This window comes from Streptomyces sp. NPDC127108 (assembly GCF_042677545.1).
Classification (GTDB): Bacteria; Actinomycetota; Actinomycetes; order Streptomycetales; family Streptomycetaceae; genus Streptomyces.
Window position 1 is genome coordinate 70,706 of the sequence record NZ_JBHXTE010000021.1, and the last position, 97,889, is coordinate 168,594.

General features: G+C 72.8%; 89 protein-coding genes and 1 pseudogene. 44 read left to right on the forward strand and 46 right to left on the reverse strand.

Going from position 1 to position 97,889, the window contains the following annotated elements:
- Positions 1-146: 146 nt before the first annotated feature.
- On the reverse strand, positions 147-1,418 hold the full coding sequence (locus ACFVHO_RS19360) for an extracellular solute-binding protein (RefSeq protein ID WP_385715740.1): 1,272 nt from the start codon (positions 1,416-1,418) through the stop codon (positions 147-149).
- A 265-nt stretch (positions 1,419-1,683) separates the two neighbouring features.
- On the opposite strand from ACFVHO_RS19360, the gene ACFVHO_RS19365 reads away from it, so the two are divergent.
- Both ACFVHO_RS19365 and ACFVHO_RS19370 read left to right on the forward strand, forming a co-directional pair.
- A complete protein-coding gene (locus ACFVHO_RS19365; protein ID WP_385715743.1) occupies positions 1,684-2,721 on the forward strand; it encodes a LacI family DNA-binding transcriptional regulator in 1,038 nt (345 codons plus the stop codon).
- Positions 2,722-2,767: 46 nt separating this feature from the next.
- Positions 2,768-3,187 carry an ArsR/SmtB family transcription factor gene (locus ACFVHO_RS19370; RefSeq protein ID WP_385715746.1) on the forward strand — a complete coding sequence of 140 codons (420 nt, stop codon included), beginning with the start codon at positions 2,768-2,770 and terminating at the stop codon, positions 3,185-3,187.
- Here the strand turns inward: ACFVHO_RS19370 and ACFVHO_RS19375 are convergent.
- Both ACFVHO_RS19375 and ACFVHO_RS19380 read right to left on the reverse strand, forming a co-directional pair.
- Positions 3,184-3,345, reverse strand: a complete 162-nt coding sequence (locus ACFVHO_RS19375) for a hypothetical protein (RefSeq protein WP_385715748.1) — start codon at positions 3,343-3,345, stop codon at positions 3,184-3,186. The two genes, ACFVHO_RS19370 and ACFVHO_RS19375, sit on opposite strands and share 4 nt — an antisense overlap.
- A gap of 24 nt (positions 3,346-3,369) precedes the next feature.
- On the reverse strand, positions 3,370-4,758 hold the full coding sequence (locus tag ACFVHO_RS19380; RefSeq protein ID WP_385715749.1) for a cryptochrome/photolyase family protein: 1,389 nt from the start codon (positions 4,756-4,758) through the stop codon (positions 3,370-3,372).
- A 238-nt stretch (positions 4,759-4,996) separates the two neighbouring features.
- Between ACFVHO_RS19380 and ACFVHO_RS19385 the strand changes: the two genes are divergently transcribed.
- From ACFVHO_RS19385 to ACFVHO_RS19395, 3 genes are read left to right on the forward strand one after another with little or no spacing between them, the layout of a single operon-like run.
- Positions 4,997-6,226, forward strand: coding sequence for a lycopene cyclase family protein (locus ACFVHO_RS19385; RefSeq protein WP_385715752.1), 1,230 nt, complete (start codon positions 4,997-4,999; stop codon positions 6,224-6,226).
- A gap of 1 nt (position 6,227) precedes the next feature.
- Positions 6,228-6,956, forward strand: coding sequence for a class I SAM-dependent methyltransferase (locus ACFVHO_RS19390; protein ID WP_385715755.1), 729 nt, complete (start codon positions 6,228-6,230; stop codon positions 6,954-6,956).
- Complete coding sequence (locus tag ACFVHO_RS19395; RefSeq protein ID WP_385715758.1) at positions 6,953-8,518, forward strand: FAD-dependent oxidoreductase; 1,566 nt, start codon at positions 6,953-6,955, stop codon at positions 8,516-8,518. The genes ACFVHO_RS19390 and ACFVHO_RS19395 overlap by 4 nt, the downstream gene beginning before the upstream one ends.
- A gap of 23 nt (positions 8,519-8,541) precedes the next feature.
- Here the strand turns inward: ACFVHO_RS19395 and ACFVHO_RS19400 are convergent, their stop codons facing one another.
- From ACFVHO_RS19400 to ACFVHO_RS19430, 7 genes and pseudogenes are all read right to left on the reverse strand, one after another.
- Positions 8,542-9,561 carry a DUF5914 domain-containing protein gene (locus ACFVHO_RS19400; RefSeq protein ID WP_385715760.1) on the reverse strand — a complete coding sequence of 340 codons (1,020 nt, stop codon included), beginning with the start codon at positions 9,559-9,561 and terminating at the stop codon, positions 8,542-8,544.
- Positions 9,558-10,565 (reverse strand): phytoene/squalene synthase family protein, encoded by a 1,008-nt coding sequence (locus ACFVHO_RS19405; RefSeq protein ID WP_385715763.1) that lies wholly within the window; start codon positions 10,563-10,565, stop codon positions 9,558-9,560. Before ACFVHO_RS19405 ends, ACFVHO_RS19400 begins: the two co-directional genes overlap by 4 nt.
- The gene (locus ACFVHO_RS19410; RefSeq protein ID WP_385715766.1) at positions 10,562-12,091 is read right to left on the reverse strand and encodes a phytoene desaturase; all 1,530 of its coding nucleotides are present in this window, start codon (positions 12,089-12,091) and stop codon (positions 10,562-10,564) included. Before ACFVHO_RS19410 ends, ACFVHO_RS19405 begins: the two co-directional genes overlap by 4 nt.
- The gene (locus ACFVHO_RS19415; protein ID WP_385715769.1) at positions 12,088-13,368 is read right to left on the reverse strand and encodes a polyprenyl synthetase family protein; all 1,281 of its coding nucleotides are present in this window, start codon (positions 13,366-13,368) and stop codon (positions 12,088-12,090) included. Before ACFVHO_RS19415 ends, ACFVHO_RS19410 begins: the two co-directional genes overlap by 4 nt.
- 160 nt (positions 13,369-13,528) lie before the next feature.
- Positions 13,529-13,765, reverse strand: a complete 237-nt coding sequence (locus ACFVHO_RS19420) for a hypothetical protein (protein ID WP_385715771.1) — start codon at positions 13,763-13,765, stop codon at positions 13,529-13,531.
- Positions 13,766-13,870: 105 nt separating this feature from the next.
- Positions 13,871-14,263 (reverse strand): annotated as a pseudogene (locus ACFVHO_RS19425) (class F sortase); the annotation flags it as partial.
- A 10-nt stretch (positions 14,264-14,273) separates the two neighbouring features.
- Positions 14,274-15,266, reverse strand: a complete 993-nt coding sequence (locus ACFVHO_RS19430; RefSeq protein ID WP_385715774.1) for a MerR family transcriptional regulator — start codon at positions 15,264-15,266, stop codon at positions 14,274-14,276.
- A gap of 152 nt (positions 15,267-15,418) precedes the next feature.
- On the opposite strand from ACFVHO_RS19430, the gene ACFVHO_RS19435 reads away from it, so the two are divergent.
- Together ACFVHO_RS19435 and ACFVHO_RS19440 are read left to right on the forward strand one after the other, a co-directional pair.
- The gene (locus ACFVHO_RS19435; protein WP_385715777.1) at positions 15,419-16,015 is read left to right on the forward strand and encodes an RNA polymerase sigma factor; all 597 of its coding nucleotides are present in this window, start codon (positions 15,419-15,421) and stop codon (positions 16,013-16,015) included.
- A 73-nt stretch (positions 16,016-16,088) separates the two neighbouring features.
- The gene (locus ACFVHO_RS19440) at positions 16,089-17,660 is read left to right on the forward strand and encodes an SDR family oxidoreductase (RefSeq protein WP_385715779.1); all 1,572 of its coding nucleotides are present in this window, start codon (positions 16,089-16,091) and stop codon (positions 17,658-17,660) included.
- 7 nt (positions 17,661-17,667) lie between these two features.
- Here the strand turns inward: ACFVHO_RS19440 and ACFVHO_RS19445 are convergent, their stop codons facing one another.
- Entirely contained in the window at positions 17,668-19,086 is a 1,419-nt protein-coding gene (locus ACFVHO_RS19445; protein WP_385715782.1) for a nitrate/sulfonate/bicarbonate ABC transporter ATP-binding protein, read from the reverse strand.
- Between the two features lie 71 nt (positions 19,087-19,157).
- Entirely contained in the window at positions 19,158-20,912 is a 1,755-nt protein-coding gene (locus ACFVHO_RS19450) for an ABC transporter permease (protein ID WP_385715785.1), read from the reverse strand.
- 490 nt (positions 20,913-21,402) lie between these two features.
- Here ACFVHO_RS19450 and ACFVHO_RS19455 point away from each other — a divergent pair, with 490 nt between their 5' ends.
- Positions 21,403-22,137, forward strand: coding sequence for an MgtC/SapB family protein (locus tag ACFVHO_RS19455; protein WP_385715788.1), 735 nt, complete (start codon positions 21,403-21,405; stop codon positions 22,135-22,137).
- Positions 22,138-22,147: 10 nt separating this feature from the next.
- Here ACFVHO_RS19455 and ACFVHO_RS19460 read toward each other — a convergent pair whose 3' ends face one another.
- The gene (locus ACFVHO_RS19460; RefSeq protein WP_385715791.1) at positions 22,148-22,606 is read right to left on the reverse strand and encodes a MarR family winged helix-turn-helix transcriptional regulator; all 459 of its coding nucleotides are present in this window, start codon (positions 22,604-22,606) and stop codon (positions 22,148-22,150) included.
- A gap of 96 nt (positions 22,607-22,702) precedes the next feature.
- Between ACFVHO_RS19460 and ACFVHO_RS19465 the strand changes: the two genes are divergently transcribed.
- Positions 22,703-23,497, forward strand: a complete 795-nt coding sequence (locus ACFVHO_RS19465) for a dioxygenase (RefSeq protein ID WP_385715793.1) — start codon at positions 22,703-22,705, stop codon at positions 23,495-23,497.
- 35 nt (positions 23,498-23,532) lie between these two features.
- Here ACFVHO_RS19465 and ACFVHO_RS19470 read toward each other — a convergent pair whose 3' ends face one another.
- On the reverse strand, positions 23,533-24,444 hold the full coding sequence (locus ACFVHO_RS19470; RefSeq protein WP_385715796.1) for an N-acetyltransferase: 912 nt from the start codon (positions 24,442-24,444) through the stop codon (positions 23,533-23,535).
- A gap of 247 nt (positions 24,445-24,691) precedes the next feature.
- Between ACFVHO_RS19470 and ACFVHO_RS19475 the strand changes: the two genes are divergently transcribed.
- Complete coding sequence (locus tag ACFVHO_RS19475; RefSeq protein ID WP_385715799.1) at positions 24,692-25,720, forward strand: hydroxyacid dehydrogenase; 1,029 nt, start codon at positions 24,692-24,694, stop codon at positions 25,718-25,720.
- 105 nt (positions 25,721-25,825) lie between these two features.
- Here the strand turns inward: ACFVHO_RS19475 and ACFVHO_RS19480 are convergent, their stop codons facing one another.
- Entirely contained in the window at positions 25,826-26,353 is a 528-nt protein-coding gene (locus tag ACFVHO_RS19480) for a hypothetical protein (RefSeq protein ID WP_385715801.1), read from the reverse strand.
- Between the two features lie 208 nt (positions 26,354-26,561).
- Positions 26,562-27,215, reverse strand: a complete 654-nt coding sequence (locus ACFVHO_RS19485) for a DJ-1/PfpI family protein (protein ID WP_385715804.1) — start codon at positions 27,213-27,215, stop codon at positions 26,562-26,564.
- Positions 27,216-27,493: 278 nt separating this feature from the next.
- Here ACFVHO_RS19485 and ACFVHO_RS19490 point away from each other — a divergent pair, with 278 nt between their 5' ends.
- On the forward strand, positions 27,494-28,444 hold the full coding sequence (locus ACFVHO_RS19490; RefSeq protein WP_385715807.1) for a GlxA family transcriptional regulator: 951 nt from the start codon (positions 27,494-27,496) through the stop codon (positions 28,442-28,444).
- 6 nt (positions 28,445-28,450) lie between these two features.
- On the opposite strand, the gene ACFVHO_RS19495 is transcribed toward ACFVHO_RS19490, so the two are convergent.
- Positions 28,451-29,194 carry a class I SAM-dependent methyltransferase gene (locus ACFVHO_RS19495; protein ID WP_385715810.1) on the reverse strand — a complete coding sequence of 248 codons (744 nt, stop codon included), beginning with the start codon at positions 29,192-29,194 and terminating at the stop codon, positions 28,451-28,453.
- 134 nt (positions 29,195-29,328) lie between these two features.
- On the opposite strand from ACFVHO_RS19495, the gene ACFVHO_RS19500 reads away from it, so the two are divergent.
- The 3 genes from ACFVHO_RS19500 (at position 29,329) to ACFVHO_RS19510 (ending at position 33,962) form a co-directional block, all read left to right on the forward strand.
- Positions 29,329-30,186 (forward strand): hypothetical protein, encoded by an 858-nt coding sequence (locus tag ACFVHO_RS19500; protein ID WP_385715812.1) that lies wholly within the window; start codon positions 29,329-29,331, stop codon positions 30,184-30,186.
- An 81-nt stretch (positions 30,187-30,267) separates the two neighbouring features.
- The gene (locus ACFVHO_RS19505; protein WP_385715815.1) at positions 30,268-31,236 is read left to right on the forward strand and encodes a slipin family protein; all 969 of its coding nucleotides are present in this window, start codon (positions 30,268-30,270) and stop codon (positions 31,234-31,236) included.
- Positions 31,237-31,484: 248 nt separating this feature from the next.
- Entirely contained in the window at positions 31,485-33,962 is a 2,478-nt protein-coding gene (locus ACFVHO_RS19510) for a polysaccharide lyase 8 family protein (RefSeq protein WP_385715817.1), read from the forward strand.
- A gap of 19 nt (positions 33,963-33,981) precedes the next feature.
- Here ACFVHO_RS19510 and ACFVHO_RS19515 read toward each other — a convergent pair whose 3' ends face one another.
- Positions 33,982-34,569, reverse strand: coding sequence for a TetR/AcrR family transcriptional regulator (locus ACFVHO_RS19515; protein WP_385715819.1), 588 nt, complete (start codon positions 34,567-34,569; stop codon positions 33,982-33,984).
- A gap of 307 nt (positions 34,570-34,876) precedes the next feature.
- On the opposite strand from ACFVHO_RS19515, the gene ACFVHO_RS19520 reads away from it, so the two are divergent.
- Positions 34,877-35,818, forward strand: a complete 942-nt coding sequence (locus ACFVHO_RS19520) for an alpha/beta hydrolase family protein (protein WP_385715821.1) — start codon at positions 34,877-34,879, stop codon at positions 35,816-35,818.
- A 46-nt stretch (positions 35,819-35,864) separates the two neighbouring features.
- Here the strand turns inward: ACFVHO_RS19520 and ACFVHO_RS19525 are convergent, their stop codons facing one another.
- The 5 genes from ACFVHO_RS19525 to ACFVHO_RS19545 form a co-directional block, all read right to left on the reverse strand.
- A complete protein-coding gene (locus ACFVHO_RS19525) occupies positions 35,865-36,755 on the reverse strand; it encodes a trimeric intracellular cation channel family protein (protein ID WP_385715822.1) in 891 nt (296 codons plus the stop codon).
- A 109-nt stretch (positions 36,756-36,864) separates the two neighbouring features.
- Positions 36,865-39,420, reverse strand: coding sequence for an ATP-binding protein (locus ACFVHO_RS19530; RefSeq protein WP_385715825.1), 2,556 nt, complete (start codon positions 39,418-39,420; stop codon positions 36,865-36,867).
- A gap of 44 nt (positions 39,421-39,464) precedes the next feature.
- The gene (locus ACFVHO_RS19535) at positions 39,465-42,026 is read right to left on the reverse strand and encodes an ATP-binding protein (protein WP_385715828.1); all 2,562 of its coding nucleotides are present in this window, start codon (positions 42,024-42,026) and stop codon (positions 39,465-39,467) included.
- 10 nt (positions 42,027-42,036) lie between these two features.
- Positions 42,037-42,126, reverse strand: a complete 90-nt coding sequence (kdpF, locus tag ACFVHO_RS19540; RefSeq protein ID WP_033263837.1) for a K(+)-transporting ATPase subunit F — start codon at positions 42,124-42,126, stop codon at positions 42,037-42,039.
- Positions 42,127-42,419: 293 nt separating this feature from the next.
- A complete protein-coding gene (locus ACFVHO_RS19545; RefSeq protein WP_385715831.1) occupies positions 42,420-43,322 on the reverse strand; it encodes an NAD(P)-dependent oxidoreductase in 903 nt (300 codons plus the stop codon).
- A 174-nt stretch (positions 43,323-43,496) separates the two neighbouring features.
- On the opposite strand from ACFVHO_RS19545, the gene ACFVHO_RS19550 reads away from it, so the two are divergent.
- From ACFVHO_RS19550 to ACFVHO_RS19570, 5 genes are all read left to right on the forward strand, one after another.
- Positions 43,497-47,681, forward strand: a complete 4,185-nt coding sequence (locus tag ACFVHO_RS19550) for a BTAD domain-containing putative transcriptional regulator (protein ID WP_385715833.1) — start codon at positions 43,497-43,499, stop codon at positions 47,679-47,681.
- 390 nt (positions 47,682-48,071) lie between these two features.
- Positions 48,072-48,521, forward strand: a complete 450-nt coding sequence (locus ACFVHO_RS19555; RefSeq protein WP_385715836.1) for a subtilase-type protease inhibitor — start codon at positions 48,072-48,074, stop codon at positions 48,519-48,521.
- A 291-nt stretch (positions 48,522-48,812) separates the two neighbouring features.
- Positions 48,813-49,631, forward strand: coding sequence for a cupin domain-containing protein (locus tag ACFVHO_RS19560; protein WP_385715963.1), 819 nt, complete (start codon positions 48,813-48,815; stop codon positions 49,629-49,631).
- 127 nt (positions 49,632-49,758) lie between these two features.
- Positions 49,759-50,220, forward strand: coding sequence for a nitroreductase family deazaflavin-dependent oxidoreductase (locus ACFVHO_RS19565; RefSeq protein ID WP_385715839.1), 462 nt, complete (start codon positions 49,759-49,761; stop codon positions 50,218-50,220).
- 43 nt (positions 50,221-50,263) lie between these two features.
- Positions 50,264-50,803 (forward strand): GNAT family N-acetyltransferase, encoded by a 540-nt coding sequence (locus tag ACFVHO_RS19570; RefSeq protein ID WP_385715842.1) that lies wholly within the window; start codon positions 50,264-50,266, stop codon positions 50,801-50,803.
- Positions 50,804-50,839: 36 nt separating this feature from the next.
- On the opposite strand, the gene ACFVHO_RS19575 is transcribed toward ACFVHO_RS19570, so the two are convergent.
- Positions 50,840-51,715, reverse strand: coding sequence for a TauD/TfdA dioxygenase family protein (locus ACFVHO_RS19575; protein WP_385715966.1), 876 nt, complete (start codon positions 51,713-51,715; stop codon positions 50,840-50,842).
- Positions 51,716-52,269: 554 nt separating this feature from the next.
- Between ACFVHO_RS19575 and lpdA the strand changes: the two genes are divergently transcribed.
- Both lpdA and ACFVHO_RS19585 read left to right on the forward strand, forming a co-directional pair.
- A complete protein-coding gene (gene lpdA, locus ACFVHO_RS19580; RefSeq protein ID WP_385715845.1) occupies positions 52,270-53,673 on the forward strand; it encodes a dihydrolipoyl dehydrogenase in 1,404 nt (467 codons plus the stop codon).
- A gap of 182 nt (positions 53,674-53,855) precedes the next feature.
- Positions 53,856-56,069, forward strand: coding sequence for an MMPL family transporter (locus tag ACFVHO_RS19585; RefSeq protein ID WP_385715847.1), 2,214 nt, complete (start codon positions 53,856-53,858; stop codon positions 56,067-56,069).
- Between the two features lie 129 nt (positions 56,070-56,198).
- On the opposite strand, the gene ACFVHO_RS19590 is transcribed toward ACFVHO_RS19585, so the two are convergent.
- Genes ACFVHO_RS19590 through ACFVHO_RS19600 form a run of 3 tightly spaced genes read right to left on the reverse strand, consistent with a single transcriptional unit; the run spans position 56,199 to position 59,160 of the window.
- Positions 56,199-57,578 (reverse strand): MFS transporter, encoded by a 1,380-nt coding sequence (locus ACFVHO_RS19590; protein WP_385715850.1) that lies wholly within the window; start codon positions 57,576-57,578, stop codon positions 56,199-56,201.
- A gap of 55 nt (positions 57,579-57,633) precedes the next feature.
- On the reverse strand, positions 57,634-58,497 hold the full coding sequence (locus tag ACFVHO_RS19595; protein ID WP_385715853.1) for an isocitrate lyase/phosphoenolpyruvate mutase family protein: 864 nt from the start codon (positions 58,495-58,497) through the stop codon (positions 57,634-57,636).
- Positions 58,498-58,554: 57 nt separating this feature from the next.
- Entirely contained in the window at positions 58,555-59,160 is a 606-nt protein-coding gene (locus ACFVHO_RS19600) for a hypothetical protein (protein ID WP_385715856.1), read from the reverse strand.
- A 196-nt stretch (positions 59,161-59,356) separates the two neighbouring features.
- On the opposite strand from ACFVHO_RS19600, the gene ACFVHO_RS19605 reads away from it, so the two are divergent.
- The 3 genes from ACFVHO_RS19605 to ACFVHO_RS19615 all read left to right on the forward strand — a co-directional run bounded on the left by ACFVHO_RS19605 (position 59,357) and on the right by ACFVHO_RS19615 (position 62,673).
- Positions 59,357-59,854 (forward strand): hypothetical protein, encoded by a 498-nt coding sequence (locus ACFVHO_RS19605; RefSeq protein WP_385715859.1) that lies wholly within the window; start codon positions 59,357-59,359, stop codon positions 59,852-59,854.
- 505 nt (positions 59,855-60,359) lie between these two features.
- Complete coding sequence (locus tag ACFVHO_RS19610) at positions 60,360-61,064, forward strand: class F sortase (protein ID WP_385715862.1); 705 nt, start codon at positions 60,360-60,362, stop codon at positions 61,062-61,064.
- A 130-nt stretch (positions 61,065-61,194) separates the two neighbouring features.
- Positions 61,195-62,673, forward strand: a complete 1,479-nt coding sequence (locus ACFVHO_RS19615; RefSeq protein ID WP_385715865.1) for a serine/threonine-protein kinase — start codon at positions 61,195-61,197, stop codon at positions 62,671-62,673.
- A 51-nt stretch (positions 62,674-62,724) separates the two neighbouring features.
- On the opposite strand, the gene ACFVHO_RS19620 is transcribed toward ACFVHO_RS19615, so the two are convergent.
- Positions 62,725-63,537, reverse strand: a complete 813-nt coding sequence (locus ACFVHO_RS19620; RefSeq protein ID WP_385715969.1) for a peptidoglycan recognition protein — start codon at positions 63,535-63,537, stop codon at positions 62,725-62,727.
- Positions 63,538-63,752: 215 nt separating this feature from the next.
- Here ACFVHO_RS19620 and ACFVHO_RS19625 point away from each other — a divergent pair, with 215 nt between their 5' ends.
- Positions 63,753-64,163 carry a YciI family protein gene (locus ACFVHO_RS19625; RefSeq protein WP_385715868.1) on the forward strand — a complete coding sequence of 137 codons (411 nt, stop codon included), beginning with the start codon at positions 63,753-63,755 and terminating at the stop codon, positions 64,161-64,163.
- Between the two features lie 93 nt (positions 64,164-64,256).
- Complete coding sequence (locus ACFVHO_RS19630) at positions 64,257-65,510, forward strand: RNA polymerase sigma factor (protein WP_385715870.1); 1,254 nt, start codon at positions 64,257-64,259, stop codon at positions 65,508-65,510.
- A 221-nt stretch (positions 65,511-65,731) separates the two neighbouring features.
- Here the strand turns inward: ACFVHO_RS19630 and ACFVHO_RS19635 are convergent, their stop codons facing one another.
- Entirely contained in the window at positions 65,732-66,616 is an 885-nt protein-coding gene (locus tag ACFVHO_RS19635) for a LysR family transcriptional regulator (protein WP_385715873.1), read from the reverse strand.
- A 381-nt stretch (positions 66,617-66,997) separates the two neighbouring features.
- Here ACFVHO_RS19635 and ACFVHO_RS19640 point away from each other — a divergent pair, with 381 nt between their 5' ends.
- Positions 66,998-67,309, forward strand: a complete 312-nt coding sequence (locus ACFVHO_RS19640) for a hypothetical protein (RefSeq protein ID WP_385715876.1) — start codon at positions 66,998-67,000, stop codon at positions 67,307-67,309.
- Positions 67,310-67,353: 44 nt separating this feature from the next.
- Here ACFVHO_RS19640 and asnB read toward each other — a convergent pair whose 3' ends face one another.
- Both asnB and ACFVHO_RS19650 read right to left on the reverse strand, forming a co-directional pair.
- The gene (gene asnB / locus ACFVHO_RS19645) at positions 67,354-69,195 is read right to left on the reverse strand and encodes an asparagine synthase (glutamine-hydrolyzing) (RefSeq protein WP_385715879.1); all 1,842 of its coding nucleotides are present in this window, start codon (positions 69,193-69,195) and stop codon (positions 67,354-67,356) included.
- 321 nt (positions 69,196-69,516) lie between these two features.
- A complete protein-coding gene (locus ACFVHO_RS19650; protein ID WP_385715881.1) occupies positions 69,517-70,158 on the reverse strand; it encodes a TetR/AcrR family transcriptional regulator in 642 nt (213 codons plus the stop codon).
- A gap of 108 nt (positions 70,159-70,266) precedes the next feature.
- On the opposite strand from ACFVHO_RS19650, the gene ACFVHO_RS19655 reads away from it, so the two are divergent.
- A complete protein-coding gene (locus ACFVHO_RS19655) occupies positions 70,267-71,199 on the forward strand; it encodes a DMT family transporter (protein WP_385715884.1) in 933 nt (310 codons plus the stop codon).
- On the opposite strand, the gene ACFVHO_RS19660 is transcribed toward ACFVHO_RS19655, so the two are convergent.
- Positions 71,160-71,753 (reverse strand): TetR family transcriptional regulator, encoded by a 594-nt coding sequence (locus ACFVHO_RS19660; protein WP_385715887.1) that lies wholly within the window; start codon positions 71,751-71,753, stop codon positions 71,160-71,162. The two genes, ACFVHO_RS19655 and ACFVHO_RS19660, sit on opposite strands and share 40 nt — an antisense overlap.
- 619 nt (positions 71,754-72,372) lie before the next feature.
- Here ACFVHO_RS19660 and ACFVHO_RS19665 point away from each other — a divergent pair.
- From ACFVHO_RS19665 to ACFVHO_RS19690, 6 genes are all read left to right on the forward strand, one after another.
- Complete coding sequence (locus ACFVHO_RS19665; RefSeq protein WP_385715890.1) at positions 72,373-73,317, forward strand: Gfo/Idh/MocA family protein; 945 nt, start codon at positions 72,373-72,375, stop codon at positions 73,315-73,317.
- Positions 73,318-73,768: 451 nt separating this feature from the next.
- Complete coding sequence (locus ACFVHO_RS19670) at positions 73,769-74,590, forward strand: helix-turn-helix domain-containing protein (RefSeq protein WP_385715893.1); 822 nt, start codon at positions 73,769-73,771, stop codon at positions 74,588-74,590.
- 118 nt (positions 74,591-74,708) lie between these two features.
- Complete coding sequence (locus tag ACFVHO_RS19675) at positions 74,709-75,749, forward strand: PhlD (RefSeq protein ID WP_385715896.1); 1,041 nt, start codon at positions 74,709-74,711, stop codon at positions 75,747-75,749.
- A gap of 391 nt (positions 75,750-76,140) precedes the next feature.
- Positions 76,141-76,398 (forward strand): hypothetical protein, encoded by a 258-nt coding sequence (locus ACFVHO_RS19680; RefSeq protein ID WP_385715899.1) that lies wholly within the window; start codon positions 76,141-76,143, stop codon positions 76,396-76,398.
- Positions 76,398-77,066, forward strand: coding sequence for a trimeric intracellular cation channel family protein (locus ACFVHO_RS19685; protein ID WP_385715902.1), 669 nt, complete (start codon positions 76,398-76,400; stop codon positions 77,064-77,066). Before ACFVHO_RS19680 ends, ACFVHO_RS19685 begins: the two co-directional genes overlap by 1 nt.
- A gap of 9 nt (positions 77,067-77,075) precedes the next feature.
- A complete protein-coding gene (locus tag ACFVHO_RS19690) occupies positions 77,076-77,852 on the forward strand; it encodes a GNAT family N-acetyltransferase (RefSeq protein ID WP_385715905.1) in 777 nt (258 codons plus the stop codon).
- Between the two features lie 36 nt (positions 77,853-77,888).
- On the opposite strand, the gene ACFVHO_RS19695 is transcribed toward ACFVHO_RS19690, so the two are convergent.
- Positions 77,889-79,034, reverse strand: a complete 1,146-nt coding sequence (locus ACFVHO_RS19695; protein ID WP_385715908.1) for an isoaspartyl peptidase/L-asparaginase family protein — start codon at positions 79,032-79,034, stop codon at positions 77,889-77,891.
- A gap of 145 nt (positions 79,035-79,179) precedes the next feature.
- The gene (locus ACFVHO_RS19700; RefSeq protein WP_385715911.1) at positions 79,180-80,415 is read right to left on the reverse strand and encodes an acyl-CoA dehydrogenase family protein; all 1,236 of its coding nucleotides are present in this window, start codon (positions 80,413-80,415) and stop codon (positions 79,180-79,182) included.
- 189 nt (positions 80,416-80,604) lie between these two features.
- On the opposite strand from ACFVHO_RS19700, the gene ACFVHO_RS19705 reads away from it, so the two are divergent.
- Positions 80,605-81,252, forward strand: coding sequence for a TetR family transcriptional regulator (locus tag ACFVHO_RS19705; RefSeq protein WP_385715914.1), 648 nt, complete (start codon positions 80,605-80,607; stop codon positions 81,250-81,252).
- A gap of 51 nt (positions 81,253-81,303) precedes the next feature.
- Here ACFVHO_RS19705 and def read toward each other — a convergent pair whose 3' ends face one another.
- The gene (def, locus tag ACFVHO_RS19710) at positions 81,304-81,870 is read right to left on the reverse strand and encodes a peptide deformylase (RefSeq protein WP_385715917.1); all 567 of its coding nucleotides are present in this window, start codon (positions 81,868-81,870) and stop codon (positions 81,304-81,306) included.
- A gap of 137 nt (positions 81,871-82,007) precedes the next feature.
- Between def and ACFVHO_RS19715 the strand changes: the two genes are divergently transcribed.
- From ACFVHO_RS19715 to ACFVHO_RS19735, 5 genes are all read left to right on the forward strand, one after another.
- Positions 82,008-83,255, forward strand: coding sequence for a MurT ligase domain-containing protein (locus tag ACFVHO_RS19715; RefSeq protein WP_030362405.1), 1,248 nt, complete (start codon positions 82,008-82,010; stop codon positions 83,253-83,255).
- Between the two features lie 49 nt (positions 83,256-83,304).
- Complete coding sequence (locus ACFVHO_RS19720) at positions 83,305-84,033, forward strand: type 1 glutamine amidotransferase (protein ID WP_289953918.1); 729 nt, start codon at positions 83,305-83,307, stop codon at positions 84,031-84,033.
- Positions 84,034-84,268: 235 nt separating this feature from the next.
- Entirely contained in the window at positions 84,269-85,294 is a 1,026-nt protein-coding gene (locus ACFVHO_RS19725) for a 6-phosphofructokinase (RefSeq protein ID WP_385715920.1), read from the forward strand.
- A gap of 111 nt (positions 85,295-85,405) precedes the next feature.
- Positions 85,406-86,365: a cytochrome c oxidase assembly protein gene (locus tag ACFVHO_RS19730; protein WP_380858516.1), complete on the forward strand. Its 960-nt coding sequence runs from the start codon at positions 85,406-85,408 to the stop codon at positions 86,363-86,365.
- Between the two features lie 93 nt (positions 86,366-86,458).
- The gene (locus tag ACFVHO_RS19735) at positions 86,459-86,617 is read left to right on the forward strand and encodes a hypothetical protein (RefSeq protein WP_033264647.1); all 159 of its coding nucleotides are present in this window, start codon (positions 86,459-86,461) and stop codon (positions 86,615-86,617) included.
- A 45-nt stretch (positions 86,618-86,662) separates the two neighbouring features.
- Here ACFVHO_RS19735 and ACFVHO_RS19740 read toward each other — a convergent pair whose 3' ends face one another.
- On the reverse strand, positions 86,663-87,070 hold the full coding sequence (locus tag ACFVHO_RS19740; protein ID WP_385715924.1) for a subtilase-type protease inhibitor: 408 nt from the start codon (positions 87,068-87,070) through the stop codon (positions 86,663-86,665).
- A gap of 264 nt (positions 87,071-87,334) precedes the next feature.
- Here ACFVHO_RS19740 and ACFVHO_RS19745 point away from each other — a divergent pair, with 264 nt between their 5' ends.
- Complete coding sequence (locus tag ACFVHO_RS19745) at positions 87,335-88,078, forward strand: lysophospholipid acyltransferase family protein (protein ID WP_385715927.1); 744 nt, start codon at positions 87,335-87,337, stop codon at positions 88,076-88,078.
- A gap of 64 nt (positions 88,079-88,142) precedes the next feature.
- Here the strand turns inward: ACFVHO_RS19745 and ACFVHO_RS19750 are convergent, their stop codons facing one another.
- Complete coding sequence (locus ACFVHO_RS19750; protein WP_385715930.1) at positions 88,143-88,289, reverse strand: hypothetical protein; 147 nt, start codon at positions 88,287-88,289, stop codon at positions 88,143-88,145.
- Between ACFVHO_RS19750 and ACFVHO_RS19755 the strand changes: the two genes are divergently transcribed.
- On the forward strand, positions 88,288-89,331 hold the full coding sequence (locus ACFVHO_RS19755; RefSeq protein WP_385715933.1) for an NAD-dependent epimerase/dehydratase family protein: 1,044 nt from the start codon (positions 88,288-88,290) through the stop codon (positions 89,329-89,331). The two genes, ACFVHO_RS19750 and ACFVHO_RS19755, sit on opposite strands and share 2 nt — an antisense overlap.
- A 1-nt stretch (position 89,332) precedes the next feature.
- The gene (locus ACFVHO_RS19760; RefSeq protein ID WP_385715936.1) at positions 89,333-89,818 is read left to right on the forward strand and encodes a YbaK/EbsC family protein; all 486 of its coding nucleotides are present in this window, start codon (positions 89,333-89,335) and stop codon (positions 89,816-89,818) included.
- Positions 89,819-89,848: 30 nt separating this feature from the next.
- Here ACFVHO_RS19760 and ACFVHO_RS19765 read toward each other — a convergent pair whose 3' ends face one another.
- The 9 genes from ACFVHO_RS19765 to ACFVHO_RS19805 form a co-directional block, all read right to left on the reverse strand.
- A complete protein-coding gene (locus tag ACFVHO_RS19765) occupies positions 89,849-91,465 on the reverse strand; it encodes an alpha/beta hydrolase (protein ID WP_385715939.1) in 1,617 nt (538 codons plus the stop codon).
- A gap of 225 nt (positions 91,466-91,690) precedes the next feature.
- Positions 91,691-92,884, reverse strand: a complete 1,194-nt coding sequence (locus tag ACFVHO_RS19770) for a tyrosine-type recombinase/integrase (RefSeq protein ID WP_385715942.1) — start codon at positions 92,882-92,884, stop codon at positions 91,691-91,693.
- A gap of 72 nt (positions 92,885-92,956) precedes the next feature.
- Positions 92,957-93,172 carry a helix-turn-helix domain-containing protein gene (locus tag ACFVHO_RS19775; RefSeq protein ID WP_125263115.1) on the reverse strand — a complete coding sequence of 72 codons (216 nt, stop codon included), beginning with the start codon at positions 93,170-93,172 and terminating at the stop codon, positions 92,957-92,959.
- Between the two features lie 165 nt (positions 93,173-93,337).
- The gene (locus ACFVHO_RS19780; protein ID WP_385715945.1) at positions 93,338-94,603 is read right to left on the reverse strand and encodes a DUF3631 domain-containing protein; all 1,266 of its coding nucleotides are present in this window, start codon (positions 94,601-94,603) and stop codon (positions 93,338-93,340) included.
- 367 nt (positions 94,604-94,970) lie between these two features.
- Entirely contained in the window at positions 94,971-95,894 is a 924-nt protein-coding gene (locus tag ACFVHO_RS19785) for a bifunctional DNA primase/polymerase (protein ID WP_385715948.1), read from the reverse strand.
- A gap of 89 nt (positions 95,895-95,983) precedes the next feature.
- Complete coding sequence (ssb, locus tag ACFVHO_RS19790) at positions 95,984-96,436, reverse strand: single-stranded DNA-binding protein (RefSeq protein ID WP_385715951.1); 453 nt, start codon at positions 96,434-96,436, stop codon at positions 95,984-95,986.
- A gap of 340 nt (positions 96,437-96,776) precedes the next feature.
- Positions 96,777-97,160: a hypothetical protein gene (locus ACFVHO_RS19795; protein WP_125263121.1), complete on the reverse strand. Its 384-nt coding sequence runs from the start codon at positions 97,158-97,160 to the stop codon at positions 96,777-96,779.
- Positions 97,157-97,369, reverse strand: coding sequence for a hypothetical protein (locus ACFVHO_RS19800; RefSeq protein WP_385715954.1), 213 nt, complete (start codon positions 97,367-97,369; stop codon positions 97,157-97,159). Before ACFVHO_RS19800 ends, ACFVHO_RS19795 begins: the two co-directional genes overlap by 4 nt.
- A gap of 17 nt (positions 97,370-97,386) precedes the next feature.
- Entirely contained in the window at positions 97,387-97,887 is a 501-nt protein-coding gene (locus ACFVHO_RS19805) for a hypothetical protein (RefSeq protein WP_385715957.1), read from the reverse strand.
- Between the last annotated feature and the right edge of the window lie 2 nt (positions 97,888-97,889).

The following is a 97,889-nucleotide window of genomic DNA, read 5'->3' on the forward strand; positions in this document are numbered from 1 at the left end:
GGGGGCCACCTGGCCCCCCGCGCACCTGGGCGTGCACCGGGCCGGGCGCCGGCGCCGGGGTTTCGGGCCCGGGGGGGGGCGGCGGCCGCGGACGCCGGTGGCGTCCGCGGCCTCGACCGTTCGGGGGCCGCTCTCGACAGCCATCGTTACTTGTAGTCCTTGAGGAGCTTGCCGTAGGCCTTGCCGATGCTCTCGGCGCCGCCCTCGGGTGAGGTCTTGCCGCTGAGCACCTTCTGCATCTCGAGGCGGATGGGCTCGAACAGCGAGTTGGCCTCGGGGATCCAGGGCCGCTGCACGGACTTGTCGACGGCCGGCTTGAAGAACTGGACCATCTGGTTGCCCTTGACGGACTTCACGTCGTAGACGGAGGTGCGGGTGGGCAGCAGGCTCAGCTTCTCGGTGGTCTGCTGCTGCACCTTCGCCGAGCTCATGTACTTGATGAACTCGTACGAGGCGTCGAGGTTCTTGGAACCGGCGTACGCGGCCAGGTTCCAGCCGCCCTGCGGCGAGGCCTGCCGGGCGCTGCCGCCGGGCACCGGTGCGACGCCGAGGTTGGTCTTGTCGTCCTTGAACTGCTTGCCCTGCAGGGCGCCCTCGATGGACCAGGGGCCGTCGAGCGCCATGGCGACATCGCCGTTCTTGAAGGCGTTGAGCTGGTTGTTGTAGCCGTCACTGGCGTCGGTGACGGCGGCCTTGGAGTCGACGAGGTCCTTCATGACCTCGAAGGCCTTGCCGCCCTCGGCGTCGTCGACGGTGATCTCCTTCTTCTTGGTGTCGAGGAGGTCACCGCCCTCGCCGTAGAGGTAGGGAAGGTAGAAGTACGGGTCGTCGCCGCGCAGGTAGAGACCGGTCTTGCCGGACTTCGACTTGATCTTCTTGGCGGCGGACTTCACGTCCTCGAAGGTCTTGGGGACCTCGACGCCCGCCTCCTTGAGCATCTTCTTGTTGTAGAAGAGCGCGAGGGTGTCGATGGTCTGCGGCGCCGCGTAGGTCTTGCCCTTGAACTTGGTGCTCGCGGCGGCCTGCGGCAGGAAGTCGTCCGGCTTGTCGAGCGCGGCGGTGCCCTCCAGCGGCGCCAGGTAGCCGAGGTTCGCGAAGTCGGCGACCCAGGCGACCTCGGTGCGCATGACGTCGGGGGCGCCGGAGTTCCCGCCGGCCGCGTTCTTGAACTTGGCGTTGGCCTCGCCGAACGGCACGTTCACGTACTTGACCGTGACGCCGGGGTGGAGGTCCTCGAAGCCCTTGGCCAGCTTCTCGTACGTGCCCTTCTCGGCGTCGTTCGAGGTGTCCCAGAAGGTGACGGTCCCGGAGAGCTTGCCGCCGCTCTTCTTGCCGCCGTCACCGTCGTCGCCGCCGCACGCCGCCGCTGTCATCGCAAGGGCTGCGACCAGTGCGGTGGCCGTTATGCCACGCCGCATGTGTACTCCTTCAACTGGTCCCGGAATGACCCGGAATGAGGAGAGACGAAGAGGTGCCTCCTGCTGGCCGCACTCGAGGCGGCGCCGGGTTGGCAGGAACGTAACAGGCTTGAAAACCAGCCGAAAGACCTTGCGAGAAATTTCTGCAAGACGAGGTGATCGTTACCGTCGTGTGTCCTGCACGTTGCGGCGGGGCCCGTCAGGGCTTGCTGCAAGCTTGCGCAACCGGTGGGCAAGACCGCGGTCGGCCGGTACAGTCCCGTGCATGACCGCGCGGCTCGTCGACATCGCAGCCCAGGCGGGAGTCAGCGAAGCCACCGTCAGCCGGGTCCTCAACGGCAAGCCCGGCGTGGCCGCGGCCACCCGCGAAGCCGTTCTCGCCGCACTCGACGTGCTCGGCTACGAACGGCCCGTCCGGCTGCGCAGACGCGGCAGCGCGGGCCTGGTCGGCCTGATCACGCCCGAGCTGGACAATCCGATCTTCCCCGCGCTCGCCCAGGTGATCGGCCAGGCCCTGACCCGCCAGGGCTATACGCCGGTGCTCGCCACCCAGACCCCGGGCGGCTCCACCGAGGACGAGCTGACCGAGATGCTGGTGGACCGCGGCGTCGCCGGGATCATCTTCGTCTCCGGGCTGCACGCCGACACCACCGCCGACATGGAGCGCTACGGCTCCCTGCGCGCCCAGGGCGTCCCGCACGTCCTGGTCAACGGCTTCTCCCCCAAGGTCGACGCGCCCTTCGTCTCCACCGACGACCGGGCCGCGACCCAGCTGGCCGTGCGCCATCTCGCCTCGCTCGGTCACACCCGCGTCGGCCTCGCGGTCGGCCCCCGGCGCTTCGTCCCGGTCGTCCGCAAGATCGAGGGCTTCCGGCTCGGCCTGCGGGAGCGGCTCGGCCTGTCCGACGCGGCGGCCGACGATCTTGTCCAGCACTCCCTGTACACCCTGGAGGGCGGGCAGGCCGCGGCGACGGCGCTGATCGCCAAGGGCTGCACCGGCATCGTCTGCGCCAGCGACATGATGGCCCTCGGCGCCATCCGTGCCGCCCGCGAGCAGGGCCTCGACGTGCCCCGCGACATCTCGGTGGTCGGCTTCGACGACTCCCCCCTGATCGCCTTCACCGACCCGCCGCTGACCACGGTCCGCCAGCCCGTGCAGGCCATGGGGCAGGCCGCGGTCCGCACCCTCCTGGAGGAGATCGGCGGCACCCCGGCACCGCACAGCGAGTTCGTGTTCATGCCGGAGCTGGTGGTCAGGGGCTCGACGGCTTCGGGGCGGCGCGGCGGGACCGCGGGGGCCTGAACCGCGTCGCGGTGGCCGGGCGCCGCACGACGGTTACCCTATTTGCATGGACGCGCAAGGACAGTCGTGGGACGCGGCGGCCGCCGACCGTGCGGTGGCGGTGCTGAAGGCGGTGGCCGACCCGTCGCGGTACCGGCTGCTGTGGGCCCTCAGCGGGCAGGAGCTGCCGGTCAGCGCGCTCGCGGAGCTGCTCGGCGCGCATGTCGCCGCCACCTCCCAGCACTTGGCGAAGCTGCGGGCGGCCGGGCTCGTGGTGTCGCGCCGCGAGGGCACCCGGATCTACTACCGCGCGGCGGACGTGCGGGGGCTCCTGGACGAGGCGGCGCTGGTGGCCCGTGCCTCCGCCGCGGCCGAGGCGACCGGCCCGGCCGCGGAGCCCGCGGAGGCCGGCGCGCAGGAGCAGACCGTCACCGCGCGCGGCACCAGGGCACGGGCGATCCGCCGCCGCCCGGCCACCGGGCACTAGCCGGACGGCCCCGGGTCCTTCTCGGCCTCCGGGCCGCGAGCCCGCCCGGACGCAGCCGCGAGCCCGCCAGGACGCATCCGCGCCACGTGCGCGAGCCGAAAGCGGGACGGCACGGCGGAGTCGGGCCGGTCGCCGGACAGGCCGTGCGCGGTGGTCATCAGGCCCCGCCCCTGGCGCGGTGGTCATCGGGCCCCGCCCCTGGCGCGGTCGCGCGAGCGCTGGAAGCGGTCCCGTGCCTCGGCGAGATCGACGATCGGATCGGGGTAGTCGCAGGCGGCGCGGTCCAGTCCGGGCAGCTTCCACGGCTCGTGGACGGCCGGGGCCCGCAGCCCCGCGAGCTCGGGGACCCACCGTCGGACGTAGTCACCGTCGGGGTCGTGCCGCTTGGCCTGGGTGAGCGGGTTGAGGACCCGGTTGGGGCGGGTGTCCGTGCCGGTGCCCGCCATCCACTGCCAGTTGAGCTGGTTGTTGGCGATGTCGCCGTCCACCAGCAGGGACAGGAAGTGCCGTGCGCCGATGCGCCAGTCCACGTAGAGCGTCTTGGTCAGGAAGCTCGCGGTGAGCAGCCGGCCGCGGTTGTGCATCCAGCCCTCGTGGGCCAGTTGGCGCATCGCGGCATCGATCACCGGGTAGCCGGTGCGGCCCTGCTTCCAGGCCTCGATGTCGTCGTGTGCTTCCGCTGTTCCGCGCCAGGCGTCGTGCCGGCTGCGGTAGTCGCTGAACGCGGCGCTCGGGCGGGCGGCGAGGACCTGCTGGTGGAAATCGCGCCACGCCAGCTGACGGACGAACGCCGCAGGTCCCGGGCCGTGCTCCACACGCAGGCGGTGAAGGAGCTCGACGGCGGACAGCGTGCCGAAGTGCAGATGCGGGGACAGCCGCGAGGTGGCGTCGCCCGGCAGGTCGTCGTGGCGGTCGTCGTAGGCGGACACCCCGGTGCGCAGCCAGGCGGCGGCCAGTCGGCGGCCCAGGCTCTCGCCGCCCTCGGCGAGACCCGGTGACACGCCGGTGATGTCACCGCGGGCCGGGAGCGCCTCGGAGCCGACGGCGGCGGGCACGGGCACGGCGCGGGGAGCTGCCAGGGACTCCCGCAGGGCCTGTTGCGACCAGCGCTGGAAGTACGGCGTGAACACGGCGAAGTGGTCCGAGGACGCCGGGGTGACCGAGCCCGGGGCGACAGCGGTGCGGACGGTCTCGTGGACGAACAGGCGCAGCCCCTGGGCCTCCAGGGCACGGCGCAGTCGGCCCTCACGGCGATGCGCGTGACTGCTGTGGTCGGCCGCCATGTGCACCTCGCGGGCGTTCGCCTCGGTGACGACCTTGCACACCTCGTCGACGAGGTCACCGCGGCGCACGATCAGCCGACCGCCTCGCGCGCGCAGATTCGCGTCGAGGTCGGACAGACAGTCGGCGAGGAACGCCAGCCGGTTGGGGGCGGCGAACCCGGCGGCGTCCACGGCGGGGTCCCGCACGAACAGAGGCACGACGGCGTCGGCCCCGCGCAGCGCGGACCGCAGCGGCGGATGGTCGTGGACGCGCAGGTCCGAGGTGAACAGGACGATCGAGATGGTCATGGCGCGGCTCCTTGGGGGCGGGCACGTCCCGCACCAGTGGTTCCGGTCCGATGTGGTGTCCAGATGCAGTGCGTGCGCAGGCGGTGCGTGCGCGGGCAGTGCGTGCGCGGGCAGTGCGTGCGCGCCACCGCCGGTTCACCGAATTGGGCTGCCGACCGGGATTCGTGCCGTGCCGGTGCATCCGAGGGGCGGCCTCGCGCGGAAGACCGGGCATCGACGGACGACCGGCGAGGGGCCCATGCACGACACGCAGATCGCCATCGTGGGGGCGGGCGCGGCCGGGCTCTCGCTCGCCTACCGCCTGGCCACAGGCCATCCCGGCGGCCGCACGCCGTCGGTCGTCCTGGTGGACGCTCCGGCAGGGCCACGGAAGCCGGGAGAGCGCACGTGGTGCTTCTGGGAGGAACCGGACGGCGATTACGACGCCGCCCTCACCGCCGCCTGGGACACCCTGCGCGTGCATGCCCCCGACGGCACGGCCGTCACCGCCTCGCCCGCCCCTCTGCGCTACAAGATGCTGCGTTCCAGCTCCTTCGAGTCCCTGGTCGGCGACCGCCTCGCCGGGGAGCCGAACGTGTCCCGGCTCACGGCGGTGGTCGAGGCGATCGACGACTTCGGCCACGGCGCCGAGATCCGCACGCGCACCGGGGCGGGTCGCTCCCTGGCGCTGCGGGCGCGGTGGGTGTTCGACTCCCGTCCGCCGTCGGTCCTGCCGCCGGGCCGGACCACGCTGCTGCAGCACTTCCGCGGCTGGTTCGTCCGGACCGACCGACCCGCGTTCGACCCGCGGGCGGCCGTCCTGATGGACTTCCGCACACCGCAGCCCGCACACGGCGTGTCCTTCGCCTACGTCCTGCCGACGGGCCCCCGCCAGGCCCTGGTCGAGTACACGGAGTTCTCCCGCCAGGTCCTGGACGGCCGAGCGTACGAAAACGCGCTGCGTCGCTATCTGACCCACGAACTGGCCCTGGAGCACTACGAAGTCGCCCGCGTGGAGCACGGCGTGATCCCCATGACCGACGCGCGCTTTCCACGCAGCGCCGGCCCCTCCGTCTTCCGCATCGGGACCGCGGGCGGAGCGACACGGCCCTCGACCGGATACACCTTCGCCGCCATCCAGCGACAGACACGGGCCATCGCCGCGGCCTGTCACGAAGGCCGCACGCCCCGACCGCCCCCCGCGCACTCACGACGGTCCCGCGCCATGGACGCCGTCCTGCTGCGGGCCCTGGACAGCGGACGGGTCAGCGGGGCGTCGCTCTTCACCGACCTCTTCCGCCACGTCCCCATGGAGCGGCTGCTCCGCTTCCTCGACGGCCGCACCCACGCCCACGAGGACCTGACGATCGGGCTGCGCACCCCCGTGGGCCCGATGCTGCGCACCGCCGTCGAACTGCCCTGGCTCCCCAAACGTCACGCCCCCGCCCCCGAGGCGGCGGGGTGCCCGGCCGACCGGAACGAGACCTGAGATGACCGTACTGCGCGACGACACCCTGTCCGCCGCGTTCGACCACGCCGCCCGCGCCTACGACCGGCTGGTCGCCGTCAATCCCGGCTATCACGCCCACCTTCGCCGCTCCGCCCGCCGACTGCGGCTGCCACACGGCGGCGCGGGACTGCGGCTGCTCGACCTGGGGTGCGGAACAGGGGCGTCCACCGAGGCGCTGCGGCGCGTCGCGCCACGGGCCGAGATCGTCGCGGTCGACGCCTCGGCGGGAATGCTGGCGCACGCCGCCGCCAAGTCCTGGCCGCCCACGGTCACCTTCGTCCGGTCACCCGCCGAGCGGCTCGAACAGGCGGGCGTGCGGGGGCCCTTCGACGCGGTCTTCGCCGCCTACCTGTTCCGCAACCTCGCGGACCCCGATGCCGTGCTCGCCGCGGTCCGCGCTCTGCTGGCACCGGGCGGGCGTCTGGCCGTGCACGAGTACACCCTCAGCGGGCGGCCGGCGGACCGCCTCGTCTGGACGGCCGTCTGCAAGGCGGTGGTGCAGCCCGCGGGGACCCTCGTCGGCGACGGAACCCTCTACCGGCACCTGTTCAGGAGCGTCTGCCGCTTCGACACCGCGGCGGCGTTCGCCGCGCGGACCCGGCGGGCCGGCTTCACGCACGTGCGCGTCCTGCCGGTGCCCGGCTGGCAGACCGGCATCGTGCACACCGTGCTGGCCTCGTCCGGCACGGCCGAGAAGAGCCCTCGATGAGTCGATCCGACATCGCGCCGGACGGGCGGGCCCGCCACGGCCGTGACCGTCGCGCCCGGGTGTGGCACGCGCCGGTCGGGCTCGCCCGCGCACCACGGGGCCAGGCGCCCACGACGGCCGTCGTGGGCGGCGGCCTCGCCGGGCTGGCCGCCGCCACGGCCCTGGCCGAACGGGGCGTACGGGTCACCCTGTACGAGCGCGAGTACCAGTTGGGCGGGCGCCTTGCGGGCTGGCCGATCGAACTCGCCGACGGCTCCACGGCGACCATGACCCGGGGCTTCCACGCCTTCTTCCGCCAGTACTACAACCTGCGCGGCCTGTTGCGCCGGGTGGACCCCGGCCTCACCATGCTGACCGGCCTGCCCGACTACCCGCTGCGGCACAGCGCCGGGTTCCAGGACGGCTTCGCCGGAGTGCCGCGTACACCGCCGTGGAACGCCCTCGGCTTCGCCGCGCGCAGCCCCACGTTCGGCTGGCGGGACCTGGCCCGCGTGAACGCGCGCGCCGCGCTGCCCCTGATGGATGTGCGCGTCCCCGAGATCTACCGCCGGCTCGACCGGATCAGCGCGCGGGAACTGCTGGAACGGATCCGGTTTCCCAAAGCCGCCCACCACCTGGCGTTCGAGGTGTTCTCCCGCAGCTTCTTCGCCGATCCGCGCCGGCTCTCTGCCGCCGAACTCGCCCTCATGTTCCACATCTACTTCCTCGGCTCCAGCGAGGGCCTGCTCTTCGACGTGCCGCAGGAACCCTTCCCCACGGCCCTCTGGGAACCGCTGAGCGCCTATCTCGACGATCACGGCGTCGACATCCGGACCGGGCACACGGTGGAGAACGTGCGGCGTGCGCCGACGGGCGGATTCCGCGTCACCACCCGGGACAGCGAGATGCGGCACGACACCGTGGTGCTCGCCCTGGACACGGCGGGCCTGCGCCATGTGGTCGCGAACTCGCCCCAACTGGGCGACCCGGACTGGCGGGAACGCATCATGCGCCTGGCCACCGCCCCTCCGTTCCTCGTCTCCCGGCTGTGGCTGGACCGCCCGGTTTCCTGGGAGCGCCCGGGATTCCTGGGAACCAGCGGATACGGCCCCTTGGACAACGTGAGCGTGCTGGAACGGTGGGACGGCGAAGCCCTGCGCCGGGTCGCCCGCACCGGTGGCTCCGTGGTGGAACTGCACGCCTACGCCGTGGAACGGACCACCCACCGGACAGCGGTGCAACAACAACTGCTGGACCAGCTGCGGCGCCTGTATCCCGAGACCCGTGACGCCAGAATCGTCGACGAGCGCCACGAATGGCGCGCCGACTGCCCGCTGTTCGCGGTGGGCGGCTACCCCGACCGGCCCACCGTGCGCACCGCGGACCCGGCCCTGACCGTCGCGGGCGACCTGGTCCGTATCGACCTGCCCGCCGCGTTGATGGAACGGGCCGTGACGTCAGGGTTCCTCGCCGCCAACGCGCTGCTCGAGCGGTGGGGAATCGGCGGCCAGACCTTGTGGTCGGTCCCGGACCGCGGCCGGGTGCAGGCGCTGAGGGCACTCAACCGGCTCGCCGGTACCTAGGTCCGTGGGGCGTTTCCCGTGCGTCAGCCGGGGAACCGCCCTGTGCTGCGCAGGGTCCAGCGGCGCTCGGCGTAAGCGATGTCGTCGCGCCACAGACGGGCCGCCGCCGCGCGCATGAGCGGCCGCAGCGCGGGAGCCACGGCCCGGGCCGCGAGGAAGCCGGGGCGTTCGGATGTGGCGATCACCGCTTCGACGACCGCGGTGCGGGGATGTCCGGCACGATCCGGGCCCAACGGTGTCGCGTGGGTCTCCACCACGGAGCCCGCGCCCTCGCCGTGGGTGATGTGCATGACGACCGTGCGCGGTTCTGGAGCGGTGAAGACCGCCCGCACCGGTACGACCGCGCGCCCCGCCACTTTGAAGGACACGTCGACGGTGAAGGCGTCGTCCCCGGCCTCGTCCGAGCCGTCCCCGGTGAGCGGGGCCACGGTCAGGTCGACGAAGGAGTACGGGTGGAACCAGGCACCGTGCCAAGGGTCGAGGCGGTTGGCGACGACGTCTTCGGGCTCGCAGCGCCCACTCGTCGTCAGCACGGCCGCCACGCTGTGCGCGAGGCGGGGACGCGGAGGGACCACGGGCCGGTCCAGGGCCTGTTCGCCGCCGATGTCGTCGAGTCTGACCCAGGTCAGCACACCGTCGTCGAAGGCCGGATAAGGGTTCCAGTCCCCGAAGGGCCGGCCGTCCAGGGCCAGCCCGTGCCAGTGACAGATCACCGTGCCGCAGCGCACCGGGCTGTCCTTGAGCGGGGCGCCCAGGTGCGGGCAGGCTCCCGGCCCCGCCCGCACCGTCCCCCCGGCGTCGCGCCACAGCACGATCTCCCGGCCCGCCACCGTGCGGCCCAGGGAGCGGTCGCCCTTGAGCTGCCTGGAGGCACCCAGCACGTACCAGTTGCCGGACGGGCGGCCCTGGGCGCGCTTCAGCGCCGCGGCGATCACTGCGGGCCGCGCCTCGCGCCAGGTCGGGTGCTGCCGCTCCCAGGCCACGGGCCGACGACGCAGCCGCAAGGGGTAGCGCCGGGGCCCGGGTTCACGGCCTGCACTCATACGGGCTCCTTCCACGGCTGCCGGGTGTCCACGGTCGACGGGTGCCCGGGCGGCACGGCGCTGCCGCGCAGGCGGTGGCGCAGCCGGGCGGCCACCACCCGGGCCAGGCCGTCGCAGGCAACGGCGGCTCGACGGCGGCGAGCGACGACCGCCCGGCGATGCAGGACGGCATAGCCGTCGGCGGCGATGGCGTCCAGGATGGCGGCGTAGAGCACGAAGGCGGTGCGGACGCACGGGCGCGAGACGGGGTCGAGCATGGCCAGGCCCGGTGCCGCCGTGCGGTAGGCGTCACGGGTGACGGCGCGGGCAGCCGTCAGCGCCTCGGTGATCCGGTGGTCCCGGCGCCCCGTCGTACGGCTCCAGCACAGGAGCGCGCGGTCCACGCCGTGCGCGGAGAGCAGGTCCTGGGGCAGATAGATCCGGCCCCGGTCGAGGTCCTCGCCCACGTCCCGCAGGAAGTTGGTCAGCTGGAAGGCGACCCCGAGAGCCGCGGCGTGCGGCGCGGCCTCCGCGCGGGGGACGACGGTGCCGAGCACGGGCAGCATCTGCAGGCCGATGACGGCGGCCGAGCCGTGCATGTACCGCTCCAGATCGCTGTACGTGGAGTACTGGCTCACCTCCAGATCCAGGCGCATGGAGGCCATGAAGTCGGTGAAGTGCCGGGAGTCTATGGCGTAGCGGCGTGCGGTGTCGGCCAGGGCCGTCACGACGGGTTCGCCGCTCGTGCCCGTGCGCAGCCCGTGGTCCAGCTGGTCCTGGAGGCGTCGCAACGCCAGGGACCTCTCGTCCGGTGCGGCTGCCCCCTCGCCGACGTCGACGATGTCGTCGGCCCAGCGGGCGAAGCCGTACAGGGCGTGGACGGCGGGCCGTCGCTCGACCGGCAGCAGCCGGGTCGCCAGGAAGTACGTCTTGCCGTGGCGGGCGTTGAGGCGCCGGCAGTGGGAGTAGGCGGTACGCAGCGCGGGATCGGTGATCCCCGCGGCGTCCAGTTCCCGGGCACTCATCCGTGTCCCCCCGTGGCCCTGGACCGTCCGGCGGCGGACGACGCTCCCGGTGGGCCGGTGACGCGTGCCGCGGCCAGCTTGCCGGAGACGAGGACGGTGGGCACGCCCACGCCGGGGGTCGTGCCGCAGCCCGCGAGAACCGCGTTGTCCGTGCCCCGCACCAGGTTGCGGGGGCGGAAGGGGCCGGTCTGGGCGAAGGTGTGGGCGGCGGAGAAGGGAGTGCCGGCGGCGTGTCCTCGCGCCGTCCAGTCCGCCGGGGTCACCAGGCACTCCTCCTCGACGGCCGCGTCGATCCCGGCGAGCCCGCGTCGCTCCAGCTCGGCGACGAGGCTGTCGCGGTAGCGGGGCGCGAGGGCTCTCCAGTCCCGCGCCCCGGGGCCGATGTCGGTGTTGGGGCAGGGAGCCAGTACGTAGTGCAGGTGGCGTCCGGCCGGTGCCAGGTCGGGGTCGGTGGCCGTCGGGCGGGTGATGAGCAGGGACGGGTCGGACATGAGGTTCCCGGTGTGTGTCAGTTCGTGGAACGTGGACTTCCAGGCGGACCCGAAGGAGATCGTGTGGTGCGCCAGTCGGGGCCAGGTGCGGTCGCTGCCGAAGTGCAGGAGCACGGCGGAGGGCGAGTGGCGCAGCGGCTTCGGACGGCGTGGCACACGGCCCAGGAGTTCGTAGGCGACGGGCAGGTCCGGGGTCAGGACCACGGCGTCGCAGGCGATGCGTCCCCGGGCGGTGATGACGGCGGTGATCCGGGATCCGGTGCGCTCCAGGCTCCGGACGTCGTGCTCGTACCGGATGTCGGCGCCCGCCCGTGCGGCGGCTTCCGCCATGGCCCGTGGCAGGGCGTGCATGCCGCCTCTCGGGAAGTAGACCCCGGCGACGGTGTCCATGTAGGCGATGACCGCGTAGGCGGCCAGGGCGCGGGCCGGGGGCACGCCCGCGTACAGCGCCTGGAAGGAGAAGATCCGCTGCAGTCGTTCGTCGGAGATGAACGAGGCGATGCGCGCGTCAAGGCGCCGGAAACCGCCGAGGGCGGCGAGCCGGGCCAGGTCGGGGGTCAGGAGTTCCAGGGGCGAGTCGAAGTTGGTGTCGATGAACCGGCGCATCTGGAGCCGGTAGAGCCGCTCAAGCCAGGTGCGCAGGCGTCGGTACCCCATGGCGTCCCTGGAACCGGCGAAGCGTTCGATCTCGGCTTCCATGGCGCCGGGGCCGGTGTGGACGTCCAGGCTGCTGCCGTCGGCGAACTGGGCCCGGTAGGCGGGGTGCAGCGGGACGAGGTCCAACCGGTCCCGCAGGCTCTCGCCCACCGCGGCGAAGGCGTCCTCGACGAGTTCCGGCATGGTCAGGACGGTGGGGCCGGTGTCGATCCGGTAGCCCGCCCGCTCCAGGAGCCCCGCCCGGCCGCCCGGGTGATCGGCCCGTTCGACCACGGTCACGGCTCGTCCGGAGCCCAGCAGATGCAGGGCGGCCGACAGACCCGCGAGTCCTGCGCCCACGACCACCACGTGATCGGTCCGCCCCGGCAGGGTCCTCATCGGCTGCCGCCTTCGGCACGGGGGTCGCGCGGGGCGGACGGCGCCGCCGGGTGACCGGCCGCGGCGAGGCCTGCCACGCGGTGGAAGAGCGCGCGCAGTCGCCGGTCGGCGTGCGGGACGAGGACACCGGCGCCGAGGTGCCGGTTCGCCTCCTCGATCAGGTGGAGGATCTTGTCCTCGACGATCGCTCGTGCCCCCGTCGTCACGAACGCCTCGCGCACCCTGCGCACGTCGGCATCGGCCAAGTCGGCCCTGCCCACGCAGGCGTTGAGGAGGGTCAGCAGATCGCGGTCCGCCGCGGCCTCGGCCCTGGCGGTGGCCACCGCCAGGAGATACGTGCCCTTGCCGTCGCGGATGTCGTCCCCGGAGGGCTTGCCAGTCTCAGCGGGATCTCCGAACGCGCCGAAGAGGTCGTCGCGCAGTTGGAAGGCGATGCCTGCGCAGCGGCCCGCCGAGCGCAGCGCGCGCGTCGTGGCCTCGTCCGCACCGGCCAGCGCCGCGCCGAAGGCCAGCGGACGCTCCACCGAGTACAAGGCGCCCTTGAGCGACGCCGTACGCATGGATCTGACCACCGACCGCGAACCGACGGCCTGACCCTGCAGGTCGAGATACTGGCCTGCCACCATCTCCGCGCGCATGGACTGCCACAGTGCGCGCACCTGACGTGCCTTCGCGCGATCGAGGTCGACCGAGGCCAGCACGTCGTCCGCCCAGCTGAGGGCCAGGTCGCCCACGAGGATGGCGGCGGCCGTGCCGAACGGCTCGCCGGGCCCGCCCGCCGCGGGCGTCCCGTACTGCGTCTGGACGTCCACATGGACGGCGTCCCTGCCCCGGCGCAGCGGTGAGCCGTCCATGACGTCGTCGTGGACCAAGGCGCAGGTCTGGACGAGTTCGAGGCCCGCGGCCAGGCGAAGGGCGGCCTCCATCTGGCCGAGGTCGGAGCCTCCCGCGCACGCCCGCAGACCCCACCAGAGGAACTGGGAGCGGATGCGCTTGCCGCCCTCCAAGGTGAATCGGGCCACGCGGGCCGCGATATCCCGCGCGAACGTGCCGTCGATGGCTCCGGCATCCTCGAGTCGCCCCTGGAGGATGACCGCGAGCGCGCGTCCCACCGCGGCGGGCACGTCGGCGTCGATGTCGTGTGCGCGCGCAGGTCCCAGGGTGTCGCGCCTCGTCTCCGTGGCGGCGTCCGAGCGGCCCCGGACACGGGTGTGGGCCTCTGCGGCGACCGCTCCGCCGCCGCTCGTGGCGGGCGGTGCTCCTGTCCCGGGGCGCATTGCACGTCCTCTCAGCCATTCGACCGGCATGGGCTGAAGAACGTTCGGCCGCCGAGGGCCGCCTGGATGCAGTTCCCTCACATCGACGTGCACCTGCCGTCGGGGCCTTCCGGTGCCTCGAGCCGCGCCACGCCCCGGGTGTCCTTCCCGTGACTCCGGCTCACGGCGGGGCGAGATCCAGTTCGGCGGAGATCACCTGCCAGACCCGCTCGGGTGGCGGAGCCGGAACGTCGTCGGGTGACACGGCCCGCGCCGCTCGGACGACCCTGCGCAGGGAGTCGAGTTCGGCCCGGCACCGATCGCACGCCGCCAGGTGGGCGGTGCGGGTGTCGAGGGTTCCGGAGGCCTCGTCCGCGAGGGCGAGATCGGCGAGATCGGCGGGGTGCGGATGCTTCACGGCTTCTCGCCTCCCCACGGCGTGAGGGCGCCGATGCCCTGAACCGGCTCCTGTCTGGCCCTGTCCACCGACAGCGTGTGCCGGGCCGGTTCGGACGCGGCGGAAGACCGACGGTGGCAGGTCCTGTCGAGGCACGGTGCGGCGGGCCGTCACCCGGTAGCGCACGGGCTCGGCGGCCTCGCGCTCCACCACGACGGTGTCGTCGGACCGGACGTCGTACAGCGCGGCGAAGGCGCCCGGCTCGCCGCTGCGGGAGTCGACATGGCCGACCAGAACGGCGGAACCGTTCGGGGCGCCGGGTGCGGGCCCGTGGCGGTACCAGCCCGCTTCGGCGGGGTCGGCGGGGAGGGTCCGGCGCTCGCGAGGGCGAGAGCGAGGGCGCCCGCGGTGGCGGCTGTCAGAGTGAGGGTGCGCGAGTTCATCGGTCGATTCCCTTCGCGGCGCATTCCGACCGGTGCGGAACTCACTCTCACTTCCCGTGCGCCGGTGACCGCGGATGCGGACGGGCTCAGCGCCCGACGGGGCGCCGCCGGACGTCGTCGCCCACCGCCGTCTCCACGGCCGCCAGGGCTTCGGCCAGTCCCGAGGGCCGCGGCAGTCCGGGCACGGTCTGACCGGCCCAGCCCGGCCCGAGCGTCAGTACGAGGGGGTGTCTGCGGGCGCCGCGCACGCCCCACTCCATGGCCGCCACGTGCTGCGCGAGGGGGCGGTTCGCGGTGGTCCGGGACTGGGCCCACAGCCCGATGACGGCGGGCCCGGTCCTGCGGACCGCGTCCACGAGCGCTTCGGCGGGCATGGCCGCGCCGAACATCCGCACCGGCAGGCCCCGGTCGATGAGGGCCGCCGCCAGCGCTTCCAGCGGCAGTGTGTGGATCTCGCCGGGCACGCAGGCGAGCAACGTCGTGGCGGCCGCCTGGTCGGCAGGGATCCTCGGGGCGCCTCGGCGCAGCGCACCGGTGATGTGCCAGGAGAGGAAGTGCTCGACCTCCACGTACTTCTCGCCCGAGCTCTGCCACTTGCGCCCCACCGCCTGCAGCGTCGGCATGATCACTTCCTGCCATGCCGTGACCAGGCCGTGGTCATCGATCGCCGCGGCCAGCAGGTCGTCCACGGAGGCGGCATCGAGCCGCAGGGAGGCGCGGGCGAGACCTTTGCACTCCCGGCGCACGTCCCCCAGCTGGAGACCGGTGCCCGACCGGCTGCGCGCGGGGCTCGGCCGCGCCGGTGCGTCGGCGGCGGGCGGCGGTGCCGAGGGCCGGCCTTCGCGTGCGGCGCGCGCGGCCTCGGCCGGCGGCACCCCCGCCATGGTCAGCGCGCTCATCCGCTCCAGCCGTGCGATGTCCGCGGCGGTCCAGCGGCGGTGTTTGCCGGGGGTGTGGGCGTCGGGCCCCAGGCCGTAGCGCTGGTCCCACGTGCGCACCGTCGTGGGTGCGACGCCCAGGCGCCTGGCCACCGCACCGGTCGACAGTCTCGCGGCCTTTTCGTGCTCGCTCGAGCTCACCGACTCATCGTACGACGCAAAACCGACGCGTGTTGCTTGCGTCGTTTCTGCGTCCAAGACTCGGAACCGGCGCGGGTGGGCGCCGGCCCGTGGCTGTGCGTCCGCACGTGAACTCCTACTCCGCACCGCCGCTTCGCAGGAGGAACAAGACCATGAGTTCGATCATGCGAACCTCGGAGCGTCTGTTCCCGCCCGTCGAGGGAACTGCGCTTGAGGAGGACCTCGCCCGCGGGCTCGTCGATTCCGACGAGCAGGCGTTCGCCGCGATCTACCGGCGCTGGAGCTCCCTCGTCCACACCATGGCCGCCCGCTCGCTCGGCGACGCGCGGGAGGCGGAGGACGTGACCCAGCAGGTGTTCCTGGCGGCCTGGCGGGGCCGGTCCGGATTCCACCCCGAACGCGGGCCGCTGGGCGCCTGGCTCGTCGGCATCACCCGGCGCAAGACCGTCGACGCGCTGGCGGCCCGCACCCGTCGCCTCCGTCTGGTCGAGGCGGCGGGCCGCGCCGCGGACGCCGCCGTACCGAACCCGCAACCGGCCGTCATCGACCAGGTGCTGGACCGGGTTCTCCTCTCCGCGGAGCTCTCCCGTCTGCCCCGGCGGCAGCGGGAGGTGCTGCGCCTCGCGTTCTACGACGACCTGACGCAGGCGCAGATCTCCGAGCGCACCGGCCTGCCCCTGGGCACGGTCAAGAGTCACGCGCGCCGGGGCCTGTTCCAACTGCGCGGCAAGATCGAGGAGGGCCGCTGATGTGCGCCCTCGCGTTGCTGGAAGCCTCTCGGCAGGCGACCCTGCTCGGAGCCAGTGGGCGGAGGAAATGATCATGGGAACGGACGGACGGCGAGCCGCAGAGCGGCTGCACTGTCTGGTCACCGGCGCGTCCGGCTACATCGGCGGGCGCCTGGTGCCGGAACTGCTGGCCGCGGGGCATCGGGTGCGGTGTCTGGCCCGCTCGCCGGGCAGACTCCGCGACCACCCGTGGGCGGCGGACGTCGAGGTGGCCCAGGGGGACGTCACGGACCCCGCTTCGCTCGCGGAGGCCCTGCGCGGGATCGACGTCGCGTACTACCTGGTGCACGCGCTGGGCTCCGGCTCCGATTTCGAGGAGACCGACCGCCGCGGGGCCCGGACCTTCGCCGAACAGGCCCACACCGCCGGTGTGCGGCGCATCGTCTATCTGGGCGGTCTCACACCGCGCGGCGTCCCCGCGGCGCGGCTCTCCACGCACCTGCGGTCGCGCGCCGAGGTCGGGCAGATCTTCCTGGACGGACCGGTCCCGGCCACCGTGCTGCGGGCCGCCGTCGTCATCGGTTCGGGATCGGCCTCGTTCGAGATGCTGCGCTATCTGACCGAGCGGTTGCCGGTCATGGTCACCCCCAGCTGGGTGCACACGCGCACACAACCCATCGGCGTCCGCGATGTGCTCCGCTATCTCGTCGGATCGGCCACCATGCCGGCCGATGTCGACCGGGCGTTCGACGTCGGGGGCCCGGACGTCCTCACGTACAGGGAGATGATGCGTGCGTATGCGAGAGTCGCCGGGCTGCGCCGACGGCTCATCGTGCCGGTGCCCGTTCTCACGCCGGGGCTCTCCAGCCACTGGGTCGGCCTCGTCACCCCGGTGCCCGCCGCGATCGCCCGGCCGCTCACGGAGTCGCTGCGCCACGAGGTCGTCTGCCACGAACACGACATCGCCCGGTATGTGCCCGACCTGCCGGGCCGCCCGCTGCCGTTCGAGGAGGCGCTGGACCTGGCGCTGCGCAGGGTGCGGGAGGCCCAGGTCGCCACCCGCTGGTCGTCCGCCTCCGTGCCCGGGGCACCGAGCGATCCGCTTCCCACCGACCCCGACTGGGCCGGCGGCAGCCTCTACGAGGACGAACGGCAACTGCCGGTCCAGGTGTCCCGACAGGCGCTGTGGAAGGTGATCGAAGGCGTCGGAGGCGACAACGGCTGGTACTCCCTCCCGATCGCCTGGGCGGTCCGGGGCCGCCTCGACCGGTTCGTCGGCGGTGTGGGCCTGCGCCGCGGACGACGCGACGCCGAGCGGCTGAGGGTCGGCGACTCGCTGGACTTCTGGCGGGTCGAGGAGATCGAGCCGGGACGGCTGCTGCGACTGCGGGCCGAGATGCGGCTGCCGGGACTCGCCTGGCTGGAGATGCACGCCGAGACGGACGACGCGGGCCGCACCCGCTACCGGCAGCGCGCCCTGTTCCACCCGCGCGGCCTGCTGGGCCACGCCTACTGGTGGTCCGTCGCGCCGTTCCACGCTCTCGTCTTCGGCGGCATGGCCCGCAACATCGCGCGGGCGGCCGCCGAAGGCACGAGCGCGCCCGGGACCGCGCCTCACCCCGGCCCCGTACGACACCGCCGCGCCGGGCGACGGGCACGGCGCTGATCCGCCGTCACCCGCGCCCCGGCTCCCGCTCCGCCCCCTCCGCCCCCGCCTCTTCGTCGAGCCGGTACTCCTGCGGATCGGCGTCGTAGGAGTACAGCTCCGCGTACCGGCCCCAGTCGGTGGCCGTCTCCAGTTGCCGGTCCACCTGCTCGCTCGTGAAGTGGTGGGCGAGCAGGTCGCGGAAGAACCCGGCGCGGACGGCGCCGTCCGGCTGCTGCCGCAGGCTGTTGGTGATGAGCTTCACCAGCGGGATCTCGGTGGCGGCGGTGGCGAAGATGGTCTTGGACGTCTGTACGTCGGCCTCCGCGAACGCCGTGCCCGGCTCGGTGAGGACCAGGTCGTCGCCGTTGATCGAGGCGAAGCCGAGCAGTTCGAGGGCGTCGACCTGCGGGAGCAGGTCGTCGACGTCCAGGCCGAGTTCGTCGGCGAGGTCGGCGAGGTCGCGGCGGCCGCCGCGGTGGGCGACCAGCTCCGCGAGGCCGGACAGTCCGTCGACGGTGGCGGCGGGCAGCGGGGTGCCGGCGACCGTGCGCCTGTCCAGGTCGGCGGGTTCGGTGCGGCCGGAGAGCCGGGCCTCCTTGGGGCGGCCGGTCATGATGCGGTACACCCGGTCGATGAGTTCCTGGAAGGCGGGCGCGTCCCGGTCGCGCGGGCGGTCGAGGCCGACCTCGACGGTCTCCCGGATGGTGCCGTAGGGGCGGGAGCCGAGGACGACGATGCGGTCGGCCATCAGGACGGCCTCCTCGATGTTGTGGGTCACCAGGACCACGGCGCGGGTGGGGAACTGCCCCGACTCCCACAGCTCCATCAGCTCGCCGCGCAGGTTCTCGGCGGTCAGCACGTCGAGCGCGGAGAACGGCTCGTCCATCATCAGCACGTCGGGCTCCACGACGAGGGCCCGCGCGAAGCCGACGCGCTGCCGCATCCCGCCCGACAGCTCCTTCGGGTACGCCGACTCGAAGCCGTCGAGGCCGATCAGGTCGATGGCCTGCCCGGCGGCGCGGGCACGCTCGTCGGCGGGCACGCCCCGTGCCTCCAGGCCGAGTTCGACGTTCTGGCGCACGGTGAGCCAGGGCAGCAGGGCGAAGGTCTGGAAGACCATGGCCGTGCCGGGGTTGGCGCCGGTCAGCGGCTCGCCCCGGTAGGCGACGGAGCCGGAGCTCGCCGGGATGAGCCCGGCGAGGCAGCGCAGCAGGGTGGACTTGCCGGAGCCGGACCTGCCGAGCAGCGCCACGATCTCCCCGGCGCGGACGGTGAGGTCGATGCCGGAGAGGACGGGCAGGTCGCCGTCGGCGCCCGCGTAGGACTTGGTCAGGCCGACGGCCTCCAGGAGGGCGTCGCCGTCGGCTGCGGGCGGCGGGGCGACGGCCGGGGCGGAGGCCGGGGCGGAGTGGGTGCGCAGCTTGCGGAGGGCCTTGAGTGCCATGACGGAGGCTCCAGTTCGGCAGAGGGAGAGGGAAGTCGAGGGGTGGGCCACGGCCTGGGCCCGGTCGCGGGTCACAGCGCGTACCGGGTGTCGGCGAGGCGGTAGAGGCGGCGCCACAGCAGCCGGTTGAGGCCCACGACGTACAGGCTCATGACCGCGACGCCCGCGATCAGGCGCGGGAAGTCGCCGTCGGCGGTGGCCTCGGCGATGTACGCGCCGAGGCCGGTCGCGGTCAGCGTGGTGCCGCCGAACGTGACGACCTCGGAGACGATGGAAGCGTTCCAGGCGCCGCCGGACGCGGTGATGCCGCCGGTGACGTACGCGGGGAAGACGCCCGGCAGGATCAGCCGCCGCCAGCGCTGCCGACCGCGTACGCCGAGGTCGTCCATGGCCTCGCGCAGGTCCGTCGGGATCGACATGGCACCGGCGATGGTGTTGAAGAGGATGTACCACTGGGCGCCGAGCGCCATCAGGAGGATGCCGCCGACGTCGATGGACAGACCGGTCTTGAGGAAGAACCAGACGGCGAGGGGGAAGAGGAAGTTGGCGGGGAAGCTCGCGAGCACCTGGACGATCGGCTGCGCGATCCGGGTCAGGCGCGGCGAGAAGCCGATCCGTACGCCGATGGGCACCCACACGACGGTCGCGACGGCGACGAGCACGACGACGCGGGCGAAGGTGACGAGGCCGAGCAGCAGCGGCTCGCCGAACACGCCGAGGCCGGTGCGGTCGTCGAGGTAGCGGCCGAGGTCGACCAGGCCCCACACGATGAGGCCGCCCGCGACGAGCCCGAAGGCGAGGTCGCCGGTGCGCCTGCGGGCCGGGTCGACGGACAGGGGGCGGTCGTCGGTGCCGAACACGCGGGCGGCGCGGCCGAGGGCGCGGCCGACGGGGCGCAGCAGCGTGCCGAGGAGGTGCGGCCAGTGGGAGCGGCGCAGGAAGTCCAGGACGACGGAGCGCTGCACCTCGTCGGCCTCCGCCTGCTCGTTCTTGAAGCGCTCCGCCCAGGCCGTGAGCGGGCGCCAGAACAGGAAGTTCACGCCGATGACCATGACGGCCATGGTGAGCACGGCCCAGCCGACCTTGCCGAGGTCGCCGTCGGCGACGGCCGCTCCGGCGTAGGAGCCGACGCCGGGCAGGGCGTAGTCCTTGTTGTTGACGCTGATGGCTTCCGAGGCGACGAGGAAGAACCAGCCGCCGCCGAAGCTCATCATGCCGTTCCAGACCAGGCCGATCGTCCCCGCGGGGACCTCGACCTTCCAGAACCGCATCCACTTGGTGAAGCGGAACGAGCGTGACAGCTCGTCGAGTTCACGGGGCAGCGAGGTCAGCGAGTGGTAGAAGCCGAACGTCATGTTCCAGGCCTGGGAGGTGAAGATCGCGAAGATCGACGCGCATTCGAGGCCGAGCAGGGAGCCGGGGAACAGGGCGATGAACCCGGTCACGGCGACGGTGAGGAAGCCGAGGACCGGCACGGACTGGAGGATGTCCAGGGCCGGGATCAGGATCCGTTCGAGACGGCGGCTCTTGGCGGCCGCGTAGGCGTACGCGAACGTGAAGACGACCGAGGCGGCCAGGGCGACGAACATCCGCAGCAGGGAGCGCGCCGCGTCGTACGGCAGCCGCGCCGGATCGGTGTCGACCGTGACCGACTGGTCGGTGGAGAAGCGGACGGTGGTGCCCTGACCGACCCGCAGGACCAGGTAGAGCAGGACCAGGACGGCCGCGGCGACCACGACGTCCACCCAGGACATCCGGGAAAGGCGCCCGGCGAACCGGGAGGAGAGCGGGGCGCGCGGCGGAGCGCCACCGGCCTTGAACGACATCACAAGAACCTCCGACCACACTCTGGGCACAGCGGTTCCCCGGCCGCGACCGCAGCCGAGGCCGGGCAGGCGAGGGTCACACCGTGACGGGAGTGCGCACGTGAACTGGCAAAGAGGAGAGACGGCCGTCGGCGCGGTGCCGCACGGGCCGTGTCACGCCGGTCCCGTGCGGTGCTGACGCGGGGAGCGGCGGATCAGGAGCTGCCGGGGAGGCAGCGGCTACTGGGAGGGTCGGCGCCCATGACTGCCTCCTTCCGGGATGCCGGGACGGCGCGATGCCGGGATGCGTCACCGGGCCGGGACGTGCCCCGGGCCGGAATGCCGGGGGCTGCCTCCGGAAGTGTGCGCCTCTTTGCGTCGATACGCAAATAAGGAGGCCGAGGCACCCTCCGAGCGGGTACTCTTTTTGCATACTTGCGCAAGCATGCAAGTATCAGTCGCGTGAGAAGTACCGGTGACAGCGGTACGGGAGCCACCTGGAGGTGCCGCCATGCAGTCCCTGACCACATTCGACTTCGCCCTGCGCCTGGCCACCGGCGTCGGCTGCGGCGCCCTCATCGGCGTGGAACGGCAGTGGCGCGCCCGTATGGCGGGGCTGCGCACCAACGCCCTGGTCGCCGCGGGGGCCACGCTGTTCGTGCTCTACAGCGAGGCGATGCACGACCCGACGAGCCCGACGCGCGTCGCCTCGTACGTCGTCTCCGGCGTCGGATTCCTCGGCGGCGGCGTCATCATGCGCGAGGGCGCCTCGATCCGCGGCCTCAACACGGCGGCCACGCTGTGGTGTTCGGCGGCGGTCGGCGTCCTCGCGGCCTCCGGACGGCTGATCCTCGCCCTGCTCGGCGCCGCCACCGTCGTCGCCGTCCATCTGACGCTGCGACCCACCAGCCGCCTGATCGACCGGGCCCCGCAGGGCAACTCCGACACCCCCACGCAGGTCACCTTCCACGTCACCTGCGACCGCCGCGACGAGGCCCATGTCCGGGCGCTGCTCATCCAGTTGCTCAGCAGCACCGACCCGCGCCTCGCGGGGCTGCGGATCCGGCGCGGCGAGGACGACGACAGCACGGCCCTGGAGGCCGCCGTCGTCCTCGACGGCGCCCCCGGCGCGGACATGGAGCAGCTCGTGACGCGCCTCTCGCTGGAGCCGGGCGTCCGCGATCTGCACTGGCACCTCGCGGACCAGGACGAGCAGGCCCGCGCCGAACGCGAGGCGCTGGTCTGACCCGCCCCCCTCATCCCCCGCCCAGCCTCCGCACGACCTCCCCGAGCCCGTCCTTCAGGACCCGCACCTGGTCCTCGCTGAGCACATCGATCAGATGGGCGCGGACGACCTCGACATGGCCGGGCGCCGCCCGCTCCAGGCGGGCCCGGCCCGCGTCGGTGAGCACGGCGTAGACGCCGCGCACGTCCGCGGCGCACGAGCGGCGGCGCACCAGCCCCGCCTTCTCCAACTGCGTGATCTGGTACGTCAGTCCGCTCTTGGTGGTGATCAGGGCGCCCGCGAGTTCGCTCATCCGCAGCTCGCCGTCCGGGGCGGCCGACAGTCGCACGAGCACCTCGTACTGGAGGTGGGACAGGCCCGACTCGGCTTTCAGCTGCTCCTCGATGCGCCGGTCGAGGAGCGCCCCCGCCGTCAGGAAGGCCTGCCAGGCGGCCATCTCGTCGTCGTTCAGCCAGTTGGTGTCACCCATGGAAGCAGCGTACGCCTGTTGTTCAAATTCGAACGATCGAGTACCGTCGTCCATGTGCTTCAAATTTGAACCACACTGTCGAGGAGGCGACCGCCCATGACCACCGCACCCCTGGATCACCCGGTGTCGCGGATGCCCGCGCTCTTCATGAGCCACGGCGCCCCGACCCTCGCCGAGGACGCCGTCTGGCCGGGCCAGCTCGCCCGGTGGGGCGCGGAGCTGCCGCGCCCGAAGGCGATCCTGATGGTCTCCGCGCACTGGGAGGAGGCCCCGCTCGCGCTCGGCGCGACCACCGCCGTGCCGTTGGTCTACGACTTCTGGGGCTTCCCCGAGCACTACTACGGCATCCGGTACGCCGCGCCGGGCGCCCCCGAGCTGGCCGAGCAGGTCCGGGGACTGCTGCGGGCCCCGGGCATGCCGGTGCAGGACCTCCCCGAGCGCGGCCTCGACCACGGTGCGTACGTGCCGCTGCTCGAGATGTACCCCGACGCGGACATCCCGGTGCTCCAGATGTCCCTGCCGACGCTGGACCCCCAGAAGCTGATGGACATCGGCCGCAGGCTCGCGCCGCTGCGCGACGAGGGCGTGCTGATCGTCGGCAGCGGCCACTTCACGCACAACCTGCGCGCCATCAACCCCCAGAACGAAGTCCCCTCCCCGCTGGCCGAGTTCGACGACTGGGGGCGGCGGGCCCTGGCGGCCGGTGACGTCGACGCGCTGCTCGACTTCGCGCACAAGGCTCCGGCCGCCCGGTACGCCCACCCCCGCGAGGAACACTTCGTGCCGCTCGCGGTCACGCTCGGCGCGGCGGCGGACGACCTGGGCAGCCAGCGGAGCGTCATCGAGGGCTCGTGGCTGGGCCTTTCGAAGCGGTCGGTGCAGTTCGGCTGAGCGACCGCTCCGGCCGGCCCTCGGAGCGCGCCACGTCAGGCGTGGGACCAGCCCCGGTCGGTCCGCACCAGTTCCCGGAAGCCGAGAGCCGTGAGGCGCCCGATCGCCTCGGGGTCGTCGGACGCCTCGTACGCGAGCAGCCGGTCGGCCCCGGCCAGGCGCAGCCACGCGGCGGCCTCGCCCAGGAGCCAGGCGTCCAGGCCGTCGACGCCGTGACCGGGCTCGGTGTGGAAGTTGCCGATGTCGGCGAGCGAGCCGTTGCGGGCCTGGCGTTCGGCGCGGCCGAGAGCGGTGTCGACCTCGATGAAGCCGAGGTCGTGCCCGTCGGCGTGCGCGGTCAGGCGCGTGCCGCACTCGCCGAGGGTGCGGCGGACGGCGAGGCCCGGCAGCGGCGGCTCGGTGCGCGGCAGGTCCGGCACGGCGGCGATGAGGACGACCTCGGTGTGGCCGGTGTGCCGGAATCCGGCGCGCTCGTACGCGGCGCGGACGTGCGGCCAGGCGCGCGGCACGCCGTAGACGGCCGGGGCGGGCAGCGCGCCGTCGGCCGCGCGGGCGCGCACGTCCCAGCGGGCGAGCTGGGCCAGGCAGGCGCTCATGAGCAGGTCCGCCGCCTTGTCGGAGTCCGGCCAGAAGGACGCGGCCGGGTGGCAGACGAACCAGTTGATCTCGCCGAGGTCGCGGTAGTCGGGGCCGACGTCGGCCCCGGAGCGGTAGCGCAGCAGGTGCGCGGCGGCCACGACGAACGCGCGCTGCTCGGCGACGAGGGTGACGCGCTCGACCACCCACGGATCGGTGATGAACTCGTCGGGCTGGCGCGTCAGTTGCCCGAGGACGGTGTTCACGGAGACGGAGACGCCCGGCACGACGGCGGCCACATGGCTGTTCACCAGATCGGTGAGCTGGTCGCGGTCGTCGCGGTGGAAGGGGCGTACCTGGAGCGCGGACATGCGGGGACCTCCCGGTCGGGTTGCGTGTGCTTCAGGAGGCCGCCATGCGATGCGGTACGCGATCGATCCTACGACACGTGCCGCCGCGCCGGAGCGACCGTACCGATGTGGCCCCGCGGACACGGGCTCACGGGTGCGACGCGTGCGAAAGCGGCGCGGCCCGACGAGACTCGTACGGATCCGGCGCCGCCGGAAGGATGCCGTCTCGCGATCCGGTCGCCGCCGGAAGGATGGAGCCCCGCCCCGCATGCCCACCCCACCGCACGCGTCCGACCGGCCGAGTGCCGCGCTCGCCATGTCGCCCGGCGCCGCCGACGCCCTGCTCGGGCCCGACGTGCTCGCCGCGTTCGCCGGAGTCTGCGCGCTCCGGCACCCGCCCGTCCTCGACGACTTCTCCGACGAGCGGGCCCGGGAGGTGCTCGGGCGGGCCGAGCTGCTGATCACCGGCTGGGGCTGTCCACCGCTCGACGAGGCCGCCCTCGCCGCCGCGCCGAAGCTGCGGGCCGTCGTGCACACCGCCGGGTCCGTGCGCGGCCATCTCACGCCCGCCTGCTGGGAGCGCGGCATCGAGGTGTCGTCGGCGGCCGCCGCGAACGCGCTGCCGGTCGCCGAGTACACCGTCGCGATGATCCTCCTCGCCGGCAAGCACGTCCTGGAGCGGTCCCGCGCCTTCAAGGCCGCGCGCGACCGCGACGACCCGCTGACCACACCGCGCGGAATCGGCAACTACCGCCGCACCGTGGGAATCCTGTCGGCCTCCCACGTCGGACGACGCGTCATCGAACTCCTTCGCCCGTACGACATCGAGGTGCTGCTGCACGATCCGTACGTGGACGAGGCCGAGGCGACCGCGCTCGGCGCGCGGGCCGTCGGGCTCGACGAGCTGTTCCGCCGAAGCGACCTCGTGAGCGTGCACACCCCGCTGCTTCCCGCCACGCGCGGACTCGTCGGCCGCCGCCAGCTCGCCGCCCTGCGCCCGGACGGCGTGCTCATCAACACCGCCCGCGGGGCCGTGGTCGACCAGGACGCGCTCACCGAGGCCGTGGTGGCGGGCCGGATCCGGGTGGTGCTCGACGTCACGGAACCCGAAGTCCTGCCGCCGGGGCACCCGTTGTGGGACTGCGAGAACGCGCTGCTCACCCCGCATCTGGCGGGTTCGCAGGGCAACGAGTGGCAGCGCCTGACCGATGTCGCGGTCAGCGAGGTCGCCCGGTGGGCGGCGGGCGAGGGCTTCGCGCACCCCGTGCGGGCGGACCGGGTGGCGTTCCTGGCGTGAGCGGATGGCCGCCCGGACCGGGCCGTTGTTCGCGGCGGAGTCGGTTGCGGATCGTCAGGCCCAAGGGGTCAGCCCTCCGGCGTCCGGGGCGGGGCATGAGCGGGGTCAGCCTCCGGTCGTGGAGCCCGGACGCACGATCATCAGGACGGTGACGGTGGCCCACAGGAGGTTGAACACTCCCGTGAACATGGCGAGTTGGGCGCTGGTCCGCGCGTCCAGCTTCACCGCGCCCGCACCTTCGACCGGGCCCCCACCGCCGGTCGCTCCGTCGGCCTCACGGACGTCCCCGGCCCCCGCCACCGCCTCCAACGCCGTCTCCTGGCGCGGCAGCACCAGCAGGATCAGGATCACCGCCGCGACGAACGTCAGCACGATCGACGTGATCAGCCAGGCGCTGCCGAGCACGCCCATGCTGCTCGCCGTCAGGAAGCCGAAGACCACCACGGCGATGGCGGCGCCCGCGTAGACGCGGCAGATGCGGTGCAGGGTCCGCAGCGTCGTGACGGGGGCCGCGTCGCCGGGTCCGGCGAGGGCGTCGCGAAGGACCTTGGGGAACATGCTGGCCGCGACGGCGACCGGCCCGACGGCGAGGATGGCCGCGAGGACGTGGAGGATGAGGAACAGCTTCGTCATGGGAGGGCTTTCGCGTCAGGGAGGGCGGACGGGACGCCGGACGGCGCAGGCACGTGTGCGGCGGCCAGGGTCGGAGCGGGGCGGGTTCGCGGCGGCCGGTGGCGGACGAGTGCGGGGGCGGTGCCGGGTGCGCGGGGTCGGACGGGCGTGGGCTCGGTGCCGGGTGCGCGGGGGCAGACAGGCGCGGGCTCGGTGCCGGGTGGCGGGGTCAGACGGGCGCGGGCTCGGTGCCGGTCGCGCGCCACACCACCCCGCGCCGCTCGTGCGCGAACAGCTCCTCGACCGCATGCGCCACGCGCGGCCCGAACTCGCGCTCCAGGAGGTGCAGTCCGAGGTCGAGGCCCGACGTCACCCCGGCGCCGCTGACCAGGTCGCCGTCGTCGACGACCCGGGCCCGCACCACGGTCGCCCCGAGGCCCCACAGGACGTCGAGGGCGTCGTGGTGGCCGGTGGCGTGCCTGCCCTTGAGGAGCCCGGACATCGCGAGGAGCAGGGAGCCGCCGCACACCGACGTCATGGTCACGCCGGGGCGGGCCATGGCGGCCGACAGGAGCGCGGGCAGGGCGGTGCGCTGGGTGCGGGCGAGGCGGGAGGGGATGCTGTCGTCCTCGGGGTCGCCCTGCTCGGTGGCTCCGGCGGCGCCCGGGACCAGGATCAGGCCGTCGCGCTCCGGGTCGAGGCGCGCCGTGGCCCTGAGGGTGACGAGGTCCAGGCCGCTCGGGACGTCGCGGGCGCCCTCCGCCGAGACCAGCTCGACGGTGATGGCGCCGTCCGTGGCGATGCCCCCGGCGTAAAGGATCTCCAGCGGGCCGAGGACGTCTAGCGGGTCGAAGCCGTCGAAGAGGACTGCTTGAACGTGCATGCGAGGTTCCGTTTCCTGGCGGGGGCCGCGGCCCCGGCGGGGCTCCGGCGCTGGTCCCGTGCTGTTCCCGGCGTCGAGGCTAGTCAGTGCCGCTCGCACGCCGACAGTGGCCGTAATGACAGCTTTCAACGGGATCTCGCCAGGGCGGGCGCGGGGTCGTGGTCACCCGCTCGCCGCCCGTTCGCGCAGGCCGTCGGCGGGCGGAGCGGGTGCGTGGGGCACGGAGGGAGCTCCGACCGGCCCTTGGCGGAAGTCCGGTGGTGCCGTACGTTGCCGCCATGCACACCGTCGCCTTCCTCGCCCTCGACGACGTCATCCCGTCCGACCTGGCGATGCCCCTGGACGTGTTCAGCAGGACCCGGCTGCCCGGCGAACGGCAGGCCTACCGGGTACGGGTGTGCGCGGCCGAGCCCGAGGTCGACGCGCGCGCGTTCTCGCTGCGGGCGCACCACGACCTGAGCGGGCTCGTGGACGCGGACACCATCGTCGTACCGGGCACCCACGACCCGTCCGCGCCGGTGCCGGAGAAGACCCTGGCCGCGCTGCGCGATGCGGCCGCCGCGGGCACCCGCATCGCGTCGATCTGCGTGGGCACGTTCGTCCTCGCGCAGGCGGGGCTGCTCGACGGGCTGCGGGCCACCACCCACTGGTTCGCGACGGACCACCTCGCCGCGGCCTTCCCCGACATCGACGTCGACCCGGACGTGCTTTATGTCGACAACGGCCAGATCCTCACCTCCGCGGGCGCGGCCGCCGGAATGGACCTGAGCCTGCACATGGTGCGGCGCGACTACGGCTCGGCGGTCGCCGCGGACGCCGCGCGCCTCTCCGTGATGCCGCTCGAACGGGAGGGCGGCCAGGCCCAGTTCATCGTCAACCAGCCCCCGGCGATGCCCCGCGGCCGCGCCCTCGAACCGCTGCTGCGCTGGCTGGACGAGAACGCCGCGCGCGACCTCACCCTGGACGACATCGCCGGGCACGCGGGCCTGAGCAGCCGGACGCTGCTGCGCCGGTTCCGCGAGCAGACCGGCACGACGCCGCTGCAGTGGCTGCACCGGGCGCGGGTCCGCCAGGCCCAGCACCTCCTGGAGACCACCGAGCACCCGGTGGAGCGGATCGCCACGCAGGTCGGCTTCGGCTCGCCGACCGCGTTCCGCGACCGCTTCAAGCGCGTGGCCGGAGTCAGCCCGCAGGCCTATCGGCGGGCGTTCGGCAGCACAGCCCGCTGACCCCGCTCACGCCGCCTTGCGTGCCACCACCATCCGCCAGTGCGGACTCCCGTCGTCCCGGCGGCCGAACTCCTCCAGGGGCCGCAGCCCCACCGTGAACCCGGCCCCCTCCAGGTCGGCCCGCACCCCGGCCAGCGGAAACGTGCGGTAGTACATGACGAAGGGCGGCTGCCGCAGCGCGTTGCGGGCCCGCATCGCCAGGTCGAAGCCGAGCATGCCCCAGTACCATGGTGACGTGAGTGGCTGTGGCGCGCCGATGGGGAAAGCGAACAGGCCGCCGGGGCGCAGCGCCCGGTGCACCTGGGCGAACAGGCCCGGCCGCTCGGCGGGCAGGAAGTGCCCGAACGCCCCGAAGCTGACGGCCACGTCGAATCCCCCGGCGAAGGGCAGCGCGCGGGCGTCGGCCCGCACCCAGTGGACCGCCGGGCCCTGCCGCCCCGGCCCGTCCCGCGCGCCGAGCTCCGCGCGGGCCCGCGCCAGCATCCCGGAGCTGAAGTCGACGCCGGTCACCTGCTCCCGGCACAGGGGCCGCAGGAGTTCCACCCCGGCCCCGGTGCCGCAGCACACGTCGAGGCCCGCGGCGAACGGGCCGAGGGGCCGCAGCGCCTCGGCGCACGCGTCGAGGATGCGCTCGGGCGTACGGAAGGGCGTGTGATCGAACTTGGGAGCCAGCAAGTCGTAGCCGTGCTCCGTGGACGACAGCGCCTGGACGGCCAGTTCGCGCAGCGAGGGGCCCTGGGAGGTGAACACCGGCACAGCTTAATGAGCGGTACGGCCCGCTGAGCCGTCCGGCCGGGGCCCGCCTCGTGGAGTTCCGGGCCCGTCGACCGCTTGGTCGGAGCTCCGGCTGCCGCACACCCGAACCCACGTCACGGAGGCGCACCATGGGCGCACGCAGGCAGTCGGGACCCGATGACCCCACGGCCGACGCCATGGCGGGCAAGACCCGGTTCGACGACATCTACGACCGGCCCGACCCGCGGGCGTACTTCCGCCGCCTCGCCCCGTACGACTACGAGATCCCGCATCACGCCCAAGGCGTCTTCCGCCGCACCCTCGCCGCGCGGCGCCGGGCCGCGCCGCCGGGACCCGACAACGACCTCACGGTGCTCGACCTGTGCTGCTCCTACGGCCTGAACGCCGCTCTGCTCAACCACGACCTGACGCTCGCCGACCTGTACGCGCACTACGCCGGTGAGGCCACCTCGGACCTCACCACCAGCGAACTCATCGACCTGGACAAGGAGTTCTACGCGGCACGGCGCCGCCCGGACGCGGTCCGCCTCGTCGGCGTGGACACCGCCACCAACGCCACCGCCTACGCCCTGGCCGTCGGGCTGCTCGACGAGGCGTACGCGGAGAACCTGGAACGCGTGCCCCCGAGCCCGGGCCTCGCGCGGGCCATGGCCGGCGTCGGCCTGATCACCGTCACCGGCGGCATCGGCTATGTCACGCACCGCACCTTCGACGCCCTGCTCGGCACCGCCCGCCTCCCCCTGTGGGTCGACGCGTTCGTGCTGCGGACCGTGCCCTACGACCGCATCGCCCAGAGCCTCGCCGCGCACGGCCTGGTCACCACGACGGACCCCGACCAGCTGTATCCGCAGCGCCTCTTCACGGGCCCCGAGGAGCAGGACGACGCCGTCGCGCGGGTGCGGGCGGCGGGCGACGACACCACCGGCCTGGAGTCCGCGGGCCGCTACTACACACGCCTGTACGCGTCGCGTCCCGGGGTCCGCTGACCCGTGTCCAAGGGCTCGCCCGGGCCCGCGGTCCGGGCGTATCGTTGATTGACGGACGGCTCGGAGCGACAGGGGGTCGTCATGGTGCAGGAACTCCTCGCGGCCGGCGTGGTGGCACTCTCCGCCGGTCTTGTGTACGTGGTGTCGGCGGCCCGTGTCGTCAAGCAGTACGAACGCGGTGTCGTGTTCCGTCTCGGCCGGCTGTCCGGGCCGCCGCGCGCGCCCGGGTTCACCATGATCGTGCCGGGTGTCGACCGGATGCGTAAGGTCAACATGCAGATCGTGACGATGCCGGTGCCCGCGCAGGAGGGCATCACCCGCGACAACGTCACCGTGCGCGTCGACGCCGTCGTGTACTTCAAGGTGGTCGACGCCTCGCACGCGATCGTGCGGGTCGAGGACTATCGCTTCGCGGTCTCGCAGATGGCGCAGACCTCGCTGCGGTCCATCATCGGCAAGAGCGACCTGGACGACCTGCTGTCCAACCGCGAGAAGCTCAACCAGGGCCTTGAGCTGATGCTCGACAGCCCGGCGATCGGCTGGGGCGTGCAGATCGACCGCGTCGAGATCAAGGACGTGTCCCTGCCGGAGACGATGAAGCGGTCGATGGCCCGGCAGGCCGAGGCGGACCGGGAGCGGCGCGCCCGCGTCATCAACGCCGACGCCGAGCTGCAGGCCTCCAAGAAGCTCGCCGAGGCCGCGAGCGAGATGTCCGAGCAGCCCGCCGCGCTGCAACTGCGGCTCCTGCAGACCGTCGTGGCCGTGGCCGCCGAGAAGAACTCGACCCTGGTCCTGCCCTTCCCCGTCGAACTCCTCCGCTTCCTGGAACGGGCCGCGAACCAGCAGCCGCAGCCTGCGACGCCCCCGCCCGCGAGCGCGGAACCGCAGGCCGTGGCCGGGGAGCGGGCCGTCGGCGTGCCGCGCGAAGTCACCGCGCCGGCGGTGGACGCGATCCCGCGGGTCACCGGCAGCCCGGCGCCGCCCGTGGAGGCCGAGGCGGCGCCCGTGGGGGCCGAGGCGGCGCCCGTGGAGGCCGAGGCGGCGCCCTGAACCCGGCCCCGGACTCCGGGCGGACCCGGCCTCACCCCGGGTCCGCCCGGTCTGAACCCCGGGGTCGCCCCGTCGAAACCCCGGGGCCGCCCCGTCGATTCCTCCGGCACACCCATTGAGCGCGTCGGCGCCCGCATGCTAGAAAGCGCTTACTGAACGCCGGTCTCCCGCACCGCCCGGCACCTGCCCGCGCCCCCGACGCACGCGCCCCTCCGCTCCTCCCCTCCCCGGCCCCCTGGAGCCCCCGCATGCCCACTCCTTGGCCCCGCCGCGCCTTCCTCCTGACCACCGGCACCTCGGCGCTCTCCCTCGCCGCCCCCGCCACGGCCACCCCGGCCTTCGCGACCGCCCCCGACACCGGGGCCACGGGGGCCGCAGCCGCGGCCACCGCCGACGCCGACGCGTTCGCCGCACTGCGCGCCAAGTGGCGCACCCTGATACTCGGCGAGGGATTCAGCCCGACCGCCGAGCCGTTCAAGAGCCGCCTGGCCCAACTGGGCACCTCTGCACGGCAGTTGAGGGACACGATGGCTCCCGCGACCGGCTCGCTGTGGCCCGACGCCTCGTACGCCGACCCCGAACCGGACACCGACCAGGAGTCGTTCGGCTACTCCGCGAACCTCGTCACCAGTTGCACGCGGCTCGCCACGATGGCGCAGGCGTACAGCCAGCAGGGCACCGGCCTCACCGGGGACGCCACGCTCAGGACGGCGATCGTGACCGGCCTCGACCACCTCTACGCGCAGGTCTACAACGAGCGGCAGGCGCGCTTCGGCAACTGGTGGAGCTGGCAGATCGGCGCCCCGCAGGCGCTGCTCGACACCTGCGTCCTGATGTACGACGCGCTGTCCGCCGACCGGATCTCCCGCTGCTGCGCGGCCGTCGACCACTTCGTCCCGGACTCCGCGGTCGAGCGGTACACGGGCACCAGCACCGGGGCCAACCGCGTGGACCTGTGCCGGGTCCTCGCGCTGCGCGGCGTCGTCGGCGCGAACGAGGCGAAGGTCGCACTGGCGCGGGACGCCCTCTCCCCCGTCTTCCCTTACGTGACCAGCGGCGACGGTCTGTACGTCGACGGCTCGTTCATCCAGCACACCACCGTGCCGTACACCGGCTCGTACGGGTCCGTGCTCCTCGGCGGACTCGGCCTGCTGTTCGCGCTGCTCGACGGGTCGCCGTGGGAGGTGACGGACGGCGGCAGGCAGATCGTCTTCGACGCCGTGGAGAAGGCGTGGGCGCCGTTCCTCTACAACGGCCTGGTCATGGACTGTGTCGCGGGCCGCGCCATCAGCCGCGGCATCGCCGCCTCCGACACGAAGCAGGTGCAGGCCGACGACCATCTGCGCGGCCACCCGATCCTGGCGTCGATCGCGCTGCTCGGGCAGGGCGCGTCAGCCGCCGAGAACGCCCGCTGGCGGGGCCTGGTGAAGGGCTGGATGCGCCGCGACTACTACAGCCCGCCGCTCGACGACCCCCAGTTGAGCCTCACCCACCTGGCCCGGCTCAAGGCCGTCCAGGACGACACCTCCGTCACGCCCGTGCCCGAGCCCACCGGGCACCGCCTGTTCACCAACATGGCGCGGGCCACGCACCGCCGCCCCGGCTGGGCCGCGTCAATCAGCATGGCCGACGCCCGCATCACGTACTACGAGACCGGCAACGGCGAGAACCTGCGCGGCTGGCACACCGGCTCGGGCATGCTCGCCTGGTGGGGCGACACTTACGCCAACGGCCAGTACAGCGACGCCTTCTGGCCCACCGTCGACCCCTACCGGCTGCCCGGTATCACCGCGTCCCGCAAGGCCCTGGCGGACGGGGCGGGCGGCGACTGGGGCGCGGCGCGGCCGGACGTGAGCTGGGTCGGCGGGGCGAGCGACGGTCAACGGGCGGTCCTCGGCCAGCACTTGAAGGGGCTGCAGAGCACGCTGTCGGCCCGCAAGGCGTGGTTCTGTCTGGACGACGCGATCGTGTGCCTGGGCGCGGGCATCAGCTGCGCGGACGGCGCGGTCGTGGAGTCCACCGTGGAGAACCGCAACCTCGGCCCGACCGGGAGCGCCCCCTTCCAGGCCGACGGCGCCACCAAGCCCGCCACCACGCCCTGGTCGGAGACCCTCACCGACGCGCGGTGGGCGCACATCGGCGGCCACGGCGGCTATGTCTTCCCCGGCGGCGCCACCGTCCGGGCCCGCCGCGAGCGGCGCACCGGCAAGTGGAGCGACATCAACAAGGGCGGCGCCACCACCCCGTTGACCCGCACCTACCTCACGCTGCACGTCGACCACGGCACCGACCCCACGGACGCGACGTACGCGTACGTCCTGCTGCCCGGCGCGAGCGCGGCCCGCACGGCAGAGCGGGCGGCGGCCACCGGCTGGCTGCGAATCCTCGCCAACTCCGGGTCCCGGCAGGGCGTCAGCGTGCCCTCGCTCGGCTTCACCGGCGTGACGTTCTGGTCGGGCGGCACGGCCGGGGCGCTCACCGCGAGCGCCGCCTGCGCGGTGCTGGTCGCCGAGCGTCCCGACGGGACGGCGGTGGTGTGCGTCAGCGACCCGACCCGGGCGGCGCGCGCCGGTCTCACGGTCACGTGGGACCGGCCGGTCGCCGCGGTCACCGCGAAGCCCGCCACCGTCACGTCGGCCACCACGGGCGCGGCCCTGAAGCTGACGTTCGCCGACCTCGCCCCCACGAAGGGCGCCACGCAGAAGATCACCGTGCGTCTCGGGTGACGCGCCCGCGCCACCGCCGTCAGGGCGTGCGCAGGCCAGCGACGAGGAGTGCGACCAGGCAGCGCGGGTCGTAGCGGGGGTCGCTCTCGGCGCCGATGCAGAGGTTCCCGATGCCGCGCATCAGTTGGTACGCGGTGGGGTCGGCGCGGATCTCGCCCGCGGCGGCCGCGGCTTCGAGGAGTTCGGCGCACACCGGCAGGAGGCGGTCGAGGAAGTAGGCGTGCAGCGCCTCGAAGCCCGCGCTGTCGGACTGCATCGCGGCGGCCAGGCCGTGCTTGGTGACCAGGAAGTCGACGAAGAGCCCGACCCACCGTTCGAGGGCGGCGTGCGGTGTCGCCTCGGCGGCGAGGAGGGCGGGACCGGCCTCGGCGCAGGCGTCGACCTGGTGCCGGTAGACGGCGATGACGAGGTCGGCGCGGGTCGGGAAGTGGCGGTAGACCGTGCCGACGCCGACGCCCGCCTTGGCCGCGATGTCCCGTACCGGCGCCTCCACGCCCGAGGTGACGAAGATCGCCGCGGCCGCGTCGAGGAGAGTCTGCTGGTTGCGCCGGACGTCCTTGCGCCTGGATCCGGCGGCGCTGCCCGCGCCGGGGCCGCTGTCGTTCACCGCGACGTTCCTTTCCTGAGGGTGCCGGGGCCGCGAGGCGGATGCCGCGAGCCATGGGCCGGATACTCCCAGCCGCGCGGCGGGCGCCCCGAGCCGGGGGACGGCGCCTCCGGGGGTTGTGAAACGGAACCACGTTCCGTATCGTCGGCGGAGCGACGTTCCGTTTTGCTCATGATGGCAGAGCGGGGACCCGGCGACCAGCGCGTCCGTGCTGCCCGCCGCCACCCGGCCCTGCCCGCGGCGCCCCAGGCAGACCGGCCGGGCCCGCCGCGCCGAGACCCCAAGAATCCCCAGGGAAGGCACCTCCATGTCCGCATCAGCCGTCACACCCCCGCAGCAGCCCGCGGGCGCGCCCGCCACGGTCGTCTCCGCGAAGCCCGTCGTCCTGCCCGCCCCGGGCCGGGGCACGGATCTCCAGGTCCGCGTGTCCGCCCCCGCGACCGGCACCGGCCTGCCCGTCGTCGTCTTCTCGCACGGCTTCGGCTGGTCGATGGACGGCTACGCCCCGCTGGCGGACCACTGGGCCGCGCACGGGTTCGTGGTCGTCCAGCCCACCCATCTGGATTCCCGGACGCTCGGCATCCCCGCCGACGACCCGCGGACGCCCCGGATCTGGCGCATCCGCGTCGAGGACCTCACGCGGGTCATCGACGAACTCGACGTCCTCGAGGCCGCCGTGCCGGGCCTCGGCGGGCGGGTCGACCGCGGCCGCGTCGCCGTGGCCGGGCACTCCTGGGGAGCCCAGACGGCGAGCACCCTGCTCGGCGCGCGTGTCCTCGACGCCGACGGCGTGCCCGGCGAGGACATGGCCGACCCCCGCGTCAAGGCGGGCGTGCTCCTCGCCCTGGCCGGTCTGGGCGACGACCTGACCCCGTTCGCCGTCGAGCACCTCCCATTCCTGCGGCCGTCCTTCGACGGCATGACCGCCCCGGCGCTCGTCGTCGCCGGGGACCACGACCAGTCCCACCTGTCCACCCGCGGCCCTGACTGGTTCACCGACCCCTACGTCCACAGCCCGGGAGCCAAGAGCCTGCTCACGCTGTTCGGGGCGGAGCACTCGCTCGGCGGCATCCCCGGCCACGAGGTCGCCGAGACGACGGACGAGTCCCCCGCCCGCGTCGCCCTGCTCCAGCGGCTCAGCACGGCCTATCTGCGCGCCGCCCTCTGCGCCGACGACGTCGGCTGGAAGGCGGCGGCCACCGCTCTGGAGGAGGACCCCGAGCCGCTGGGGAGGCTGGAGAGCAAGTAGCACCGGGCCACGAAGGGCGCCGGGGCGCGGCGGGTCGCCGACGGGGTCATCGGCCGATCCGTGAGCCGAGGGTGTCGTCGCCGTCGGCGTCGTCCCTGGCGTCGGGCCCGGGCGGGTGGGGTGGTGCGGCCTTGCGCCACAGGGTGCCGGGCGCGGGGTGGGCGCCGCGGAACCGCAGCCGCCGGGCGGCACTCGTGGCCCGGCCGCTCCCCCGGCCCCTGCCTCCGCCCCGGCCCTCCGCCGTCCGGGACTCGCGCCGCCACCCGGGGCGCAGCGCGCTCGCCAGCCGCGACCGGGGCTGCCACTCCAGGCCGCTGGGCAGCCCCCAGCCGCGCTTGTACGCGGTGAGCCGCAGGACGAGTGCCACGGTCACGCCGAGCACGATGCCGAGGGTGGGCTGCTCGGCGTAACTGCACACGACCGTGATCGCGGCGGCGACCACCGCGACGGACGCGTACAGCGCGTTGCCGCCGAGCACCACAGGAACGCGGCGCAGCATCATGTCGCGCAGCGCCCCGCCGCCGACGGCCGTGATGGTGCCGAGCAGCAGCGCGGGCAGCCAGCCGAGCCCCGCCGCGAGGGTCTTCTGCGCCCCCGCGACGGCCCAGAAGCCGATCACCGCCGCGTCCAGCGCGGTGAAGAGCCGGTCCCAGGCCTCCTGGCTGATGCTGATGAGGAAGGCGATGAACGCCCCGGCGAGCGCCGTCGGCAGGTAGAAGACGTCGGTGAGCGCCACCGGCGTCCCGTGCTGGAGCAGGGTGTCGCGGATGAGCCCGCCGCCGAGCCCGGACACCACGCCGACGGCGACGAAGCCGAACAGGTCGAGCCGTTCGGTGCGCGCGATCGCGCCGCCCTGGAGCGCGGCGGCGAACACCCCGGCGAGGTCGAGCCCGCGCGTGGCCACGTCCACGCCGTGCGGCGTGAGGAGTTCGGCCATCGCCGCCCGCCTCCCTGCTCCGTTCCGCGCCCGGTGCGTCCCGTACGTCTCCTACGTTTCGTACGTCACCCGGCGGCGGACGGCGACCGGAGGCGGCCGGACGCCGGTCTCAGGAGGTGGCGGACGCGGGCAGGTCGGGGCTGACCTGGGGGCGCCCGGGCACGAGGCGCAGCGCGAGGACCATGGTGAGCCCGCCGCCGGGGGTGTCCTCGGCGCTGAGGGTGCCGCCCATGGCCTCGGTGAAGCCGCGGGCGACGGCGAGGCCGAGGCCCACACCGGCGCCGCGCGGGGAGTCGCCGTACCGCTGGAAGGGCTCGAAGATGCGTTCCTTGGCGTCGTCGGGCACACCGGGACCGCGGTCCACGACCCGCAGCTGCACCTGGTCGGCCATGGTGCTCGCGGCGACCAGGACGCTCTCCCCGGCGGGGCTGTACTTCAGGGCGTTCTCTATGACGTTGGCGACGGCCCGCTCCAGGAGGCCCTTGTCGGCGGCGACCATCGGCAGGTCCTCGGGGATGTCGAGCGCGACGTGCTCGGCGGACGAGGACATGCCTTCGAGGGCGAGCGGGACGACCTCGTCGAGGTCGATCTCGCGGACCATCGGCATGACGGTGTCGGTCTGGAGCCGGGACATGTCCAGGAGGTTGCCCACCAGGTGGTCGAGGCGGTCGGCGCCGGCCTCGATGGCGGCGAGGAGTTCCGCCTGGTCCTCCTCGGACCACTCGATGTCGTCCGAGCGGAGGCTCGAGACGGACGCCTTGATGCCGGCGAGGGGGGTGCGCAGGTCGTGGCTGACGGCGGCGAGCAGGGCGGTGCGGATGCGGTTGCCCTCGGCGAGGGTGCGGGCCTCCTCGGCCTGGGACTGCAGGCGCTGGCGGTCGAGGACCACGGCGGCCTGCGCGGCGAAGGCGCCGAGGACGCGGCGGTCCTCGGCGGGCAGGACGCGGCCGATGAGGGCGAGGGACATGTAGTCGCCGACGGGCATGTCGACGTCGGCGTCCTCGGGGCGGCCGACGTGCGGGCGGGGGCCGACGCTGGCCGCGCAGGTCCACAGGGCGATGTCGCTCTCGCGCTCCAGGAGCGCCACGGACTCCATGGCGAAGGTCTCGCGGACGGTCTCCAGGAGAGATTCGAGGCTGTTCTCGCCGCGCAGGACGCTGCCCGCCAGGTACGACAGGATCTCCGACTCGGCGCGGAGCCGCGCCGCCTGGTGGGTGCGCCGGGCCGCCAGGTCCACGACCGACGCCACGGACACCGCCACCGCCACGAAGATCACGAGGGCGACGATGTTCTTCGGGTTGGAGATCAGGATGTGATGGACGGGCGGCGTGAAGTAGTAGTTGAGCAGCAGGGAGCCGAACGCCGCCGACGCCAGGGACGGGATCAGACCGCCGAGCAGGGCCGCCGCCACCGTGAGCGTCAGGAACAGCAGCATGTCGTTGGCGAGGCCGAGGTCGGGCGCCACGCCGCGCAGCAGCAGGGCGAGCAGTATCGGCCCGACGATGCCGACCAGCCAGCCCCAGGTGATGCGGTTGCGGCCGAGGCGGGCGGCGCGCGGTGTGGCCGACAGGCTGCGTCCCTTGCCCGCCTCGTTGTGGGTGACCAGGTGCACGTCGAGGTCGGGCCCGGACTCACGGGCCACGGTGGCGCTGACGCCGGGGCCGAACATGTACTGCCAGCCCCGGCGGCGGGAGACGCCGAGGACGATCTGGGTGGCGTTGACGCCGCGGGCGAACTCCAGGAGCGCCGCGGTGATGTCCTCCCCTATCACCTGGTGGAAGGAACCGCCGAGGTCCTCCACGAGGGTGCGCTGGATCGCGAGTTCCTTGGGCGACGCCGCGGTGAGGCCGTCGCTGCGGGCGATGTAGACGGCGAGGACCTCACCGCCCGCGCCCTTCTCGGCGAGCCGCGCGGCACGGCGCAGCAGGAAGCGGCCCTCGGGTCCGCCGCTGAGGCCGACGACGATGCGTTCGCGGGCCTGCCAGGTGGAGCGGATGTTGTGCTCGCCCCGGTACTGCTGGAGGTATTCGTCGACCCGGTCCGCCACCCACAGCAGCGCCAGCTCGCGCAGGGCCGTGAGGTTCCCGGGGCGGAAGTAGTTGGACAGGGCCGCGTCGACCTTGTCGGCCTTGTAGATGTTGCCGTGCGCCATCCGGCGGCGCAGCGCCTGGGGCGACATGTCGACCAGCTCGATCTGGTCCGCGCGGCGCACGACCTCGTCGGGGATCGACTCGCGCTGCCGGACGCCGGTGATCCGCTCGACCACGTCGCCGAGCGACTCCAGGTGCTGGATGTTGACGGTGGAGACCACGTCGATGCCCGCCGCGAGGAGCTCTTCGACGTCCTGCCAGCGCTTGGTGTTGCGCGAGCCGGGGATGTTGGTGTGCGCCAGCTCGTCGACGAGGGCGACGGCCGGGGCACGCTCCAGGACGGCGTCGACATCCATCTCCGTGAACGTCGCGCCCCGGTACTCCAGGTCCTTGCGCGGCAGCACTTCGAGGCCGTGCAGCATCACTTCCGTACGCGGACGGCTGTGGTGCTCCACGAAGGCCACGACACAGTCGGTGCCGCGTTCGATACGACGGTGGGCCTCGGACAGCATCGCGTACGTCTTGCCGACGCCCGGTGCCGCTCCCAGGTAGATCCGAAGCTTGCCGCGTGCCATGTAACTCGTCTCTGCGCTCGGGGGGTGATTGATACGTTCATCAATCAAAGGCGCTCAGAATGCCAGACGCCAGGGCCCCGCGCACCGTTGACTTCACGTACCCGCTCGACCGCGCGCACCCGTTCCGCGAACGGCAGGGACAGGACCATGGTGAGCCCGCCGCCGGGAGTGTCCTCCGGGGTGAGCGTGCCGTCCATCGCCTCGGCGAGCCCCCGCGACAGGGCGAGGCCGAGCCCGAGACCTGTGGTGTTGTCGGTGTCGCCGAGCCGCTGGAAGGGCTCGAAGACCCGGTCGCGGTCGGCCGGAGGGAGGCCGGGGCCGCGGTCGACGACGCGCAGTTCCACGCGGCCCGCCAGGGCGCTCGCGGTGATCAGGACCTTGCCGCCGGCCGGGGTGTGGCGGGCGGCGTTGCCGACGAGGTTGGCTATCACCCGCTCCAGGAGCGGCGGGTCGGCGAGGACGGCCGGGATCTCCTCCAGGCTGCCCGTCTCGACCGGGCAGTGGTCGGGCAGCGAGTCGAGGGCGGGCGGCAGGACCTCTTCGAGCGCCGTGTCGCGCAGTTCCAGCTTGAGGGCGCCCGCCTGGAGGCGGCTCATGTCGAGGAGGTTGTCGACGAGCCGGTTCAGCTTGGCCATGGACTCGTCGGCGGTGGCGAGCAGTTCCTCGCGGTCGTGCTCGGAGAAGTCCAGGTCGCGGCTGCGCAGCGAGCCGATCGCGGCGAGGGCGGCGGCCAGCGGGGTGCGCAGGTCGTGGCCGACGGCGCGCAGGAGCGCGGTGCGCATCCGGTCGGCGGCCTTGACGGGCTCCACCTCGGCGGCGGCCTCGGCGAGCCGGGCCCGCTCGACGGCGGCGCCGACGTGCGCGGCGAACGCGGCGAGGACGCGGCGGTCGGCGGAGGGCAGCGGGCGGCCGCGCAGCACCAGGTAGGCGTCGGCGCCCGCGGGCACGGCGGTGACCGCCGCGTCCGAGGCGTCGGGCGGCTCCGCCACCAGTTCGGCGGCGGCAACCCCGAAGGCCTCCCGGGCGCGTTCGAGCAGGGCGGGAATGGGCTGCCCGCCCCGCACGATGGTGCCCGCGAGCGACGACATCGTCTCGGCCTCGGCGGTGGCCCGGGCCGAGCGCCGGGACAGGCGCAGCGACCGGTCGACGACGGCGGCGACGGTGGCGGCGACGATCGCGAACACCACAAGGGCCAGCATGCTGTTCGGATCACCCAGCGTGAAGTGCCCGACGGGTGGCATGAACCAGTAGTTGAGCAGCAGCGACGCGGTCACCGACGCCACCACCGCGGAGAGCACCCCGCCGATGCAGGCCACGCCCACGACGGCCAGCAGGAACAGCAGCGCCTCGCTGGTGAGGTTCAGGTGTTCGCGGGCCATGTCCAGGTCGAGGAGGAGAGTGAGCACGACCGGCAGGAGCAGTCCGGCGACCGGTCCGCCGACGCGGCGCGGGCCCGACAGCGTACGTCTGCGGGACGGCAGCAGGGTGCCTGCGCCCGCGCGTTCATGGGTGACGGTGTGGACATCGATGTCGCCGGACGCCTCGACGACGGCCTCGCCGGTGCCGCGTCCGGTGAGGAACCGCTCGACGCGGCCGCGGCGGCTGGAGCCGAGGACGAGCTGGGTGGCGTTCTCGGCGCGGGCGAACTCCACGAGGGCGGTCGCGATGTCGTCGCCGACGACCGAGTGGTAGCTGCCGCCCAGGTCCTCCACGAGCCGCCGCTGCCGGGTCAGGGACGCGTGCGAGGTGCCCGCGGCGAGGCCGTCGCTGCGGGCTATGTGCACGGCGAGCAGCTCACCGCCCACGGAGCGGTCGGCGATGCGGGCGGCGCGGCGGATCAGGGTGTCGCCCTCAGGGCCGCCGGTGAGGCCGACGACGACGCGTTCGCGGGTCTCCCACACGCCGCCGATGTTGTGCTCGGAGCGGTACGCCTGCAGGGCCTCGTCGACGCGGTCGGCGACCCACAGCAGGGCGAGCTGGCGCAGGGCGGTCAGATTGCCGGTCCTGAAGTAGTTGGCGAGGGCCGCGTCCACCTTCTCCGGGGCGTGGATGTTGCCGTGCGCCATGCGGCGGCGCAGCGACTCCGGGGCGACGTCGACGAGCTCGATCTGGTGGGCGCGGCGCACGACGTCGTCGGGGACCGTCTCGGCCTGCGGCATCTTGGTGATCTTCTCGACGACGTCCTTGAGGGACTCCAGGTGCTCGATGTTGACCGTCGTGACGACGTCGATGCCGGCCGTGAGCAGCCGGTCGACGTCCTGCCAGCGCTTGGGGTTGCGGCCGGCACCCGGGACGTTGGTGTGGGCGAGGTCGTCCACGAGCACGACCTCCGGGCCGCGGGCGAGCACCGCGTCCAGGTCGAGCTCGGTGAACTCCCCGCCCCGGTAGCGGACGCGGGCGCGCTCCACCACGTCGAGCCCCGCCGCCTCGGCCTCCGTGAGCAGGGATTCCGTGTGCGGGCGCCGACGGCACTCCACGAGGCCCACGACGACGTCGGCGCCGCGTGCGGCCCGTCGCCGCCCTTCGTCGAGCATGCGGCAGGTCTTGCCGACCCCCGGTGCCGCTCCGAGGTAGATCTTCAGCTGTCCGGGTCGTACGTGCGTCATCGCGCCGGTGTCAGAACCTCTCCGGGAAGAGCCGCGCGAGGACGAGATAGCCGACCAGGCTGACGGCGATGACGAGTCCCACCACATTCTCAGCGCTCACGGTCCTCAACTCCCTTGGCGTGCTGGGTGACTTCCCCACCGAAGCCGCTCGCGGGACCTGCGGATACGGCCCTTGACACATCCTTGGCAGCTCCCACCAGGACGTTGACACCGCCTTGACATCCATACGCGGGGGCCGGGGAGCGGTCCCTGCGGGAGCGGCGGGAGCTGCGGGAACGTGGGAGCTGTGGGAGCCACGGGCGCGGGCTGGGCCGGTGCGGCGGCGCACCGGCCCGCCGCCCACCGGCCCACCGGCCCACCGGCCCACCGGCCCACCGGCCCACCGGCCAGTCCCTAGCGCAGGGACTCGATCGCGCGGGACATGCTCTCGGACCCGTGGCCCTCGGACAGCTGCCGCTCGAACAGGGTGTGCAGCGGGGCGAGCAGGTCGACGCCGACGCCCAGGTCCTTGGTCGCGGTGAGGATGTGGGCGAGGCCCACGGTGTTGATGTCCAGGTTGGACGTCTCGGTCCGGTAGTCCCCGGCGTCGATCTCGGCGGCGAAGCCGGGCAGCGCGGCGATGGCCTCCTTGAGCCAGCGCACGAGCAGCTCGGTGACCTTCACGGCCTCGATCCCGGCGGCACCGCCGACGGCCACCGTCTGGAAGAACCCGGCGAACATCCCGTACATGCCGCTGAGCAGCGCCACGTCGTGCACCGGCGCGAGCCCCGCGTCGGTGCCCACGAACACCGCCGAGCCCAGCGCCTCCAGGAGCGTCCGGTACCGCGCGAAGGCCTCGTCGTCGCCGCTGTACAGGACGAAGGCCTCCGGTGTGCCGACGGTCTGCGGGACCGCGTAGACCGCGCCGTCGACGTACGCGGCGCCCTGCCCCGTGACCCAGGCGCCGAGCTCGCGGGCCGGGCCCGGGGTGCCGGAGGTGAGGTTGACGACCACGCGGCCCGCGAGAGCGGCCGCGGTCGGCGTGAGCAGGGAACGCACGGTCGTGTAGTCGAGTACGCAGATGACGACCAGGTCGCTCGCGGCGACGGCGTCGGCCGGGGTGGCCGCCAAGGTGGCGCCCCGTGCGACAAGGTCGTCCGCCTTGTCCTGCGAGCGGTTCCAGACGGTGACCTTGTGGCCCTGGTCGAGGAAGGTGCGGGCGAGGACCTGCCCGAGGTTGCCGAGCCCGATGACGGTGACGGTGGTGGGCTCCGGGGTGGCGGCGTTCTCGCTGGTGGTGATGCCGGTGTCGCTCATGCTGTGCCTCCGTGGGACCGCGGCCCGGGCGGTGTGCCCGGCCTGTGGTCATCACCTTGCGGGCGGGGGCTGTCCGTTCACTGCCGCTTGGCTGCCGGTTCACTGCCGCTGCCGTCCCGGTGCCCTGTCGGCGCGGACGGCAGGGCGCTCACCTGCCGGGTTATCGTCGTCGGCATGCGATTCGGGGTACTCGGTCCGCTGGCCGTGTGGACGACAGACGGTGCGGAGGTCGCCGTTCCCGGCACCAAGGTCCGTGCGCTCCTCGCCCACTTGCTGGTGCACCCGGGTCATCCGGTGTCGGCGGACCGGCTGATCGACGCCCTGTGGGGCGAGGAGCTGCCCGACCACCCTTCGAACGCCCTCCAGGGCAAGGTGTCGCAGCTGCGCCGGGCCCTGGAGCGGGCCGAGCCGGGCGGCAGGGCCCTGGTCGGGGCGGGGCCCGCCGGTTACACGCTGCGGGTGGCGGTGGACGCGGTCGACACGGGCCGGTTCGCCGGGCTCCTCGAGCGGGCCAGGGCGGCGGACGCGCCCCGGGAGCGGGTCCGGTACCTGGACGAGGCGCTCGGGCTGTGGCGGGGCGAGGCGTTCGCCGACTTCGCCGACGACGCGTTCGCGCGGGGTGCGGCGGACCGCCTGGAGGAGGACCGGATCACCGCCTGGGAGGACCAGGCCGAGGCGCGCCTGGAGTCCGGGGAGCACGGTCCGCTCGCCGCGGATCTGGCCGACCTGGTGGTGCGGCACCCCCTGCGGGAGCGGCTGCACGCCGCGCACTTGCGGGCCTTGTACCGCGCGGGCCGCCAGACCGAGGCCCTGGCCGCGTACGAGGAACTGCGACACCGCCTGGCCGAGGAGCTCGGCCTCGTCCCCGGGGCCGAACTGGTGGCGCTGCACGGGGCGATCCTGCGGCAGGACCCGGCGCTGGCCGGGGTGGTGGGTGCGAGGACGGGTTCGTCGGCGGCCCAGTCGGCGCCGACCGCGCTTCCGCCTGCGGTGGCGGGTGGGGGGACCGGTACGCCGGTGGCTCCGCCGACGCCGACCGCGCTTCCACCTGCGGCGGTGGGTGGAGAGGCCGGTACACCGCCGACCCCGTCGACGCCGACCGCGCTCCCACCTGCGGCGGCGGGTGGGCGGGCCAGTACACCAGCGACCCCGTCAACACCGACCGCGCTTCCACCTGCGGCGGCGGGTGGGGAGGCCGGTACACCGCCGACCCCGTCGACGCCGACCGCGCTCCCACCTGCGGCGGCGGGTGGGCGGGCCAGTACACCAGCGACCCCGTCAACACCGACCGCGCTTCCACCCATGGCGACGGCTGGGGAAACCGGTACACCGGTGGCCCCATCGACACCACCCCCACTTCCCCCCACGGCGACGGGTGAGGGGACCGGTACACCGGTGACCCCGTCAACACCGACCGCGCTTCCACCTGTGGCGACGGGTGAGGGGACCAGTGCACCGGCCACCCCCTCGACACCGACCCCACTCCCACCCCCGGCGACCATGCCGTCGGCCGCAACCGCCGCGACTGCCCCTCCCCCGCCTCCCGCACCGGGCCCCGCGATCACCGACTCCCCCGCCCCCGAGGCCGCCGCGACCCCCGCGGCCCCCCGCACCAACCTCCCCGCCCCCGTCGCCCCGCTCGTCGGCCGTGACGACGCCGTGCTCGGGATACGCCAACTCCTCACCGCCACCCGGCTGGTGACGCTGACCGGCCCCGGCGGGGTCGGCAAGACGCGCCTTGCCTTCGCGGCGGCGTGCGGGATCGCGGACGGGTTCCCCGACGGGGTGTGGCTGGTCGAGCTCGCGGGGCTGAAGGCAGTGGGTGCGGTGGCGGGGCCGGGGCTCGGCCAGGTGGGCGAGGCGCAGCCCGCCACCGCGGCCGACTCGGTCACCGACCCGATCACCGACTCGCTCGCCGACCCCGTGGCCGAGGCCGTCGCCCGTGCGCTCGGGCTGCACGAGGAGCCGGGGGCGCCGGCCGCGGCGGTCGAACGGCTCACGGGGGCCCTGCGCGGGCGGCGGCTGCTGCTCGTGCTCGACAACTGCGAGCATGTGGTGGACGCCGTCGCCGAGTTGGCCGACGCCCTGCTGCGGAAGGTGCCCGGGCTCACCGTCCTCGCCACCAGCCAGGAGCCGCTCGACGTGAGCGGTGAGCGGGTCTGGGCGGTGCCGCCGCTCGAACTCGCGGGCGCCATGGAGCTGTTCCGGCAGCGGGCCGGGCTCGGCCCCGGGGCCGACCTCGGCGCGGACGACGCGGAGGCCGTCGCCGAGCTGTGCGTACGGCTCGACGGACTTCCGCTGGCGCTGGAACTCGCGGCCGCGCGCGTGCGCACCCTGGGCGTGCACGGGCTGCTGTCCCGCATCGACGACCGGTTCGCCCTGCTCGGCCGCGGCTTTCGCGGGGCGCCCGCCCGGCAGCGTACGCTCCGCGCGGTCATCGACTGGAGCTGGTCGCTGCTGTCCCCGCCGGAGCGCACGGTGCTGCGCCGCCTCGCCGTGCACGACGGCTGCACGCTCGACGCGGCCCGGGCCGTGAGCGCGGGCGGCGCCGTACGCGGCGCCGATGTGCTCGACCTCCTCTCCCGCCTGGTGGACCGCTCGCTGGTGGTGGCCTCCGATCAGCGGGACGGGCCCCGGTACTGCGTCCTCGAGTCCGTCCGGGAGTACGGCGTCGAACAGCTGCGGGAGGCGGGCGAGTACGCCGACGTGCGCGAGCGGCACAGCGTCCACTACGCCGGACTCGCCGTCACGGCGGGCCGGTCGCTGCACGGACCCGAGCAGCGCAGGTGGCTGGATCGCCTCGACGAGGAAAGCGCCAATCTGCGCCGTGCCCTGGACACGGCGGTCGAACGCGGCGCGGCGGGGCGCGCGTTGGGCATGGTGAACGCGTTGGCCTGGTACTGGGTGCTGCGGGGGCGGATCGCCGAGGCGCGCAGGTCGCTGGACTCGGTCCTCGCGATGGCTCCGACGGCGGAGGCGCCCGGGGCCGCGTCGGCCCCGGGCAACGGGTCGGCCCCGGACAGCGGGTCGGCGCCGAACACCGCCCGCACCCCCGAGCCCTCGGCGCCCGCCGGGTCCACCGCGAGCGCCCGCGCCCTCGCCCTCGCCTGGCGCACCGGCATCTCCCTGCGGGAGGGCGGCGACGACGCGGGCGTGGACGCGTACGCGGACGTCTGCACGGGCACGGACACCGGGCCGACCGCAACCGGCGCGGGCACGGACGTCGGCGTCGGCACGGGCGCCGCCGGTCCCGGCACCGGCACGACCACCCCTGAGCCACCCGCCGAACCCACCCGCCTCCTCCGGGCAACTCTCGCTGCCTACCGCGACCTTGACGACCCCTCAGGCCGCGCCACGGCCCTGTGGATCCTCGGCTCCGCGCAGTTGGGCGCGGGCGCCGTGCGGACCGGGGAGCGGCTGGTGAGCGAGGCGCTCGACGCGTTCACCGCCCTCGGCGACAGCTGGGGCACCGCCGCCGCGCTGAGCGTGCGGGCCCGGCACGCCCTCGCGCACGGCGACCTCGCCGCCGTCCGCCGCGACAGCGAGCAGAGCGCCCGGCTCTTCCACGGCCTCGGCGACGAATGGGGGCAGTTGCAGACCGTCTTCCCGCTGGCCACGCTCAGCGAGATCGCGGGCGACTACGCCGAGGCCGCCCGGCTGCACCGGGAGGGACTGGCCATCGCCGAGCGCCTCGGGCTCCGGGCGGAGGCGTCCAAGCGACTGTCGGGACTTGGCCGGATCGCGCTGCTCACGGGCGACTTCGACGAGGCCCGCGCCGCGCACGGGCGCGCCCTGCGGCTCGCGCGCGACCACAGCTTCCGCTCCGGCGAGCTGGACGCCCGGATCGGCCTCGCCCTCGGGGCGCGCAGGGAGGGCGACCTGGCGGGCGCGGAGGAGCAGATGCGTGACCTCCTCGCCTGGTTCCGCAAGGCCGACTACGGCCCCGGCGTCACGCTCGCGCTCGCCGAACTGGGCTTCGTGGCGGAGCTGCGCGGCGACGCGGCACGGGCACACGCGCTGCACGCCGAGGGATTCGACGTCGCCGTCGGCCTCGGCGACGCGCGGGCGCTCGCCCTGGCCCTGGAGGGCCTCGCGGGGGCGGCGGGCGCCGCCGGGGAGCACCTGGCGGCGGCGACGCTGCTCGGCGCCGCGGCCGCGGCCCGCGCCTCCGTGGGCGCTCCGCTCCCGGCGGGCGAGCGCCGCGACGTGGACCGGGTGGCGGCAGCGGCCGGGGCGCGGCTGGGCGGGGCGGCGTACGCCACCGCGTTCAACGAGGGCGAACGCATGGCCCCTGAGCAGGCACGACGCCTCGTGGCCGCGACGCCCGGGCGGCCCGGGGATCCCCTCCCGTCGCTCTGACCTCACCCATCCCACCGGTCTCATAACTCCTCCGCGCCCACGCGGTCAAGCACTGATTTCCGGTCGAACGCCGCGCCGAGAAAAACGACCAACCGCTCATTTTCCCAGGTCAGCGTGTTGTTCTTGGTTATACCACCTGGCGGGGTTCACATTCTGGACGGTCGCCGCACACCACGACTGGCCGCCCTGAGCTGCCCGAACGGTCATTCGGCACTCGCTCAACGAACGCAGTCATCCGGAAATCGACCATCCGCTTGCCGCTTACTCAGCGCACTTGCAAGACTCCCGACCGCAACCAGGAACGGCACACGCAATCTCCACGTAACACCTGGTTTCACCCGCAAGAAACACAAGTCTCGTACTTCCCACCCGCATTGAAGGAGCGTCAAAGTGCGTCACCTCCCGAAGACCGTGAGCGCGGCCGTCGCCGTCGCCGCAGGCGTCCTGACCGTCACGGCGGTCTCGACGGGCGCGGCCGGTGCTGCGACCCCGGCGCCGACGGGCCTGTACGCCCCGTCGGACCTCGTGCTCACCGTCGGCCAGGGCGACGACGCCGCTACGGCCACGGTGCAGCGCGCGGTCACCCTCAGCTGCGCGCCCAAGGCCTCCGGCACCCACCCGGCTCCGCGCGCGGCGTGTGCCGAACTCTTCGCCGTCGAGGCGCGGTTCGAGAAGCTCGTCGACCAGGACCCGAAGGTCGCGTGCACCCAGGAGTGGAACCCGGTCGTGGTCTCCGCAGCCGGAGTCTGGCAGGGCAAGCACGTGTCGTGGACGACCACCTTCGGCAACCAGTGCGCCATGAACGCGGCTCTCACGGACGGCGCCCTGCTCAACTTCTGACGGATCATCCGTCCACCCCCAGACCCCTCGGCAACCTTTCGTGGGGGGAGGAAGCCGAGGTACGCGGCCCCCGATGTCCCGAGCATCGGGGGCCGCACAATGTCCGCGCACGCGCGCCGCGGCCGTCCGACGGGCGGGCCGCACAGGAACCCGCGGCCTCCCGTCCGGGTCGTTCCGGCGGAACCTGCCCGATCCTGTCCGGGAACCGGATTCCGTCCGGCCCGAGGAGGCCCCGCCGTGCAGACCCCCGAGACGCCCCCGCGCCCCGCACCCGCGACCACCCCGGGGCCCGTGCCCCCCGTCCCCCGCGCCCCCGCCGCGTACGCGGGCCTGCCGGGCGGCATCGGTGTGTCACGGCTGCGCGTGTACGACTGGCCGGCCGCCGACGGCCTGCGCGGCGGCACCCCGCACCTCCACCTCACCTGCACGGAGGGCTACGCGGTCGTCAGCGGCCGGGGCGCCGTGCAGACCCTGACCCCCGCCGGTTTCCGGCACACCCCGCTGACGCCGGGCGCGCTCGTGTGGTTCACGCCCGGGACGATCCACCGGCTCGTCAACGAGGGCGACTTGACCCTGCACGTCCTCATGCAGAACAGCGGCCTGCCCGAGGCGGGCGACGCCGTCCTCACCCTGCCGCCGCACCTGCTCGGCGACCCCGCGACGTACCGCGCGGCCACCGCCCTGCCACCCCGCGGCGCCCACGGGAACGACGAGGGCGACGGGGACGAGGGAGACAAGGGGGACGACGCGGCCGCGGCCGCCGCGACGGACGACGACGCCGTGGAGCGTGCGGCCCGGCGCCGCCGCGATCTCGCCGTCGAGGGGTTCACCGCCCTGTGCGCCGCCACGGAGGCGGGCGACCCCGAGCCCCTCGCCGCCTTCCACCGGGCCGCCGCCGTGCTCGTCGCGCCCCTGACCGCCGCGTGGCGCGAGCGCTGGCGCACGGGCGCCGCAGCGGCGGCCGCCGCCACCGGCGCACAGCTCGACGCGCTGACCAAGGGCGACGCGAGCCACCTCGCGGAAGCCGGGGTGCACGCCGAACAGCCCGTCGAGCGGGGCCGGTTCGGGATGTGCGGACGCCTCGACGTATACGAGACGGGCGCCGCCTGAGCCGCGTTCGGGAAGGGTTCGGGGCCGGGGGCGGTTGACGCCCACCAGAGGCGGCACCCCTGCCGCATGTCGACTCCCTCGACTCCTCCGAACTCCCCCCGACTCCCCCGACTTGAGGAGCCCGCGCATGAGCACCGCACACGACGCCCTGGACGGCGAGTACGAGCCCAACGCCTGGGACTGGGTGGCCGAGCACGTCGCCCGCTACGAGGGCAGCGGCGGCACCGAGGGCCTGGAGATGCACGGCTTTCCGACCGTCGTCCTCACCACCAGGGGCGCCAGGTCCGGCAAGATCCGCAAGACCCCGGTGATCCGTGTCAGCGACGGCACGCGCTACATTGCCGTCGGCTCCGTGGGCGGCGCTCCCAAGCACCCCGCCTGGTACCACAACGTCCTCGCGCACCCGCGCGTCCGGCTCCAGGACGGGCCGGTCGTCAAGGAGTACGAGGCGCACGTGGCCGAGGGCGAGGAGCGCGCCGCGTGGTGGGCGCGCGCGGTGGAGGCCTTCCCCCGGTACGCCGAGTATCAGGAGCAGACGGAGCGGATCCTGCCCGTCGTGGTCCTGGAACCGGTCGCCGAGGGGGCCTGACGCACGGACGACACATCGACGAGTACGACAGCGGGGACGACACATGAACCGGGCAGGGCACACCGTCGAGGCCGAACCCCTCACCACCGAGCGCCTCACGCTGGAGCCCCTGCGCGTCACGCACGCCGAGGAGCTGGCCCCCGTGCTCGCCGACCCGGCGCTGCACACGTTCATCGGGGGCGCCCCGGACGACCTGGCGACGCTGCGGGCCCGCTACGCGCGCATGGTCGCCGGGTCGCCCGACCCGCGTGTCTCCTGGTGCAACTGGGTGATCAGGGTGTCCGCCGACGGCCGCCCCGCGGGCACCGTGCAGGCGACCGTGGGGCCGGACGCGACCGCCGCCGGGCTCGCGGCCGAGATCGCCTGGGTGGTGGGCACGCCCTGGCAGGGCCGGGGCGTCGCGTCCGAGGCGGCGCGGGCCCTCGTGGCCTGGCTGCGCGGCCTGCCGCAGGTGACGTGCGTCCTCGCGCACGTCCACCCCGACCACGGCGCGTCGGCGGCCGTGGCCCGCGCCGCCGGGCTCACTCCCACCGAGGAGTGGCACGACGGCGAGGTCAAGTGGCTGCTCACGTTTGACCGGTGAGGCGAGGGGTGCGGCTCGGGCCGCGCCCGCCCGTGCTCAGTAGGGCCTGTCCCCCGCGATCGCGACGCGCTCCGCCACGCGGCGGTGCGGGGCGTAGTCGTCGACGGCGTAGTGCTGCGTCGCCCGGTTGTCCCAGAACGCGATGTCGCCCGGCTGCCACTGCCAGCGGACCTGGTACTCGGGCACATGGGCCTGGCGGACCAGATGGCCGAGGAGACGGTCGCTCTCGGCGCGGTCCATGCCGACGATGTGTGTGGTGAAGGACGTGTTGACGAACAGCGTCCGACGTCCGGTCTCCGGGTGGGTGCGCACCACGGGATGGGTGACGGGCGGGAACGCGTCCTGGAACGGGACCAGTTGCTCGGGTCCGTAGAACCGGGAGAAGCCCGGGATGAAGTCGTGCACGGCCCGCGCCCCTTCGACACGCGCCTTGATGTCGTCCGGGAGGTTGTCGTACGCGACGGCCATGTCCGCCCACATGGTGTCGCCGCCGACCGGCGGGACCTCGCGGAGCTGCAACACGGCGCCGAGCGCGGGCCGTTCGCGGAAGGTGACGTCGGCGTGCCACACGTTCTCGAAGGTGGGCGCCGCGGTGCCGCCCTTCTCGAAGCGCACGACGTCCTCGGCGGCGCCGCGCGCGAGCAGCGGGTTGGTCTCCAGCTCGCCCCAGCCGCGGGCGAAGGCGCGCTGCTGGTCGGAGGTCAGGTGCGCGCCGCGGAAGAACAGCACCTTCCACTCCAGGAGGGCGCGGTGCAGTTCGGCGCGGACCGCCGGGTCGAGCGGCCGGGTGAGGTCGGCGCCGCGGATCTCGGCGCCGATGACACGGCCCCTGGGCACGACGTCGACGTGCTCGTAGGGCCGCTCCGACCAGCCGTCGGGGAGGCGGCGCAGGGTGCGGCGGCCCTCGTACATGCCGTCGGCGGGGACCCGGGCCTCGCGGAGCGTGCCGGGGGTGCCGTGGGGCGGGTTCGGGGCGTCGTGGGGTGCGACGGTGGACGTGGGCAGAGCCGTCATGGTGATGATCCTCGCGTCGGGGCGAAGGGCCTGGACCGGGCCGGACTCAGGCCGGGCGAACGGGGCTTCGGCGCACGGCCCGACGCGTACGGAGACGTACGGTCAAGGGAGCGCGGCGCCGCGGGGTCGCGGTGGTCGCGTCAACAGCCCGATCGCTCGCACCCGCGCCGCCACGGGACGTTGAAACGCCCGAGGCCGGTGGTCAGGTGCTGGATCATGTCGGCCATTGTGGGGGCCGGTTCCCGTGACGTCAACAGGTGTTGACGGGGGCCGCCTGGCCTGCCCCGTACGGGGAAAACCCCGCCGACCTGCCTGGAAGATCCGAGGACGCCGGTGAGTTGTACGGGCGGCGCTCCCGCGCAAGGCTGACCCGGCCGACATCGCGATGCCCGGATGACGGATGATCGACCCATCCGTACCAGGCAACTGTGCAACGCAGAGAGGACCACCCCATGGATGACCGCTTCGACGTCGTCGTGCTCGGAGCAGGACCCGGCGGATATGTCGCCGCCATCCGCGCCGCCCAGCTGGGCAAGCGGGTAGCGGTCGTCGAGGAGAAGTACTGGGGCGGGGTCTGCCTCAACGTCGGCTGCATCCCGACGAAGGCGCTGCTGCGCAACGCCGAGCTGGCGCATCTGTTCACGCACGAGGCGAAGACGTACGGCATCAAGGTCGACGGCGAGGTCTCCTTCGACTACGGCGAGGCGTTCCGGCGCAGCCGCACCGTCGCGGACGGCCGCGTCAAGGGCGTCCACTTCCTGATGAAGAAGAACAAGATCACGGAGTTCGACGGCCGCGGCACCTTCCTCGACGCGAACACCCTCCAGGTCGCGAAGTCCGACGGCACGACCGCCACGATCGGCTTCGACCACTGCATCATCGCCACCGGCGCCACCCCGAAGCTGCTGCCCGGCACCCGCCGCAGCGAGCGCGTGGTGACGTACGAGGAGCAGATCCTCGCCGACGAGCTGCCGCGCTCCGTCGTGATCGCGGGCGCGGGCGCGATCGGCATCGAGTTCGCCTACGTCCTGCACAACTACGGCGTGAAGGTCACGATCGTCGAGTTCCTGGACCGGATGGCGCCGCTCGAGGACGCGGACGTGTCCAAGGAGCTGGCCAAGCAGTACCGCAAGCTCGGCATCGACGTGCTGACGTCGACCCGGGTGGAGAGCATCGACGAGTCGGGCGAGCAGGTCCGCGTCACCGTCACCGCCAAGGACGGCAAGCAGCAGGTCCTGGAGGCCGACAAGGTCCTGCAGGCCATCGGCTTCGCCCCGAACGTCACCGGCTACGGCCTGGAGGCCACGGGTGTGACGGTCACCGAGCGCGGCGCCATCGACGTCGACGGCCGCTGCCGCACGTCCGTGCCGCACATCTACGCCATCGGTGACGTGACCGCGAAGCTGATGCTCGCGCACACCGCCGAGTCCATGGGCGTGATCGCCGCCGAGACCCTCGCGGACGCCGAGACCATGGAGCTCGACTACCCGATGATCCCGCGCGCCACCTACTCGCAGCCGCAGATCGCGAGCTTCGGCTGGACGGAGGCGCAGGCCCGCGAGAAGGGCTTCGACGTCCAGGTCGCCAAGTTCCCGTTCCAGGCGAACGGCAAGGCGCACGGCCTCGGCGACACCGTCGGCTTCGTCAAGATCATCAGCGACGGTACGCACGGCGAGATCATCGGCGCCCACCTGATCGGCCCCGACGTCACCGAGCTCCTCCCCGAGCTGACCCTGGCCCAGCAGTGGGACCTCACGGTGCACGAGGTGGCCCGCAACGTCCACGCCCACCCGACGCTGGGCGAGGCCGTCAAGGAGGCCGTGCACGGCCTGGCCGGACACATGATCAACTTCTGACGGGTTCCGCCCCGCCGCCTGTGCGTGCGACGGCCCCGCCACTCGCGTACGGGTGGCGGGGCCGTCGCACGCGGACGGCGGGCCCCCGGGCCTCCCCCGCCCCCAAGTGGCGGAGTCGGGCTCCCCGGAAGATCCTGGGCAGGATGTGACGTGCCTCGGGGGCCGAGGAGAGGCAGCTGCCGATGTTCTCTGGCCTGGGCCGATTCGTGGTCCGCCGCCCGTGGTGGATCATCCTCGCGTGGGTGATCGCCGCGGGAGCCGTGATCTCACTGGCGCCGAAGCTCACCTCCAGTTCGGACGAGGCGAGCTTCCTGCCCGACCACTACGAATCCATCCGCGCTTCGGACCTGCAGGAACGCGACTTCCCACAGCAGCAGAACATCGGCGCGATCATCGTCTTCCAGCGCTCCGACGGCGCGCGGATCACCGCCGCCGACTCCGCGGCCGTCACCCGGATCGCCGAGGACCTGGCGGCGAAGAAGGTCAAGGAGGTCCAGGCGATCGACCCCGGCGAGGTCTCGCCGAACAAGCTCGTGCAGACGGCGATCGTGGCCATGCCGAAGGTCACCAACCCCGAGGACACCTCCCAGCAGGACGCGGTCGAGCAGCTCCGCAAGGACCTCAAGCCGGAGCTCAAGGGCACCGGTCTGAAGGCCGGCATCACCGGCTCCGCCGCGCAGGCCCTGGACGAGAGCGACGCCTCCGAACGGGCCGGGATCCTCGTCGGCGTCGGCACCATCGTGATCATCATCGTGCTGCTGCTCGTGATCTTCCGCAGCCCGATCATCGCGCTCCTTCCCGTCGTCCTCATCGGTCTGATCTCGCCGATGGCCACGGGTCTGATCGCCTCGGCCAACAAGGCCTTCGACATGAAGGCCGACTCCTCCATCCAGGAGCTCCTCACCGTCGTCCTGTTCGGCGTCGGCACGGACTACATCCTGTTCCTGCTCTTCCGCTACCGGGAGGCGCTGCGCGCGGGCGAGGACCCCAAGGGCGCCATGGTGCACGCCGTGGAGCGGGTCGGCGAGGCCATCACCTCGGCGGCCGGTGCCGTCATCGTCGCCTTCGCCGCGCTGACGCTGTCCTCGCTCGGCATGCTCCGCTCGATGGGCCCGGCCCTCGCGATCGCCGTGTTCCTGACGCTGCTCGCGGGCCTCACCCTCGTGCCCGCCGTGGTGTCGCTCCTCGGCACGAAGGTGTTCTGGCCGTCGAAGTCCTGGCAGCGCGAGCCGCACGGCACGGGCTTCGCCAAGCTCGGGGTGTCGATCGCGCGCAAGCCCGCCGTGTGGACGGTGGTCTCGGGACTCTTCATGGCCGCCCTGGCGCTCGGCGCGCTCGGCTACAAGGCGAACTTCGACCTCGCGGGCTCCTCGCTGCCCAAGGACAAGGAGTCCATCGTCTGGCAGGACAACCTGGAGAAGGGCTTCCCCGCGGGCAGCACCGACCCGACCTTCGTGTATCTGACGTCGACGGGCGAGGGGCCACTCGCGGCGGGCCGGCCCGCCGCGTTCCGCGAGCGGCTGCAGTCGGTGAAGGGCGTCGGCGAGGTGGCCGCGCCGCGCGTCAGCAAGGACGGTACGACGGCCGCGTACTCGGTCGTCCTCTCCGATCCGCCCGCCTCCGAGAAGGCCCTCGCGACGGTGCGGGACCAGTTGCGGCCCGCGGCCCACGACGACGCGCCCGCGGGCACGAAGGCACTCGTGGGCGGCACGACGGCCGTGTACGTCGACATCAACAAGGCCGTGGACCGGGACTACTCGGTCGTCTTCCCGGTGGCCGCCGTCGCGATCATGGTGATCCTGGGCCTGCTCCTGCGCAGCCTGGTGGCGCCCTGGTACCTGATGCTGTCGGTCGCGCTCGGCTTCGGCGCGACGCTCGGCGCGACCTCGATCCTGTTCCAGCAGATCGGCAGCCAGCCGGGCCTGATGTTCATGCTGCCCGTGATCATGTACTTGTTCGTGGTCGCGCTCGGCACGGACTACAACATCCTGATGGTCTCGCGGCTGCGCGAGGAGGCCCGCGAGGGCCGCGACCCGCACGACGCGGCGGGCACGGCGGTGCGCCACTCGGGGCCGACGATCGGCTCGGCGGGCGTGATCCTCGCGGGTACGTTCGCGACGCTGATGCTCGCGGGCAACTCCACGCTGTCCCAGATGGGCTTCTCGCTCTCCTTCGGCATCGTGATCGCCGCGTTCGTCATGGCGATGGTGTTCACGCCCGCGCTGACGGCCCTGATCGGGCATGCCGCCTGGTGGCCGGGGCACGGCGACGAGAAGCGGAACGGCGGCAGCGGGGGCGGGAGTCCGGACGGCGGCGGCCCGGGCGACGGCACGGAGGGCGGTGCGGGAGCGCCCGCCGGGCCGGGGCCCGGGGTGGGCGCGGGTCCGCCGCGGTGAGCGGGGGCTCGGTGCCGCTGGGGCAGCGAACGGTCCGAGGCGGCACCGCGGGGCGGGTTCGGCCCGGACGGGCCGGGTGCGGGACGGGCCGGACGGAGCGACGGGCCGGACCGGGCGGCGGGTGCCGGCTCAGGGAGCCGCCCGGTCGCCCTCCACCCGTCCGGCCCGGGCCCGCCCGATCCCCGTCAGCGCCCCTGTCAGCGCGATGACCACCGCGCACAGGCCGACCACCAGGCACACCCCGCGCACGCCCCACACCCCGGCGGCCATGGTCACGACGGCCGCGCCGACCGGGCCGAGGGCGTTGTGGATCGTCCAGAACGCCGAGGTGACACGGCCCAGGAGGTGGCTGGGCGTCACCTCCTGGCGCAGCGACATGGAGTTGATGCCGCCGACGCCGGTGCAGAAGAGCATGGCCGCCGCGAGCAGCGCGACCACCGGCACGCTGCCCGACAGGCCGAGGCAGGCCACGGCGACCCCGCCGAGGGCGTGCGCACCGATCCAGCTGACGCCGAAGCCGAGCCGTCCGCGCAGCCGGGCGACCACGAACGTGGCGGCGAGCGTCCCGAGCGTCCCGGCGGTCAGGACATAGCCGACGGTGCCGTCCCCGTGGCCGAGGTCGTCCTTCACGCGGTAGATGAGGACGTCGGTCACGCCGTACGTGAGGAAGGTGAGCAGCGCGAGCAGGACGGTCAAGGGCCGCAGGACGGGGTGGCGCCACAGGAACCGGGCCCCGGCGAGGAACTCCTCGCGCACGCCGCCGCGTCCGGCTTCCACGGGGGCGGGCTCGTCCGAAGTCCCCGGGACGCTCGGGGCACTCGGGGCACTCGGGGCACTCGGGGCACCCTCGACCGCCGCGGCGTCCCGCTCCGGGGGCGGGGCCGCCGCGCGGATCCGGACGAAGAGGATGCCCACCGCCGACACCGCGAAGGTCGCGGCGTCGATGCCGATGGCGGCCGCGGGCCCGAACGCGGCCGCGACCAGGCCCGCGAGCATCGGCCCGCCCGCGCCCGCGACGGCGTACGTGCCGTACAGATGGCTGTTGGCCTTCAGGATCTGCCCGGGCGCGACGATGCCGGGCACCACGGTCACGTACGTCACCTGGAAGAGCATCGCGAAGACACCGGCGACGGGCACGACCGCGTAGACCAGCCAGATCGGCGTCGCGAACAGCCACACCAGCGGAACGAGTCCGAAGAGCAGACACCGCGCGACGTCGGTGACCACGATCAGGCGGCGCCGGTCCACGCGGTCGGCGACGACCCCGGCGAACAGGCCCGTGACGATGGAGGCGACGCCGGTCAGACCGGTGACGAGACCCATCTGCGCGAGGGAGCCGGTCTCGTGCAGGACGAGCAGCGGGATCGCCACGTGCGAGAAGGAGTCACCGAGCGCGGAGAGGCCCTGAAGAGCCAGGAAGAGACGGTAGTTGGAGTCGGCCCACAGCGACTGCCCGGGCAGGGGTCCCCCCGCCGTCCGCGTACGCCGCGACGTGTCACGCCGGGCCATGCCCGTCCCCCGTCCCCGTTGCCGCTCCCCTGAACCGCCCTTCCCGCCAAGGGACTTACCCCTCGTCCCCGAAGGCCGCAGAGAGCTCCTGCGCCTCAGCGTACGTCGGCAGCCCCTCCTGTCCCACAGTGCCTCGCGTGAACGCCCGCGCCACCTCGACGGCACGCCCCACCGCCGCCCGGAACAGGAGCGACCCGGTGCTGACGCGGCGCACACCCAGGGCGGTCAGGCGCTGCGGCGTGAGGCCGCCCGGCGCATAGAGGATGTTCAGCGGTACGTCGAGGGCGTCGACGAGCCCCGCGACGGCGGCCTCGTCCTGGACCCCGGGCACGAACACGCCGTCCGCACCGGCCCGTTGGTAGGCGTCGGCACGCTCTCGGGCCGTCTTCTCGCCCCCGGCGTTCAGCCAGTACACGTCCGTGCGCGCGTTGAGGAACAGCGCGGGCACGGCCTCCTTCACGGCGCGGATCAGCTCACACTGCGGGCCGACCGCGGTGAGCGTGCCGTCCGGCCTGCCGTCTTCGAGGTTCACGCCGACCACGCCCGCGGCGGCGAGTTCGCGGGCGAGCAGGGCGACGTCGTCGGGCCGTTCGCTGAAGCCGCCCTCGATGTCGACGGTGACGAGCGCGGGCAGGCGGGCGATGCCGCGGGCGAGGGCCAGCGTCTCCGTCCGCGCGGCGCCGGTGGCGTCCGTCTTGCCCGCGGCCGCGGCGACGCCGAGGCTCGTCGTGCCGATGGCGGGGAATCCGGCGCGGGCGAGCGCGGCGGCGGAGGCGTGGTCCCAGGCGTTGGGCAGGAGCAGGGGGTCGCCGGTGCGGTGCAGGGCGCGGAAGGCCTCGTACCGGTCGGTCTGGTCTGTCTGTTCGGCCTGATCGGTCTGATCGGTCTCGGGCTGGGGCTGGGGCTGGGGCTCGGTCATGGGCGCACTGTGCCAGAAGCCTCGGACACAGCCGTGGACCGGTCGTGGCTCCGGCGGTCAGGACTGCCAGAGGAACGCGGCGGCGCGGCACGCCGGGCAGGTGAAGACGTATCCGATGCCGCCACCGCCGAAGTTCGCCGACGTGGCGAAGTCGAAGCCCTCCTCCAACTGGGCCACGAACGCCATCGGTTCCCCACACCCCGGGCAGGACGGCGTCTCGTCGCCCTGGAGCCAGGCGGGCGCGCCCCCGAGCTGGCCCTGCACCCGCAGCGTGGCCTCGTCGACGCCGTCCGCCCACAGGTCGAGCGCGGCCGGGAAGTCGTCGGCCGCGACGTCCTCGGTGCGCAGCGCGCTGACCGCGCCGAGCAGGGTCTCGCCCGCTTCCGGCACGGCGGCCGGGGCCAGGGCCGCGCCGTCGAAGAGGTACGCGCGGTTGGCGCCGCCCGTGGCGTCCCAGTCGTCGCACATGCCCGGGGCGTTCTGGCACAGGAACACGGAGACGACGTCCGGGCCGAGCGGCAGTTGCAGCAGGAACTGCATGGCCCCGCCGCAGGCCCGGCAGTGCGGCCAGTCGAACCCGCCCGGCACCAGCGGCACCCCGCCCGTGCGCAGGCCGGTGGCGTGGGGGTCGGCCGCGCCGTCGTGGATCATGAGCGTCGTCATGCCCAGACCCTACGGCCAGGCCTTGGCGCCCGGGTCCCGGTCCCGCCCCCCCTTCCCCTGTTTCCCGATCCCTGATCGGACCCCAACAGGAACCTGACAGCTTCCTCATAACTTCACGCCAGCCTGTGCGACAGGCCCGGCGCCGCTTGACCAACGGTGTCGGGCCCTTCCGAGTCAGAGCTGGAATGGAGCCCCAATGTCCCACCATGCCCGTCGCCGCCAGCGCGGCACGTCCTTGCGTGCCGCCGTCTTCGCCACCGCCGTGGCGGGCGGGGTGCTCGCCGCTCCGTCGGCCACGGCCTTCGCGAACGACACCCCGCCCAAGCCGAAGCCGACCGTCAGCAAGCCCGCTCCCGAGGACGTGGTGAAGAAGAAGCGGGCCGCCGCCGAGGACGCCGCCAAGGACGCGAAGCGGAAGGCTCCGGGGGCCATCCCGCGCGGTGGAGTCGCCGCCGGTGACAAGCCCGCCGAGTCCGAGAAGGCTCCCAACAAGCCGACGCCGAAGCCCGTCAGCGACGAGGCCCGGAAGCGGGCCGCGCAGGCGCCCAAGGGCGGTGTCGCGGCGGGCGAGCGCCCCGAGTCCGGCAGCGACGGCACGGCCACGCTGATCGGTTCGGCGGCGGGCCTCGGGCTGCTCGCCGGCGCCGGCACCATGGTCCTGCGCCGCCGCGCCACCGTGCGCCAGCAGGGCTGACACCGCCAGGTCCGGCCGACCTGACGCGCGCTGCCCGGCCCGGCACACGCCGGGCGACCCGAGGCGCGCCGTCAGGCCCGGCCGGCATCAGGCCCACCAGGCATCAGGCCCAGCAGGCCCACCCGCCACAGCAGCCCCACCAGCCGCACAGGTCCAGGCCCCGGCCCCACCAGGCACTCCATGCCCGGCACCCCCGGCACGCCTCGTGGGGCCCGCGCCCGACCCGGCCCGCGCATGAATTGGCCCGCGCATGAACCGGCCCGCGCGCGAACCGCCCCCGGCCGGACGCGCGTCGGCAGACCCGGCCGGACGCGCTCGGACGCCTCCGGCCCGGCGGGCGCCGGCCCAGCGGCACCCGCCCCGCCTCCTCGCACCCGCCCGCCCCTTCCTCAGGTTCCTCAGGCCGACGGCCCGCACTCCCGTCCGGCCCGACCTCGATCTCGGCGGTGCCGCCCCGGTCCCCCTTCACATGCCCCGGGGCGGCGCCACCGTTCACGGAGCTCTCATGTCCCTCGCGCAGCACCGGACGTCCCGTTCGCACGACGTGGCGCCCCGCACGTCCCCCCGGCGCCCGTCCGGCACCCTCGTGTCCGTCGCGGTCGGCCTCGCCCTCGTGTGCGCCGCCGTGAGCGGCTGCTCGTCCGCGGACGGCGCGCGGGCCGAGTCCCCGTCCACGTACACGGTGCGGTCGGACGAGGCCCGTACCGAGGAGGGTTCCGCGGGTGGCTCCGGGCGGTCGGCCGAGCGCGGTACGTCCGTGGGGGCCGCCGCGCCCGTGCACGTCGCGGTGCCGTCCATCGGCGTCAGCAGTTCCCTGATGCGGCTCGGCCTCAACGCGGACCGCACGGTCGAGGTCCCGCCGCCGGACAAGGGGATGACCGCGGGGTGGTACACGGGCGGGGCCGTGCCGGGGCAGCGCGGCCCGGCCGTCATCATCGGCCACAACGACACGCGCCTCGGCAAGGCCGTCTTCCACGACCTGAAGAAGGTGCGCGCGGGGGCGGACATCGCGGTCCGCGACGCCCGCGGCAAGACGACGCACTTCGAGGTGACCCGCACCGAGACCGTGAGCAAGAAGGCCTTCCCCACCGACCGGGTCTACGGAGCCACCAACTCCCGCGCCCTGCGCCTGATCACCTGCGACGGCGCCTTCGACGCGCAGGGCCACCCCGTGGACAACCTCATCGTGTACGCCACCGCAAATCGGTAGTCGATGTTCCGCACCCCACCCAGGCCTCGATGCCCTGGGCAACCAACGCGGGCGGCGCCCTGGGCGATTCAGGGTGCGGGGTAGGCTTTGCGCACAAAACTGTTCATGTGTGCGAAGTAGGGAATCAAAGGTGTCCGATCTGGGGCGGCTCGTGGCCGGCCGCTACCGCCTCGTCGAGCGCGTGGGCCGGGGTGGCATGGGCACCGTGTGGCGGGCCGAGGACGAACTGCTCAAGCGTGCTGTCGCGGTGAAGAAGCTGCACGTCCCTCCGCACGTGGACGACGACGAGATCCAGACGCTCCACGAGCGCACACGCCGCGAGGCCCGCAGCGCCGCCCGCATCACCCACCCCCATGTGATCGTCGTCCACGATGTCGTGGACGACGAGGGTCTGCCGTGCATCGTCATGGAGTACGTCCCCTCACTCACCCTGGGCGACGCCTTGAAGGAGCGTGGCGCCCTGCCGCCCGGCGAGGCCGCAGAGATCGCCGTCGCCACGGCGGCAGCGCTGCGGGCCGCGCACGACGCGGGCGTCCTGCACCGGGACGTCAAGCCCGCCAACGTCCTGCTGGGGCACGACGGTCGGATCGTGCTCACGGACTTCGGCATCGCCGTGGAGAGCGGCACCCCCTCCTTGACCAGGACCGGCGAACTGGTCGGCTCTGTGCAGTACCTGGCGCCCGAGCGGCTGCGCAGCGCCGAACCCGGACCCGCGTGCGACCTTTGGTCACTCGGCGTGATGCTGTACCAAGCGGTGGAAGGCCGCCATCCGTTCGAACGGGACACCGCGATGGAGACGGCCTACGCCGTCGCCACCGAACCGCACGATCCCCCCAGGGCTGCCGGGGCGCTCACTCCCGTGATCGAGGGGCTGCTCGTCAAGGACCCCGGGCGCCGTATGGAGGCGCACGAGGCCGAGCGTCTGCTGCGCCGGGCCAGTGAGTCGTCCACGGCAGTCCTCGACCCGGCACCGCCCCACGTGCGCTCTGCGCCCGGCGGCCGCGGCCGCCGGGCGGCCCTGTGGTGCGGGTCGGCCGCCGCCGTCGCCGGACTGGTGACGGGCGGTGTGCTGCTGTGGCCCGAGGACGCCGACACCGGTGCCCGGGCTTCCGGCACCGGCCCCGCGGAGCGCGGGCCCTCGCCCGGCTCCTCCGTGCCTCCGCTGCCGCCCGGCTATCACCTGGAGAAGCAGGAGGGCGGTCTCTCCCTGCCCGTGCGGGACGGCTGGAAGCGCAAGGACCTGCGGGGCGGCGACATCGCGTACATCGACCCGTCCGGGCTCGTCGGCCTGCGGGTCAACGTCGCCGAGTTCGCCGGATCGGACCCCCTGGAGCACTGGCGCCGGACCGAGGAAGCCCAGACCCGCCGCGACAACCCGGGATACGAGCGGGTGCGGATGACGTCCACGACCTTCCGTGGAACACCCGCCGGGTACTGGGAGTTCACGTTCGACGGCAAGGCACGCACGTACCGCGCGGTGGAGATGGCGTTCGCCGACGCCGACGGCACTCAGTACGTCGTGTACCTCTCCGCCCCCGACGCCGAGTGGAAGCGGCACCGGCCTGTCTTCGACGCCGCCGTGAAGGGCGTGCGCCTCAAGAAGTCGTGACGGCCACTACCGGCTGACCGGCCACGTCAGCAACGCTGCGGATCAACACATCTAGCGCCCGCGCGCCGCCTGCATCCGTGCCTCGGTCCGCCCCTGCAGCACCGCCGCCCGCTCCCTGATCGCGGGCAGTTCGGCACGCAGCGCGGCCCCCGGGCAGTCCGTGGTGTAGCCGTCGGTGTGCCCGGCCACCGCGTGGAAGGCCGCGTGCCCGCCCGCCGGGACGCGGCTGAGGCTGTTGCTGGAGACCAGGCCTGCCGTCCGCCGCGGATCGGTCTCGGCCAGGCCGAGCTTCCACGCGGCGAGCGCGGCGATCGCCTCCACCATCGGGGCCGGGACCGGGGTGCCCGCCGTGAACGTGCCGATCGCGGCGACGCCCGCCGTCCGGTGGTTGAACCCCTGCGTGTGGGCGCCGACGACGGGCTGGTCGACGCCGCCCCCGCGGCCCTCGTAGATCGTGCCGCAGCGGTCGACGAGGAAGTTGTAGCCGATGTCGTCGAACAGCCGGGCGCTGGTCTGGCCCTCCGCGAGGGCGCGGATGATGCGCGGAGCGTCGGCGCAGTCGTACCCGTTGGGCGAGTCGGTGTGGTGGACGAAGACCACGAGGACGGGACCGCTGTAGTGCGCGGGCGGCGTGGTGGGCCGGGTGTCGCCCAGCCACCGCTCACGCGGCACGATGACGGGCCTGGCCGCGCGGTGCGGCACGGCCCTGGCCTCGCTGTGCCGCCCGCCGCCGTCGACCGCGTCCTCCACCCCGGCCACGCACAGCACGAGGGCGGTCACGGCGAGCAGCCCCGGCAGACACGCGAGAACCCAGCGCCCGGCACGGGGCAGCCGCCCCGCCACCGTCTTCCCCAGGGCCCGCAAGGCACGCATGGCCCCACTCTCGCGGCGCCCCTCGCGCCCCGCCCCGTGGGTTGCTCCAGTCGAGCTACCCGGGGCGCGGGCGGACGCCGGGTGCCCGCCCCGGAAAACCCGCGGAAAAAAAGTTCGCCGGAGTTGTCGAGACCGAGTCGCCCGCTCCGACGTCCCCTGTGAGAGTTGCCCATGAGGGGCGACGACACAGCCAAGGAGTGGCAGCCATGAAGTATCTGGTGATGGTGCAGGGGTCCCAGGCCGACTACGAGGCCATGAGCGGCAAGGCGTCGGAGCACAGCCCGTCGTGGAGCGAGCAGGAACTCCAGGCGATGTTCGCGTTCATGGGGAACCTCAACAACGACCTGTCGGAGTCCGGCGAGCTCATCGACGGCCAGGGCCTGACCGAGCCCGCGCAGACCCGCCACGTCAGCGTCGACGACAACGGCCGCCCGGTGATCACGGACGGGCCGTACAGCGAGACCAAGGAGGTCCTCGCGGGCTACTGGGTCCTGGAGTGCGAGAGCCTGGAGCGGGTCACGGAGATCGCCAAGCGCATCAACGAGTGTCCCGCGCCCGCGGGCTCCCCGAACCCGACGGTGGTCATCCGGACCATCCAGGAGGGCGGCGAGTGCTGATCACCGCGAGGACGGGGGTGCCGTTCGCCGCACCTCCCGGAACGCCCGTCACCGCGCAGAACCGGCGCGCCCCCGGGAGGCCCGCGGACGGCGATGAGCGCGACCGGTGACGTCGAGGACCTGCTGCGCCTGCACGCGCCGCAGGTCCTCGGCGCGCTGGTGCGGCGCTACGGCCACTTCGACGAGGCCGAGGACGCCGTGCAGGAGTCCCTGCTCGCCGCCGCCAACGAGTGGCCCGAGCGGGGCGTCCCCGACAATCCGCGCGGCTGGCTGATCAGGGTGGCGTCGCGGCGCCTGACGGACCAGTTGCGCAGCGACGCGGCCCGGCGGCGGCGCGAGGAGAACGCCGCCCGGATGACGCCGCGCGACGCGTTCACCGCGCCCGCGCCCGGCGAGAGCCGCGCCCCGTCGGACGACGACACGCTCACCCTGCTGTTCCTGTGCTGCGAGCCGTCGCTGACGCCCGCCGCGCAGATCGCCCTGACACTACGGGCCGTCGGCGGTCTCACGACGGCCGAGATCGCCCGCGCGCACCTGGTGCCGGAGGCGACGATGGCCCAGCGCATCAGCCGCGCCAAGCAGAAGATACGGGGCGCTCCGTTCACACAGCCGGGCCCCGGGGACCGCGACCGGCGCCTGGCCGCCGTCCTTCAGGTCCTCTACCTCATCTTCAACGAGGGCTACACGGCGACGTCGGGCGCCGCGCTCCACCGCGCCGACCTGGCCCGCGAGGCGATCCGGCTGACCCGCGCGGTGCGCAGGCTGCTGCCCGAGGAGGGAGCGGTGACGGGCCTGTTGGCGCTGATGCTGCTCACCGACGCGCGCAGCGCAGCCCGCACCGGGCCGCACGGCGAGCTGATCCCGCTGGACGAGCAGGACCGCTCCCGCTGGGACGGCGAGGCGATCACCGAGGGCACCGCCCTGGTCGAGCAGGCCCTGAGCCAAGGCCCCGCGGGGGTCTACCAGTTGCAGGCCGCCATCGCCGCACTCCACGACGAGGCCGCGCGCGCCGAGGACACCGACTGGCCGCAGATCCTCGCCCTGTACGACATCCTGGTGCGCCGCGCCCCGGAGCCCATGGCCGAGTTGGGGCGCGCCGTCGCGGTCGCCATGGTGCACGGCCCGAGCGCCGGCCTCGGCGAACTCGCTTCGCTGGAGGAGAAATTGGCAGGCCACCACCGACTGGAGGCGGTACGCGGCCACCTCCTCGAACGCGCGGGCGCCCCCGAAGCCGCCCGCGCCGCCTACCAGTTGGCGGCCCAGCGCACCCTCAGCCGACCAGAGATCCGCTACCTCCAGATGCGAGCGGCACGCCTCTCCCCTCCCCCCGACGAGCAAGCCCCGTAAGGGGCGCGAGGAACTGCGCGCCCAGCCACCGACAAACCAACAGACGCGCACTACCCAAGCCCCGCAAGGGGCGCGAGGAACTGCGCGCCCAGCCACCGACAGACCGGCAGACGCACTACCGAGTACCGAGCAGACGCATCTGCACCCTTTCACGCGCCGACCGCACCCACGCGGCGGAGCCGCATTCGACACAGCCCCGCACACGGGGCCGAACCCACCGATCAAGGCGCCCCGCCCGAAACCGTGTTGGCGAAAGCACGCGCCACCGGACTGAGCGCGTCCCAGCGCCGCACCGCCCAGCCGACGGACAGCGGCGGCAGGTCCGGCACCGGAAGGAGGCGCAGGCCGGGCGGGCTCTCGGTACGCCAGCCGGGCAGGGCGGGCACGAGCGCCTGGCCGACGCCGAGTTCGGTGAGCAGCAGCGCGGTGTCCCAGTCGGCGACGCTGGTGTGTCCGTCGGGTCCGAGGTCGAGGTCGGCCAGGGCGGCGTCGAGCCGGGCGCGGGACGTGGCGGCCTGCGGGGGCCTGATGAGCCGGGCGGCGGCGAGATCGGCGAGGTCGGCGTGCGGCTTGGCCGCGAGCGGGTCGCCGGTCTGCACGGCGAGCACCCAGGGCAGCTCGGCGACGGGCCGCTGCTCGATGCCGCGCACGGGCGCGCCGACGGTGACCCAGGCCAGGTCCAGGTCGTCGGCGGCGAGCGCGTCGAAGCAGGCCCGGCTCGAACTCGCCGTCTGGAACTCCAGCGTGACCTGCGGGAAGCGCTGCCGGAAACTGACGACGGCCTTGGCCATGAAGTGCCGTACGGTCGTCGCGCCGGTGGTGACGCGCACCGCGCCGCTCTCGCCGCGCGCCAGGTCGCGCAGGCGGCGCAGGGCGACGTCGATGCCGCCGAGGCCGTCGGCCGCGGCGGCGTGCAGGATCCGTCCGGCCGGCGTGGGCACGACGCCGCGCGCGTGCCGCTCCAGGAGGCTGACGGCCAGCTCCTTCTCCAGGCGTTTGACGTGCTGGCTCACCGCCGACTGCGTACAGGAGAGGTCGCGCGCGACGGCGCTGAGGCTGCCGGCGCGGCAGACGGCGAGGAAGACACGGAGGTCGTCGAGCGTCACGACCCCCAAGCTATCGCTTGGGGCGCGACGGCCGACGCCCACCGCAAGGCCGGACCGCGCCTGACACCCGGAGCCGGACCACGACACCTCGGCCCGGCCCCCGCACCTCCACCACCCTCCCCGAGAACCGGTCATGTAACGCGGATCACACATAACCGACCCGACCCACGGGAACGCACACCCCTATTTCACCGTTGAACTAGATGAGAGCCCCGACCGCGATTCCCCCGTCCGGCCGGGGCTCTCACCGTGTCCGAGACCCGCGGCGGCAGTACTCAACTCGAAGCCGACTCCGCCACCGCTTCACGGTCCCGCCACCCCTTCGAGGGCGAATATGCCAACCGCACCGCGTGCGACCGGTCCGGACGGCATCATGCGTCCATGGACGGTCCAAAGTCTGTGCGGGTCCTGTTCCCACCCGACGAGTACGCCGCCGTGCTCCGGCACGCCGACCGCCTCGGGATCACACCCGCGGAGTTCATACGCCGGGCGGCGGCCGTCCACGCAGGACAGGAGCCCGAGACCTGCGGCTCCGGCGGCGCCCGTCGCACCGTGGTCGTACCCCCCGTGCGCCGCGGCCTCGACACCCGCGGCGCCCCCGCGCTCCAGCGGTTCCTGGACACCCTCGCGACCGCCGACCCCACCCGGGTCCCGCCCCAGCAGCCCACGGTCCGCAACTGCTCGGGCCCCTGAAACCACCGCCCCGGCCATGCCACCCCGCCGCCCGACGGCGGACCTCAGCCCAGCGACACCTCAGGCCGGTACAGGTCGAACCAGAGCGCCAGATCGAGCGCCCGCTCCAGGCCCCGCCGCGAGGCCGGCCGCACCTGCGGAGTGTCTCGGTGCGCCAGGCGACGCAGGGCCTCGCGGTCGACGAGGCCGAAGACGGGGTGCCCGGGCCTCGCGAGCAGGTCCTTGGCGTGCTCCTGGAGCGCGAAGGCGTACTTGGGGTCCTGCGTGGACGGATAGGGGCTCTTGACCCGGTCGCAGACGGAAGCGGGCAGGCTGTCCCTGGCGGCCTCCCGCAGCAGCGACTTCTCCCGGCCGTCGAAGGACTTCAGCGCCCAGGGCGCGTTGTAGACGTACTCCACGAGCCGGTGGTCGCAGAACGGCACCCGCACCTCCAGACCCACGGCCATGCTCGCGCGGTCCTTGCGGTCGAGCAGCGTGCGCACGAACCGGGTCAGATAGAGGTGGCTGATGGTGCGCATGCGGAACTCGAAGTCGCTCTCCCCGTCGAGGCGCTGGACGGCACCGGCGGCCGTGGCGTAGCTGTCGCCGACGTACGTCCGCAGGTCGAGCGCCTCCATGACGTCCGCCCGCAGCACGCCCGTCTCGTCGCCGAGGGTCTCCGCGTGCCGCACCAGCCAGGGGAAGGTGCCGCCCCGACGGGCCCCCTCGTCGAAGAACTGGAGGTAGCCGCCGAACACCTCGTCCGCCGACTCGCCGGACAGGGCGACCGTCGAGTGCTCACGGATCGCCTGGAAGAGCAGATACAGCGAGGCGTCCATGTCCCCGAAACCCACCGGCATGTCGCGGGCCGTCAGCATCCTCGCGCGCACCTCGGGGTCGGCGAGCGCCTGCGCGTCCAGGACGATGTCACGGTGGTCGGTGCCCGCGAGGCGCGCCACGTCGTGGGCGTACGGAGCGTCGGGGGTGCCGCGCAGCTCGTCCGCCACGAAGTTCTCGCTCAGACCCGCGAAGTCGACGGAGAAGCTCCGCAGGGTCTCCCCCGAGTTCGCGAGCTGCCCTGCGGCGAGGGCCGACATGGCGGAGGAGTCGAGGCCACCGGAGAGCAGCACGCAGCGCGGCACGTCGGCGACGAGCTGGCGGCGCACGATGTCGTCGAGCAGCGAGCGCACCGCGGCGACGGTCTCGTCACGGCCGTGCGGGTGCGGGCGGGTCTCCAGACGCCAGTAGACGCGGCTGCGCAGCCCCTCGCGGTCGACGGTGACGACGGTGCCGGGCTCCACCTCGCGCATGCCGTCCCACACGGCGTGCCCCGGCGTCTTCACGAAGGCGAAGACCTCGCGCAGTCCGTCGACGCCCACGCGGGCACGGGCCAGCGGGTTGGCGAGGATCGCCTTGGGCTCGGAGCCGAACAGGACGCCGTCGGACGTCGGGTGGAAGTAGAACGGCTTGACGCCCATGCGGTCGCGGACCATGACGAGGCGCTGCCTGCGGCCGTCCCACACGGCGAACGCGTACATCCCGTTCAGCCGCTCGGCGACGCCCTCGCCCCACTGGAGGTAGCCGCGCAGGACGACCTCGGTGTCGGAGTCGGTGCGGAACTCGTGCCCGTGCCCGGCCAGTTCGGCCCGCAGCTCGGTGAAGTTGTACGTCTCGCCGGAGTACACGAGGGCGACGGTCCCCTCGGGCGTCGTCGCGGTCATGGGCTGGCGCCCGCCCGGCAGGTCGATGACGGCGAGGCGCCGGTGCCCCAGCGCCGCGGGGCCCTCGGCCCAGGTGCCGCGGTCGTCCGGGCCGCGGCACGCCATCGTCTCCGTCATGTCGTCCAGGGTCCGCGCGTGCGCCCGCAGTTCGCGGTCGAAAGAGATCCAGCCGGTGATGCCACACATGGGGTTTCCTCCTGCCGTCCGGCTGCCTTCCCGGTCGTACGTCCTGAACGACCGAACTAGATGTAATAGGCAGCTATCTCTTCAGGGTCCGCCCGTGACCGCCCGCGGTCAACGCGACCACGGCCCGCCGAACCCGCGCCGACCCGGGGATTTCGGCCGCGGCGGGGCCAGGGTCAAGGAGCCACCAGGAAGCCCCACCGGGCCGTATCGCTCCGACACCCGCCGCGCGACCGCGCGGAACGACACCTTCCGGCCATGGGTAAAGACTTGCTCAACACATGTGCAAATACTGGAACATCACCGCACGGCGGCGCCCGGCCGTCAGTCCGCCGGGGCGGCCTCCCGGAGCAGCGCCTGGGCGTCCTGGCGGGCGTGCTCGATCGCGTCGGGGAAGATCCCCATGCCGTACGCGACGAGCCCGCCCTCGTGCAGGAGCATCAGGGACCTGCCCAGTGACCTGGCGCCGCGCGGTGCGAGCGGCCGGGACAGGTCGGTGAAGAGCTCCAGCATCCACGCCTTCTGGCCGGTGATCACCGCGTACGCGGGGTGCGCGGGGTCGGTGATCTCCGCGTGCGCGTTGATCATGCTGCATCCGCGCGGCAGGCTGCGCTCGGCCCAGTCGCGGGAGGCGTCGAAGACAGCCAGGACGCGGGACCGGGGCGCGCGGGAACGCTCCAGGTATCCGGCGAGGAAGGTCCGCCAGCGCTCGTCGCGGTCCGCCAGGTACTCGACGACGATCTGGTCCTTGGAGCCGAACCGGTCGTACAGCGTCTTCTTCGTCACGCCGGCCTCGGCCGCGATCAGGTCGACGCCGACGGCGTGGATGCCGCGCTCGTAGAAGAGCCGCCCCGCCGCCTCCAGGACCTTGCGCGCGCCGGGCGTCAGCGGGACGCGGCGCGGCCCCCGCCCAGGGGCGTCCGGTGCCCGCGTCGCGTCCGGTTCGCGCTTCCCGTGCTCGCTCATGCACCCACCTCACCACATCGAGCCCGCTCCCAGAGTAAACCGATCTGTATACTCACTGCCATGAAGTAAACAGATCGGTCTACTCCGCTCGGCCACAGGAGGCTCGCCGTGAACGTCCTGCTCTCCCTCGGATTCGTGCTGACCTGGAGCTCCGGCTTCATCGGCGCCAAGCTCGGCGCGGGCAGCGCGGACGCGGCAACCGTCCTGATGTGGCGGTTCCTGCCGCTGGCCGCGGTCCTCGCGCTGCTCGCCGCGACCGTGGCCAGGGCGTCCTGGCGCGGCCTCACGGCCCGCGACCTGGCACGCCAGGCGGCCGTGGGCGCCCTGTCCCAGAGCGGCTATCTCCTGACCGTGTACTACGCGATCCAGCTCGGCGTCTCCAGTGGTACGACAGCGCTGATCGACGGGACCCAGCCGCTGGTCGCGGGCGCGCTCGCCGGACCGGTGCTCGGCCAGTACGTGTCACGCACCCAGTGGTTCGGCCTCGCGCTCGGCCTGACCGGCGTGGTGATCGTCACGGCCGGGGACGCGGCGGCGGGCACCGGCGCGCCCTGGTGGGCCTACCTGGTGCCGTTCCTCGGCATGCTGTCGCTGGTCGCGGCGACCTTCCTGGACCGCCGCACGCGCACCCCCGTCGCACCCTCGGCCGCGATGACCGTGCACTGCGTGACCAGTGCCGTCGTCTTCACGGTCCTCGCGCTCGCCCTGGGCTCGGCGGCGCCCGTCGCCGAGACGTCGTTCTGGGCGGCGATCGGCTGGCTCGTGGTCCTGTCGACGTTCGGCGGATACGGCCTGTACTGGCTGATCCTGCGCCGGGGCGGCGTCACCCGCGTCAACACGCTGATGTTCCTGATGGCTCCGGTGACGGCACTGTGGGGCGCGGCGATGTTCGGGGAGCCGTTCGGCGCGCAGACCGTCGTGGGGCTCGCCATCGGGCTGGCCGCGGTCGTGGTGGTGCGGCGGGGCGAGGGCGGGCCGCGGCGCCCGGGCCGGAGCCGGGGTCACTCGGGGGTCAAGAAGGCCTGCACGGCGGGGGCGTAGCGGTCGGTGATGTCGGCTATCGCCGTCGCCCGCAGGTGCGGGCCGCGCGCGATGCCGTACATCACGCCGAGCCCGAGCAGCATCCCGACGGCCAGCTCGGCGCGCAGCCCCGCGTCCGGGCCCGCCAGACGGTCGCCGAGCCTGCGGACCACCTGCGTGCGGAAGTTGGCCCGCAGGACGTAGCCGTGCTCGCGGTGCAGCGGCGCGTACACGATGCGCAGGATGGGGTCGGCGCCCCGCTCGGCCTGGCTGGTCAGCAGGTGGTGGACCATGTGGCGGCCGAGGCGTTCCAGGGGCGCGTCGAGCACCTCCTCGGCGTCGGCCTCGAAGGACATGATCCCGGCGAACAGCGCGTCCTTGCTGCCGAAGTACTTCAGGACCAACGGCGGGCTCACCCCGGCGCGTTCGGCCACCGCCTTGAGCGTGATGTCGGTGTGCGCGTGCCGGGCGAGCAGATGGCGGGCGGCACGCACGATCGCGGCCTTCGTCGCCTCGGCGTCGCGGCGCGCGGGGCTCGGCGCGCACGGCGCCGGGTGTGGGGTCGAGCTGGTCATGGCGTCACTTTCCGTCGCTGGTTGCCTTTTTGGGCAACCGGGTCCGAGCGTATGGCGCCGGGCGCCCGGAGGACCACGAATCGGACGGACGGGACACGGAGACGCCGATCACGATCCGGCCCCCCGACTGCGCCGAAACGCTCGCCATACCCGCCGGGGCACACCGACCGGCGCGCACCCGCAGGAATGCCGGATGTCGGGAACTCCCGGACAGTCAGGACAGGTTGCCCGCCCCCTTTCGGACGGCGGCAATCAGCCACTAGTGAATGCGAATTCACCAGCCACCCACCTCTGGCCACGAATTGCCATTCACAGACGGAGAGTTGACGGTACGTCGAGAAAGCGAGCCCGCCCCGGCGAACCGTACGAGCCGCTCCACATCTCCTTCACCGGATACGGGCGAACACACGCACAGGAACCACGCGAACACACGAGAGGGAACGGCGCGCACACGCGAGAGGGCACTCCACGGAGAAAAGGTCCAGACCTTCGACAACACTCTGGTTCCTCTCTTCTCACCGAACGCGTCAGAAGGCCTCGCCGGTATCAGCCGCACCCCCGCCCCACGCCCCGGTCGCACCCGTACTGCCGCCACAGCCGACTCCGCCATACTGCGCGCATGGAGAGACTTCGAGTGGGCTTGATCGGCACGGGTCCCTGGGCGACGCAGACGCACGCGCCGGTGCTCGCCGGGCATCCCGGCGCCGTGCTGTCGGGAATATGGGGGCGCCGCCCGAAAGCGGCGGCCGAGCTGGCGTCCGCGCACGCCACCACGGCGTACGAGGACGTGGACGAGCTGTTCGCCGCGAGCGACGCGGTCGCCTTCGCGGTGCCGCCGGACGTCCAGGCGCCGCTGGCCGAGCGGGCCGCGGCGGCCGGCTGCCATCTGCTGCTCGACAAGCCGGTGGCCACCTCGCCGGCGGCGGCGCGCGGCCTCGTCGACGCCGTGGAGCGGGCCGGGGTGGAGTCCGTGGTCTTCTTCACGCTCCGCTTCGCCCCGCCCATGGCGGAGTGGCTGGCCCGCCGGGCCGAGGAGGGGCCGTGGTTCACGGCGCGCGCCGACTGGTACAGCTCGTTCTTCGCGGAGGACGGCACCGGCGCGTTCGACTCGCCGTGGCGGGCCACCAAGGGCGGCCTGTGGGACGTCGGACCGCACGCGCTTGCTGTGCTCACGGCGGTGCTCGGCGAGGTCACGTCGGTGACGGCGGCGCCGGGGCCCGCGGACACCGTCCATCTCGTCCTGCGGCACGCGGGCGGCGCGTCCAGCACGGCGACGCTCACGCTGCGGGCGCCGCGGGCCGCCGAGGGCCTGACTCTTGAGTTCCGCGGCGAGCGCGGGACGGCCGTGCCGCCGGGGTGGGGCGAGAGCGGCTGGGGCGATTCGACCGATGCGTTTCGGTCAGCGGTCGACGCGCTGGTGCGCGCGGCGGGCGGCGGGGAGCGGCATGCGTGCGACGTACGTTTCGGACTGCGGGTGACGGAAATCCTCGCTGACGCGGAACGACAAGCGGACGCACGAAGGGAGACGGAACTTCCGGCTCAGCCGCCGACCCGGGCCTCTTGAAGCACGTCCGGACACTCGGGCCGCCCGGAACAACACGGGCGGCCGGTACCGTGGCCGCTACGTAATGGCGAGTGACGGCACCGGCCGCAGCCAGTGAACCCAGGAACCGAACCGGGCGGTAACTGTCACGCGGGTACACACTGCTCAGTTTCCGACCACTCGGATCGGAATACGAACAACCGGTCCCACGCACTACCCGACTGCGACCCCGTAGGCCTAGGGGGTGTCCAACGCCGAGGAATTTCAGCCAATTTCACGCCACTCGAACAGGACGCCCCTGAGTTGTGCCCACGAGCCCACCGACGATCAAACCTGCAGGTCGGTGGTCTCGCGTACTCCATGATGCCGCATCGACTGATCGTTTTCTTCAGGCAATGTTTATGCCCAAAGAAGATGCGAATATTTAGACTGCTGATGCTCAACTCGGCGTGCACGAAGAGGGATTCCCACCATGAACAAGACGGCGCTGCGCGCTCTGCTCCGCGAACGACGCGCCCTCATCGCCCCCGAATCGCACGGGTTCGTCCGTTCGACGGGCCAGGGCCGCCGGGCTCCCGGGCTGTCCCAGCACCAGGTGGACCAGCTCCTCCACCGCACCCTCGGCACCTATCACCGTCTGGAGTCGGGCAATTACCCGAACCCTCCGACGTCCCTGCTGCGCGATGTCGCCCGCCTCTTCGGACTGAACGAGCAGGAATGGGTGTCCCTGTGCCGTTACGCCCTCCTGCAGGACCCGCCCGGTCCGCTGCACCTGACGTCGGGCAAGGAGATTCCCGGCGTCTGGCAGGAGGCCGTGGACGGCGTGCGGCACATGGCGTACGTCACGGACGCGTCCTGGGACATGCTCGCCCACAACGAGGCCTTCACCCGGATGTTCCCGGACAGCCAGGTCCCCACGAACGTCATGCGCTGGATGGTCCTCGACCCGGTGGGCCGCGCGCACCTGCTCGACTGGCGCACCGCCTGGGCCCCGATGGTGCTGCCGCAGCTGCGCGGCGCCCTCGCCGCCCGGCCCGAGGACGAAACGCTCCGCCAGATCGAGAAGGAGGTCCTGGCCGACCCCGAGGCCTCCCCCCACTACGGCGCCGGCCTCCCCTTCCCCCACCCCGACGGCGACGAGCGGCCCCTCATGCACGCCGAGCTCGGCCCCGGCTGGGTCACGATGTGCGCGGCTCAGCCCTTGACGGCCCCCGGCGCCCGGCTGATGATCCTTGTGTTCCACGCCGGGGCACAGCGCTCCCACCCGCGCACCCCCATGCTCCGCTCCTCTTGATCCCCCGGCGGGCCCCGGTCGGCCCAGAGGGAGTAACACGGCGGGACGCACGTTCGATGTGGTGCAGTACTTTGGGCCCAGATCCCCACATCGGATCACGCCTCGTGGGAGCTCCCTCATGCCAGTTCATGTACTCAGACCGCTGACCGTCCTGGGTGATCACCAGGTCACCACTGCGGAGATAGCCGAAGACGTCCAGGCCCACCATCCGGACCATCCGCGGCTGGGCGCGTTCCTGCGCGTGATCGGCAACTGCGGGGTCCGGACCCGTCACTTCACCCGGCCGCTGGGCTCACCCACCGTCTCGGGCTCCGCCGGTATCGAGGAACGCGTCAACGCGGCCTTCGAGGACGCCCTCGCCATGGCGGAGAAGGCGGCGAAGGCGGCCTTCGACGAGGCCGGGCTCACCGCGCTCGACATCGATGCCATCGTGACCACGCACACGACGAGCTGGGCCGTCCCCAACCTGGACATCAACCTGGTCGACCGGCTCCACCTACGCCCCACGGTGCGCCGCGTGGCCCTGACCACCGTGGCGTGCCCGGGTGGCGCCCAGGCCCTGATCCGCGCCGCCGACCTGGTGGCGGCCCGGCCCGGCAGCAAGGTCCTCGTGGTGGCCGGGGAAGTCCTGTCCGGCATCTACCACCAGGCCGACGACACCATCGAGTCGATGATCTACAAGGCCTTGTTCGGGGACGCGGCTGCGGCGACGATCGTCACCGACGAGCCGCTCGGCCCAGGCCTCGTCGTCGAGGACAGCTTCGAGTACGTGCTGCCACACAGCGTCGACCGCCAGGCGGGCCGTGTGGACCGCGCGGGGATCCACTTCGTCTCCACGAAGAAAGCGCTGTCCGCAGCCGACGACGTCCTGCCCCAGCTGAAGAACTGGGTCGGCACGGACCGCCCCGATTTCGCGGTCATCCACCCGGGCAGCCCGCGCATCATCACCGACACGGCGGCGGCCCTCGGCCTCGACGAGCACGACGCGCGCCACTCCACGGACACCCTCGCCCACGAAGGCAACATCGGCGGGGTCAGCGTCCTGCGCGTCCTGGAGCGCACCCACGCCGACCCGCCCGCCGACGGCTCACGCGGCTACACCATCGCCTTCGGCCCCGGCTTCGCCACCGCGGCCCTGCGCTGCCGCTGGCAGTCCTGACTCTCCCCGACAACCCCTCCAGCCAACGTCCCACGTCCCGGCCCGCACCCAGCACCCAGCCCAGCACCCAGGTATGCCTGAGGCACTCTGCCTGATGTGCGAGCCGCTGCCACCACCTCTTTGCTCCTCTTTTTCGATCTTTGCCGCACCTTTGCACAATGCAGCTTTGTCATCAGCAGCTTCGCGTGACGCGACTGTGCGTGCCGCGCCTTCGCGTGCCTCGACTTTGCGCTCTACGCGTTTGCGCAACGTGTCTTGGCGCAAGGCGGCTTCACCCGACGGGCCCTCCGCACGCGCCCCCCTTCCCCCGCGCCCCCCTCGTCCTTTCGGCCATAGCAATCCGTCCACCTGACCGATGGTGCGCCCGGGGCGCGCCGGAGAAGCTGGACGGATGTTCACGGCGCGTAATCCCAGGTGGTGGCTCAGGGCGGCGGGGGCCGTCGGCGTGGTCGCGGTGACGGCGGTGCTCCTTGCGAGCGTGTCCGCCCGGCGCGGGCGGACACGGCCCGTCCCGGGTGACGGCGGCGCGGATCCCCGGCTCGACGCGGCCGCCCTGGCGATCGCCGCCGTCGCGTCGACGGCCGTCCTCCTGGTGCTGCGCCGCCCCGTCGCGGGCAGGGACGCGGACGGCCGCGAGGTCGGCCGCTGATGCTGCACACCCTGTATCTGGTCGGCATCGCCGCCTTCGCCGCCAGTGGTGTCCTCGCCGCGCACCGCGCGCGGATGGATCCGTTCGGCGGGCTCGTGCTCGCCTTCGTCGCCTCCGTCTCCGGCGGCACCCTGCGCGACCTCATCCTGGACCGGCACCCGCTGTACTGGACGCACGACTGGGTCCTGCTCACGGTCATCGCCTGCACGGGCGTGGCCACGATGCTGTTCCTGCGCCACCGGGAGCTGCCGCAGCGCACGCTCATGGTGGTGGACGCCGTCGGCCTGGCCGTGGTGACCGTCATGGGCGCGCAGGCCGCCATCGGCGCGGGCGTCACACCGCTCGCCGTCGTCCTCCTCGCCGTCCTCACGGGGGTGACCGGCGAAGTCCTGCGCGACGTGCTGTGCGGCCAGTTCCCGCCGCTGCTGCTGCGCGAGGAGGTGTACGCGACCGCCGCGCTCGCGGGCGCCCTGTGCTACCTCGGCCTGCACCACGCGGGCGCGTCCCCGACCGCGACCACGGTGACCTCGGCCGGCCTCGTGCTCGCCCTGCGCCTCGCCGCGATCACGAAGTCCCTGCACCTGCCGCCGCTCTCCCGGGCCGGGAGCACGGACGGCGACGCGGCCCCGGCACGAAATCCCGTTGCCCCGCCGGAACCGCCCTGCTGAAGTGACCGCATGGATCACTCAGCGGTACTCGCGGCGTACGACCGGCAGATCCGGCAGAACCTGGATCCCGACGGCCCCGGTGTGGTGGTCGAGCGGGCGGACGGTGTCGTGCGCCGGGTGGGCGGCGCCCACGACTGGAACGGCGTCGTGTGGTCGGACCTCGACGCGAGCACCGCGGACGCGGCCATCGCCGCGCAGGTGCGCCACTTCACGGAACGCGGCCTGGAGTTCGAGTGGAAGGCGTACTCCCACGACCTTCCCGCCGACCTGCCCGACCGGCTCCTCGCGGCCGGATTCACGCCCGAGCCGCCCGAGACGCTGATGGTCGCCGCCGTGGCCGAGCTGCCCCTGGACGCCGGTCCGCCCGAGGGCGTCCGACTGGTCCCGGTGACGGACGCGGCCGGTGTGCGGCTGATGGTCGACGTGCACGAGCAGGCCTTCGGTACGGACGGCGGCGCGCTCGGCAAGCAGTTGCTCGACCAGCTCACGACGGCTCCGGACACCATCGCCGCGGTCGTCGCCCTCGCCGGTGACGTCCCGGTCAGCTCGGCCCGTCTGGAGTTCCGACCGGGCACGGACTTCGCGGGCCTGTGGGGCGGCGGCACCGTCACCGAGTGGCGCGGCCGGGGCATCTACCGCGCCCTGATCGCCCACCGCGCCCGCATCGCCGCCGACCACGGCGTCCGCCACCTCCAGGTCGACGCGTCCAGCCAGAGCCGCCCGATCCTGCGCCGCCTCGGCTTCACGGAACTGGGCACGACGACGCCCTACGTCCACAAGCCGTGAGCCGGGCGCGAGCACACCGCTGAGCCCCGCCCACCCTCACGTGTTCGGCGGCGTCTCATCCGGGAAGATCTTCGTGACGACCTTCCCGCTCTTGGTGAGATAGCCGTGCAGCATGCCCGGGCTGCTGTGCGGCGCGTCGAACTCGCCGTCGGGCGCGAGCGCGATCACGCCGCCGTCGCCGCCGAGCTTCGGCAGGCGCTTGACGATCACCTCGTACGCGGCGGACGCGACGTCGGCGCCCTTGAACTCCACGAGGCTGGAGATCGTCGAGGTGGCGGCGCCCCGGATGAACACCTCACCGGCGCCGGTGGCGCTCGCGGCGACCGTGCTGTTCTTCGCGTACGTCCCCGAGCCGATCAGCGGTGAGTCACCGACGCGGCCGGGCAGTTTGTTGGTCATGCCGCCGGTCGAGGTGGCCGCCGCGAGGTCGCGCCGCTTGTCGACGGCGACCGCGCCGACCGTGCCCTTGGACTGCGCGTCGGCGACGGCGGCGGGTGCGTCGGCTGCGCGACCGCCGCCCTTGCCGCCCTTCTCCGCCGCCTTGGCCGCCATCAGCGCGTCCCAGCGCGCCTGCGTCCAGTAGTAGTCCTGGGTGACGGTCTTCAGGCCGTGCCGGGCGCCGAAGTCGTCGGCGCCCTCGCCCGCGAGGAGCACGTGCGGGGACCTGTCCATGACGGTGCGGGCACCCGTGATGGGGTTGCGCAGGCTCTTCACGCCCGCCACGGCACCCGCTCCCAGATCCGAGCCGCGCATGATCGACGCGTCCAGTTCATGGCCCGCGTCCGCGGTGAACACGGCGCCCTTGCCCGCGTTGAACAGCGGGTCGTCCTCCAGCTCGACCACGGCCGCCTGCACGGCGTCCACGCTGGAGCCGCCCTTGTCGAGAACCTTCTGCCCGGCCCGCAGGGCCTTGCCCAGCCCGTCCCGGTAGGCCTTCTCGCGCTCCGGGGTCGTCTTGTCCCGGTCGAGCGCGGTCCCGGCGCCGCCGTGGACGGCCAGGACCACGTCCCGCGCGTCGGGCTTGCCCTTCCCGGCGGGGCGCTCCCCGTGCGCGGCGGGCACGGACCGGCCTTGGGGCTCCCGGTCGTCTCCCTGAGGGACGACCACCGCGGTCACGGTGACCGCGGCGGCGGTGGCGGTGGCGAGGACGGGAATCAACCAGGTCAGGGGGCGTCTGCGCATCGGCACTCCTCGGCAGAGGGAACGCGGGCGTCCACGGTAATGGCATGGCCATGACGCCTGCCAGAGCGCCTCCTCCGCCCCGGCCCGCACCCCCGTCACGCGCGCCGCGCCCCCCCTGGCCCGCCCCAGGGCCGGGGCCCGCCCGTCAGCGGATCGGCATCCCCGCCAGCGTGCGGGCGATCACCAGGCGCTGGATCTCGCTCGTACCCTCGAAGATCGTGTAGATCGCGGCGTCCCGGTGCATGCGCTCCACCGGGTACTCCCGCGTGAAGCCGTTGCCGCCGAGGATCTGGATCGCCTGGGCGGTGACCTTCTTCGCGGTCTCGCTCGCGAACAGCTTGGACATCGAGCCCTCGGCCGACTCGAACTTCTTGCCCGTGGTCGCCATCCAGGAGGCCCGCCACACCAGGAGACGGGCCGCGTCGATCTGCGTGCGCATGTCGGCCAGTTGGAAGGCGACGCCCTGGTTGTCGATGATCGGGCGGCCGAACTGCGTACGCGTCTTGGCGTACTCCAGGGCCTCCTCGTACGCGGCGCGGGCCGTGCCCACCGCCATCGCGCCGACCGCCGGGCGGGACGCCTCGAACGTCGCCATGGCGGCGTTCTTCAGCCGCTCCCCGTCCTTGCCCGCGCTCTTCGCGCGCTCACGCGCGCGTGCCAGGCGCTCGTCCAGCTTGTCCTTGCCGCCGAGCAGACAGGAGCCGGGGACGCGCACGTCCTCCAGGACGACCTCGGCGGTGTGCGAGGCGCGGATGCCGTGCTTCTTGAACTTCTGGCCCTGGGACAGACCGGGGGTGCCGGGCGGCACGATGAACGACGCGTGCCCCTTGGAGCCGAGCTCGGGGTCGACCACCGCGACGACCACGTGGACGCCCGCGATGCCGCCGTTGGTCGCCCAGGTCTTGGTGCCGCTCAGGACCCACTCGTCCTTGGCCTCGTCGTACACCGCGCGGGTGCGCATGGACGCGACGTCGGAGCCCGCGTCCGGCTCGGAGGAGCAGAAGGCGGCGACCTTCACGTCGTTCACGTCGCCGTACATCTGCGGGATCCAGGTGCCGATCTGCTCCTCGGTGCCGTTGGCGAGGACGCCGACGGCGGCGAGGCCGGTGCCGACGATGGAGAGGGCGATGCCCGCGTCGCCCCAGAACAGCTCCTCCATCGCCATGGGTATGCCGAGCCCGGTGGGGTCGAAGAACTGCTGGGCGTAGAAGTCCAGGGAGTAGATGCCGACCTTCGCCGCCTCCTGGATCACCGGCCAGGGCGTCTCCTCGCGCTCGTCCCACTCGGCGGCCGCGGGGCGGATCACGTCGGCGGCGAACCCGTGGAGCCAGTCCCGGACCTCCTTCTGCTCGTCGCTCAGCTCCATGGTGAACTCGGCCATGACCCCTCCAGGACTGCGGAACCCTGCTACGTTACTTCCGGTAACTGGAGTGTGTTACCGGCCGGTAGCCGCTGTCAACTCCCGGCAGCCCGTTCGATGCGCACCCTCCCGCGAGTGTTACGTTTCGCGTGCGTCAGGCATTTCGCACGGCGCGTGCGTCAGGCAATCGCACGGGCGGAGAGACACCCCATGGAGACCACGCAGCGGACCGATCAGCAGCGGTCCGCCGAGCAACGGCGACGCGAGCTTCTGGAGGCGGCCGACCGCGTCGTGCTCCGCGACGGACCCGGCGCCTCGATGAATGCCATCGCCGCCGAGGCAGGCATCACCAAGCCCATTCTGTACCGGCACTTCGGCGACAAGGGCGGCCTGTACGCGGCCCTCGCCAAGCGGCACACGGACGCCCTGCTCGCCTCGCTGCGCGCGGCCCTCGACGCCCCCGCCGAGCGCCGGGAGCGGGTGGAGGCGACGCTCGACACCTACCTCGCGGCGATCGAGGCCCGCCCGCAGGTCTACCGCTTCCTGATGCACCCCTCGGAGGCGGGCCCCACCGGCGACCAGGGCGGCTTCGACGTGGGCCTGCACTCGGCCCCGCTGCTCCGCCGCCTCGGCGAGGAGCTGGCCGAGGTCATCGAGGAGCGGGTCGACCTCGGCCCGGAGAGCGGCCGTCTGGCCCGGGTCTGGGGCCACGGCATCGTCGGCATGATGCACGCGGCCGGCGACTGGTGGCTGGGCGAACGTCCCTGCTCGCGCGCCGAGTTGGTGGGCAGCCTGGCCGACCTGCTCTGGGGCCGGCTCGCGGCGGCGGGCAACCGCATGGGCGGGCCCGGCTTCTGAGGACGCGCGGGACGGCCTCCGTGGCGCTTCCGGGACGGCGGTGACCGCGGTTCAGGCCGTGGTCACCGCGGCCCCGGCGCCGCTCGCCCAGGGAGCCTTCGCCGCCTGACGGAGCACCCGGCGGCGGCGCCACCCGGTGACGTGATCGGTGTACACCCCGCCCTCCAGGTGGTCGTACTCGTGCTGCAGGCAGCGCGCGAAGAACCCGGTGCCGTGCACCCGCACCGCGTCGCCGCGCATCGTGACGCCCTCCAGGACGGCGTGGTCGAAGCGCGGGGTCGCCGCCTCCAGGCCCGGCAGCGACAGACACCCTTCCGGCCCCCGGACGCTCACCCCGTCCACATCGACCAGACGCGGGTTCACCAGGTGCCCGAGGTGGCGCACGTCCTCGTCGTCGGGGCAGTCGTAGACGAACACCCTGAGGCCCACGCCGATCTGATTCGCGGCCAGGCCGACGCCCCTGGCGGCGTACATCGTGGCGAACATGTCCTCGACGAGCGCGGCCAGTTGGGGACCGAAGTCGGTCACCTCCTCGCCGGGGGTGTGCAGCACGGGGTCACCGAGCAGGGTCAGGGGTCGTACGCGCCCTGAGGCGCCCGGGATCGAGCCGTGTCGCATGGCGGCAAGAGTACGGTCCAGGGGAGAGCAGCAGCGTGAGCAGGTGGTGTGATTCGGGCTTGTCTGCCGATCTCGATAGGCTGGCCCGACACGATGCCGGGCAGGCGCGGCGCCGTACGCAAGGAGGATCACGAGAGATGGCAGGACACCCTGGCAGTGCAGACCCGCTGTCGCCGCGGGCCAAGCTGGCCGTGACGGCGGGCAAGGCGGCCGCGGCGGTGTCGCGCGCGGCGGGCCGCGGCAGCGGATCGGTGATCGGCGGCAAGGTGGCCCTCCGGCTCGACCCGGAGCTCCTCGGCAGGCTCGCCACGCACCTGGACGTGGTGCTCGTCTCGGCCACCAACGGCAAGACCACCACGACGCGGCTGATCGCCGAGGCCCTGCGTGCCAGCGGCCCGGTCGTCTCCAACGCCCTCGGCGCCAACATGCCCGCCGGAATCACCTCCGCGCTCGCGGGCGGCTCCGACGCGCGGTTCGGCGTCATCGAGGTCGACGAGAAGTATCTGGCGGGCGTCGCCCGTGACGTCGACCCCAAGGCGATCGCGCTCCTGAACCTCTCCCGCGACCAGCTCGACCGCGCCGGTGAGACCCGCATGCTCGCCGAGAAGTGGCGCGAGGGCCTGGCCGGTTCCAAGGCCGTCGTCATCGCCAACGCCGACGACCCGCTGGTCGTGTGGGCCGCCTCCTCCTCGCCGAACGTGGTGTGGGTGGCCGCGGGCCAGGAGTGGAAGGACGACGCCTGGTCCTGCCCGGCGTGCGGCGGCGTCATGCAGCGCCCCGGCGACGACTGGTTCTGCGGCGAGTGCGGCTTCCGCCGCCCCGCCCCGAGCTGGGCCCTCTCCGGCGACTACGTCCTGGACCCGCACGGCTCCGCCTGGCCCATCCACCTCCAGCTCCCCGGCCGGGCGAACAAGGCCAACGCCGCCTCCTCGGCCGCCGTCGCCGCCGTGTTCGGCGTGCCCCCGCAGGTCGCCCTGGAGCGGATGTACCAGGTGCAGGCCGTCGCGGGCCGCTATGACGTCGTCCAGTTCCAGGGCCGTGACCTGCGCCTTCTGCTCGCGAAGAACCCGGCGGGCTGGCTCGAAACGTTTTCGCTGATCGACCCGGCGCCGGCCCCGGTGGTCCTGTCGGTGAACGCCCGCGGCGCCGACGGCACGGACACCTCCTGGCTGTGGGACGTCGACTACACCCGCCTCGCCGGGCGCCCGATCTTCGTCCTCGGCGACCGCAAGCTGGACCTCGCCGTCCGGCTCGAGGTCGCGGGTCTGGACTTCCGTGTCTGCGAGACGCTCGACGAGGCCGTGCAGCTCGCGCCGCCCGGACGCATCGAGACGATCGCGAACTACACCGCGTTCCAGGACCTGCGCCGCCGCGTGGGCAACTGAGGCCGCCGGACTCCCCAGCACTTCGAGAGCTTCGTAGGGACCAATGAGCATGAGCGACAACAGCCTGCGTCTGGTGTGGGTCTACCCGGACCTGCTGAGCACCTACGGCGACCAGGGCAACGCCCTCGTCGTCGAGCGCCGCGCCCGCCAGCGCGGCCTCCAGGTCGAGCGGTACGACGTCCGCAGCGACCAGCCGGTGCCCACCTCCGGCGACATCTACCTGATCGGCGGCGGCGAGGACCGCCCGCAGCGCCTGGCCTCCGAGCGGCTGCGCCGCGACGGCGGACTGCAGCGGGCCGTCGGCAACGGCGCCATCGTCTTCTCGGTGTGCGCCGGCTACCAGATCCTCGGCAACGAGTTCATCAACGACCTCGGCCAGCGCGAGCCCGGCCTCGGCCTGCTCGACGTGGTCTCCACGCGCGGCGAGGGCGAGCGCTGCGTCGGCGACGTGCTCGGCGACATCGACCCGCAGCTGGGCCTGCCCGAGCTGACCGGCTTCGAGAACCACCAGGGCATCACGCACATCGGCCCGGGCTCGCGCCCGTTCGCCCGCGTCCGCCTCGGCAAGGGCAACGGCACCGGGGACGGCACGGAGGGCGCGTACAACGGCACCGTCTTCGGCACGTACATGCACGGGCCCGTGCTCGCCCGCAACCCCCTCATCGCGGACCTGCTCCTGAAGCTGGCCCTCGACGTGAACGCGCTGCCGCCGACGGACGACCGCTGGTACGAGGCGCTGCGCTCGGAGCGGATCAGCGCGGCGCAGCAACCGGCCTAGCGCCGCCTGGTGCGGGGTGGGCAGTCCGCCAGTGCGGGTCGGCCCGCCTCGCCGCCGATCGCGCTCCGCGCTCGTCCTCAAACGCCGGACGGGCTGTGTCCGTCTCGGCTCGTGAGCATCGTGTCCAGCAGACGGGCAGCCCTGCGACGTCCCTGCGATCGCCGGTAGGGTGGCCGCGATCCAGCCGGACGACGGGGTCCGGTCACCGACCCACGTAGCAAAGGTAATCCGTGCTATGCGCATTGGTGTCCTGACCTCCGGCGGCGACTGCCCCGGCCTGAACGCCGTCATCCGGTCCGTCGTCCACCGCGCCGTCGTCGACCACGGCGACGAGGTCATCGGCTTCCACGACGGCTGGCGGGGCCTGCTCGAATGCGACTACCGCAAGCTGGACCTGGACGCGGTCGGCGGCATTCTGGCCCGCGGCGGCACGATCCTCGGCTCCTCCCGGGTGCAGCCCGCCCATCTGCGTGACGGCGTCGAGCGCGCCAAGGGCCATCTCGTCGACCTCGGCCTGGACGCGGTCATCCCGATCGGCGGCGAGGGCACGCTGAAGGCGGCCCGGCTGCTTTCCGACGCGGGCCTGCCCATCGTCGGCGTGCCGAAGACCATCGACAACGACATCGCCGTCACCGACGTGACGTTCGGCTTCGACACGGCCGTCGGGGTCGCCACCGAGGCCCTCGACCGGCTGAAGACCACCGCCGAGTCGCACCAGCGCGTCCTGATCGTCGAGGTCATGGGCCGGCACACCGGCTGGATCGCGCTGCACTCCGGCATGGCGGCCGGCGCGCACGCCATCGTCGTGCCCGAGCGGCCCTTCGACATCGAGGAGTTGGCGAAGAAGGTCGGCGAGCGGTTCGAGGCGGGCAAGAAGTTCGCGATCGTCGTGGCCGCCGAGGGCGCCAAGCCCCGCGAGGGCAGCATGGAGTTCGACGAGGGCGTCAAGGACGTCTACGGCCACGAGCGGTTCGCGGGCATCGCCCGGCAGCTCTCCATCGAACTGGAGCAGCGCCTCGGCAAGGAGGCCCGCCCGGTGATCCTCGGCCATGTGCAGCGCGGCGGCACCCCCACGGCGTACGACCGCGTGCTCGCCACCCGCTTCGGCTGGCACGCCGTGGAGGCCGTGCACCGCGGCGAGTTCGGACGGATGACGGCGCTGCGGGGCACGGACATCGTGATGGCGCCGCTGGCCGAGGCCGTCGAGACGCTGAAGACCGTGCCGCAGGAGCGGTACGAGGAAGCGGAGTGCGTGCTCTGAGCCAGTAGCCCGTATTTCAAGTACTCGCCCCCGGTCGCAAGCGCGGCCGGGGGCGGTTCTACTCTGGTGCGGACACACAGCGCACAATCTGCACGAAACAGGAGCCAGCGGATGGATCACAGCGGGCACGGCATGCATGGCATGAACATGGATCTGCCGCCGTTCACGCTGGGGCGGGGTCTCGAACCCTCGGCCGACCCCTTCTTCCTCATCGGCTGCCTGGTGGCCCTCGCCCTCTACGGGTGGGGCGTCGTCCGCCTGGTGCGACGCGGCGACAAGTGGCCGGTGGGCCGCACGATCTCGTTCGTCGTCGGCGTCCTGACCATCCTGCTCGTGATGTGCACCAAGCTGAACGACTACGGCATGGTCCTGTTCAGCGTGCACATGGTGCAGCACATGATCATCAGCATGCTCTCGCCGATCCTGCTGCTCATGGGCGCTCCGATCACCCTGGCGCTCAGGGCCCTGCCGGTCGCGGGCCGCGGCCGCAAGGGCCCGCGCGAGCTGCTGCTCGCCCTGCTGCACAGCCGGTACGTACGGATCATCACGCACCCCGCGTTCACGATCCCGCTGTTCATCGCGAGCCTGTACGCCCTGTACTTCACACCGCTCTTCGACACTCTGATGGGCTCCAAGGCCGGGCACATCGGCATGATGGTGCACTTCCTCGCCGTCGGCCTGGTGTTCTTCTGGCCGATCATGGGTGTGGACCCGGGCCCGCACCGCCCCGGCTATCTGATGCGGATGCTGGAGCTGTTCGCGGGCATGCCGTTCCACGCGTTCTTCGGCATCGCCCTGATGATGGCGTCCGAGCCCATGATCGACACGTACAAGAACCCCCCGGCCTCGCTGGGGGTCGAGGCGCTCGCCGATCAGAACGCCGCGGGCGGCATCGCCTGGGCGTTCAGCGAGATCCCCTCGGTGCTCGTGCTGCTCGCCCTGCTCTTCCAGTGGTACCGCTCCGACCAGCGGGAAGGCCGCCGCAAGGACCGCGCCGCCGACCGCGACGGGGACAAGGAGCTGGAGGAGTACAACGCCTACCTGGCGTCACTCGCGGCACGCGGACGCTAGCGGCGGGGTGGCATCGCGGGTGAGGATGGACTCAGGCCACGGTTCGGCGCCCGGGTGACCGGACGCCCGACCTGCGTTTGAGGAGGCAGGGCGATGCCTGGTTCTACGAAGACGATGGGCGCGTTCACCATCGGGGGGCTCGTGATGGTGACCGCGTACACGGTGGCGCTCGGGAGCAACGGCTGGCTGTGGTTCGGCTGGGTCGTGCTCGGGCTGCTCACGGTGGCGATGGTGTTCTCCCGCCCCACGTGAGCCATGGGCCGGTGGCGACGCGGACCGCCTCCCGGGACGGGCCGCTCAGAAGCTGAACACGTGCCCCGTCGACGCCGCCATCTCACACGCGTTGCCGTACGTCCTGTGCCAGTCGACCGGCCGCCCCTGGAACGTACCGGTCGCGCCGACGGTGACCGGGGCGTACTCCTTGGTGCAGATACGGTCCTCCCGCGGCAGCTCGTCGAAGTCGCCACCCGCTCGGTCCAGCTCCGCACAGGCCTCCCGGGCGAAGGGGTGGTGCCCCGACGGCTCGGGCACACAGCGCAGCAGCACACCGCGGATCCAGGTGTTCGCGTCACCCGACACGGTCAGGAAGACATCGTGCTTGCCGGGCGGAGTCCCCTCGGCGGACACGGCCGCCGACGGCACAGCTGTCGCGGCGGCCGCGCCGAGCGCGAGCAAGGCGGCCGATGTGACAGTGAGCGAGCGCATGGGACCTCCGGGAGGCAACGACGGACGCCGGTCACGGACGGTGCCGTCAGGGACGTCGGGCACCGGCCAGAGCACCTCGCGGCGCCCCGCCCGGCAAGCCGCCGCGCCGGTCACTCCCCCGTACGGGGCGAACGCCTCCCCCGTACGGATTCATGGCTGGGACCGCGCGTCGCACGATCCACAAGACCCGAACGGGCTCTCGCGCACGCGCCGCCGATTGACTACTGTGCGTCGGCACCACCCCCGGGGGAAGGCGGCGCCCGCATGTTCTACCTACTGCTCAAGTACGTGCTCCTCGGGCCGCTGCTCCGGCTGATGTTCCGCCCCAGAATCGAAGGCCTGGAGCACATTCCGGAGCACGGTGCGGCCATCGTCGCCGGGAACCACCTGTCGTTCTCCGACCACTTCCTGATGCCCGCCATCATCAAGCGGCGCATCACGTTCCTGGCGAAGGCCGAGTACTTCACCGGGCCCGGCATCAAAGGACGGCTCACCGCGGCGTTCTTCCGCAGCGCCGGGCAGATCCCGGTGGACCGCTCCGGCAAGGAGGCGGGCCAGGCCGCGATCCGCGAGGGCCTCGGCGTGCTGCGCAAGGGCGAGCTGCTCGGCATCTACCCGGAGGGCACCCGCTCGCACGACGGCCGCCTGTACAAGGGCAAGGTCGGCGTCGCCGCGATGGCGCTCAAGGCGCAGGTCCCGGTGATCCCGTGCGCGATGATCGGCACGTTCGAGGCGCAGCCGCCCGGCAAGGTCGTACCGCGCTTCCAACGCGTGACGATCCGCTTCGGCGAGCCCCTCGAATTCTCCCGCTACGCGGGCATGGACGGCGAGAAGGCGGTCCTGCGCGCGGTCACGGACGAGCTGATGTACGCGATCCTCGGCCTGTCCGGCCAGGAGTACGTGGACAAGTACGCGGCCGTGGTGAAGGCGGAGGAGGCCGAGGCGGGGGCCGCGGAGGGGGCGCGGGCGGTGGCGGGGCGGAAGTTCCCGCGGATGCCGTTGAGCTGAGCGGGTGCTGGGGGGCCGGGCGGACCCCATGAGGCCGGGCTCCCGACGGGCCGGGCGGAGCCCGTCAGGCTGAGCGGATGCCGTCGGCCCGGCGGATGCCGTCGAGTTGGCGGATGCCGTCGAGTCGGAGCCCCCGGATCCACACCGTCCGCGTCTGCTGACCGCAGAACCCGCGCGGCCCTCGCCCCGCCCGGGCGTACCGTCCGGTCATGAGTCGAGCAGTGGTGATCGGAGCGACGGGGCAGGTCGGGCGGGCGGCGGTCCGGGCGCTGGCCGAGGACGGCTGGGCGGTGACCGCGGCGTCGCAAGGTGGCGGGCGCGACAGCACATGGCCGCAGGACGTGCGCGCGGCACGCCTCGACCGCGCGGACGACGTGGCGCTCGCGGAGCTGGTCGGCGAGGGCTGCGACGTCCTCGTCGACATCGTGGCGTACGGGGCGGAGCACGCCCGGCAGCTCGCGGCGCTCGCCGACCGGATCGGCTCGGCGGTGGTGATCTCCAGCGGCGCGGTGTACGAGGACGAGCGGGGCCGCGGCTTCGACACCCAGGACGAGCCGGACGGCTTCCCTCACTACCCGGTGCCGATCCCCGAGAGCCAGCGGACGGTGGCGCCCGGCACCTCGACGTACGGCACCCGGAAGATCCAGCTGGAGCAGGGCCTCCTGTCGCTCGGCGACCGGCTGCCGACGACGGTCCTGCGGGCGGGCGCGATCCACGGCCCGCACTGCCGCGCGCCGCGCGAGCTGTACTTCGTGAAGCGGGTCCTCGACGGCCGCCGCGTCCGGATCCTGAGCGAGGGCGGCGCGAGCCGCTTCCACCCCGTGAACGTGCGCAACCTGGCGGAGCTGATACGGCTCGCGGCGCGCCACCCCGGCGCGCGGGTGCTGAACGCGGGCGACCCGGACGCCCCCACGATCGCGGAGATCGGCGCGGCCGTCGACGCCGTACTCGGCTTCGAGAGCGAGACGGTGCTCATCGAGGGCGAGGCCCCGGGCAAGGGCGTCGGCCTCACGCCCTGGACGGCTCGGCACCCCGTCATTTACGACATGTCGGCCGCGGCACGCGACTTGGCGTACGAACCGGTCACGACGTACGCCGACTCCCTGCCGGAGACGGTGAGTTGGCTGACGGACCGGCTCTCCGGCCGGGACTGGCGCGAGGCGTTCCCGGTTCTGGCCCGCGCTTATGATCCAGTGATCGATCTCTTCGACTACCGGGCTGAGGACGCCTGGCTGGCACAGCGGGAGGCCTGAGGTGACCGAGCACGCCCAGTACACGAAACTCATCGGACTGCTGGAGGAGCGCGGCGCGCACTACCGCGTCATCGAACACGCGCCGGAGGGCGCGACGGAGGCGGTGAGCGCGCTGCGCGGCAATGAGCTGGCGCAGGCCGCGAAGTGCATCGTGGTGATGGTGAAGCTGGACAAGAAGAGGAAGAGCTACGTCCTCGCGGTGGTCCCCGGCGACCGGCGTGTGGACCTGAACGCGCTCAAGACCCTGCTCGGCGGGGTGTACGCGGGCTTCGCCACGCAGGAGGTGGCGGAGCGACTCTCGGGGAGCGTGAGCGGCACGATCCTGCCGTTCTCCTTCGACCCGGAGCTGGAACTCGTCGTGGACCCGGACCTGCTGGCGCACGAGGAGCTGTACTTCAACGCGGCCCGTCTGGACCGCTCGCTGGCGCTGCGGACGGCGGACTACCGGGAGATCGCCCAGCCGAGGCTGGAAACGATCTCCCAGTAGCACCACGGACCACTGCGTACTGACTGCTGACTACGGCTTGGGCGTGGCGTGCGGGGTGCACGTCACGTCACGGCTGTCGAGCTTGCCGTTGAGCAGGTAGTTGTCGACCCGCTGGTTGAGGCAGGGGTTCTCGAGGTTGGTGATGCCGTGCGAACCGGCGTCCTTCTCCGTGATCAGACGCGAGCCCTTGAGCCGCTTGTGCAGCTCGACCCCGCCCGGGTACGGCGTGGCGGCGTCACGGGTGGCCTGGGCGATCAGCGTGGGCGGCAGGCCCTTGCCGGTCTTCACCTCGACGGGCTTGTGCTGCTTGCTGGGCCAGGTGGCGCAGGGCAGGTTCATCCAGGCGTTGGCCCAGGTCATGAACGGGTGGTCCTTGTGGATGCGGGTGTTGTCCCGGTCCCACTTCTTCCAGCTGGTGGGCCACTTGGCGTCGGCGCACTCGACGGCGGTGTAGACGGCGTTGCTGTTCTCCGACGCCTTGTTGCCGGCGATGTCGGACAGGTCGGGGCTGGCGGCCTCGATCAGCGGCTTCGGGTCACCGGCGACGTACTTGCTCCAGGTGGTGGCGATGGAGACCCAGGTGGAGTCGTAGTAGGGCGCGCTCTGGAAGTACGAGACGAGCTCGGCCGGGCCGACGACGCCGCCCAGCGGGTCCTTCTTGGCGGTGGCGCGGAGCTTCGTCCACTGCGCCTGCACCTTCTCGACGGTGTCGCCGAGGTGGAAGGTCGAGTCGTACTTGGCGACCCAGGTCATCCAGTCCTTGAGCCGGATCTCGAAGGCGACGTCCTGGTCGAGGTTGGCCTCGTACCAGATCTTCTTCGTCGAGGGGTTGACGACCGAGTCGAAGACCATGCGGCGCACGTGCGTGGGGAAGAGCGTGGCGTACACGGCACCGAGGTAGGTCCCGTACGAGACACCCAGGTAGTTGAGCTTCTTCTCACCCAGCGCCGCGCGGATGACATCCAGGTCGCGGGCGGTGTTGGGCGTCGTCATGTGCGGCAGCATCCAGCCGCTGCGCTCCTTGCACCCTTGCGCGTACTCGGCGGCGAGCTTGCGCTGGGCGCGCTTGTCGGCCGCGGAGTCGGGCACCGGGTCGAGCTTGGGGGCCTTGACGAACTCCTGCGGGTCGACGCAGGAGATCGGCGTGGAGTGGCCGACGCCGCGGGGCTCGAAGCCCACGAAGTCGTAGGCCTTGGCGGTCTTCTCCCACAACTTGTTCTTGGTGGTGACGCGGGTGGGGAAGCGCAGGCCGGAGGCGCCGGGGCCGCCGGGGTTGTAGAGCAGCGCGCCCTGGCGCTCGCCCTTGCTCCCGGTGTTGCCGATGCGGTCGACGGCGAGCTTGATCTGCTTGCCGTTCGGCTTGGCGTAGTCCAGCGGCACGGTGACCCAGCCGCACTGGATGGGCTTGGCGATGCCCCAGTCCTCGGGACAGTCCTTCCAGGAGATGCCCTTCTTGGCGGCGCGCCGGGCGGCGACGGCGGCACCGGCGGCCTCCCGGTCCTTGGCGGCCGCGGCCTTGGCCGGGACCTGGCCGGCCCGGACATCGGCGCTCGCGGACGGCGCGGCAAGCGCCCCCGCTATCAACGTCGCCGCGACGAGTGTGCCCGCAGAACCGAACGTCACCGTCCGTCTGGTCCGCGTGGTCATCGGGGTACGACTCAAGTGGGGCCTCCCGCACATCGATTCGGTCGTTCGCTCGGTACGGGGATACTTGCGTCTGGGGGGTCGGTGGCGACAGACGTGTTGGACGTTTTTTACCAATCCGATAAACGGGGTGGTCAGTACCGGTGAACGGTTCCTGCACGTCACGTCGATGTGGCGCCGGGCTCCCTCAAGCTCCGGGAGCCAAACGGGGAGCCCAGGCGCATTGAATCAGTCCTGCCCGGAGGGTTCCTCACCCTCCGACTCGTCGTCGCCGAAGATGTCGTCCATGGCCTCCGCTCCGTCGGAGATCACGGGCCGCAGTTGCTTGCGGTAGACCCGCTCCGTCGTCACGCTGCCGCTGTGGCCGACCAGGCGGGCGATGACTTCGATCGGGATCCCGTGGTCGGAGAGCAGGGACACGAAGCTCGTCCTCAGCTCCCGCGTGGTCCACTCCCCCGGGTTCTCGAAGCCCGCTTCGTGTAGAAGTGCCCGAAAGTTTCGCCGTACGTCCGTGGCATCGCGCCTCTTCCCGGTCCCGGTGGGGAAGACGAGCCGATCGTCCGTCCACTCGCTGCCCGTCGCCCGGCACTCGGCCTGCTGTCGTTCCTTCTGCGCCTTCATCACGAGGGCGGCTTGTCGCGGCATGGCCAGGGAGCGGCGGCTGCGGTGCGTCTTGGTGTCGCCGTGCCGGCGCACGGAGCGCCAGACGTCCACGTGCGGTTTGTCCGTGGCCTCGTGCGCGAAGTGGACGTGTGCCCAGGTGAGGGGGCGCGCCTCCTCTGGACGGACTCCCACGAGGAGAGACAGCACCACGTAGGTGTGGATCCAGGTGCCTTCCTTGGCACGCAGAACTGCCTCACCCTGCTCGAGGGACAGGGACTTGCTCGGTCGACCAGGTTGCCCTTCGGGTAAGTCGACCAGATCAGCCACGTTCCGTACGGCCCTGCCGCGTCTCTGCGCGTGAGCGATGGATCGACGCAGGATCGAACGCACCATCCGCAGTGATTGGGTCGACAGCACTTCCGCCCGGTCTTCAAGCCAGTCGTCTACATCATCGGCTTCAAGATCCCGCAGCCTGGCCTTACCCAGGTGTGGAATAACGTGATTGTCAGCCAGGCTTCTGTACGTCCCGATACTCGTTGCTTCCTTCCCTTTGAGCCCCTGGGAGAGCCAGTCATTCACCGCCTGGGCAACTGTGTAGCTGGCCGGTGCCCTCGCCCCGCGGGCGAGTTCCTTCCGCAGCTCGCGCAGCTTCTGGCGCACTTCAGTCTTGGTCTTGCCCGACACCTTCGGACGCTTCCGGCTGCCGGACGGGGTGTATCCCAGCGATACCGCGCCGATGTACCTGTTCTTCGACTTGTCCCAATAGATCGAATCGTCTCCGTGCCCTGCTCTGCTTCGCTTCGCAGGTTTCTCGGTCATGCGGTCGTACCCTCCGTGGGCAAAAGGCAGGGCCGCACCCGGAGCGGGTGCGGCCCTGCTCAGTTCTCAGGATCAGGTGGCGGTTTCGGCCTCGCGCTTGAGGAGTTCGACGTACTCGTCGATCCACTCCGGGGGAACGAGGCGGCGACGACCGCGGCGAACGGTGCGCAGACGTCCCAGCCGAATCTCGTCGTACGCGGCGGTGCGGCCGATGCCGAGAAGCTCGGCCGCGGCTTCCACGCTGTGGAGACGGCGCTGCGTCACGGCGGCAGGAGCGACCGCTTCCATGCGTCCTCCTCGTAGCTCGCTCATGTCGGGCCCTTCTGGGAATCCGCAACATCCGCCACGCCGCAACATTGCTGGTCAGCGGCTCGAATCTGTGGCGGATGCCGATTGTGTTGCGGATAAGTGCCGCCACGCGCGGGCGCGGCGGCGCCTATCGGCTGTGGCCGGTCAGCCGACGCTGCGCAGTGGCCGTGTGTCGGTTTCCGTGAGCATGTGGCGGCTCTCGGATGGGCCTTCCGCCACAGATTCACCCCTGTTGACCTGCGGTGTTGCGGATGTTTCGGCTGTTGCGGATTCTCCGGGGGGAGGGGGGCAGTAGCGGGCCCAGGCGTCGCTGAGGTCTTCGGCGTAGTAGCCCTTGGGGGTGCCGCTTCCGACGCGGATACCGCGGGGGCGGATGGGGGTGTTGTCGGGCCGGACGTACTGGCTCAGGAGTTTGGACAGACCGCGAGCGGTGAGCGGCTTGTGGTGCTGGCCGTCGTCGCTCAGGTCGGCCCACGGGGCGTCGTCGAGCCTGAGGAGTACTTCGAGGATGGCGGCGGTGGGCATGCGGTCGGCGCCGCAGAACACGTGGTCGCGCAGGTCGGTCAGCAGCCGCACGCCGAGGGAGGCTTCGTCACCTTCCTGGGCGGCCTTGATGAGGGCGACGCAGGCGGCGCGGGCCCGCTCGGGCCAGTGGCCACCTGCCGCGTCCGCGACGGCGAGGAGCGGCTCCCACACGTCGGCGGGGCGGTCCGAGACACCCTCGGGCATCTCGGGCCACGCCTGGGAGACCTGTTCGTGGAGGGTGGCCGTCCAGTCGGCGAGCTTGTCCCGCAGGGCGTGGCCCTGCTTCTCGTGGGTGCGGCGCCGGTAGGGCTCGCACTTCTCATTGGGGGCTTTCTTGCGCATGCGGATGATGACGGAGCGGGTGAGGATCGTGTCCGGAAGAGAGCCGAGTCCGGCCATAGCAACGGCGCAGAACGAGGAGAACCATTCCGTGGTCTGGTTGGAGCCGTCGCCGACGCAGCGCAGGGACTTGGCGCCGCGCCGGTAGCCGGAGTTGAGGAACCCGCGGACCTCTTCATTGCCGCCGGCCTTCTGGCCGAAGACGGTGTCGATCTCGTCGAAGAGGATCGTGGGGGTGCCCCCGTCGGCCGCGACCAGCCGGAACAGGGCGTTGGCGGAGGCGTTGACGGTGGTCGCCGCGCGCGGGGTGAGCGTTTCGACGATCTCCAACGCTCGTGACTTGCCCGAGCCCGGTTCGGGGCTGAGGAAGGCCAAGCGGGCGGTGCCGTCAAGCGCGTCCATGAGGTGGGCGTGGGCGTCCCACAGGGTGACGGCGACGTAGGCGTGTTCGGTAGGGAAGATGTTGAAGCGGCGGTGGAACGCTTCGACCTCGTTGAGCAGCGCAGCTCCGTCAGCGGGCGGGGCGGGTGGGTTGGTGCTGGTCACGCGGCGTTCCTCCCTTCCTGAGTGGTGCGGAGCGGGCAGTGCTCGCGGTGGGCTTCGTGGTCGTTGATCAGAGCGAGCACCTTGCGGCGGCCGATGGCGCTGCGGTTGCGGCCGCACAGGCACGTGGAGGCGGCTGTGGGGGTAGCGCCACGGGGTGCGCAGATGTGGAGCCAGGCCACGGCGAAGCGCCCGTCACTGCACGGCGGGGTGCTCGAGGGCTGGTCGGGGGCAAGGGCTGAAAGGACGCCCTGACGGGCGGCCCTTTCTCGGCCGCACCCGTGAGCCGGTCGTGCCGTGATGTTGGCGGTGCATGGGTGATCAGTGGTGGCGGGACGGCTTTTCAGGCCCCCGCGGGGCGCGGTGGTGGTCATGCTGTCGCTCGCGGTCGGCAGGTGCGGATCGACCAGTTGAGGGCGCTGTGGATGGTGGTCCTGCACTCGCCCGGGGAGAGTCCGGCCGCCTCCCCCGCGGCCTGAAAAGCCGTCTCGACCACGTCCCGGGGGATCTCACCCCAGGCGATGAAGCGCCCCATGGCGCGGGCGCCCGACAACAGCCGGTTGTTGCGCCCGCCCTCGGAGGTGCCCCGGACTGCGGCAGTCTCCCGTTCCAGGGACGCTTCCGCACGGCGGGTGGCCTGCCCGAACAGGAGGAGCGGAGCGGGCATCCGGTCGGACGTGGGCGAGGACTGGAGGTGTTGCAGCAGCCACGCGGGCAGATCCGCCACCGGGGCGCCGTTGATGACCTCGTAGGTGCCTTGGGAGGTGGTGCTGCCGGCGGCCACGATGTTGCCGCCCCAGGCTCGGGTGTCCACGTTCGGGGCCACGGTGCGGGCGGTGTTGAACAGGCGGATGCCTGGTCGGACCGTGTAGTACAGGTGCCGTCCGCCGCTGGGGGTCCGCACCGTGTAGGTGAGCGGGACGGGCTGTCCGGCGCGCTCGCAGAGCGCCTCAAAGGACGTCGCGCCGTCAGGCGCGTCCGAACTGTCCTTCCCCGCCTGGTCCTTGGATACGTCCAAGTCGACGACGATCAGGTTCGAGGGACCCGTGGCGATGCCGACGTTGAACGCGCCCGCAGTCCAGGCCCGGCGGATGCGGCCGGGGTCGATGGTGGCACGCTGCTCCCACTTTCGGTGCCCGTCGGCGCACTCACTAGTCCGGGGGCAGGCACGCTCACCGTGGAGTGCAGAGCCCTTACCGCCGGGCCGCAGCGGGTGCACGTGCCAGCCGCGCGCGGCTGCGGCCAGGGCGGCGGCGAGGAGGTGTGCTCGCCGCGCGGCAGTGTGATGGGTCATGCTGGAGGCCTCCAACAGGTCTGTTGTGGACTGGTTGGCCGGGGCGACCGCGTGTCTTTGGCGAGATCGGGCGGTCGCCCCGGGCGGAGCTAGAACGGAATGTCGGCGGTCTTCTCGGCGGGCTTGCCCGCGGTGTTCCACGCATCGTCACCGGTGGCCGGGGCGGACGGTGCGGTCCGCTTGGCGTTGACGGTGACGGTGGTGAAGCGCAGGCTCGCGCCGATGTCGTCGACTTCGACGGCGAGCATGGAGCGGTTGTCGCCCTCGGGGGTCTCCCAGTTGTGCTGGCGGATCCGCCCCGACAGCACCACGCGCGAGCCCTTGGTCAGGGACTCCGCGACGTGCTCCGCGAGGGAGCGCCAGGCGGCGCAGCGAAAGAACGTGGTGGTGCCGTCCTTCCACTGGCCGGAGTCCTTGTCGAAGGTGCGCGGGGTGGAGGCGATGGTGAACTTCGCCAGGGCGGATCCGGTGGTGGTGAACTGCACTTCGGGGTCGGCGGTCAGGTTGCCGATGACCGTAATCGGGGTCTCGCCGAACGACATAGGGCTCTCCTTGCCGAGTTGCAGGATGAGGGGGTGCAACGGTCGTTGCGCCGCAGGTTGCGGTAGATGTTGCGCTAGGAGGTTGCGGTAGGTGTTGCGCCACGGTTTTCAGCCACGCCGTGTTCGCGCAGGTCACCGCGTGTTTCGTGGAGTGGTAGAGGGCTGACATCCCCTCTACGGCCGCTCTCCCCTGCCCTGATGCAAGAAAAAAAAGGGGGGTGGGGCGTGGGCAGTGCGGCGGTTTCGGGGACCGGGCGATCGGCCTTGTTGCGCGCTGGCCGGGGCCCGCGCGCCGCGCCGTCGCCGGACCACACCGGTGTGGTCGTCGGGAGTTGTTCCTTCAGCCGTCGCAGACGGTGAAGGTGGGGTACCAGGTGGCGAGTTGGTAGAGCTCCAGGACCTCAAGGAGGAGTTCGTCGACCTCACCGGTGGGGTCGTCGAGGTCGGCGACCATGACGCGCGGCGGGAACTGAAGCCGGGCGTGGATGGCCAGCCGGTGGGCCGGGGCGTCGTCGGGGTCGATGCCGGCGCGCAGCGTCCACACCTGACCGGGCTCGGCCAGCGTGACGGGGTCACCGTGCAGGACGCGGCCGACGGTGAGCTGCAGGGCCACCGGTTCGGGCAGCAGATCTTCGCGGGTCAGTTCGTGGGCGCGGGCGTAGATGAACGCGCGGGCCTGGTCGGCCCCCAGGACTAAGTCCAGGGGCGTGGACGGGATGATCATGCGCAGTGCTCCTTGAGGGTGTCGGGGTGATCGGTCCGGATGACAGCGAAGGTGTCGTCGATCGCGTCGTAGTGGACGTGCACCGGTCCCGGCGCCTCCGCGCGAACCTCGGTCGCGCGGTGATCGGCGAGCAGCGCGGCACGGGGGTTGCCCGCGGGGTAGGCATCCAGGCGGATCGGGTGATGTCCGGCGCAAGAGCGGCAGGCCATCGGTTGCCTCCTGTGGGTCAGCCGTAGAAGTGGCTGCGTTTGATGACGGCCTTGCGGATGTTGACCGTGCTCCCGCCATCCGAGACCGCGCGGGCCGCAGGCGCGCGCAGGAGAAGCAGGAGGAGAAGCACGAGCCAGAGGCCAGCGCCGGAGGCGAACCCGGCGGCGGCGCTGATGGCCTGCCCGGCGCCGTAGCCGACTCCAGCGGACAGCGCGCCACCGCCGATGCCGCCGCCGATGAGGCGCTGTGCGACGGGGTCGAGCAGCGGCAGCGGGGACAGGTCGCGCGGTTCGGTGGCCAGGACGGGCGGTGGGGCGAGGTGCTTGGGCATGGGGACCATGCGCCCGTAAGCGTCGGGCACCCACACCACCGGCCCACGCTCGACGCCCGTCTGAGCAGGCACCGGCGGCGCCGTGTACCGCTCAACGGCCGTGATCGGGATGGGGTGATGGACTTCGGGGGCTGTGGGCCGCTCGGGGTGGGACATGCGGTGCTCCCTTCCGGCCTGGCCGGGCATCC

Coding starts and splice junctions, on each gene's coding strand:
- ACFVHO_RS19570 (WP_385715842.1), top strand. CDS start 50,264: ATGAACCGGGCAGGGCACACCGTCGAGGCCGAACCCCTCACCACCGAG.
- ACFVHO_RS19705 (WP_385715914.1), top strand. CDS start 80,605: ATGGAGACCACGCAGCGGACCGATCAGCAGCGGTCCGCCGAGCAACGG.
- ACFVHO_RS19400 (WP_385715760.1), bottom strand. CDS start 9,561: ATGAGTGCAGGCCGTGAACCCGGGCCCCGGCGCTACCCCTTGCGGCTG.
- ACFVHO_RS19625 (WP_385715868.1), top strand. CDS start 63,753: ATGAAGTATCTGGTGATGGTGCAGGGGTCCCAGGCCGACTACGAGGCC.
- ACFVHO_RS19500 (WP_385715812.1), top strand. CDS start 29,329: ATGGGCGCACGCAGGCAGTCGGGACCCGATGACCCCACGGCCGACGCC.
- ACFVHO_RS19470 (WP_385715796.1), bottom strand. CDS start 24,444: ATGTCCGCGCTCCAGGTACGCCCCTTCCACCGCGACGACCGCGACCAG.
- ACFVHO_RS19375 (WP_385715748.1), bottom strand. CDS start 3,345: ATGACCACCGCGCACGGCCTGTCCGGCGACCGGCCCGACTCCGCCGTG.
- ACFVHO_RS19690 (WP_385715905.1), top strand. CDS start 77,076: ATGGATCACTCAGCGGTACTCGCGGCGTACGACCGGCAGATCCGGCAG.
- ACFVHO_RS19445 (WP_385715782.1), bottom strand. CDS start 19,086: ATGGCACTCAAGGCCCTCCGCAAGCTGCGCACCCACTCCGCCCCGGCC.
- ACFVHO_RS19595 (WP_385715853.1), bottom strand. CDS start 58,497: ATGACCGAGCCCCAGCCCCAGCCCCAGCCCGAGACCGATCAGACCGAT.
- ACFVHO_RS19740 (WP_385715924.1), bottom strand. CDS start 87,070: ATGCGCTCGCTCACTGTCACATCGGCCGCCTTGCTCGCGCTCGGCGCG.
- ACFVHO_RS19700 (WP_385715911.1), bottom strand. CDS start 80,415: ATGGCCGAGTTCACCATGGAGCTGAGCGACGAGCAGAAGGAGGTCCGG.
- ACFVHO_RS19660 (WP_385715887.1), bottom strand. CDS start 71,753: ATGACCAGCTCGACCCCACACCCGGCGCCGTGCGCGCCGAGCCCCGCG.
- ACFVHO_RS19730 (WP_380858516.1), top strand. CDS start 85,406: ATGGATCACAGCGGGCACGGCATGCATGGCATGAACATGGATCTGCCG.
- asnB (WP_385715879.1), bottom strand. CDS start 69,195: ATGTGTGGCATCACCGGCTGGATCTCTTTCGACCGCGAACTGCGGGCG.
- ACFVHO_RS19775 (WP_125263115.1), bottom strand. CDS start 93,172: ATGGAAGCGGTCGCTCCTGCCGCCGTGACGCAGCGCCGTCTCCACAGC.
- ACFVHO_RS19585 (WP_385715847.1), top strand. CDS start 53,856: ATGTTCTCTGGCCTGGGCCGATTCGTGGTCCGCCGCCCGTGGTGGATC.
- ACFVHO_RS19530 (WP_385715825.1), bottom strand. CDS start 39,420: ATGGCACGCGGCAAGCTTCGGATCTACCTGGGAGCGGCACCGGGCGTC.
- ACFVHO_RS19440 (WP_385715779.1), top strand. CDS start 16,089: ATGGGAACGGACGGACGGCGAGCCGCAGAGCGGCTGCACTGTCTGGTC.
- ACFVHO_RS19630 (WP_385715870.1), top strand. CDS start 64,257: ATGAGCGCGACCGGTGACGTCGAGGACCTGCTGCGCCTGCACGCGCCG.
- ACFVHO_RS19590 (WP_385715850.1), bottom strand. CDS start 57,578: ATGGCCCGGCGTGACACGTCGCGGCGTACGCGGACGGCGGGGGGACCC.
- ACFVHO_RS19385 (WP_385715752.1), top strand. CDS start 4,997: ATGCACGACACGCAGATCGCCATCGTGGGGGCGGGCGCGGCCGGGCTC.
- ACFVHO_RS19450 (WP_385715785.1), bottom strand. CDS start 20,912: ATGTCGTTCAAGGCCGGTGGCGCTCCGCCGCGCGCCCCGCTCTCCTCC.
- ACFVHO_RS19610 (WP_385715862.1), top strand. CDS start 60,360: ATGTCCCTCGCGCAGCACCGGACGTCCCGTTCGCACGACGTGGCGCCC.
- ACFVHO_RS19750 (WP_385715930.1), bottom strand. CDS start 88,289: ATGACCGGACGGTACGCCCGGGCGGGGCGAGGGCCGCGCGGGTTCTGC.
- ACFVHO_RS19510 (WP_385715817.1), top strand. CDS start 31,485: ATGCCCACTCCTTGGCCCCGCCGCGCCTTCCTCCTGACCACCGGCACC.
- ACFVHO_RS19435 (WP_385715777.1), top strand. CDS start 15,419: ATGAGTTCGATCATGCGAACCTCGGAGCGTCTGTTCCCGCCCGTCGAG.
- ACFVHO_RS19370 (WP_385715746.1), top strand. CDS start 2,768: ATGGACGCGCAAGGACAGTCGTGGGACGCGGCGGCCGCCGACCGTGCG.
- ACFVHO_RS19545 (WP_385715831.1), bottom strand. CDS start 43,322: ATGAGCGACACCGGCATCACCACCAGCGAGAACGCCGCCACCCCGGAG.
- ACFVHO_RS19670 (WP_385715893.1), top strand. CDS start 73,769: ATGAACAAGACGGCGCTGCGCGCTCTGCTCCGCGAACGACGCGCCCTC.
- ACFVHO_RS19685 (WP_385715902.1), top strand. CDS start 76,398: ATGCTGCACACCCTGTATCTGGTCGGCATCGCCGCCTTCGCCGCCAGT.
- ACFVHO_RS19415 (WP_385715769.1), bottom strand. CDS start 13,368: ATGCGCCCCGGGACAGGAGCACCGCCCGCCACGAGCGGCGGCGGAGCG.
- ACFVHO_RS19640 (WP_385715876.1), top strand. CDS start 66,998: ATGGACGGTCCAAAGTCTGTGCGGGTCCTGTTCCCACCCGACGAGTAC.
- ACFVHO_RS19770 (WP_385715942.1), bottom strand. CDS start 92,884: ATGACCGAGAAACCTGCGAAGCGAAGCAGAGCAGGGCACGGAGACGAT.
- ACFVHO_RS19455 (WP_385715788.1), top strand. CDS start 21,403: ATGCAGTCCCTGACCACATTCGACTTCGCCCTGCGCCTGGCCACCGGC.
- ACFVHO_RS19600 (WP_385715856.1), bottom strand. CDS start 59,160: ATGACGACGCTCATGATCCACGACGGCGCGGCCGACCCCCACGCCACC.
- ACFVHO_RS19365 (WP_385715743.1), top strand. CDS start 1,684: ATGACCGCGCGGCTCGTCGACATCGCAGCCCAGGCGGGAGTCAGCGAA.
- lpdA (WP_385715845.1), top strand. CDS start 52,270: ATGGATGACCGCTTCGACGTCGTCGTGCTCGGAGCAGGACCCGGCGGA.
- ACFVHO_RS19475 (WP_385715799.1), top strand. CDS start 24,692: ATGCCCACCCCACCGCACGCGTCCGACCGGCCGAGTGCCGCGCTCGCC.
- ACFVHO_RS19525 (WP_385715822.1), bottom strand. CDS start 36,755: ATGGCCGAACTCCTCACGCCGCACGGCGTGGACGTGGCCACGCGCGGG.
- ACFVHO_RS19550 (WP_385715833.1), top strand. CDS start 43,497: ATGCGATTCGGGGTACTCGGTCCGCTGGCCGTGTGGACGACAGACGGT.
- ACFVHO_RS19745 (WP_385715927.1), top strand. CDS start 87,335: ATGTTCTACCTACTGCTCAAGTACGTGCTCCTCGGGCCGCTGCTCCGG.
- ACFVHO_RS19800 (WP_385715954.1), bottom strand. CDS start 97,369: ATGGCCTGCCGCTCTTGCGCCGGACATCACCCGATCCGCCTGGATGCC.
- ACFVHO_RS19465 (WP_385715793.1), top strand. CDS start 22,703: ATGACCACCGCACCCCTGGATCACCCGGTGTCGCGGATGCCCGCGCTC.
- ssb (WP_385715951.1), bottom strand. CDS start 96,436: ATGTCGTTCGGCGAGACCCCGATTACGGTCATCGGCAACCTGACCGCC.
- ACFVHO_RS19720 (WP_289953918.1), top strand. CDS start 83,305: ATGAGCGACAACAGCCTGCGTCTGGTGTGGGTCTACCCGGACCTGCTG.
- ACFVHO_RS19490 (WP_385715807.1), top strand. CDS start 27,494: ATGCACACCGTCGCCTTCCTCGCCCTCGACGACGTCATCCCGTCCGAC.
- ACFVHO_RS19520 (WP_385715821.1), top strand. CDS start 34,877: ATGTCCGCATCAGCCGTCACACCCCCGCAGCAGCCCGCGGGCGCGCCC.
- ACFVHO_RS19795 (WP_125263121.1), bottom strand. CDS start 97,160: ATGATCATCCCGTCCACGCCCCTGGACTTAGTCCTGGGGGCCGACCAG.
- ACFVHO_RS19410 (WP_385715766.1), bottom strand. CDS start 12,091: ATGAGGACCCTGCCGGGGCGGACCGATCACGTGGTGGTCGTGGGCGCA.
- def (WP_385715917.1), bottom strand. CDS start 81,870: ATGCGACACGGCTCGATCCCGGGCGCCTCAGGGCGCGTACGACCCCTG.
- ACFVHO_RS19765 (WP_385715939.1), bottom strand. CDS start 91,465: ATGACCACGCGGACCAGACGGACGGTGACGTTCGGTTCTGCGGGCACA.
- ACFVHO_RS19480 (WP_385715801.1), bottom strand. CDS start 26,353: ATGACGAAGCTGTTCCTCATCCTCCACGTCCTCGCGGCCATCCTCGCC.
- ACFVHO_RS19575 (WP_385715966.1), bottom strand. CDS start 51,715: ATGTACGAGGGCCGCCGCACCCTGCGCCGCCTCCCCGACGGCTGGTCG.
- ACFVHO_RS19605 (WP_385715859.1), top strand. CDS start 59,357: ATGTCCCACCATGCCCGTCGCCGCCAGCGCGGCACGTCCTTGCGTGCC.
- ACFVHO_RS19725 (WP_385715920.1), top strand. CDS start 84,269: ATGCGCATTGGTGTCCTGACCTCCGGCGGCGACTGCCCCGGCCTGAAC.
- ACFVHO_RS19665 (WP_385715890.1), top strand. CDS start 72,373: ATGGAGAGACTTCGAGTGGGCTTGATCGGCACGGGTCCCTGGGCGACG.
- ACFVHO_RS19735 (WP_033264647.1), top strand. CDS start 86,459: ATGCCTGGTTCTACGAAGACGATGGGCGCGTTCACCATCGGGGGGCTC.
- ACFVHO_RS19755 (WP_385715933.1), top strand. CDS start 88,288: ATGAGTCGAGCAGTGGTGATCGGAGCGACGGGGCAGGTCGGGCGGGCG.
- ACFVHO_RS19505 (WP_385715815.1), top strand. CDS start 30,268: ATGGTGCAGGAACTCCTCGCGGCCGGCGTGGTGGCACTCTCCGCCGGT.
- ACFVHO_RS19535 (WP_385715828.1), bottom strand. CDS start 42,026: ATGACGCACGTACGACCCGGACAGCTGAAGATCTACCTCGGAGCGGCA.
- ACFVHO_RS19485 (WP_385715804.1), bottom strand. CDS start 27,215: ATGCACGTTCAAGCAGTCCTCTTCGACGGCTTCGACCCGCTAGACGTC.
- ACFVHO_RS19395 (WP_385715758.1), top strand. CDS start 6,953: ATGAGTCGATCCGACATCGCGCCGGACGGGCGGGCCCGCCACGGCCGT.
- ACFVHO_RS19680 (WP_385715899.1), top strand. CDS start 76,141: ATGTTCACGGCGCGTAATCCCAGGTGGTGGCTCAGGGCGGCGGGGGCC.
- ACFVHO_RS19460 (WP_385715791.1), bottom strand. CDS start 22,606: ATGGGTGACACCAACTGGCTGAACGACGACGAGATGGCCGCCTGGCAG.
- ACFVHO_RS19380 (WP_385715749.1), bottom strand. CDS start 4,758: ATGACCATCTCGATCGTCCTGTTCACCTCGGACCTGCGCGTCCACGAC.
- ACFVHO_RS19805 (WP_385715957.1), bottom strand. CDS start 97,887: ATGCCCGGCCAGGCCGGAAGGGAGCACCGCATGTCCCACCCCGAGCGG.
- ACFVHO_RS19650 (WP_385715881.1), bottom strand. CDS start 70,158: ATGAGCGAGCACGGGAAGCGCGAACCGGACGCGACGCGGGCACCGGAC.
- ACFVHO_RS19565 (WP_385715839.1), top strand. CDS start 49,759: ATGAGCACCGCACACGACGCCCTGGACGGCGAGTACGAGCCCAACGCC.
- ACFVHO_RS19360 (WP_385715740.1), bottom strand. CDS start 1,418: ATGCGGCGTGGCATAACGGCCACCGCACTGGTCGCAGCCCTTGCGATG.
- ACFVHO_RS19715 (WP_030362405.1), top strand. CDS start 82,008: ATGGCAGGACACCCTGGCAGTGCAGACCCGCTGTCGCCGCGGGCCAAG.
- ACFVHO_RS19785 (WP_385715948.1), bottom strand. CDS start 95,894: ATGACCCATCACACTGCCGCGCGGCGAGCACACCTCCTCGCCGCCGCC.
- ACFVHO_RS19695 (WP_385715908.1), bottom strand. CDS start 79,034: ATGCGCAGACGCCCCCTGACCTGGTTGATTCCCGTCCTCGCCACCGCC.
- ACFVHO_RS19675 (WP_385715896.1), top strand. CDS start 74,709: ATGCCAGTTCATGTACTCAGACCGCTGACCGTCCTGGGTGATCACCAG.
- ACFVHO_RS19405 (WP_385715763.1), bottom strand. CDS start 10,565: ATGAGTGCCCGGGAACTGGACGCCGCGGGGATCACCGATCCCGCGCTG.
- ACFVHO_RS19390 (WP_385715755.1), top strand. CDS start 6,228: ATGACCGTACTGCGCGACGACACCCTGTCCGCCGCGTTCGACCACGCC.